A 111,029-nucleotide genomic window follows, 5' to 3' on the forward strand; every position below is an offset into this window, starting at 1 on the left:
GGTCAAACCGGCAGGCCTGGTGGCCGCGTACCTCAGCGACGAACTCAAGGATGACGATCGCAACGCACTGGTGACGGTGATCCCGCTGGTCGGCAGTTCGCATGCCCAGGTCGAGCGCATGGATGTGATCACCGGTCGCCGCAACGCGGTGGCACGGGCTCCCATCCCCGATGCGGACTTCACGATCGATGAGCAGGGTGAGGTGCGTTTCGCGCGCGCTGTCGTTACCGATGGCACGCAGAAGCTCTACTACCGCACAGGCAGCAACAGCGACTGGATCCTGCTCAACGATGAATCCCTGAGCAAGCGCATCGAGCTGCCCCTCGGCTTCTCGGCCGACGGTCGCCTGGCGTACCTGCAGGTCGAGCAGGCAGACGGACCCGATGCCATTGTCAGCTGGGACCCCCAGAGCAATGAACGACGCACCGTGCTGCGCGATGAGAGCGCCGACCCGGCGCGCATCATCCGGCGCCCCGGCAGCCGCGTGCCGGTCGGGGCACTGTTCCTTGGCAGTGCGCCGCGAACGGCATTCTTCGATGACGCCTCGAACGAAGCCCGCCTTTATCGCAGCCTCGAAGCGGGCCTGGGCGGAGCGGCCTACATCACCTCCAGCACGCGCGATGGCAGGACGGTGCTGGTGGAAACCTGGTCAGGCAGCAATCCGGGCGATTTCTATCTCTATGACACGGTTGGCAAGAGTGCACGGCACCTGATCAGCCGCAGCGACTGGATCGACCCCGCGCTGGCGGCGGAGGTGCGTCCGATCAGCCTGAAGGCGCGCGATGGGCGTCCGCTGCATGGCTTCCTTACCGTCCCGCACGGCCGCGAGGCCCGTGCGCTGCCGATGGTGGTGGTGCCGCACGGAGGTCCGATCGGTGTTGCCGACGACGGCGCCTATGACGCCGAGGCGCAGATGCTGGCGGCGGCAGGTTACGCGGTATTGCAGGTGAATTTCCGCGGCTCTTCCGGTTATGGCCGGGCCCACATGCAGGCCGCGCGCAAGCAATGGGGACTGTCGATGCAGGATGACGTCACCGATGCCACGCGCTGGGCGATCGAACAGGGCGTGGCCGACAAGAACCGCATCTGCATCTACGGGGCCAGTTACGGTGCCTATGCGGCAATGATGGGGGCGGTGCGCGAGCCGGGCCTCTACCAGTGCGCGGCAGGCTACGTCGGCATCTACGACCTGCCGTTGATGTACGCCCGTGGAGACATCCAGAGTGATGAGTCAGGCCTGGCCTATCTGCGCAACTGGCTGGGATCGCCCAAGGATCTGGCAGAGCGTTCCCCGGTGAATCTGGCCGCGCAGGTGCGGGTGCCGGTATTCCTGGCCGCGGGAGGGCAGGACCAGCGTGCGCCGATCGTGCACAGTGAACGCATGGAAGCTGCGTTGAAGAAGGCCGGCTCGCCGGTGGAAACCCTGTTCGTCAAGAACGAAGGGCATGGTTTCTATTCTCCTGCCAATCAACGCACGTACTACAGCAGGTTGCTGGCCTTCCTCTCGCGCAGCCTGGGGGGACAGGTGGCCGCGCAGGCCACGCCTGCGGAAAAGAGCAGCGCGCCCTGAACAAGCCGGGGGCGGCGGATGATCGATCCGCCGCCCCGGATTTCGCCTGCAGCGGGCTTACTTGACCCCGTGCATCATCTTCTTCAGCAGCGGCGCGGCAATGAAGGCGGCCAGCGCACAGCCCAAGCCGATCCACATCAGCAGCCAGAACAGGTGCGCATAGGCGCCGGCGGCGGCCACCATGTCCAGCGATTCGCCTTCTGGCACCTCGATCGCGGCCAGCTTGCCGAACAGCGCGGCCAGCGTCTCCGAGAATGCGGTGGCCAGGAACCAGGTGCCCATCATCAGGCTCATCACCCGCGGCACGGCCAACTGGGTGACCGCCGACAGGCCGACCGGCGACAGGCACATCTCGCCACTGGCCAGCAGGAAGTAGGCCAGCACCAGCCACCACACACTGGCCATCTCGCCGGTAGCGCCGACCTGCTGTGCGGCCAGTGCCAGCGGCACGAACGACAGCGCGCCGATCACCAGACCCCAGGCCGATTTGACCGGCTTGCCCGGTTCCCAGCCGCGGCGGTCCATCCACGTCCACAGTGCGGCGAAGGCCGGTGCCAGCAGCACCAGGAACAGGCCACCCAGGTAGGTCAGCGAGCCTGCGGTCTGCGGGATCACCAGGCAGTCGCGCACCAGCAGCACCAGCATCAGCACGACGATGGCGGCGAAGAACGTGCGCGGCGCAGCCGAACCCGGGCGCCGTTCGGACAGGCGCGCGCTGACCACGAAGCCCAGCGGTGCCAGCAGCAGCGAGATGATCGACCACGGCAGCGGCGTACCGCCGGTGATCACCAGCGAGGGCACGATGTCCTTGGTCAGCAGGCGGTCGGTGAAGGTCACCCACGAGCCGTAGGACTGCTCGTACATCGTGAAGAACACCAGCGCCATGAAGATCAGCACCATCAGCGCGATCATCTGCTGGCGCTGCACCGGCGTGCACTTGCTGCCGGTGAACCAGGCGAACCAGACCAGCACGCCGCCCAGCACCACCAGCATCAGCATCAGCGCCAGGCTGATTTCACCGCCCAGCGCGAATGCGCCATTGCCGGCGGCCCACATCAGCCACGCCACCGGCAGCACACCGAGCACCGCGCACAGATAGATGAGCCATTCGCGCGGCAGGCCCAGCACCTTCTGCTTCAGTGCCGCCGGTTGCGGCGGTTCGGCATGGCCCTGCAGGTACTTCTGGCCCCACAGGAACATCGCCAGGCCGGCCAGCATGCCGATACCGGCTGCTCCGAAACCGTACTTCCAGCCATAGGCCTCGCCGAGGAAGCCGCACACCAGCGAGGAGAACAGCGCGCCGAGGTTGATGCCGGCGTAGAACAGCGAGAAGCCCGAATCGCGGCGCGGATCGTCCTTGGCGTACAGCTTGCCGACGATGGTGGAGATGTTCGGCTTGAGGAAGCCGACGCCCATGATGATCAGTGCCAGCGACAGGTAGGTCACCGCCAGTGCCGAGGTGTCGCGCACCACTTCGCCGTTCACCCGGTACGCGGCGTGGCCTTCGAAGGCCATGCCAAGGTGGCCGAGCACCAGCAGGATACCGCCGAACAGCACCGCCCGGCGCATGCCCAGCCAGCGGTCGGCCAGCATGCCGCCGAATACCGGGATGCAGTACACCAGGCCGCCGTAGGCACCGAGCAGGTCCAGGCCGGCCTTGTCGCCGAACAGGTGGTATTTGGTCAGGTACAGCAGCAGCAGCGCCTTCATGCCGTAGAAGGAGAAGCGCTCCCACATTTCAGTGAAGAAGCAGACGTAGACGCCCTTGGGATGGCCCAGGAAGTCGTCGGAAGCGATAGCAGTGGAATTCATCGCGGAATTATAGGCGCGTGCCGCAGGCACGCACCGGGTAGCGCAGCCAAGCCAGGTCACGCCTTCGCGCCTTGAACCGCGCGAAGGCCCGCGTCGGCGGGTACAGCACCACCGCCAGCGCACAGGCCACCAGCAGCAGGCCGGCCACCGAATCCAGCGCGTACAGGTCACCGTGCGTCGGTCCCCAGATTGCCAGCGCGGCCAGGTACAGCCCCTTCAGCACATACAGGTGCAGCAGGTAGAAGAACATCGGCGCGGCGCCGATATCGGCCAGCGGGCGCAGCGCACGCGCCAGGGGTGGCCATTCGTACAGGCGCAGCAGCAACAGCCCCACGCCCAGGGTCAACAGCAGGAACTGCAGCGACGGCGGGTACTTGGTGATGTTGAACACGCTCATCCATGTGCGCAGCGTGCTGCTTTGGTACTGCCACGGTGCATCCCCGTACTGGTTGGCGAATCGCAGCAGTGCGAACAGGGCCAGTGCGCCGATGCCTGCCCACAGCAGCCATCGCTGGCGCTGCTCTGGCGCGCGCTCGCGACCGAACCACGGCCCCATCAGGTAGCCCAGCGCAATCACCCCGATCCAGGGCAGCAGCGGATAGGACGTGCGCAGGCGCAGCGCACCGGCCTCGATCCAGTCGCGCTGATGCAGCACTTTCCACAGCACCGGCAGCGGCCCGTTGCCTTCCGTCCGCACACCATCCAACACGTTGTGCCCGGCCACCACCGCGACCGCGGCCACCAGCAGGACGGGACGGGGCAGCCACAACAGGCCGCCCAGCGCGATCATGCTCAGGCCGATGGCCCAGATCACCTGCAGGTACAGCGTGTCCGGCGGCAGCTGGAAGGTCCAGGCGAAGTTCACCAGGGTCAGTTCCAGCACGACCAGGAACAGGCCGCGCTTGAGCAGGAAGGCGGACGTGGCCCGGCGCGGATCCGCCTGGCGCTGGCCGTACAGCCAGGCCGAAAGACCGGTCAACAGGACGAACACGGGCGCGCACAGGTGGGCCAGCAGACGGCAGGCGAACAGCGCAGGGGAGACCGTCGCCGCGTCCATCGGGTCGCTCACCTGGTGCTGCAGGAAGAAGGTCTCGCGCACGTGGTCCAGCAACATCAACAGCATCACGGTGCCGCGCAGCTGGTCGATGGAGGCCAGGCGAGGGGAGGGGGAAGGGGGCATGCGATGCAGTAATAACAAGGTAGCATTAAGATATAACATATCATTTGCTGTGTGCCCAACCGGACTTTGCCGGGTCGGTCGATTGCCGGTCCACGTACTGGCCCATTGCGCTGCAGCACACGCCCCCATCCTTTGGCACGCTGGACTTGATCTGTCCTGAACGCTAGCGTGGCAGGGATTTTTTGCCAGCAGGGGCTTCCATGAACCACGACGCTGCGCCCAAGCAGCTCACCTTCCGCGCAGTGGCCCTGGCCATCGTGCTGGCGGTGGTGCTGTCGGCCGCAAACGCCTACCTCGGTCTGTTCGCAGGCCTGACCATCGCCACCGCCATTCCCGCCGCGGTGATATCCATGGGCGTGCTGCGCCTGCTGGGCGGTGGCTCCATCCTTGAAAACAACATCGTGCAGACCGGCGCTTCGGCCGGCTCGTCGATCGCCGCCGGTGTGATCTTCACCATTCCGGCGCTGGTGATCATGGGCTACTGGCCGGACTTCAAGTACTGGTGGGTGCTGGGCATCGCCGGCCTTGGCGGCCTGCTGGGTGTGCTGTTCTCGGTGCCGCTGCGCCGTTCGATGATCGTCGAAGACCCGCTTCCGTTCCCGGAAGGCAAGGCCGCGGCCGAAGTGCTCAAGGCTGGTGAGAATCCGGGCCCGGGCCTGAAGATCCTCGGCCTGTCGGCGGTGATCGGTGCCTTCGTCAAGCTGGCCGCGGAAAGCGGCATGCGCCTGATTCCCGATGCCTGGGCCACTTCGGCCTACGTCGGCAGCTCCAAGGTCACCGCCTTCATCGGCACCAACCTGTCGCCGGCACTGCTGGGCGTGGGCTACATCGTCGGCCTCAACGTCGGCATCGTGGTGGTGTCCGGCTCGATCCTGACCTGGCACATCGCCATTCCGATCTACCAGGCGTTCTTCATGAACACCGATCCGGCACTGGCCGCGTCGGTCGCCACCGCTTCGTCCACCGAAGCCGCGTTTGCCATCTGGGGTGCGAAGATGCGCTACCTGGGTGTCGGCGCGATGCTGATCGGTGGTATCTGGACCCTGATCTCGCTGCGCAAGTCGCTGCTCAACGGCGTCAAGAGCGGCTTTGCCGCCGCCCGCAAGAGCGGCGGCCCGGTGCTGGCGCACACCGAGCGCGACCTGCCGATGAAGTGGATGCTGGTGGCCCTGGTGGTCTTCGTGCTGCCGCTGCTGGCCCTGTACCAGGCCATCGTCGGCCAGTGGCACGTGTCGATCCCGATGACCCTCATCATGATCGTCGCCGGCTTCCTGTTCGTGTCGGTCTCGGCCTACCTGGCCGGCCTGATCGGTTCGTCCAACAACCCGGTCTCGGGCATCACCATCTCCACCATCCTGTTCGCCTCGGCCGTGCTGGTGGTGCTGCTGGGCGCCGATGGCCTCAAGCCGGTCGGTGCCGGCGGTGCGCCGCTGGGTGCGGTGGCTGCGATCATGATCGGCGCGGTGGTGTGCTGCGCTGCGGCGGTCGGCGGTGACAACCTGCAGGACCTCAAGGCCGGCTACATCGTCGGCGCCACCCCGTGGAAGCAGCAGTTGATGCTGGGCATCGGTGCGTTCTCGTGCGCGCTGATCATGGCCCCGGTGCTGAACCTGCTGGCAACCGCCTACGGCATCGGCGTGAAGTCCGAGCTGCACCCGAACGCGCTGGCTGCACCGCAGGCCAACCTGATGGCCTCGGTGGCCAAGGGCCTGTTCGGTGGCGAACTGCCGTGGACCTTCATCGGCATCGGTGCCGTGGTCGGCGCCGCCATCATCGCCTTCGACAGCTGGTTGAAGTCGCGCAACGCACGCTTCCGCGTGCCGGTGCTGGCCGCCGCCATCGGTATCTACCTGCCGCTGGAACTGATGGTGCCGATCTTCCTCGGTGGCCTGATTGCCCACCTGGTGGAGCGCTTCCACAAGGTGCGCGCCGATGACGAAGAAGGCCGCGACCGCGTGCACAAGCCGGGCGTGCTGTTCGCTGCCGGCCTGATCACCGGCGAGGCGCTGATGGGCATCGCCATCGCGATTCCGATCGTGGTCAGCAGCCGCGCAGACGTGCTGGCCGTGCCGTTCCACCTGCCGGGCGCACAGTGGATCGGCCTGGCCGTGCTGTTCCTGGTCGGCTGGCTGATCTACCGCACTGGCAAGTACGCCAAGGCGTAATGCAGGGGGTCGGATCCCTTCCCGGAGGGAAGGGCTCTGACCCCACGCTGACAGCGTCTGGGGTCAGAGCCGATTCCGCCGGAATCGGATCCGCCCCCCGTGTCCCCACAAACCGCGCTACGGCGCGGTTTGCTGTTTCTGGCGATTGCCCGCCCGCAGGCATGACCGATGGCCTTGGCAGCCCCGGCCGCACGGGCCTAACATCGGTTTTTTGCCGTCCTGCGGAGACCCCGATGAAACTGCGTCATGCCCTGCTGCCACTGAGCCTGCTGGCCGCCCTGCCCAGCGTTGCCGCTGCCCGTGGCCTGGAAGTCCGCGACATGGTGGCCATGGACCGCGTCTCCGCGCCGGTACTGACCGCTGACGGCGGCACCGTGGTGTTCGCCAAGCGCAGCGTCGACGCCAACCTGAAGGCCTCCACCGCGCTGTTCGCACGCAACCTGCGCACCCGCGATGCGGCGCCGCCGAAGCAGATCACCCCGGCTGGCTGGAGTGTCAATTCCGCTTCACTGTCGGCCGATGGCCAGACCGTGTACTTCCTCAGCGCCAAGAACGGCAGCCAGCAGCTGTACGCGCAGCCGATCAGCGGCGGTGCTCCGCGCCAGCTGACCGACTTCCCGGTGGACGTGGACAGCTACCACGTGTCGCCGCAGGACGACCGCGTGTTGTTCAGCGCCGGCGTGTTCCAGGCCTGCGCCTCGGACCTGACCTGCACCGAGAAGAAGCTGAAGGACGTGGCCGGCGCCAAGGCCAGCGGCAAGGTCTTCGATTCGCTGTTCGTGCGCCACTGGGATACCTGGAACGACGGCCGCCGCAATACCCTGTTCGTGGCGCCGCTGCCGTCGGCCAAGGCCGGCGCGGTCAAGGGCGCTTCTGCACTGAGCGCGACCATCGATGGCGACGCGCCGTCCAAGCCGTTCGGTGGCAACGATGATTTCGCGTGGTCGCCGGATGGTGCCAGCGTGGTGGCCAGCATCCGTGTGGCCGGCAAGCAGGAGCCATGGTCGACCAACTTCGACCTGTACCGCTTCGACGCCGCAGGCAAGCAGGCACCGGTCAACCTGACCGCGTCCAACCCGGCCTGGGATGCCGGCCCGGTGTTCAGCGCCGACGGCAAAACCCTGTTCTACCGTGCGATGAAGCGCCCGGGCTTCGAAGCCGATCGCTTTGGCCTGATGGCAATGGACGTTGCCAGCGGCAAGACGCGCGAGATCGCCCCGCAGTGGGATCGTTCGGCTGGCGGCATCGCCCTGTCCGCCGACGGTGCCAGCATCTACACCACTGCCGATGACCTCGGCGAACACCCGCTGTTCCAGATCGACGTGGCCAGCGGCAAGGCCACCAAGCTGATTGGCGATGGCAGCGTTACTGCTGTCGACGTGGCCGGCAACAGCGTGGCCATCACCCGCAACAGCCTGAAGAGCAACGACCAGGTACTGGTCGGCCTGCTGCCGGCCGCGGGCGAGGCCATCGGCGAACTGCGCGCGCTGACCCCGGCTGCTGGCGACGTACTGAAGGACGTGACCTTCGGTGACTACGAACAGTTCGAGTTCAAGGGCTGGAACAACGACACCGTGCACGGCTACGTGGTCAAGCCGCACAACTACCAGGAAGGCAAGTCGTACCCGGTCGCGTTCCTGATCCACGGCGGTCCGCAGGGCAGCTTCGGCAACGGCTGGAGCTACCGCTGGAACCCGCAGACCTACGCGGGCCAGGGCTACGCGGTGGTGATGATCGATTTCCACGGTTCCACCGGCTATGGCCAGGCCTTCACCGATGCGATCAGCCAGCACTGGGGCGACCGCCCGCTGGAAGACCTGCAGAAGGGCTGGGACGCGGCGCTGAAGAAGTATTCCTTCCTCAACGGTGACAAGGCCTGTGCGCTGGGCGCGAGCTACGGTGGCTTCATGGTCAACTGGATCGCCGGCAACTGGAACAGCCCGTTCAAGTGCCTGGTCAACCATGACGGCGTGTTCGACCAGCGCATGATGGGCTACGCCACCGAAGAGCTGTGGTTCACCGAGTGGGAGCAGGGCGGTACCCCGTACCAGAAGGCCGCGAACTACGAGAAGTTCAACCCGGTCAACCACGTGGCGGACTGGAAGAAGCCGATCCTGGTCATCCACGGCCAGCAGGACTTCCGCATTCCGGTCGAGCAGGGCCTGGCTGCGTTCACCGCTGCACAGCGCCAGGGCATCGAATCGAAGTTCCTGTACTTCCCGGACGAGAACCACTGGGTGTTGAAGCCGAACAACAGCATCCTGTGGCATGACACCGTCAATGCCTGGCTGAAGCAGCACATCGGCAACTGATGACTGCAGCGCCGCCCTTCGGGGCGGCGCTTTTGTTTTCGACGGTGGGTGCCGATGTTCCCGCCGGTGGGTGCCGACCGTTGGTCGGCACACCTTCGCCAACAGCAGCCGAGCATGGCTCGGCTCTACAAGAGCCCCTGCATGATCCAGAACGACATCGTCGTCTTCGGCTTGATCGCCGCCACCCTCGGCGCCGTGTTCTGGACCGCCTCGCGCGAGCAGGGCCTGTGGAAGCGCTTCTACACGTTCGTGCCAGCGCTGCTGCTGTGCTATCTGATTCCCGGCATCTACAACACCGTCGGCCTCATCGATGGCCAGAACACCAAGCTCTACAACCCGATCGCACGCGACATCCTGCTGCCGGCGGCGCTGATCCTGCTGACGCTGGCGGTGGACATCAAGGGCATCCTGCGGCTGGGCCCGAAGCTGGTGCTGATGTACCTGGGCGCGTCGGCCAGCATCATGCTCGGCGCGGTGGTGGCGTTCCTGCTGATGCGCGCGGTGCATCCGGAAACCGTGGCCGGCGACACCTGGGCCGGCATGGCCGCGTTGGCGGGCAGCTGGATCGGCGGCGGTGCCAACATGCTGGCGATGCGCGAAGTATTCGACGTCAATGCAACCACCTTCGGCCAGTTCGCGGTGGTCGATGTCGGCGTGGGCTATGTATGGATGGCGGCACTGATCTTCCTGGCCGGGCGCGCCGCGAAGATTGATGCACGCAGCGGCGCCGATACTTCGGCCATCGATGAACTGAAGGAGCGCATCGCGCGCTTCCAGGCCGAGCACGAGCGCATTCCCAGCCTTACCGACCTGATGCTGATCGTGGCGGTGGCCTTCGGTGGCGTGGGCCTGTCGCACGCCATCGGCGCGCCGCTGGCGGCGTGGTTCAAGGCCAACGTCAGCTGGGCTTCGCAGTTCAGCCTGGATGCGCCGTTCGTGTGGGTGGTGGTGCTGTCGACCTCGCTGGGCCTGAGCCTGAGCTTCACCCGTGCACGTACCCTGGAAGGGGCGGGCGCCTCGCGGCTGGGCTCGCTGCTGCTGTATTTCCTGATCGCCTGCATCGGCATGCAGATGGATCTGCTGGCGCTGCTGGATCGCCCGTGGCTGTTCCTGCTCGGCCTGATCTGGATTGCCGTGCACATCGTGCTGCTGTGGTGCCTGGGCAAGCTGCTGAAGGTGCCGTTCTTCTATTTCGCGATCGGTTCGCAATCGAACATCGGTGGCCCGGCCTCGGCGCCGGTAGTGGCGGCCGCGTTCCATCCGGCGCTGGCGCCGGTGGGCGTGCTGCTGGGCACGATGGGCTATGCGACCGGCACGTACCTGGCCTACATCGTCGGTATTACCCTGCGCGCGCTGGCCGGGCAGGGGTGATCCTGTAGAGCCGAGCCCATGCTCGGCTGCTTCTGGCTTTGCATTCGCGCTCGTGACAGCGAAGAGCAGCCGAGCATGGGCTCGGCTCTACAGTAGATCCACGCCATGCGTGGATGGCGGTTACGCCGCCTGCAGCAACCCGCGTTCGATCAACCACGCCCGCGCATCCTCGGCGTCCTGTTCAAACCACGCCTTGGTGGATCCCAGCCGATACGTATACCCCCAGGCATCCATGTCGGCCATCAGCCGCGCAGTGCCAACCCCCGGCAGCTGCCCGGCCAGCACGATCTGCAGGTAGCAGGTGGCATCTTCCTCGGCCACCGAGTCGGTGGCGTCGGTATGCACCTGCGCACGCCGCTCCGGTGGCAGCACGATCAGGTGGCAGGCTTCGTGCAGCATCGAATGTACGGGAGTGTCGTCGCGCACATACACGTTGCTGGCGATGATGCCGGCCTCGGGCTCGCCCCAGTAGCTGCCGGGAATCGGTTCACCGGCCGCGACGTGGTGCAGCCGCAGGCCATGCGCGGCGAGCAGGCGCTGCGCATCGGCGAAGGCGATGTCGCCCACGCAGGTGATGTCCACGGCGGTTGTCGTATCGGTCATGCGGTTGGGCAGCCCCGCCCATGCAGGCACGGGCGGGGCAGGAGATCAGGGTTTGTCCGGGCCTTCAGGCAGCGCCACGGAGATGTCCAGCACGTCGTGCTGGCCATCCTTCACCAGGTCGACCTTCACCGCATCGACGTCGATGTTCACGTACTTCTTGATCACTTCCAGCAGCTCACGCTGCAGCAGCGGCAGGTAATCGGGGCCGCCACGGTTGCTGCGTTCCTGCGCGATGATGATCTGCAGGCGGTTCTTGGCGGTTTCGGCGGTGGTCTTCTTCGCTTTGAGGAAATCAAACAGGCCCATGCTTACCCTCCGAACAGCTTGCTGAAGAAGCCCTTCTTCTCGACGTTGGTGAAGCGCATCGGGCGTTCTTCGCCGAGGATGCGCGCGACTGCGTCGTCGTAGGCCTGGCCGGCAGCGGACTCGACATCCAGGATGACCGGCTCGCCCTTGTTGGAGGCGTTGAGCACGTCACCCGACTCGGGGATCACGCCAATCGCCTTCAGGCCGAGCACTTCCTCGACGTCGGCGATGCTGAGCATCTCGCCACTTTCCACGCGCAGCGGGGTGTAGCGGGTCAGCAGCAGGAAGGCCGGCACGTCCTGGCCGGACTCGGCCTTGTGGGTCTTCGAATCGAGCAGGCCGATGATGCGGTCCGAGTCGCGCACCGACGACACTTCCGGGTTTACCACCACCACGGCGCGGTCGGCGAAGTACATCGCCAGGAAGGCGCCCTTCTCGATGCCGGCCGGGGAATCGCAGATGATGTAATCGAAACCGTCGGCGGCCAGGTCCTTCAGGACCTTGCCCACGCCTTCCTGGGTCAGTGCGTCCTTGTCGCGGGTCTGCGAGGCGGCCAGCACGTACAGGTTCTCGAAGCGCTTGTCCTTGATCAGGGCCTGCTTGAGGGTCGCTTCGCCGTGCACGACGTTGACGAAGTCGTACACCACGCGGCGTTCGCAGCCCATGATCAGGTCGAGGTTGCGCAGGCCGACGTCGAAGTCGATCACCGCCACCTTCTTGCCGCGCCGTGCCAGGCCGCAGGCCAGGCTCGCGCTGGAAGTGGTCTTGCCGACGCCGCCCTTGCCGGAGGTGACTACGATGATTTCAGCCAAAGGACTTCTCCTGGTTCTGCATGAGTTTGGAGCTGCGTCAGTCCAGCGCAGCGATCTTGATCTGGTCCTGTTCCAGCCACACCTGCACGGCTTTGCCGCGCAGGTTGTCCGGGACATCGTCCAGTACCTTGTAGTGGCCTGCAATGGCCACCAGTTCCGCATGGAAATCACGGCAGAAAATGCGTGCCGCGGTGTTGCCCTGGGCCCCTGCCAGCGCGCGGCCGCGCAGGGTGCCGTAGATATGGATGCTGCCGTCGGCGATGACTTCGGCGCCGGCACCGACGGTGGCCATCACGGTCAGGTCGCAGTTCTCAGCGTACAGCTGCTGGCCCGAACGCACGTTGCCCAGCTGCATGCGGCCGGGTTGCGGTGCGGCGGCGTCGGCGACCTTGGCCACCGGCGTGGCCGGCGCCGGCTTCGGTTCGGCACGGGCCGCGCGACGCGGTTCAGGCGCGGACGGCGGCGGAGCCAGCTCGGCCTCGGCACGCTCGTACTGGGCGCGGAATTTGGCCAGCAGGGGCAGCCCGAGCTGCTGCGAGAGCAGGTCGACCGCGCTGGTGCCATAGGCCAACGCCACCGGCAGCACGCCGGCACTGCGCAGGCCATCGACCAGCGCCTGCGCGGTAGCCACGTCCGGCACCTGGCTCAGGCCGCCGAAGTCGAGGATCACCGCCGCGCGGCCGAACAGTTTCGGCGCACGGGTGACGCGTTCACGCATTTCCTGCACAAGGCGCTCGACATCAAGGGTGCGGATGCGCAGGTTGGCGACGCCCACCTGGCCGATCTTCAGTTCACCGGCCTGTTCGTAATCGAAATTCACCGCCACGCTCAGGTCCCCGTCGGCCGCTGTGCCTGTGCCGGCAGCTGCCGGGCACGTGTCCATGCCACATCCGGCAGCTTGCCGCCGTAGGTCTCCTGGACCCACGGGTAGCTGCACAGTTCCTTGGCCAGCATGCTGGCGCGCACATCGACCTGCGGCATGGTGTTCTGGCCCAGCTCGCGGAAGCCGAAGCTGCCGTGGAAGAGCAGGGCGGCATCGGCGCCATGGTCGAGGAAGACTTCGCAGGTCATCTGCGGGTAGCGCAGCTCGGCGAAGCTCTGCGCGTCGGCATAGAACGCACGGCCGACGCCACCGCCACGACGGCGGCTGGCGACCACGATGCGGTCGATATAGAAGAACGGGGTGTCCAGCTGCTGCTTGAACCAGGCGAAGTTGCTGCTGTCGTGCTGGCTGTCGCTGCCGAAGCCGATCAGGAAACCGGCCAGGTTGCCGTCGCGCTCGGCGACGCGGAAATACTCAGCGGTTTCGTAGAACAGGCGCAGGCGGGCCGCATCCAGGGGAAGGATGGCCAGGCCAGCGTTGTTGTTCAAAGCCAGGACGGAATCGAGCTCGTGCTCGCGCACGTCGCGGATGACAATCGACATTGTGACTCCGTGGGGTAACGCGGTTGGTCCGTCAAATTGGACCCTGCGCACGATTATTGCATGCCCGGGGTGGGCTGCGGCATGAACAGGGGGCCGCAGATGCATGACTTCCGTGGGAGTGCGCGACGCAGGCCGGGCCCGTAGAGTGCTGGCATGTTGGGAGTCCTCAGCCATACCCGCGTCCTCCGTCTGGCCGGCCTGTTTACCTGGGTCATGGTCGGCCTGCCACTGGCGTACTCGCAGTTCGAGAACCTGCACAGCCGCAGCGATATGGGCAGCTGGGCGATCCTGCTGTTCGTCGCCTACCTGTCCTTCGGCGCCGCGTACTACTGGCTGACCCGCCTCCTGCGCAGCGACAGCGACAGTCACACCACCTGGCTGGACCGCGGCCTGCTGCTGCTGCTGACGGTTTCGGCGCTGGGCGTCAGCTACCTCAGTGGTTCCGGCCTTGGCAGCATCCTGATGATGGTGGCTGCCGGCGTCATTCCGTGGATGCTGTCGGCGCGCCTGTGCGTGCTGTGGCTGCTGGTCAGCCAGCTGGCGGTGGCCCCGGTCTATTACATGCTGCTGCACTTCCCTCTGTTCGAAGCCGTGATGCAATCGCTGCTGTATGGCGGCTTTTCCATGTTCATCTTCGTGACCAGCCTTGTCGCGCGACAGCAGACCCAGGCCCGCGACGAGCAGCGAAGGCTCAATTCGGAGCTGCGCGCCACCCGCGCCCTGCTGGCCGAAAGCGCCCGGGTCAATGAGCGAACCCGCATTTCGCGTGAGCTGCACGATCTTCTGGGGCATCAGCTGACTGCGCTGACCCTGAACCTGGAAGTGGCCGGCCACCTGGCCGAGGGCCAGGCGCTGGACCATGTGAAGCGCTCGCACGCCCTGGCCAAGCTGTTGCTGGGCAACGTGCGCGAGGTGGTCAGCCAGCTGCGTGAGACCGGCGCCATCGATCTGGCCGCGGCACTGCGCCCGCTGACCGAGAATGTGCCTTCGCTGGACATCCAGCTGGACATCGAGGATCCGCTGAACGTGGAGGACCCGCAGAGGGCCCACGTGCTGCTGCGCTGCACCCAGGAGATCATCACCAACGCGGTGCGCCACGCCGGCGCCCGCCACCTGTGGATCAAGGTGTACCGTGAAGCCCCCGACCGGGTGGTGGTGGAGGCCCGCGACGACGGTGTCGGCGCGGATATGGTCAATGTGGGCAATGGCTTGCGCGGCATGCGCGAGCGCCTGCAACAATGTGGTGGCCAGCTGCAGGTCGAAACCCGCCCCGGTGAAGGCTTCCGGTTGCGGGCGACGGTGCCGGCAACGGTGCTGGTGGCCACCCTTACCAAGGTTCCTGAAGGAGTGCGTTGATGATTCGCGTCTGCCTGGTCGACGACCAAACCCTGGTGCGGCAGGGAATCCGCTCCCTGCTGGCGCTCGACGACGGTATCGAGGTGGTGGCCGAGGCCGGCGATGGCCGGCAGGCGGTCGAGCTGATACCGCAGGTGCGTCCCGACGTGGTGCTGATGGACATGCGCATGCCGGTGATGTCCGGGCTGGAGGCGCTGCAGGTGCTGTCGCGCCAGGAGCAGCTGCCGCCGACCATCATCCTCACCACCTTCGACGACGACCAGCTGGTGCTGGCCGGGCTCAAGGCCGGTGCCAAGGGCTACCTGCTCAAGGACGTGACCCTGGCGCAGCTGGTCGGTGCCATCCGCACCGTGGCCGAAGGCGGTTCGCTGGTGCAGCCGGCCGTGACCCAGCGCCTGCTGTCCGGCCTGGAGCACATGCGCAACGAGTTCGTCAGCCTGGACCGGCCGGACCCGTTGACCGACCGCGAGACCGAGATCCTGCGCCTGATGGCCAGTGGCTTCTCCAACAAGGAGATCGCCAATTCGCTGGGTGTGGCCGAAGGCACCATCAAGAACCACGTGTCCAACATCCTGTCCAAGCTGGGCGTGCGCGACCGTACGCGTGCCGTACTGAAGGCGTTCGAGCTTCAGCTGGTCTGAGGAAAACCTTTTCAGGACAATGACTTGAGGCCCAGGCATGGCCCTCGGGTGGGGTTGCCCCCTACTTCACGGGTATCGGTATGCGGTACGCTTCGAATTCTTTGTCCATACAAATACGCAGCCGGCAGGGAAACCGGTGCGCCAATCCCGATAAACAATGCCCGCGAAGCCTGCTAGGATTGGCGCTTCGCTTCAATCAACCCGGCCGTGGGATCGGCCCCGGAGACTCTCTGAATGACCCGTATTATCGAGTTCCTGATCGCCTTGGGGATCGTGGCTGGCCTGTTCGTCATCATTGGCGTATGTCTGCCGGGCGAGCGTCACATCACCGAAAGCATCGAGACCAACCGCAAGATGACGATCGTGTACGACACGGTCAGCAGCCTGCGCCGCTTCAAGGACTGGAACCCGCTGGTACTGCGCGATCCCGCCGTTGAACTGAAGCTGTCCGGCCCGGCCTCCGGCGTCGGTGCCACTCTCGACTTCACCTCCAAGGACCTGGGCACCGGTTCCTGGAAGATCACCGAAGCCGAAGAGAACAAGCGTGTTGCGATCGCCATCGATGACGCCACCAAGGGTCACGACAAGATCACCACCTTCACGCTGGAGCCGACCGGCAAGGGTGGCCGCAACGTCAAGATCACCCAGGACTACTCGGTGAAGTACGGCTTTGACCTGTTCGGCCGTTATGCAGGCCTGTATGTCAGCCGCCAGATCGGCGACGACATCAAGATGGGTCTGTCGCGCATGGCCAACATGCTGGCCACCGTCCCGAACGTGGACTACCGCACCCCGGAAGCCCCGCTGACCGATCTGGGCATCGTCGACGTGCCGGCTGAAGACCTGCTGGTCGTCAACGCCGGTAACGTGGACCGTGGTCAGGACACGATCACCAAGTCCATCAAGGACAACCAGGAGTGGATCAAGCGCGTGATGGAGGCCAATGGCCTTGAAGCCGCCGGTCCGTTCCGCATCATCACCACCGACTTCGGTCAGGAAAAGTACGCCTTCGACATCGCCCAGCCGGTGAAGAAGAAGGGTGCTGAAGGTGCCACCGCTGAAGAGCTGACCGTCAAGATCGACGGTGGCGCTCCGGTCAAGTACGTGCATGTGGCTCCGCACCGTTCGGCGCATGCCGCCTACACCGGCCACATGGCGGGTCTGGACGTGGCCCGCAACGGTCTGCGTGCCTGGGCCGTGACTTCCGGCAACGAAGTGATCGACCGTCCGTACGAAACCTGGAAGGACGGCATCGACAAGTCGTTCACCCCGGAAGGTACCTACGACATCTACTGGGCCGTCAAGTAAGCTTCGGCTGACCCATGTAGTGTTGGACACGAAAACGCGCCGCTCATTGCGGCGCGTTTTTTTTCATCTGGCGCCCGGCAAGGGCGCTGCGCAAGGAGCCCACATGTTCAATCTCGAACGTCGCGCACGTAAGCCTTCGCTGCTGGCCTGCCTGGGTGCGCTGCTGGCCGCCGCCTCGATCGGCCTGTCGGCCTACGCCTCGCACGGTGTGGCCGACCCGCTGGCGCAGCAGCATCTGAACATGGCGGCGCTGTATGCGTTCGCGCATGGTGCGGTACTGGTGGCGCTCGGACCGCGCGCGCAGGGAGCGATCGCGCACCTGGCGCTGTACGTGCTGCTGCTGGGTGTGCTGCTGTTTTCCGGCAGCCTGGTGGGCGGCGCGTTGTGGCAGTGGCCGACGCGCATGGCACCGATTGGCGGCACCAGCATGATGGCCGGATGGGTGTTGCTGGGGATCAATGCGTTGAGGCGGTGACGGCAGCGGAGATCGGCCAAGCACGACACCGCTGCGCCGTCAGCTTCTGTAGAGCCGAGCCATGCTCGGCTTCGAGCGAAGCGACCCGCTTTTGTCTTTGCTCTCTTGTTCCATCCTGCGGCCATGCACTGATTGCCCCAGGCTTTCGCCACGAGGGGCTCAGCCGTTGGCCGGCTTCCAGCACCAGTGCCACGGTTCGTAGACGATTCCGTGCGGGTTGTCGCGGGGGTAGCTCAGATGGAAGCCGTGTTCACCGGCATGGGCCTGCAGCCACGCGAACGCGTCGGTGGCTTCGAACGATTCTTCGGCCGGCGCGTCGCCCGGCGTGCCGATGTCCAGCGCGTGGCCGCTGTGGTGTTCGCTGAACCCCGGTGCGGCATTCACCTTCAGGATCTCTGCCACGCTCAAGCCGCGCGCCAGCTTCCGTTCGAAGATGCCCAGCTGGTAGGCATGGCTGCGGAAGCCGGAGATCGCGTCCAGCGCAATTCCGTCCTGTGCCGCGTGCAGTTGCATCCGCCGCCAGCCCTGCGCGGCGCCACGGCGCAGCCACAATGGGCGGGCGAAGCGGTCGCGACCGGCGAAGTGCAGCAGGCACGGTTCGGATTCCAGCGGCAAGCCGCTGCCGTCTGCGTAGCGCTGTGCATCCAGGCCAAGCTGCTGCAGGCGCTGCTGCAACCCGGCCAGCGGCAGCCATTGTTCTTCCAGCCCGGCGGCGAAGGGCCGCGCTGCCGCGGCATCCAGCAGCGCCAGTGCTTCCTCGACCCCGGGCTCGCGTGGCAGGCGCGGCACCATGGCGTGCACACCCTGCGCCAGTACCGCCGCCAGGTAGCGGCCATCGCGCTTGCGCCGCAGCACCCAGTGCGCCTGCGACAGCAGGCGTGCATCCAGGTTGCTGCGTGCACGCAGCAGGTGGGCGGGCCACAGCTCGATGGCCTCGGTATTGATCAGCAGGGGGGGGCGTCGTTGCATCGCCGCAGCTTACTGCCGTGGCGCCGACGCGGCCACCTTGCGCAGTGCATCGAGTAGGGCCTGCGGCCGGTCCACGCTGAGCAGCAGCGTGCTGCCATCACTGACCGGCAGGGCGAGGACGCGCGCACGGTCGGTGACCAGGGCGAAGCCCTTGCCGCCGCCCTGCAGGCGGAAGTGGCCCGAGTAGAAGCCCGGCATTGAATAGCCATTGGTTTTGACACGGATGCCGTAGCGGCGGTCACGCTGCAGGTCGACCACCTCGGCCTGGTCCAGCCGCAGCTGCGCCACCGGTACGCGCCGCCGATACATCGTCGAGTGCACGTCCAGCACGTTGCCGGCCAGCGCCACGCGGCGGCGGAAGAATGCGGCTCCCAGCCCGACAGCGAGTACAGCGATGACGATCAGGCTCCATGCCGCACTGCCGCCCATCCGGAACCAGGGCGGCGACAGCGTCACTTCGATCCAGGGGGCGCCTGCCGGTGCCTTGTACAGCTGTGCGTACAGGCAGGCCACGAAGGCAGCCAGCAGCGGCAGCACGATCCAGAGCACGCGCAGCGGCGAGCTCTCGGCCACGTCAAAGGGTTTGGGGTCGCTGCCGCCCATGGTTCAGGCCTCCTTCTTGAACACCAGCATCGCCGGGCGCATCGGGGCCGGGATGATGACGTTGACCAGTTCCCAGCCAAGCTGGCCCTGGCGGGTCAGTTCACTCTGGATGTCCTCGGCCTTCAGGGTGCCCATCATCGTGGTCTTCACTTCGATGGTCTGGTAACTCCAGCGCGTGCTCATTCCTTGTCCTCCGGCGATGGCGTGGGTTTCGGCAGGCGTCCTGCCCTGCGCAGGGCGTCGCGCAGCACGTATTCGATCTGCGCGTTGAGGCTGCGCAGCTCGTCGTCGGCCCAGCGCTGCGCCGCGGCCAGGACCTCGGCGTTGATGCGCAGCGGATAGGCTTTCTTCTCACTCATGGGGGCTCCTGGCGGGGCGGTGGGGCGCCCCGTTGCGAGTGTGGCTCAATACAGCGAACCGGCATTGACGATCGGCTGGGTGCCGCGGTCCGAGCACAGCACGGTCAGCAGGTTGCTGACCATGTGCGCCTTGCGCTCCTCGTCCAGCTCAACCACGCCGTTCTTCTGCAGTTCGGCCAGGGCCATCTCGACCATGCCGACCGCACCGGCCACGATGCGCGTGCGCGCGGCGATCACCGCGTTGGCCTGCTGCCGCTGCAGCATCGCCTGGGCGATTTCAGCGGCGTAGGCCAGGTGGCTGATGCGCGCGTCGATCACCTGCACACCCGCATCGGCCAGGCGCTCGGCCAGCTCGTTCTTCAGGTGCTGGGAGATCTCGTTGGCATGGCTTCGCAGGGCCAGCTGGCCGTCCTCGTGCTGGTCGTAGGGATAGCTGGTGGCCATCGCACGCAGCGCGGATTCGGACTGGATGTGCACGAAGCTCTCGTAGTCGTCCACGTTGTAGACCGCTTCGGAGGCGTCGACCACCTGCCAGACGATCACTGCGGCGATCTCGATCGGGCTGCCGTCCAGCTCGTTGACCTTCAGCTTGCCGCTCTCGAAGTTGCGCACGCGCTGGCTGACCCGGCGCTTGGCGTAGAAGGGGTTGTTCCAGCGCAGGCCGTTGTCCTTGACGGTACCGACGTACTTGCCGAACAGGCTCAGCACGGCCGCCTGGTTGGGCTGGATGGTGTACAGGCCGGCCAGGATGAAGACCGCGGCAGCGACCACCAGCACGCCGGCCAGCATCAGCAGCAGGTTGGGCGAGCCGGTGCTGGCCTTGGCCGCCACCCCCAGCACGAACAGAGCGCCGCCGGCCAGCGCAGCCAGCAGGGATCCGGCCAGGGTGCCGAGGCCGTTGAGGGAGGCAAGCGACTTCTCTTTCATGGCGGTACGTCCTTGAGGGTTCAAGGTGAAGATATCAAAGTGATATCACTTGTCGACTACCGTTCGTCGGATGCCATGGCCCGGGTGCCCGGCCAGCTAGAATGCCCACCCGCCTTCACATCGCTGCTGGAACTGCCATGGCCAAGCTTGGAACTCCGTTGTCTCCCTCCGCCACCCGCGTGCTGCTGCTGGGCTCGGGCGAACTCGGCAAGGAGGTGGCCATCGAGCTGCAGCGGCTGGGCGTGGAGGTGATCGCCGCCGACCGTTACGCCGACGCGCCGGCGATGCAGGTCGCACACCGCTCGCACGTGATCGACATGCTGGACGCGATGGCCCTGCGCGCGCTGATCGCCCAGGAGCAGCCGCACCTGGTAGTGCCGGAGATCGAGGCCATCCACACCGAGACCCTGGTCCAGCTGGAACAGGAGCAGGGCCTGCGGGTGATCCCGACCGCGCGTGCTGCACGCCTGACCATGGACCGCGAAGGCATCCGCCGCCTGGCCGCCGAAACCCTGGGCCTGCCGACCTCGCCGTACCGCTTCGTCGATACCGAGGCCGAGTACCGCGCTGCCGTGGCCGCCATCGGCCTGCCGTGCGTGGTCAAGCCGGTGATGTCGTCCTCGGGCAAGGGCCAGAGCACCCTGCGCAGCGAGGCGGACATCGCCCCGGCGTGGGACTACGCGCAGACCGGTGGCCGCGCCGGTGCGGGCCGCTGCATCGTCGAAGGTTTCATCGATTTCGATTACGAGATCACCCTGCTGACCGTGCGCCACGCCGGCGGCACCTCGTTCTGCGCACCGATCGGCCACCTGCAGAAGGACGGCGACTATCGCGAAAGTTGGCAGCCGCAGCCGATGTCGAGCGCGGCACTGGCGCGCGCGGAAGAGATCTCGCGCGCGATCACCGACGACCTCGGTGGCTGGGGCCTGTTCGGCGTGGAGCTGTTCGTGAAGGGCGACGAAGTGTGGTTCAGCGAAGTGTCGCCGCGCCCGCACGACACCGGCCTGGTGACGCTGGTATCGCAGGAGCTGAGCGAGTTCGCGCTGCACGCGCGCGCCATCCTCGGCCTGCCGATTCCGGTGATCCGCCAGAGCGGCCCGTCGGCCTCGTGCGCGCTGCTGGCGCACGGCGAGGGCGTGCCGTACTTCAACAACGTCGCCGCCGCCCTGCACGTGCCGGACACCGCCGTGCGCCTGTTCGGCAAGCCGAGCGTGCACGGCCATCGCCGCGTGGGCGTGACCCTGGCGCGCGCGGAAACCATTGACGAAGCACGCGCCATCGCGCGTGATGCCGCCGACGCCATCGGCGTCGAACTGCGCCCGTAAAGCGGTAGCGCCGGGCCATGCCCGGCGGCTTTCCCTGCGCTGCGTAAGTTTCCTGTAGAGCCGGGCCCACGCTACGCTCGGCTGCTTTTCAATCCGTGCCGCGCGCGAGAGCCGAGCGTGGGCTCGGCTCTACAGCGCAATCTGCCTTACGGCTTCACGTCCACCCACACCAGGTGGTGGTCGCTGCCGTCGGCGATCTTCGCCTCCGGGCTTTCATTGGCCGGCCAGAAGATGCCGCTGCCGATGTACTCGAAACCGGTCGAGGGCAGTACGTAGTCCAGGCGCATGGTGCCGGACTTCGGGCCGAAGTCGCCGGTGGCGTGGAACGGTGCGCCCTTGCGCTCGATGCCCTTGGCCGCATAGGCCAGGCTGGTCTGCTCACCGCCGACGCTGCGCGGGGTGGGGTAGCGCAGCACGCGGGCGTTCTCGATCAGCTCGACGATCGCCTCATGGCGGCCATCGCCGTCGACCGGGTCGTTGTTGAGGTCGCCCAGGATCACGAAGCGTGCGTCCTGCGCCAGGCCACCGCACTGGCCCTTGTCGTCACACAGCCACGGCTTGTCACCCTTGGAAAGGTACTCCTGCCACAGGCGCAGCTCGTCGTGGTTGCGCGCCGCGTTGCGCTTCTCCGGGCCGTCGAACACCGGCGGGGTCGGGTGCGAGACCAGCGCATGCACCACGCCGGCCGGGGTCTTCACCGGCACGTCCCAATTCGACTTCGACGACAGGCGCAGCTGCGACCACACCTGGTCGTTGTAGAAGCTCTGGCCGGTACGCGGATCGACCGGGCGGATGGCACCCGGCATCGCACTCCATTTCAGCAGCTGGAAGCTGCGTACCTTGGCTTCATCGATCGGGTAACGCGACAGCACCAGCATGCCGTACTGGCCCGGGTGCAGGCCGTAGCCCCACGCATCGTTGCCGCGGCTGCGGCCTTCGCCGCCGACCACGCCGTTGTTGTCCAGGTCCAGGCCACTGGGCACGCCGGTATTGACCGGGGCCAGATAGCGGTAGGCGAAATGCAGCGGCTTGCCGCCGCCGGGCTGGGCGACTTCCAGGTAGCGCTTCTGGAACAGGTCGGCGGCGCGATGGGCGTCGTCGAAATCGAATTCGTTCAGCAGCACCAGATCCGGGCGCACCTGCTGCAGTACCGCGGCGATCTTGCGTGCGTGCTCGCTGTCGCCTTCCAGTTCCTTGATCAGGCCACCGGCGTCGTCGGAGTACAGCGAGGTGTTGTAGGTAGCCAGGCGCAGCGCAGTGGACGGCTTTTCGGTCATCGCGGGGGACGTGGCGAAGGCAGGGGCGGTGGCGCCGCAGAGCAGGGCCAGGGCGAGGATCAGGGGATGGCGGCGGGTCATGTTCATGGGCCGTATTGTGCACCTGGCCTGGTGTCAGCGGTTTGTCAGCGCCCGTCCAGTTCGTTGTCGAAATCGTGCCAGCGGCGGCCGTCGTACGCCTCCAGCGGATGGAAGCGGCGCTTGTAGTCCATCTTCTGGTGGCCGCGGATCCAGTAGCCCAGGTACACGTGTGGCAGGCCCTCGCGGCGCGCCCATTCAATCTGCTGCAGGATCGCGAAGGTGCCCAGCCCGCGCGCGGCGTGGTCCGGGTCGAAGAACGTGTAGACCGCCGACAGGCCGTGCTGGGTGACGTCGGTCACCGCCACCCCCAGCAGTTGGCTGGGCTGGCCGTCGTGGCCGGGCAGGCGCATTTCCATGAAACGGGTGTGCGACCAGCTGCCGATCAGGAACTGCTCGAATTCGTGCGGGCCGTGGTCGTCCATGCCGCCATTGGCGTGGCGGTGGGTGAGATAGCGGTGATACAGCGCGAACAGGTCGTCGCGGGCGGTGGCGGCGGTGATCCGCACCTCCAGGTCGTCATTGCGGGCGGCACAACGGCGCTGGCTGCGGTCCGGAGCGAAGCGCGCCACCGGGATCCGCACCGCCACGCAGGCCTGGCAGTGCGCGCAATGGGGCCGGTAGACCAGATCGCCGCTGCGGCGGAAGCCCCAGCTCAGTGCCAGCGGATAGAGCGCACCGAGGCGGCGGTCGTTCGGGTCCAGCACCAGGTCGCGTGCCACCCGGTCCGACCAGTACCCGCAGGGGTGCTCGCCGGTCTGGAAAAGTCGCAGTTCGTCGTCTCTGTCGCCATGCATCGCCATGGGCACAGCATAGCCCCAGGTTGTCGCAGTGGCGGCGACTGTCCGCGGGATGAATGGCACCGGCAGCGGCGTCAACCGATGTCGCGCCCGGGCGTTGTTGTCCCCCGAGGGTGAAGTGATCACCCCGACGCTGTTCCCATCCCCAGGAGTGACCTCATGATCCGTACCCCCCTGCTGCTGGCCCTGCTGCTCGGCACCTCCGCTTCCGGTATCGCGCTCGCTGCCGACACCCCGGCCACGCCCGCGCAGCGTCCGGCCAAACTGGACACCAACGGCGACGGCGTCATCGACCGCGGCGAAGCCGCTGCCAACCCGCGCCTGGCCGCGAAGTTCGACGAGCTGGACAAGAACAAGGACGGCAAGCTCTCGCGCGATGAGCTGCCGCGCTGGAAGCATGGCCGCCGTGGCCACGGCGGTGAGCGCTGGGCCAAGCTGGACGTCAACAAGGACGGCCGCATCAGCCGCGAGGAAGCCAAGGCCGATCCGCGCCTGGCCGCGCGCTTCGACCAGCGTGATCTGAACAAGGACGGCTATCTGGACAAGGCCGACCGCGAGCTGCGCATGAAGCAGCATCGTGATGCCTGGTTCGCTGCCGCCGACACCAACAAGGACGGCCAGCTGAGCAAGGCCGAGTTCGACGCCGCCAAGGGCCCGATGCACGGTGGCCCGCGCCATGGCGGTCCGCGCGACGGTGGCGCACCGGCGCCGCAGCGCTGAGGGTCGACGCAGTGAATGACGACAACGCCGGCAGACTGCCGGCGTTGTCCGTTATACGTTTCCGCTGCGCATCAATGCATACACCACCAGGGCGATCACGAAGACGTTCGCGCCGATGATGCCGGTGCGCCCGTAGACGGATTCGTATTGCCAGTTGGTTCCGCTGCGGCCGCGCCGCGCCGAATCACGCGCGATCATGGGGGCCATCACGCGCTGCAGCGGCACCAGGCACTGGTAGTTCACCGTACCCAGGCCGATGACGAGAATGGCAAGTTGCAGCCACAGCGGCACCTGCAGCATCAGCGAAACCAACAGGCTGGTGCAGACGACCATCGCAGTGAACGTATTGAGGTGCACGAACCGTCGCACGGCCGCCCGTTCCTGCGGGGTGTCTGCGAAGCGCAGCAGGAAGCGGCCCCCCAGATAGCTGCCGATGATGCCACCGACGACGCCCCCGGCAACGGCGGCCCAGTTGCTGGCGGGTATCAGGTGCAGCTGGCTGGCGGCGGCCGTCAGTGAACCCATGGCTGCGCCGCCTGCGGCACTGACGCCGCCCAGGCCCAGCTTGCTGCCGCCCACGCCGACGCCGGTGCTGAGCAGGATCGCGGCACTGGCGGTGCCGGGTGCGGCCACCAGGACCATCGACACCACGGCGGTGGCGAATGCAGCGCTCGGCGCGCTGCTGCGTGCGAACTCACCGAAGCGCTGCAGCAGGCCGTCGCGCACCAGGGTGCGGGCGCGCGACAGGCGCTTGCGCACCGCCACGTCGCTGAGACCGAGCAGGTCGGCCACCTGCTGCGAGCGCTGGCCTTCGCGGTAGTACAGCAACAGCACTTCGCGGCTGTCGGCGGGTAGGGTGGAGATGATGTCCTCGGCGGCGATTTCTTCCTCCACCCGCTGCAGGCGATCGGCGGCGCCCGGCGACGGATCTGCGGCCATCCCCATCGCCACCTCGGCCGCCTCCCCGGTCAGTGGACGGCCACGCTGGGCGCGCAGCCAGTCGCGGGCCAGGTTGCGGGTGATCTGCCGCAGCCACGGCAGGAAGCTGGTCGCGCTGCGCAGCTGGTGCAGCTGCTGCCAGCCCTTCACAAAGGCTTCCTGGGCAATGTCCTCGCTGGCCTGGCGGTCGCGGGTGATGGCCAGCGCGATGGCGGTGACCGTGTTCTGGCAGGCCAGCACGATGCGGCCGTAGGCGTGCTGGCAACCGCTGGCGGCAGCGGGCAGTTCGCGTTCCAGGGTCTGGTCGATCGATGCGGCGAACGTCGTCATGGCGGCGGCTCTCCTGCTGGGATTGTGTCCCATGACGGAGCTGCGCGCCCAATGTGACCGCAGATGCTGATGCATCTGCGGTCCGCGCATTCCACCTCATCCCCGCGCCGTTGGCGCACCCCCTTGAACAACAAGGGGGCTCCAATCCTGACGGGTTACGGTGAAGTCGCGACCCTGCTGCCAGGCCGCTGTGCTCGCCGGGCATGGCCCGGCGCTACCGCCTCTTACTTGGAGGGCTGGATACGGACCCGGATTTCTTCCTCTTCCGGCGCGGCCTGAGGGGCCGGTTGCGCCTGCTGCGGCTGGGCCTGCGCGGCAGGAGCCGGTGCGGCAGGTGCCGGGGCGCCGCGATGGCGCAGGCCGATCACCAGCGCCACGCCGGCGATCACCACCAGCAGGGCGATGCGGATGCGCCAGGCCCAGCCGCGGCCGCTGCCGCTCGTTTCGGCGGTGTCGCGGAAGGCGAACTCGGCGGTTGGGTGGTCGCGGCGGGTGGTGTCGAGCAGGCGGGCCTCGCGCAGGATTTCGCGTGCGCGCGGCTGATCGTCGGCGCGCACGATCCAGACTGCCGGGTAGGCGTTGGCGTTGCCAAGGTCGGTATAGCTGAACTGACCGCGGCGGCGGGTCTTGTACGAGCGCCCGTTGGTCACCTTGACGTCGATGCCGTGCTCGCGCAGCAGGTCGGCTACGCCTTCGACGGTTTCCACGCGCTGGCTGCTGAAGATCTGGCGCATCGGTTTACTCCTTGGCCGGCACGGCGGCGGCCGCGGCCTGGTCGGGAACCACGCGGATCAGGCCCTCCTGCGCGGTACTGGCCACCAGCACGCCGTTGCGGGTGAAGAACTGGCCGCGGGCCAGGCCGCGCGAATCCTGCGCGCTGGGGCTGTCCAGGGAGTACAGCAGCCAGTCGTCGGCGCGGAACGGGCGATGGAACCAGATCGCGTGGTCGAGCGAGGCCATCTGCACGTGCGGGTGGTAATAGCTGATGCCGTGCGGGAAGGTTGCCGTTCCCAGCAGGTGGAAATCGGAGGCATAGGCCAGCAGCGCCTGGTGCAGTTCCGGGGCGTCGCCGACCGGCTCGCTCAGGCGCAGCCACACCTGGTGGTAGGGCGGACGCTTGGGCGGGTTCAGTTCGTCACGCGGGTAGACATGGCGGAACTCGAACGGGCCGCCGCGCGACAGCCAGCGCTGCACCTTGATCGGCAGCCGCTCCAGCACTTCGGCCGGCAGCGGACGGTTCGGTTCGATGTCTTCCGGCTGCGGCACTTCGGGCATCTTGTGCTGGTGCTCGGCGCCGGTCTCGGCCTGCTGGAACGAGGCCGCGCAGAAGAAGATCACCTTGCCGTGCTGGATCGCAGTGACCCGGCGTACCGAGAAGCTGCCGCCGTCGCGGGTGCGGTCCACGTCGTAGACGATCGGGTGGTCGATGTTGCCGGCGCGCAGAAAGTAGGCGTGCAGTGAGTGCACGTGGCGGCCGTTGTCGACCGTGGCCTGGGCCGCGGCCAGCGCCTGGCCCAGCACCTGCCCGCCGAACACGTACTTGGTGCCGATGTCGCGGCTCTGCCCGCGGAACAGGTTGTCCTCCAGCCGCTCCAGGGTGAGCAGGTCGATCAGCTCGGAGACGACGGGTTCGGGCGTGTCGTTCAAGGGGGCGGCCACGGCAGTGAAAGAGGGCCTGATTATACCGGTCAGGGGTCAGTTCCCTTTCGCCCGGCGAAAGGGATCTGACCCCGGGCGAGGCAACCGCTATTTGCCGAGGCGGGCCACGAGCGCCTGCAGGGCGTTCTGTGCGTCCGGCGCAAACCAGGCCTCGACGAAGCGGTCGAGCTGGATCAGGTCCGGCTGCAGCGCCACGTGCAGGTCCGCGCGGGCGATGGCGCGGGTCAGCAGCATCGGCTGGCGCGGCTGCTTGAGCAGGTTCTGCAGCCAGGCCACGGCACGCGCGACCACCAGGTCACCTTCGGCCAGTTCGTCGACCAGGCCGATCTGCAGCGCCTGTTCGGCCGGCACCAGCGAACCGGTGGTCAGCAGGACACCGGCGCGGTGCACGCCCACCGCACGGCGCAGCAGGCGCTGGATGCCCTCCGGTGCGATCAGGCCGACCTGCACTTCGTTCAGGCCGATGGCATATGGTCGCGACGGATCGGCGCTGCGCGTCATGACGCGGTAGTCGCAGCACAGGGCCAGCACGCAGCCACCCGCCGGGGCGTGGCCGGTGATCGCCGCGACCACCGGAATGCGGCTCTCGGCCAGCGTGCGCACGGCGCCAAAGAAGGCGTTCCAGGTGTCCAGCAACTTGTGCTTGTCATCTCCATGCGAGAGCAGGTGCGGCACGTCCATGCCGCCGGTGAAGATGCGCTCGCTGCCCGACAGCACGATGCCGTGCGCGTCTTCGGCCATGGCCAGCTCGATGGCATGGATCAACTGCCGGCACAGTTCGGTGTCCAGTGCGTTGACCGGCGGCCGCGCCAGGCGCAGTTCGCGAATGGGGCCATGGTTGATCACCTCGATGAGCGTCGTCATGCTGCGGTCTCGTTGCGAAGAAGGAACCTGGACGATGATAACCAAACCATTCGTTGGCGTACTGTTGGTTCTGTGTGCGGCCGCAGCATCGGTTTCGGCGGCGGAACCGGCCTGCGTCACGGTGGAGCAGGGCTGGGCGCGGTTGCCACCGAATCCGGCGATGCCGATGACCGCCGGCTACGGCGTGATCCACAACGGCTGCAGCAAGGCGGTGGTGATCACCGGCGCAAGCAGTGCGGTGTTTGGCGATGTGTCGCTGCACGAAACCACCATCGTCGATGGGGTCAGCCGGATGCGCGCGATCGAGCGCCTGCCACTGGCACCGGGCGCGCGTGCCGAGCTCAAGCCCGGTGGCCTGCACCTGATGCTGATGCAGGGCAAGGGCCCGTTGAAGGAAGGCCAGGCGCTGCCGCTGCGGCTGCAGCTGGAAGGCGGTGGCGAAGCGAGTGCGGCGCTGACCGTGCGCAAGGCTGCGCCGTAGCGCGTCACCCGTTCCGCCGGGCATGGCCCGGCGCTACCAGTGATGATCCGGCGGTCATGCCTGGGTAGCGCCGGGCCATGCCCGGCGGGATGCTACGTCCAATCGTACGAGAACAGCACCGTGCGGCTCACCGGCTCATACAGCATCACTATCGCGTCGGCGCCGGTGGCGCACCAGTTGTAGCCAGCGACTTCGGCCACGGCGAAGAACTTGTGGCCACCGTGGCGGATGATCGCCAGTTCGGCATCATCTGGAGCATGCCGGTCGTTGGCGGCGTCGGTGAATTCCAGGGTGAAGGCGGCCGGAATATCGGCTGTTTCGATCCAGTTGCCACAGGAAATCCGTCCCCCCAGCGTATCCAGGTAATCGCGCTCGCTGGCCTCACCGTTGCCGTAGCGCGAGTAGCAGGCGAGACGGCCGTGCGCGGCATGGTAGTCGCGGGCCTTGGCGTAGCTCTCGCGCATCTGTGCGATGTGTTCCTGCGCGTGCTTGTCCTGCACCGCGTCGCCGATGAAATAGCCCTCGTTGCCGAGAAAGCGCATCTCGTTGCCGGCGGTCAGTTCGAAGGCGATCCAGTTGGTGCTGGTGAAATCGTTGTGGTGTTCTTCGGTGGTCTCGCCGATGCAGCCGTCATACGGCTCGATCGGGCACAGCATCGTTGCCACCTGGCCGGCCAGTTCCGGGCGCAGCACGCCCAGGTCGATCTTCAGCAGCGGCAGCAGATGCTGGGCGAGCCACGCCTGGTCAGCGGGGAAGACGTCGGTGGGGAAGGGGACCATGCCGGGCAGCAGGTCGCTCAGTTCAGTCTGGTGGATCATGTCAATCCTTTGAATTGCAACGGTAGCGCCGGGCCATGCCCGGCGGACCAGACGCCGACCAAGGTCGGCATCTACCAGAAGCGGATCAGCTCGACGCGCTGCGGATCGCCTCCGGCAGCGGTGCGCTCCTGCCGGTCTGCGTATCCATCCAGACCACCACCACGTTACCGTCGGAATACAGCTTCGAATCGTCCTGCTGGTCGACGATGCGGTGGCCGATGGTCACGCTGCTGTTGCCCAGGCGCTCGACGAACAGCTCGACCAGGATGTCGTTGGGCCACACGATCGGCAGCCGGTAGTTGACGTTGGTCGCGGCCACCACCGGTGCGATGCGGTCGGTCATCGACACGCCTTCAACGCCCAGCATCCAGCGCACGCGGGCTTCTTCCAGATAGGAAATGTACTTGGCGTTGTTGACGTGGCCCATGCTGTCCATGTCGCGCCACCGTACGCTGATCGGGATGCGGGCCAGGATCTTGTGTTCGCTGCTCATCAGGCGTCCTTCTTCTTGCGGGTCGTCGCGGTCTTGCTGGTCTTGCCGGTGCTCTTGGCAGCCACCGCCTTCTTCGCCGGCTTCTCAGGCTTCACCTTGCGTGGCGGACGGGCGTCGGGCTTGTTGGCCACCGCAGCCGGTTGCTCCGGGCGCGCGCTGGTGGAGGGCAGCATGCGGGCCAGGAACTGGCCGGTGTACGACTGCGGGCAGGCCGCCACGTCCTCCGGCGTGCCGGTGACCAGGATGGTGCCACCGCGATGGCCGCCTTCCGGTCCCAGATCCACAATCCAGTCGGCGGTCTTGATCACGTCCAGGTTGTGCTCGATCACCACCACCGTGTTGCCTTCGTCGCGCAGCTTGTGCAGCACGCCCAGCAGCGCTTCGATGTCGTGGAAGTGCAGGCCGGTGGTCGGCTCGTCCAGGATGTACAGGGTGCGGCCGGTATCGCGGCGCGACAGTTCCTTGGACAGCTTCACGCGCTGCGCTTCACCGCCGGACAGCGTGGTCGCGCTCTGGCCCAGCTTGATGTAGCTCAGGCCGACGTCGACCAGCGTTTCCAGCTTGCGCGCGATCGACGGCACCGGCTCGAACAGCTTCAGTGCATCCTCGACGGTCATTTCCAGCACGTCGTTGATGTTGAAGCCCTTGTACAGGATCTCCAGCGTCTCGCGGTTGTAGCGCTTGCCATGGCACACATCGCAGGGCACGTACACGTCCGGCAGGAAGTGCATTTCGACCTTGATCAGGCCGTCGCCCTGGCAGGCCTCGCAGCGGCCACCGCGCACGTTGAAGCTGAAGCGGCCCGGCGAGTAGCCGCGCGCACGCGCCTCGGGAACCTGTGCGAACAATTCGCGCAGGGGGGTGAACAGGCCGGTGTAGGTGGCCGGGTTCGAACGCGGGGTGCGGCCGATCGGCGACTGGTCGATGTCCACCACCTTGTCGAACAGGTCCAGGCCATCGATCTCCTTGTAGGGAGCGATCGGATGCGAGGCGCCGTTGATCTCGTTGGCGGCCAGCGAGAACAGGGTGTCGTTGATCAGGGTCGACTTGCCCGAGCCGGACACGCCGGTCACGCAGGTCAGCAGCCCCGACGGAATCGCCAGGTCCACGCCCTTCAGGTTGTTGCCGGTCGCCCCGCGCAGATGCAGGGTCATTTTCGGGTTCGGGGTGTGCCGGCGCGCCGGGATCTCGATCGCGCGCTTCCCCGAAAGGTACTGGCCGGTCAGCGAGCGTGGTGCCTCCAGGATGTCCTGCAGGGTGCCCTGGCCGACGATCTCGCCGCCGTGCACGCCCGCGCCCGGGCCGATGTCCAGCACATAGTCGGCCAGCCGGATCGCATCCTCGTCATGCTCGACCACGATCACCGTGTTGCCCAGGTCACGCAGGCGGGTGAGGGTGCCGAGCAGGCGTTCGTTGTCGCGCTGGTGCAGGCCGATCGACGGCTCGTCGAGCACGTACATCACGCCGACCAGGCCGGCGCCGATCTGGCTGGCCAGGCGGATGCGCTGCGCCTCGCCTCCGGACAAGGTGTCGGCCTTGCGCTCCAGGGTCAGGTAATCCAGGCCGACATCGACCAGGAAGCCGAGGCGTTCGCCGATCTCCTTGACGATCTTCGCGGCGATCTCGCCGCGCCAGCCCGGCAGGCTCAGTTCGCTGAAGAACTTCAGTGCCTCGTCGATCGGCAGCACCACCAGCTCCGGTAGCGGACGATCGGCCACGAACACGTTGCGTGCCGCCTTGTTCAGACGCGCGCCGTTGCATTCCGGGCACGGTTGCTCGCTGATGTACTTGGACAGTTCCTCGCGCACCGCCGCCGATTCGGTTTCCTTGTAGCGGCGTTCGAGGTTGGGAATGATGCCCTCGAAGCGATGCTTGCGCTGGGTGCGGCCACCGGCTTCGGTGAAGTAGGTAAAGGTGATCGTTTCGTCGCCGCTGCCGTACAGCACGGCCTGCTGCACCTTGGCCGACAGCGAGTTCCACGCGGCGTCCACGTCGAACTTGTAGTGCTTGGCCAGCGAGGCGATCAGCTGGAAGTAGTAGGCGTTGCGACGGTCCCAGCCACGCACCGCACCAGCGGCCAGCGACAGCTCCGGGTGCACCACCACGCGCGAAGGGTCGAAGAACTCGGCGATGCCCAGGCCATCGCAGCCGGGACAGGCACCCATCGGTGCGTTGAACGAGAACAGACGCGGTTCCAGCTCCGGCAGCGAGTAGTCGCAGACCGGGCAGGAGTACTTGGAGGAGAACAGTGCCGGCGTGGCGTCGGCGGCGTCCAGGCTCTGCACCGAGGCCATGCCATCGCCGAGCTTCAGCGCGGTCTCGAAGCTCTCGGCCAGGCGCTGCTTGATGTCCTCGCGCGGGCGGAAGCGGTCGATCACCGCCTCGATGGTGTGCTTCTGGCGCAGCGCCAGCGGCGGCACCGCATCGATTTCATGCAGCTCGCCGTCCACGCGCACACGCACGAAGCCCTGCGCGCGCAGCTGGTCGAACACCTGGGCGTGTTCGCCCTTGCGGTCGCGGATGACCGGGGCCAGCAGCATGTAGCGCTGTTCCGGGTCCAGGGTCAGTACCTGATCGACCATCTGGCTGACCGTCTGCGCTTCCAGCGGATAGCCGTGGTCCGGGCAGCGCGGAGTGCCGACGCGGGCGTACAGCAGGCGCAGGTAGTCGTAGATCTCGGTGATGGTGCCGACCGTCGAACGCGGGTTGTGCGAGGTCGACTTCTGCTCGATCGAGATGGCCGGAGACAGGCCTTCGATGTGGTCCAGGTCCGGCTTTTCCATCACGCTCAGGAACTGGCGCGCATAGGCCGACAGCGATTCGACGTAGCGGCGCTGGCCTTCTGCATAGATGGTGTCGAACGCCAGCGAGGACTTGCCCGAACCGGACAGGCCGGTGATCACGATCAGCTTGTCGCGGGGCAGGTCGAGGTCGAGGTTCTTCAGATTGTGCGTCCGCGCGCCGCGGATGCGGATGAAATCCATCGCCATGGGGGATCCGGTTGTGGGGGCGTTGGCTGGGTGCCGGGCCAGCAGGGAACGGCAATCGGTCAGCCTACCGAGGTGACCAGATGGGGGCAATGGGCGACAATGCCAGCCCGATGTCTCACCTGATGAGACAGGCCGACAGCTTTGTGTAGAGCCGGGCCATGCCCGGCTGCCTGGGCCCCGGACCGTTCAGCCGGGCATGGTTCGGCCCTACAGGGCCGGCCCCCGGGCTATGCAGGGGTTGACTTGACCCGCGCCCGCTGATCTGCGTACAATTCCGCTCCTGTCCGCCCTCGATGGCGGCAGCTCAGACCACAATAACTACAGAGGAAGGCCTGGTCATGTACGCAGTACTGGTCACCGGCGGTAAGCAATACCGCGTGGCGCAGGGCGAAAAGCTCCGCATTGAAAAGCTCGAAGTCGAAGTCGGCAGCGAGATCAAGTTTGACAACATCCTGATGCTGGGTGACAGCGACGGCGTGAAGCTGGGCGATGCGCTGAAGGGCGCTGCCGTCACCGCCAAGGTCCTGTCCCAGGGGCGTGCTGACAAGGTCCGGATCATCAAGTTCCGTCGCCGCAAGCACCACATGAAGCGTCAGGGTCACCGTCAGTACTACACCGAAATCGAGATCACCGGCATCGCCGGCTAAGCATCAGGAGAAGCAGTCATGGCACATAAAAAGGGCGTAGGCTCCTCGCGCAACGGTCGCGACTCCAACCCGAAGTACCTGGGCGTCAAGATCTTCGGCGGCCAGGCCATCGAAGCCGGCAACATCATCGTGCGTCAGCGCGGCACCCAGTTCCACCCGGGTTCGGGCGTTGGCCTGGGCCGTGACCACACCCTGTTCGCCCTCGTGGACGGCAAGGTGGAGTTCTCGGTCAAGGGCGCCAAGAAGCGTCGTACCGTCAGCATCGTCTCGGCCGACGCCTGATCCAGGCATCGCCGGCACCCATGCCCCGGCATGGCTGTGCTGGATGAAGAGCACGTTGCATGGAGAGCCCCGCTTCGGCGGGGCTTTTCGTTAGAGTGAACGCAAGACCGGCCATGCCGGGTTGTCGGCCCGCGGCCGGCATGACATTCAAGGCGACGGCAGTCAGGCCGCGCCCATCGCAGGCATCGAAACAATGAAACTGGTAGACGAAGCAGAAATCGAAGTGTTCGCCGGCAACGGCGGCAACGGCTGCATTGGCTTCCGTCGCGAGAAGTTCATTCCGCTCGGCGGCCCGGACGGCGGCGACGGCGGTGCGGGCGGCAGCGTGTACATCCGCGCCGACGAAAACCTGAACACCCTGGTCGACTTCCGCCATGAGCGCATCTTCAAGGCGCAGCGTGGCGAGAACGGCATGGGGCGCCAGGCCTATGGCAAGGGCGGCGAAGACCTGACCATCACCGTGCCGGTCGGCACCGTGGTGATCAACGTCGCCACCGATGAAGTCATCGGCGACCTGACCCAGCACGGCGATCGCCTGCTGGTGGCCAAGGGTGGCCGTGGTGGCCTGGGCAACATGCATTTCAAGAGTTCGACCAACCGCTCGCCGCGCCAGGCGCTGCCGGGCGAGCCGGGCGAAGAGCGCACGCTGAAGCTGGAGTTGAAGCTGCTGGCCGACGTCGGCCTGCTGGGCTTCCCCAACGCCGGCAAGAGCACCCTGATCCGCGCCGTTTCGGCGGCGACGCCGAAGGTGGCCGATTACCCGTTCACCACGCTGTACCCGAACCTGGGTGTGGTGAAGGTGGAGAACTACCGCAGCTTCGTGATTGCCGACATTCCGGGCCTGATCGAAGGGGCCGCGGATGGCGCCGGCCTGGGTGCGCAGTTCCTGCGCCACCTGCAGCGCACCCGTCTGCTGCTGCACCTGGTGGACATCTCGCCGATGGAAGGTGGGGTGGAAGGCATTTCCCCGGTCGAGCAGGTGCGTGCGATCGAGCGCGAACTGGAAAAGCACGATCCGGAGCTGCTGCAGAAGCCGCGCTGGCTGGTGCTGAACAAGGCTGACCTGATGTTCGAAGACGAAGCGAAGGCCGCGGCCGAGCAGATCGTCGCCGAGCTGGGCTGGAAGGAGCCGTGGTTCCTGGTCTCGGCGCTGGGCCGCGAAGGCACCTTCCCGATCATGAGCCGGATCATGGCGTTCTTCGATCGCCAGAAGGAAGACGAGCTGGAAGCCCGCAACGCGCAGTGATGCCGTTGTGGTTCCGTGCAAAAACCCGGCTTCGGCTGGGTTTTTTGTTGGGACTGCTTTTTCTGTAGAGCCGAGCCATGCTCGGCTTTCCGCGCAGACGGCAGCCGAGCGTGGGCTCGGCTCTACATAAGCTGGATCGCAGGCAACAAAAAACCCGGCCGAGGCCGGGCTTTTGTCTGCAGCCCAAACCCCGAAGGGCAGGGCGGCAACGCCGGATCAGGCGGCCTTGAGGGCCTTGATGCGGTCGTTCAGGCGGCTCTTATGGCGAGCAGCCTTGTTCTTGTGGATCAGGCCACGCGCGCTGAAGCGATCCAGGATCGGCTGGGCAACGGCGAAGGCGGCTTCGGCGCCGGCGGCATCGTTGGCGTCCAGCGCCTTGATCACTTTCTTGACAGCGGTGCGCAGCATCGAGCGCTGAGCCACGTTGCGCGCGTTGCGCACGACGGTCTGCTTGGCGCGCTTCTTGGCGGACTTGATATTGGCCACGGTGGTGGTTTCCTGAAAAAATCGGTGTTATGGGAACAGCAAGCTAGCTAGTATGATGGCCCGAGAAATGCACGTCAAGTCGATTGTCAAGAGGGACGCTGAGTGAGTTCACCGAAGATGTTGCGAGGCCTGCTGTCGTTCAGCAGCATGACCATGGTCTCGCGGGTGCTCGGACTTGTCCGGGACCAGGTGATCACCACCACGTTCGGCACCAATGCGGTCACCGATGCGTTCTGGGTTGCCTTCAGGGTACCCAATTTCCTGCGCCGGTTGTTCGCCGAAGGCTCGTTCGCCACCGCTTTCGTGCCGGTGTTCACGGAAGTGAAGGAAACCCGCAGCCACGCCGAACTGCGTGAGTTGATGGCCCGCACCGCCGGTACCCTGGGTGGGGTGCTGATGCTGGTCACCGCCGTGGCGCTGATCTTCGCACCGCAGCTGGCCTCGGTCTTCTCAAGCGGCGTTGATACCGACCCGGTGAAGCAGGGCCTGCTGGTCGACCTGTTCCGCCTGACCTTCCCGTTCCTGTTGTTCGTCTCGCTCACCGCGCTGGCCGGCGGTGCGCTGAACAGCTTCCAGCGCTTCGCGATGCCGGCGCTGACCCCGGTCATCCTCAACCTGTGCATGATCGCCGGTGCGCTGTGGCTGGCGCCGCGGCTGGGCGGCACTCCAGAGAAGCAGATCCTGGCACTGGGCTGGGCGGTACTGGCCGCCGGCATCCTGCAGCTGCTGTTCCAGCTGCCGTCGCTGAAGGGTATCAACCTGCTGACCCTGCCGCGCTGGGGCTGGCGCCACCCGGGCGTGCGCAAAGTGATGACGCTGATGGTGCCGACCCTGTTCGGCTCGTCGGTGGCGCAGATCAACCTGCTGCTGGACACCGTCATCGCGGCCAAGCTGACCGATGGCTCGCAGTCCTGGCTTTCGCTGGCCGACCGCTTCCTGGAGCTGCCGCTGGGCGTGTTCGGCGTGGCGCTGGGCACGGTGATCCTGCCGGCGCTGGCCCGCCACCACGTGAGTACTGACCGCGAGGGCTTCTCGCGCTCGCTGGACTGGGGCCTGCGCATGACCCTGCTGATCTCGGTGCCGGCCATGCTGGGCCTGCTGCTGCTGGCCGAGCCGCTGATCGCGACCATCTTCCAGCATGGCCAGTTCAGCGCCTTCGACACCCGCATGACCGCGCTGTCGGTGTACGGCCTGAGCTTCGGCCTGCCGGCGTTCGCCCTGTTGAAGGTGGTGCTGCCGGCGTTCTACGCCCGCCAGGACACCAAGACGCCGGTCCGTGCCGGTGTGGCCGCGCTGGTGGCCAACATGGTGTTCAACTTCGCGCTGCTGGCCGTGCTGTACCAGGTGATGGTGCCCGATGAGCTGAAAGCGCAGGGCGTAATGGCGGCCATCGGCAAGCAGCCGGGCCTGCACCTGGCGCTGGGCATTGCCAGCGCACTGTCCAGTTACCTGAACCTGGGCCTGTTGTGGTACTGGCTGGGCAAGACCGACGTCTACCAGCGCCGGCCGGGCTGGGGCGGCTATCTGCTGCGCCTGCTGCTGGCCTGTGCGGCCATGGTTGGTGTGCTGCTGGCCCTGTTGCACTGGCTGCCAGCGTTCTCCGCGATGGGTGTCTGGGAGCGGATCGGCAGCCTGTCGCTGCTGGTCGGCGGTGGCGGTGCGACCTACGCGGTGGCCATGCTGGCGATGGGCTTCCGCCCGCGCGACCTGCGTGGGCATTGATCGCGGCCCGTGGCGGCTATACTTCAGGGTTACACCATTGAAACGGCGGCCCCGGTCGGGCCGGAACGAGAGTTGATGAGCAGGCTGTTCAGAAGCGTCGAGGGCGGGGAGCTGTTCCCGAACGGAAGCGTGGTCTGTATCGGTGCATTCGACGGCCTCCACCTGGGTCATCGTGCGCTGGTCCGCCACGCGGTTGCCCGCGCGCGCGCCTTGGGCGTGGCCGCGGTGGCCGTGGCGTTCGAGCCGCTGCCGCGTGAATTCTTCGCCCAGGGCACGCCGCCGCCGCGGCTGACCCTGGCCCGCAGCAAGGTCGAGATCCTGCGCGAGCTCGGTGTCGATGCGATCGGCCTGCTGCGTTTCGACGCGGCAATGGCGGCGATGCCGGCCGAGACCTTCGTGCACCAGCTGCTTGTCAATCGCCTGAGTGCGCGTGAGGTCTGGATCGGGCCGGAGTTCTGCTTCGGCAACCGCCGTCGCGGCGACCTGGCCCTGCTGCAGAAGATGGGCGCCGAACTGGGCTTTACCGCGGGTGAAATCGAAGCGGTCGACCTGCATGGCGAGCGCATCTCCAGCACCCGCATCCGCCAGCTGCTGCAGGAGGGCGACTTCGCCCGCGCCAACGATCTGCTGGGCCGACCGTACGCGATCAGCGGCCGGGTGGTGCGCGGGCGCCAGCTCGGCCGTACGCTGGGCTTCCCCACCGCCAACCTGCGTTTCCCGAAGACCCCTGCGCTGTCGGGCATCTACGCGACCTGGGTGCACGGCGTGTTCGACCAGCCGTGGCCGTCGGTGTCCAGCTTCGGCACGCGGCCGACGGTGGAGGGCGTGGAGCCGCTGCTGGAAGCCCACCTGTTCGATTTCCAGGGCGACCTGTACGGTCGACACATCGAAGTGGAATTCGTCGCCAAGCTGCGCGACGAAGAGAAATTCAATGATCTGGCGGCCCTGACCGACCAGATGCACCGCGACGCCGAACAGGCGCGCGCCATCCTTTCCGAACATAGATTGCGAGCCACTGCGTGAGCCAGGACTACAAGACCACCCTGAACCTGCCAGCCACCGAATTCCCGATGCGCGGCGACCTGCCCAAGCGCGAGCCGGGCATTCTGGCGCAGTGGGAAGCGCAGGGGCTCTACCAGCAGCTGCGCGACAACGCCGCCGGCCGCCCGTTGTTCGTGCTGCACGATGGCCCGCCGTACGCCAACGGCCGCATCCACCTGGGCCACGCGGTCAACAAGATCCTGAAGGACATCATCGTCAAGTCGCGCTACCTGGCCGGCTTCGATGCACCCTACGTGCCGGGCTGGGACTGCCATGGCCTGCCGATCGAGATCGCGGTCGAAAAGAAGTGGGGCAAGGTCGGCACCAAGCTCGACGCCGTTGAATTCCGGCAGAAGTGCCGCGAGTTCGCCGAAGAGCAGATCAACATCCAGCGCGTGGACTTCAAGCGCCTGGGCGTGACCGGTGACTGGGACAACCCGTACAAGACCCTGAGCTTCGACTTCGAAGCCAACGAGATCCGTGCGCTGGCCAAGGTCGTGGCCAATGGCCACCTGGTCCGCGGCGCCAAGCCGGTGTACTGGTGCTTCGACTGTGGCTCGGCGCTGGCCGAGGCCGAGATCGAATACCAGGAAAAGGAATCGCCGGCGATCGACGTGGCCTACGCCGCGCGTGATGCGCAGGCCATCGGGCAGGCGTTCGGCGTGAGCGTGCCGGCCGACGTCGAAGTGGCGGTGCCGATCTGGACCACCACCCCGTGGACGCTGCCGGCCTCGCTGGCGGTGTCGCTGGGTGCGGAAATCAACTACGTGCTGGCCGAAGGCCCGGCGCACAACGGCAAGCGCCGTTGGCTGGTGCTGGCTGCCGCGCTGGCCGAGCGCGCACTGCAGCGCTACGGCGTGGACGAAGTGGTGCTGCACGGTGAAACCACCGGCGCGGCGCTTGAAAACCAGCTCCTGGCGCATCCGTTCTACCCGGAACGCGGGATCCTGGTGCTCAACGGCGACCATGTGTCCGACGAGGACGGTACCGGTGCGGTGCATACCGCCCCCGGCCATGGCCAGGAAGACTTCGTGGTCAGCCAGAAGTACGGCCTGCTGGACAAGTACAACGCCGGCCAGGTGACCCCGATCGACGGCCGTGGCGTGTACCTGGAATCGACCCCGCCGGCCGGTGACGTGGTGCTGGCTGGCCAGCACCTGTGGAAGGCGCAGGAGGCCATCGTCGGCGTGCTGCGCGACAACGGTTCGCTCCTGGCGTTCCATCCGATCCGCCACAGCTACCCGCACTGCTGGCGCCACAAGACGCCGGTGGTGTTCCGCGCCACTCCGCAGTGGTTCATCTCGATGGACAAGGCCAACCTGCGCAACGATGCGCTGGCCGCCATCGACACCGTCGGCTGGTTCCCGACCTGGGGCAAGGCGCGCATCCAGAGCATGGTCGACGGTCGTCCGGACTGGACCATCTCGCGCCAGCGCACCTGGGGTGTGCCGATCGCACTGTTCACCCATCGCCAGACCGGCGAGATCCACCCGCGTTCGGTGGAACTGATGCAGCAGGTCGCCGACCGCGTCGAAGCCGAGGGCATCGACGTGTGGTATTCGCTGGATGCTGCCGAACTGCTGGGTGCCGAAGCGGCCGACTACGAGAAGGTCACCGACATCCTCGACGTCTGGTTCGATTCGGGCGTGACCCATGAGGGCGTGCTTGCCGCGCGTGGCTTCGGCAAGCCGGCCGACCTGTACCTGGAAGGTTCCGACCAGCACCGCGGCTGGTTCCAGTCCTCGCTGCTGACCGGCGTGGCGATCGACAAGCGCGCCCCGTACAAGCAGTGCCTGACCCACGGCTTCACCGTGGACGAGCACGGCCGCAAGATGTCCAAGTCGCTGGGCAACGGCATCGAGCCGCAGGACATCATGAACAAGCTGGGCGCGGACATCCTGCGCCTGTGGATCGCCTCGGCCGACTACAGCAACGAGATGTCGCTGTCGCAGGAGATCCTCAAGCGCAACGCCGACGCCTACCGTCGCCTGCGCAACACCGCGCGCTTCCTGCTCGGCAACCTGGACGGTTTCGATCCGGCCCAGCACCTGCAGCCGCTGGACCAGATGGTCGCGCTGGACCGCTGGATCGTGCATCGCGCGTGGGAACTGCAGGAGAAGATCAAGGCAGCCTACGATGGCTACAACATGGCCGAGATCGTGCAGCTGCTGCTGAACTTCTGCAGCGTGGACCTGGGCTCGCTGTACCTGGACGTGACCAAGGACCGCCTGTACACGATGCCGACCGATTCGCACGGTCGCCGTTCGGCACAGAGCGCGATGTACCACATCGCCGAAGCATTCACCCGCTGGGTCGCGCCGATCCTGACCTTCACCGCCGACGAGCTGTGGGGCTACCTGCCGGGCGAACGCGCCGGGCACGTGCTGTTCACCACCTGGTACGACGGCCTGGCGCCGCTGCCGGCCGATGCCCAGCTCAACGCCGCCGATTTCGACCAGTTGCTGGCCGTGCGCGAGCAGGTGGCCAAGGTGCTGGAACCGATGCGCGCCAACGGTGCCATCGGTGCCGCGCTGGAAGCGGAAATCACCATCGCCGCCAGCGAAGAGCAGGCCGCGCGCTGGCAGCCGCTGGCCGATGAACTGCGTTTCCTGTTCATCAGTGGTGACGTGCAGGTGCGTCCGGCGACCACCGACGAGGTGTTCGTCAGCGCCCAGCCGACCACCAAGGCCAAGTGCGTGCGTTGCTGGCACCACCGCGCCGACGTCGGCAGCAATGCCGATCATCCGGAGCTGTGCGGTCGCTGCGTGAGCAACATCACCGGTGCCGGTGAAGTGCGGAGCTGGTTCTGATGGCCGCGCCCCGTCCACATCCGAACGCCCTGGTCTGGCTGCTGCTGTCGGCGGCCATCATCGGCCTGGACCAGTGGTCCAAGGCCTGGGTCCTGTCGAGCCTGCCGGAGTTCCAGCCGGTGGTGGTCATCGATGGCTTCTGGAACTGGTACCGCACCTACAACACCGGTGCAGCGTTCAGTTTCCTGAGCGACGCCGGTGGCTGGCAGAAGCACTTCTTCACCGTGCTGGCGATCGCCATCAGCGGCCTGATGGCCTGGTGGCTGCGCGGCACCGCCCGTGGCAACTGGAAGGCCGCGGTGCCGTATGCACTGATCATCGGCGGCGCCATCGGCAACGTGATCGACCGCCAGGTGCACGGTCACGTGGTTGATTTCATCCAGTGGTACGTGGGCAGCTACACCTGGCCCTCGTTCAACATTGCCGATTCGGCCATCGTGGTGGGGGCCATCGGCATCGCCCTGTTTGGCCTGTTCGACGGCAAGTCCGCCAAAAAGGCGGATAATGCCAACCCGAAACCGTAAGCCGGCCGCTGCCGGGAGACTGAACTGATGGATGTGCTGCTCGCCAACCCGCGTGGTTTCTGTGCCGGTGTCGATCGTGCGATCGAGATCGTCAAGCGCGCGATCGAAACGCTGGGCGCACCCATCTACGTCCGCCATGAAGTGGTGCACAATCGCTTCGTGGTCGACGACCTGAAGCAGCGCGGCGCGATCTTCGTCGAGGAACTGGACGAAGTGCCGGACAACAACACGGTGATCTTCAGCGCGCATGGCGTGTCCCAGGCGGTGCGCCAGGAAGCCGAGCGCCGTGGCCTGAAGGTGTTCGACGCCACCTGCCCGCTGGTGACCAAGGTCCACTTCGAGGTCGCCCGCCACTGCCGTGCCGGCCGTGACGTGGTGCTGATCGGCCACGCCGGTCACCCGGAAGTGGAAGGCACCATGGGCCAGTGGAACCGCGAAGCCGGCACCGGCCAGATCTACCTGGTGGAGGACGTGGAGCAGGTTGCCACGCTGCACATCAACCAGCCGGAAAACTTCGCCTACACCACCCAGACCACGCTGTCGGTGGACGACACGCGCGGCATCATCGATGCATTGCGCGAGCGCTTCCCGGCGATGCAGGGCCCGAAGAACGACGACATCTGCTACGCCACGCAGAACCGCCAGGACGCCGTGCGCGACCTGGCCAAGCGCTGCGACCTGGTGCTGGTGGTCGGTTCGCCGAACAGCTCCAACTCCAACCGTCTGAGCGAGCTGGCCCGCCGTGAGGGCGTGGAGTCGTACCTGATCGACGGCGCGCACGAGATCGATCCGGCGTGGGTGGCAGGCAAGCAGCACATCGGCGTGACCGCAGGTGCCTCGGCGCCGCAGGTGCTGGTCGATGGCGTGCTGGCGCGCCTGGCCGAGCTGGGCGCCAGCGGCGTGGGCGAGCTGGACGGCGAACCGGAATCGATGGTGTTCGCGCTGCCGAAGGAACTGCGCCTGCGCCTGGTCGACTGACCGGGAAGCGCCTCATCCACGCATGGCGTGGATCTACTGAAACTGCTCTGGTGGGTGCGAACCTTGCTTCGCACGCTTTTTGGCATGCGTGGATGAGCGGCCCGCCCATGACCTTTGGCCATGGGGCGGGGCACTTTACAGGCCTAGCATCGGAAGATTCTCCGTTGTTGGAAGTTGCCCGATGAAGACCCGAGCCTTGGCGATGTCGTTGCTGTTCGCGCTGGCGGCCACGCCTGCACTGGCGCAGACCTCGCCACCGGCGAACGCGGCGGCTGCCGGCCTGCTGCGCATCGAGGTCGACGCGCGCGATCTGGCCCGTCGCATCTTCAAGGTGACCGCCACGGTGCCGGCCAAACCCGGCCCGATGACCCTGCTGTACCCGCAGTGGATTCCCGGCAACCATTCGCCCACCGGCCCGATCGATAAATTGGCCGGCCTGCGCGTGACCGCCAACGGCAGGCCGCTGGCCTGGCAGCGCGATCAGTACAACGTCTATGCGTTCAAGGTGAACGTGCCGGAGGGCGCCAGCGAGATCGTCGCCCACTTCGATTTCCTGTCTTCGCAGGGTGGCAGCCAGGGGCGGGTGGTGATGACTCCGGAGATGCTCAACCTGCAGTGGAACGCCAACTCGCTGTATCCGGCCGGCGTCGATGCGCGCCAGCTGCAGGCGCAGGCCAGCGTGACCTTGCCCAAGGGCTGGTCATTCGCCACTGCGCTGGAAACCGCGCGCCGCGACGGCGACACCGTGGTGTTCAAGCCGATCTCCTACGATCACCTGGTCGATTCGCCGCTGTTTGCCGGCGAGCACTATCAGCGCATTGATCTCGATCCGGGCGCGAAGGTACCGGTGCACCTCAATGTGTTTGCCGACGACGCCAAGTCGCTGAAGCCGAGCGAGGCGCAGATCATGATGCACCGCGCGCTGGTGCAGCAGGCCGACAAGCTCTACGGTGCGCGCCACTACAACCACTATGAGTTCCTGCTGGCATTGACCGACCGCCTCGGTGGCATCGGCCTGGAGCATCACCGTTCCAGCGAGAACAGTGCCGATCCGGGCTACTTCACCGAGTGGGACAGCAACGCGTGGATGCGTGACCTGCTGCCGCACGAGTACACCCATTCCTGGAACGGCAAGTACCGTCGCGGCGCCGACCTGGCCACCGCCAACTTCAACGTGCCCATGGGCGACAGCCTGCTGTGGGTGTACGAAGGGCAGACCCAGTTCTGGGGGCAGGTGCTGGCAGCACGCTCGGGGTTGTGGTCGGCTGCGCAGGCGCGCGACATGCTGGCCAATGTGGCCGCGACCTATGACCGTGGCCGCCCGGGCCTGGCCTGGCGTCCGCTGCAGGACACCACCAATGACCCGACCATCGCCCAGCGTCGCACGCTGCCGTATCGCAACTATCAGATGAGCGAGGACTACTACTCCGGCGGCCAGATGCTGTGGCTGGAAGTGGAGGGCAAGCTGCGCGAACTGAGCGGCAACCGCCGCAGCCTGGACGACTTCGCGCGCGCCTTTTTCGGCGTCGGCAATGGCGACTGGGACGTCAATCCGTACACCTTCAATGACGTGGTCGCGACCTTGAACGGCATCGCGCCGTACGACTGGGCCACGTTCCTGCGCGGGCGCCTGGACGGCCACGGTTCGTTGACTGGCGGCCTGGAGCTGGCGGGTTGGAAGCTGGTCTACCGCGATACCCCGAACGATGCCTACAAGGCGCAGGAGAAGCGCGCGAAGGCGGCGCTGCTGGCGTACTCGCTGGGTGCGACCGTGCTCGACAACGGCACGGTCGGTGATGTGATCTGGGACAGCCCGGCCTTCAACGCCGGTCTTGCACCTGGCATGAAGGTGATCGCGGTGGGCGGGCGCGAGTACAGCAGCCAGCGCTTGAAGGACGCGGTGGCTGCGGCAGCGAAGGACAAGGCGCCGATCATGTTGCTGGTGAAGCAGTTCGACCGCATTGAAACCATGAGCATCGCTTACCACGGTGGCCTGCAGTACCCGGTGCTGGAGCGCATCACCGGCAAGCCCGACCGCCTTGCAGATCTGTGGAAGGCGCGATGAAATCGCGCGCCCGCGATGGCGTGGTCCTGTTGATGGCGATCCTCGCCATCGTCGGCGCGTTCCTGCACGGCGATGGGCGATGGCTGCACTGGCTGGCCAAGCCCGCGACCACGCTGCTGATCGCGGCCATCGCCTGCCGTGTGCATGATCCGGCGCAGCCGTTCTACCGCCGTGCGGTGCTGGCCGGCATGCTGCTTTCGTGCGTGGGCGACATCGCGCTGATGCTGCCGATGGATGCGTTCGTGCCGGGACTGGTCGCGTTCCTGCTGGCGCATGTCTGCTACATCGTCGCCTTCCGCGATGGCCTGCGTGCCGGGCGTGGGCTGCTGGCCGCCAGCGTCCTGCTGGCGGCCTTTGCCGTACTCAATGTGCTTGGCCTGTGGCCGCACCTGCCGGTGCCGATGCGTGTGCCGGTGCTGGCATACGTGGTGGTGCTGGCATCGATGGCAGCGCTGGCCCTGGCACGGCAGTGGCGCAGCCCGCAGCCCGATGCCGTGGACGCCCGAAGCGCCCGCTGGGCCGCGGCAGGTGCATTGCTGTTCGTGGCCAGCGATTCCCTGCTGGCCTGGGACCGCTTCGCCGGTGGCCTGCCGTTGGCCAGCCTGCTGGTGTTGTCCACGTACTACGGCGCGCAGTACGCCATAGCCCGTTCAGTTTTGCCTGGTCATCGCTAGCCTGGCCTCGTTATGATTTTCTGATGGCTAGGGGAATCAACGCGCTGTTTGCAGTTATCGATGCCATCCGGGCGGAGTGGTCAAAGCCTCGGGTCGCCATGCATCAGCATGGGGCGTGTCCTTTCCTGCTTCGATCCTTCTTCGTAGAACGTGGTGCTGCAATATCAGAAGACCGGCGATTACAGGGCTGCCCAGCGCAGTTGCTCGCATTCTGGAAGGTGTACGCTTCGGCGGAATTGTTCAAGGACGAGCAATTCGGTCAATGGGGCATGGAGATGCTCAGCGTCGAGGATGCACACGTTCAGACGACCTTCCTCGCTGGTTCGCGTCCGTTGGATTTCCGGAGCGGCGATGTCGTATTTGGCCGCTTCTACGGCGATTCAGATCTACTGGTGATGAACGCCTTTGGTACGGTGCTGGTCTGCCTGCCTTTGGACGAGCGAAAAGATTGGCCTGAAGCATCGGACTCGCTTGCAGGCTTCCTATCCCGGCTGCATGAAACCCAAGGTTCCAAGTACTGGGAGTTGTGATCCATCGAGGCTATCCGCATTGGCTGCCGGCTGGTTCAAGTCTTCTCGTCAGCGAACAAATGGCCTTGCTCTACCTGCTGGAGTAACGGCTGCCAGAGCTGGATGGGTCGCGTTGCCTACTGACGGCTTACGCCGCGGGCGTTGCCCTGTGCGTCGAACTGCAGCCGCACGGATTCGCGATCACCGGCCACTTCGTCCGGCAGCCATACCAGTTTGCCGGCTTTGCGCACGATCACGTAGACATGGCCGACTTCGGATGCGGGGTTCTGCAGCGCATTGCGCTGTTCCTGCAGCGCTTTGGCCACGCGTGGCACGGCATCGAAATCAACGTTGGCCAGAGGCGTGCTGCTGCGCTGCAAGCTGATGGTCGGCGCGAACTGCTGCGGGTTCACCGGATTGCCCTTGCGCCACTGGCCACGTTCAAAGTGATAGCTGTCGACGTGGCCCGGCTGTTGCGGATCGATCAGATCCAGGTTGATGCGGCCATCGTCGTAGAAGTGGATGCTGTGGAAGACCGTCAGCCGCTGGCTGGCCAGTGCCGGCAGCTGCTCCAGTGCCTGACGGGCAGCCAGCAGGTAGTCCGCATCGAACAGGCGATTGTTGCGCTCGGGCGCCGCAGCGGTACTCGCCGCGGGGAAGGGCGCCGGGGACGGCACAAGCGATACGGGTTGTTCGCGCTGTGACTGAGACGGGACGGAGGGTGGCAACCGGTCCGGCTGTACCGAATGCCCCAGCGTTTCGCTGATGGTCTGCACTGCGCCGCCGGCAATGGCCGCGCCCGCCAGAACCAGCAGCAGTACCAGGAACACCGTGCGGGTGGAGGGAGGCTGCTTCATATTCCCTCCAGCCGCACGTTGCTGCGGTCATCCGGGTCGTACAGCAGCGTCACGTGCTCGCGCGGGATGTTGGCCAGTTCAATCAGCGGGATGAAGCGGCGCACGCGGGCCTGCTGTACGTTGCCTTCGCGGTCGATGTATTCCAGCTGGAACTCCACCTGTGGTTGTTCGTTGAGGTAGGTGCCGGTCTGACGGACCTTCAATACCCGGGCCTCCACGCCGATGCCGCGATACTTCAGCGCATCACCGCGGGCATCGGCGTGCAGCAGGCGGCCGAGCAGGCGCAGCCCCAGCGCATAGCCACACAGCACCAGCGGGCATACCAGCAGCGGGTGACCGAACGACAGGAAGGTCCAGCCCAGCCCCTCGTTCTGCAGCCGGTAGGCCAACACATAGGCAGCGGCAACGGCTGCGATGCCGAGTGCTGCACCGATGCCACGCCGCCACAGGCTGGCAACATTCAGTTCGGGCTGGGCGCCGTCCAGCACGATGTTGGGGAATGCCCCGGGCGTCCGGCCCAGGCGCGCATCGATGTGCCTGCCCACCTCGAAGCGATGCAGCTGGGGTTTGCTGTCGACCACCAGCATCTGTTCGCGGATCGGCGTACCTGACAGGTTCTTGAAGGACAACTGAAGTTCCCACTGCGCGAAGCCGCGCACCTGTACGCCGGTCTGTTCGGCCTGTTCGATCAGCGCACTGCGCGGTTCACCGTCGGCCAGGATCGACTGCACCCGGTGCAGTGCGCGCGGTGGCCCCAGCAACAGGTAGTGCAGGAAGGCGAACAGCAGCGTCAGCCACAAGGCCAGCGACAGTGCGAGCAGCAACAGTGCCGGCCACGGCGCGCTGCGGTCGACCAACGCCACCGGCCACGAAGTGCCGAAATAGAGAATGCAGGGAAAAGGCAACGCGAAGAACAGCAGGAACGCGCCCCAGAACCAGAGATAGGCTTTCATGGGGGAAGGGGACCGCGGTGGAACAGGGCGCGTAGATTACTACGCTTCAGCGGAACTGCAGGGTAAGCAGGTAGTAGCGGCCGAGCGGATCGTCCAGGCCCGGCATCTGTCCGCCATTGCCGACCAGATAGTTCACCGGTTGCGCATCGAGTACGTTGTGCACATCCAGCGCTGCAACGAGGCGCGGCCCCAGCCGACGTGCGAGGTGCAGGTTCCAGCGCAGCTGGCGTGGATTCATGCACTGGTTCCGATCGACCTGATCCTGCGGGCACTCGGCCCCGGGCAGCCAGGCACGGGTGCGCCCGACCTGGTTGCCGCGCAGGGCGATGTCCCAGTTGCTGTTCTGCCATTGCACGTTCAACACCGCAGCCAGCTCGGGTGTCACGTGGCCGCGCAGGTCCACGGCGGCCTCGTGGTCACGGCGGCGGCGCAGCTCCTGCTGTTTCAGCGCATCGAGCGAAAACAACCACTGGCCGTTGCTGCCGCTGTCGATGCGGTACTCGCCACGCAGCACCCAGTTGCGGGAGGTGGTGCGGCCGATGTTGTCGAACGACAGGCGCAGGCTGCTCAGGTGGCCGTCTTCATCCAGTTCCCAGGTACTACGATTCCACACCGCATCGCTGGGCTGCAGGGCGAGGATCTCGTTGCGCAGTTCCACGATGTTGTGGGTCAGCGACAGCGAGAACGTGTCGTTGGGTGTCCACGTGGCTGCCAGCGAATGGCTGCGCGATCGCTCGGCCTTCAGTGCATCGTTCTCTACGACGTTGGCCGTGACGCTGCAGCCGCCACCGCGGGTGGCGATTGCACATTCCGGAAGGGCATTGGACACCGGAAGCGTGATCGAGCCGAAGTAGCCGGGAGGCCGCCGTTGCTCGAACAGGCTCGGTGCACGGTAACCGCGCCCGCTGGCCAGCAGGAACGACCAGTGCGGCGTCGGGCTCCAGCGCAGCCCGGCACGAGGCGAGAACGCCATGAAGCCGCCGTCGCGGTCCCAGCGTGCAGCCAGGTCCGCGCGCAGCGTGGGTGCCAGCGGCAGGCCCAGCTCGGTATAGACGCCACTGCTTTGTCGCGACAGGCGGCGTTGCTGCTGCGGCAGGCCCAGCGCAAGGTCGCCCTGGCTCAGCAGCACATCCGGACGCGAGACCCAGCGTTCATGGCGCAGGTCGATGCCGGTGGCCAGCTGCGCATTGCCCCCGGGCATTGCCATCAGTTCACGCTGCACACCCCACCAGCCCTGCCATTGTGCGGTGCTGCCGCGGTTGCGGATGGACGGAAACAGCGTGTCCGCCTCGGCCGCCGGCGGCGCGTCGAAACCGGGGGTGAACCTGCGCGCCTGCGTTGCTTCAAGCAGGCGCGTCGTGCGCACGGTGCCGGCAGTGGACAAGGTGACTTCGCTGCGCTGCGCGCTGATGCCCGCCTCCCAGCTGCGCCGGCCCTGGTCACGGCCGATGCCGAGGGTGACGTCCGCATCGGTGGCGCGGACGCTGGGGCGCACGTTGCCGGCCTCGCGCAGCACACTGTTGAAGGTGATTCCGCGCGAGACTACGGCAACGGCAGTCGGGCCCAGGTCGAAGCGCTGACGGTTGTGACTGGCCCGTGCCTCGACATAGGCATAGCGTCCCTCGCCACGTTCATGCCGGTAGTGCAGGTAGGCCGACGCGGTATCCGAGGCGGGCTGCAGCGAACGCGGGCGCGCGCTGTCAAACCAGCAGCCATCCTCGCGCCGCTTCAGGGGCGGCTCGCAGCGTCGGGCGGGCACGTACCAGTTGCCGAAGATCGCGCCGATCGGATACAGCGAGGTTTCCGCATGCCAGTCACGCTGGTCACCGGCGACATGCTCGACACGGTGCAGATCCAGGCCGGCAAACCAGCGGTCCCCATTGCCACGCGCGCCGCCCGTGGCGGCCTGCAGGCGGTACTGGCCCGCATCGCCGCGGCTGCTGAGTCCGGTCTGCAGCATGGCTTCGGGCCCATCGGCCTGGTCGCGCAGGATGATGTTGACCACGCCGGACATGGCATCGGCCCCATAGATGGCCGAGGCACCGCCGCGTACCAGTTCGATGCGGTCGACGAAGCTCAGCGGAATGCCGCCGAGGTCGGTGAGCCCGCCCTGTTCCAGCGACACCATGGGATAACGCGGCAGGCGCCGGCCGTTGACCAGGAACAGCGTCGCCCGCGGGCCCATCCCGTCCAGGCTGGTGGTGGCCGCTGCACCCACCGGCAGGTACTGCGAATCGCCGCCGCGCGAGGTACTCATGGCGGGATGGCCGTTCATGCCGGGCAGGTGCCGCAGCAGGTCGAACAGATTGCCGTAGCCACTGCGCAGGATGTCGTCGCGATCGATGGTGGTGACCGGCAGTGTGGTCTGCACCGAAGAGCGCGGCAGCCGGCTGCCGGTGACGTGGATGGGTGCCAGTTCCACCTGGTGTGGCGTGTCGGCGGACCTGGGAGCCGGGTGCGGCAGGCGCGGGGCTGCGACCGCTTTCGGTGGCGTGGCAGGTGGCTCGGGATGGACACGTCGCACGACAAAGGCACCCGAGGACGTGCGCAGGATGTTCACCGGCAGGCCGGCGACCAGCAGCTTCAGGGAGGCCCCGGTATCGCGTTGGCCACGTGTGCCAGTGGTGCGCAGATCATCCAGTTCACGTGCGTCGAACAGCAGGGCGGTGCCACTCTGCCGGGCCCATTGCTGCAGTGCCGGCACCAGTGGGCCCGCACCCACGTCGATCTCCAGCGTGCCGGCGGGCTCGCCGGCATCGGCCATCGGTAGTGCGGCAACACCCAGTGCAAGGCATAGCAGGGCGCGGAGCAGCCCCCACTGCAGCGCACCCGGACCTGCCGTCACTGCCGGTCTCCTCAGTAGGTGCGGCGCAGTTCCAGCGCGCCATCCGGACGCGTCTGGCCAGCCACGGACCAACCCAGTTCCAGCGCCGACAGCAGCTCCTGTGCATCACCGGCGCGGAAGGTGCCGCTTACAGCCAGGTCGGTGATCTCCGGATCGACGATCACCAGCGGCGTGCGGCCATAACGGTTCATGCGCTCGACCACGATCGACAGGGGCGTGGCATCGAACACCAGTTGCCCCCGCAGCCAGCCTTCAGCGGCTGCGTTGGACGAGAGGGCGGGGCCCGGCTGGATGCGGCCGGAGGGCAGTACCTGCAGCTGTTGGCCGGGCGCCAGCGTGTGCTGCGCTGCGCCGTTGCTGACTTCCACGGCACCTTCCAGCAGCGCGACCTCGACCAGGCCGTCGCGCAGGCGTTCCACCTGGAAGGTCGTGCCGATGTCACGGATCGTACTGTCGCCGGCGTGCAGTTTCAGCGCCTTGTTCGACGGTGCGACCTGCAGTTGCAGCCGGCCCCGCTCCAGCACCAGATCACGATGGCGCCAGCCGAAGCGGGCGCGGAGGGTGGTGCCGGCATCCAGCATGGCGACGCTGCCATCGGCCAGCGTCTGCTGCTGTGGCTGGTGCGAATCATTGGCGTAGACCTGCGGCGTCGGGTTGCCGTCGATGGCAACCATCCAGCCGATGCCGATCGCCATGCAGACACCGGCGGCAGCGGCCACGCCCGGCAGCCAGCGCCGGCGCGGCGGACGCGCCGCCCGTGCCGCGGCGGTGCGCAGCCAAGGGTCAGCCGCAAGCGCCGCACCCTGCTGGAACAGGGTTTCGGCCTGCACCCAGGCTTTGACGTGGGCCGGATCTTCGGCCAGCCAGTCCTCGAACGCCTCGCGTTCGACCGACGTGCAGTCCGGGGCTTCCAAGCGGGCTACCCAGGCGCTGGCGCGTTCAAACAGCTGTGCATCATCCCTGTGCGGGGTGCCACTCATTGGCCGTCCCTGTCGTTGTGCAGCGGATCCGATCCCAACTCCTGACGCAGGCCCTGCAGGGCCCGGGCGATATGTTTTTCCACGGTCTTGGCAGTAATTCCACAATGCCGCGCGATCTGCGTGTAGCTCATGCCGGTGATGCGGTTGAGCAGATAGACCTCGCGTGCGCGTTCGGGCAGCTTGAACAGGGCCTGCCGCAGCAGGGACAGCATCTGCCCTGACTCGGCCTGGCGCAATGGATCGGGCGAGGAACTGGACGGTTCGTCGCTGCCATCGTGTTCGGCCAGCGGCAGATGCGGCCGCGACTGCGGCGAGCGGCCGCGGTCTGCCAGGCGGTTGCGGGCGATACGATACAGCAGCAGGCGCAGTTCGTCCGGGCCCTGTGCGCGGTAGCGGATCAGCCGCTCCATGCAGTCCTGCGCGATATCCTCCGCATCCTCAGGCCCGACCCCCCGCGTGCGCAGGAACGCGCACAGCGGTGCGCGCTCTTCGCGTACGAACGCGATGAAGGCATCCGCAGGTGCGGGTAGCTCCGGCGCGCGATGGATCAGGGGAGACGGGGTGGACAGGGCTGGCCTCGACTGTCGGTGGCGAATGCGTCATCGAGTTTTACGCGACGATGACCGGATGGGGAAGAGTGTGCATCGATCGGATTCTCATTCTGAATGTATTCATTTTTCAGGATCCGTTCCACTGGGGGAGATCACCCCGCTGTGGCGTTGATCGTTCTACCCGCGTGTTGCGGGTGGAGAGAGAACACATGAAGTATTCGAAGTTGAGCCTGGCCCTGGCCGGGCTGATGGGCGTTGCCGCCATATCCGTGGTGGATGACGTCATGGCAATGAATTATCACGTGCAGGGCGATCGCATCTTCCTGAGTGGCGATGTGACCTACGCCGACGTGGTGTCCCTGCCGGCACTGCTGGCCAAGGCGCAGGCCGAAGGCCGGCCGGTCCGTGAGGTGGTGCTGCGCACGTCCAATGGTGGTGCGTTGATCGCCGGCGAGTGGCTGCAGGGCATCATCCGCACCTCCGGACTGAACACCATCGTGTCCGGCAATTGCATCTCGTCCTGCTCGATCATGCAGTCCGGTGGCGTCGAACGCTATCTGGCCGGCGATCTGCCGCTCATCGACTCGGTGCAGATCCACGCGGCCAGCAGCGGCGGCAAGGTGATCTACACGCCGTCGCCGCGCATGACCCAGATCTACACCGGCAACTACGGTGGTGGCATGGATGCCGGGCTGCTGCACAAGGCCATGTACGAAGTGGTGAAGCCGAATGGCCTGCTGGTGTTCCGCGATCCGGCACGCAGCACCGGTTCCTCGGTCACTTTCGACCCCGATGGCAGTGGCAGCAAGCTGGAGTCGTTCCCCGGCCAGGATATCTACAGCAACAGGATCATCACCGCGAGCGGGTACCGCGATCCGGGCGACACCTTGAATGTCACCGCCAACGTGACCGGCGACATCAACCCCGGCTACCTGCGTACCGGACGCCAGTTGCAGGCGTTCGTCGATGATGATTTCGCGCGCTGGAATACCGACTGGCGATCCACCTACATCAATCTCGCGCAGAGCATCTACAACGCATCCAGCAAGGGTCCGCAGGGCATCGGTGCGCTGTCGGTGCAGGGTTACCTCAGTGACCCGGACATCCAGGACCTGTTGCTGTCCAAGCTGCGGCTGGCTGATCTGGATGTCTCCACGCTGGACAACGCCATGGGCGTGATCCGGGTGACCAACGGCGCCACCTGGCGCACGTCCGCGACGACGGGTGCGGATTTCATGCTGGTCGACAATGGCACCATCGCGCTGGAAGGCGGTGCCCTGCGCGCATCGGAAGTGCGCGTGCTCGGCGCAGGCATGCTGGTCGGCCATGGCGACGTGGCGGGTACGGCGATGGACCGCGCTGCATTGCTGGACGGCACCGGCCCGTCGTACCGCGAAGACGGTTTCAACCGCCTGCGCGTGTTCGGCACGCTGATGCCGCGCGGTGGCGACCTGGTCACCCATGGCTACGTCAACATCATGCCGGGCGGCAAGGTGCTGTTCGACGTTACAGAGAATGGCGGCACCGCTGCAGGCCGCCTGCGCGTGGGTACCTTCTTCGATGACGAGCAGACCGAGGGGGCACTGGTGATCTCCAAGGGGGCCTTCCTCGAACTGAACGTGGCGCAGGGCTACTACGGCCAGGATTTCCGTCGTGATCTGGTTGAGGGCCCGATCTACCAGGGCGGCTTCGAAGAGGCCGTGCGCCTGGGGGACACCGGTTATAGTGCCAGCATCAGCGGTGATGTGTTCCGTCCCCGCCACAATTCGCTGTTGAGCTTCAACGTGAAGCAGACGGCCGATGGCCTGTGGCTGACCGCCAACCCCGGCTTTGACCAGCTGGGCCTGTTCGCCAACGGTACGTCCGGCGACGGCCTGGGCCGTGCGCTGGCGACGGCCTCCGATCGCCAGGACAAGGGGCTGAGATCGCTGCTGGGCGCACTGCAGTTCGCCGACCGCGATGTGATCGCACAACAGGCCGGTGCCCTGCGCGGTGATGCGCACGCCAGCCTGCGCCTGGCCGACACCGCGCTGGTGGGCAGCATCGGCAACGTCGTGCAGCAGCACCAGGCGGCCATGCGCAGCGGCGGCGATGCCGATGGCCTGGCCTCGCAGGTGGCGCAGTCGGTCTCCTCCCAGCCGGGCATGCGCCATGGCAGCCTGTTCAACCAGCTGGCGATGCACCTGGTCGAACCGGCGCCGGGCAGCGTTGCGGGTAGCGGTGACGCCGGACGCAGCCATGGCATCTGGGCACGTGGTTTCGCCAGCCATGGCCGCATCGATGCCGACGGTGGCGTGGCCGGCCTGAGCCACACCATTGGTGGCATCGTGATCGGTGCAGACACCCGCGTGGCCGATGACCGCGTGACCCTGGGCGTCAGCGTGGCCGCGGCGGACATGTCGACCAAGGCCAGCGATGGCTCTGGTTTCACCGGTGATGTGCGCGCGCTGGACGTGGGCGGTTACCTCGATGCGACGTACGCGCGCGGCTATCTGTCGGCGGCCGTGCGCTACACCGATCTGCGGCATGACACCCGTCGCAGCATCGGCGGTATCGATGGCCTGCAGCAGCCCCTGCGCGCGAAGTACAGCAACGATGCGATCTCCGCACGTGTTGAACATGCGTTCTCGTTCACCACCGGCAAGGGCCTGGTGATCCAGCCGTTGCTGCCGGTGGTGGACTACGCGCGCACGTCGGCCACCCGCTTCAACGAAGGGCAGGGCGCCGGTGCGCTGGTTGGCCGCAGTGGCAGCCTGGAGAGCATCCGCGTGGGTGCGGGCCTGCAGCTGTTCAAGACCTTCGAAGGCAACAACGGTGAGCGCATCACCCCGCGCGCCCGGGTGGTCTGGCAGAAGGAGCTGGGCGATTCGCAGGCCCGCTACAGCACCGGCTTCGCCGCAGCTCCGGATCTGGTGTTCGGCGCCAGCAGCCAGGCGGTGGGCGAGCAGGTGCTGGCCTGGAACCTGGGTGTGACCAGCCGTGCCAGCGAGCGGCTGTCGATCATGGCCGATTACGTGGGCGAGCGCCGCGACGGGCAGATCCAGAACGGCGTGATGCTGGGCCTGGGCTACAGGTTCTAAGTGGCACCCGGCACCGGCGATGACGGCATCGCCGGTGCCATCCCAACGCGGGCGCTGCTGCGGTATGGTCGGTATGGCATTCCACCCAGGCCCATCCATGCAGATCGCCGTCTTCAGTGCCCGTCCCTACGACCGCCGCTTCCTTGATGAGGCGAACCAGCGCGATGCGGCTGGGGACGGCTTTGCGTTCGTGTACTTCGATGTGGCGCTGGACGTGCACACGGCGGCGCTGGCGCAGGATTGCGCAGCCGTATGCGTGTTCGTCAACGACCGCCTGGATGCGCCGGTGCTGCACACCCTGCATGCGATGGGGGTGCGGGCCGTGCTGCTGCGATGCGCAGGTTTCAACAACGTGGATCTGGCGGTTGCAAAAGCGCTGGATCTGTTCGTCGCACGCGTACCGGCCTATTCGCCGGAGGCGGTGGCCGAGCATGCGCTGGCGCTGGTGATGACCCTCAACCGGCAGACCCATCGCGCCTACAACCGGGTGCGCGAAGGCAACTTCATGCTCGATGGCCTGCTCGGGCGCACCCTGCACGGGCGCACGGTCGGCATCGTCGGCACCGGCAAGATCGGCCTGGCTACCGCGCGCATCTTCCACGGCATGGGCTGCACCGTGCTGGGGTACGACCCGTATCCATCGGCGGCCTTCGCTGCCGTGGGCGAAGGGGTTGGACTGGAGGAGCTGCTGGCGCGCGCCGATATCGTGTCGCTGCATTGCCCGCTGACACCCGATACCCAGCATCTGATCAACGACGCCTCGCTGGCGCGGATGAAGACCGGCGCGATGCTGGTCAACACCTCGCGCGGCGGGCTGGTGGATACCCATGCGGTGATCCGCGCGCTGAAGTCGCGGCGGCTGGGTCATCTGGCCATCGACGTCTACGAGCAGGAAAGCGCGCTGTTCTTCCAGGACCTGTCCGGCGAGATCATCGACGACGAGGCCTTCCAGCGCCTGATGACCTTCCCCAACGTGCTGGTGACCGGCCACCAGGGCTTCTTCACCGTGGAGGCGCTGCAGGAGATCTCGGCGATCACGCTGGGGAACCTGCAGGATTTCGCGGCCGGGCGGGTGTGCGCCAATTTGGTGGGGACTGGCTGAGCCGGCGACATCGTGACTGCGACGCCTGTTCTGTCGCGCACCACATCTCCGGATCCACACCAACGCGAAGTGCAGCCGGAGGTGGCGCTGGGTGCGCTGGTGCTGGTGGCGGACGGCGATGCCGGCTTCAATGATGGCTTAAACGGCGTCCGGAACGAATGCGATGGCGTCGAGCGGTCGTGCTGTGACGCAACGCGACAGGTTGGGATGTGATGCGTACCATCAAGGCGGCCAAGGGGGGCGCCGACGATTCCTGTACCTATGAGTAAAACGACGTTCCGAGCCACCATGAAGTGGGTCAACCTCGCGGCGGCGGCTTCAATTGACCTGCTGACCGGCACCCTCTAGAATTGCCTGCTAAGCCGGAATAGCTCAGTTGGTAGAGCGGCGCATTCGTAATGCGTAGGTCGCAGGTTCGACTCCTGTTTCCGGCACCAGTTGCATGAAAAGCCCCGGCCTTGGCCGGGGCTTTTTGTTTGGGCGGATGTGGGAAATCATGGGCGCGAACCCCTATCAGGTTCAAGCGCCCGCACCGGCTGCCGCAGCACGGTCTTCAACCGCGCAGCGTCGGTCCTGCGCGGGTCGCCCAGGTAGATCTCGTGATGGGGGCCGGCGAAGGTGTAGCCCAGCGAAGGCATCAGTTCGTCGTGCAGATGGGCCAGGGCCGGACCCTCGTCATCGTAGGCGCCTACATGCAGGGTCTGCAGGCAGATGCCCTCCTCAATCACCTGATGGCGAAGACTGGCCGGTGCGTCGCCCAGTTTTTTCGCCGCCTTGGCGATGGCAGCCTCCAGCTGCTCTGGACGGATCCCGTCCGGCGTACGGATCATCACCGTCCACCTCCACTCATCCTTGCGGCGTTCCACAAAGCTCGACGGATCCTCTGCGGTCCAAAGCGCTTCCAGCGGTGGCACCACGTAGTCCCGGCCCTTGGCCTTCAGCGCGAACTTCAGTGCATAGCTGACCGAGTAGAGCCACTGCACCGCCTGCACATACGCGGGGGCGGTATTCGGATCCCCGTGGCCGTCGACCATCAGGTAGGGCAGGGGCGGTACGTCCACCGTCACGAACCGGCCCACCGGGGGCTGGTACAGCGCGCGATCGCGCTTCTTGAAGTCGATCTTGTCCATGGGCTTCCTCCAGCGCCGAGCATCCCATGCATTACCTTCGCAGGCATGCCTGAACATGTTCAGGCGACTTTGCCGAACACGGGCGGAGCAGCCGCCATCGCCCGATGCTAGGATGCCGCCCCCGGGTGTTCTGCCCGCCGCGCCTGCGCGGTGCGACAACGTGTCGCAGCCAGAAACGGGCCTTTCCTGCGCTCGATCATTGTCAATGCCTTTCTTAAATGGTGGGTGACGGCCTAAAATTGAAAGGCTGACTCGACCCCACCTCCCTACCTGTCTTCCGGACCGGTGGGACCGGCTTTGGCCGGAACAGGCAGGACGGGGAACGGCATTCCCTCGCAATTGGATCGACCGATGATTCCGTTGAAAACCCTTGGGCGCTGGTTGCGCCCGGGCCTGCTGCTGTCGTTGCTGGTGATGCTCACCGGCTGCGATGCCGTGGCCATCCTCAGTCCGAAGGGCCAGATCGGCCAGGATGAGAAGACCCTGCTGATCACGGCTACCGTGCTCATGCTGCTGGTCGTCATCCCGGTCATCATCATGACCCTGACCTTCGCGTGGAAGTATCGCGCCTCCAACACCAAGGCCCGTTACGAGCCGAAGTGGTCCCACTCGACGGCGATCGAGGTGGTGGTGTGGTCCATTCCCTGCATGATCGTGCTGGTACTGGCGGTCCTGACCTGGCGCTCGTCGCACGCACTGGACCCGTACAAGCCGCTGGAATCGGACGTCAAGCCGGTCACCATCGAGGCGATCTCGCTGGACTGGAAGTGGCTGTTCATCTATCCGGAAGAGAAGGTGGCGGTCGTCAACGAAATCAAGTTCCCGGTCAACACGCCGCTGAACTTCAAGATCACGTCCGATTCGGTGATGAATGCCTTCTTCATCCCGCACCTGGGCAGCATGATCTACTCGATGGCTGCGATGGAGACCAAGCTCCATCTGATCGCCAACGAGACCGGTGAATTCCCGGGCATGTCCTCGCACTACAGCGGCGCGGGCTTCGCCAAGATGCACTTCACCGCCTACTCGGTCACCGATGCCGAATACCGCCAGTGGCTGGACCAGGTCCGTGCCGGCGAGCAGACCCTGGACAAGGCCTCGTTCAAGGCGCTGGGTGAAGCACGCAACGCCGAGTGGTACCCGGTCACCTACTTCGGCAAGACCGAAGAAGGCCTGTTCGACTGGGTCATCGCCAAGCACATGGGCGACAACAAGCACTACGGCATGAAGCACTCGCACGCTGGTGCCGCCGCTGCCGATGCCGCCAGCCATGAAGCGCACGAGGGCCATGCCCCCAGTGACGCACATGATTCCAAGGAATCGGGTGAAAACCTGGATGCCAACGAACACGAACACGCGGGCCATGCCGGCCACGCGGGTTCGGGAGAATGAACATGTTGGGAAAACTCTCTCTTGAGTCGATCCCCCACGATCCAATCGTGCTGACCACCCTGGTCGGCGCGGTGCTGGGTGGCCTGGGCGTCATGGCCCTGATCACCAAGTTCAAGCTGTGGGGCTATCTGTGGAAGGAGTGGTTCACCTCGGTGGATCACAAGAAGATCGGCGTGATGTACCTCATCGTCGCCTTCGTCATGCTGCTGCGCGGTTTCTCCGACGCCATCATGATGCGTACCCAGCAGGCGCTCGCCGTCGGCGGGTCCGAGGGTTACCTGCCGCCGCACCACTACGATCAGATCTTCACCGCCCACGGCGTGATCATGATCTTCTTCGTGGCGATGCCGCTGATCACCGGCCTGATGAACCTGGCCGTGCCGCTGCAGATCGGTGCGCGCGACGTCGCGTTCCCGTTCGTCAACTCGCTCAGCTTCTGGCTGTTCGTGTCCGGTGCGGTACTGATCATGCTGTCGCTGTGGATCGGTGAGTTCGCCGCCACCGGCTGGCTGGCGTTCCCGCCGTTGTCGGGCATCGAATACAGTCCAAGCGTCGGCATGGACTACTACATCTGGGGTCTACAGGTCGCAGGCCTGGGTACCACGCTGAGCGGTATCAACTTCTTCATCACCATCCTGAAGATGCGTACCCCCAGCATGAAGCTGATGCAGATGCCGGTGTTCACCTGGACCGCCCTGGTGACCAACGTGCTGATCGTCGCCGCCTTCCCGGTGCTGACCATCACCCTGGTGCTGCTGACCCTGGACCGTTACCTGGGAACGCACTTCTTCACCAATGACGGTGGCGGCAACGCCATGCTGTACATCAACCTGATCTGGATCTGGGGTCACCCGGAGGTGTACATCCTGGTCCTGCCGGCGTTCGGTGTGTTCTCCGAAGTCATCGCGACCTTCTCGCGCAAGGCGCTGTTCGGCTACAAGGGCATGGTCTACGCCACCGCCTGCATCGGCGTGCTGTCGTTCATCGTGTGGCTGCACCACTTCTTCACCATGGGCTCGGGTGCCAACGTCAATGCCTTCTTCGGCATCACGACGATGATCATTTCGATCCCGACCGGCGTGAAGATCTTCAACTGGCTGTTCACCATGTTCCGCGGCCGCGTGCACTTCACCACCCCGGTGCTGTGGACCATCGGCTTCATGGTCACCTTCGTCATCGGCGGCATGACCGGTGTGATGCTGGCGATTCCGGCCATCGACTTCGTGCTGCACAACAGCCTGTTCCTGATCGCCCACTTCCACAACGTCATCATCGGCGGCGTGGTGTTCGGCATGTTCGCCGGCATCACCTACTGGTGGCCGAAGATGTTCGGCTTCCGCCTGAACGAGTTCTGGGGCAAGTGCGCGTTCTGGTGCTGGTTCATCGGCTTCTACGTGACCTTCATGCCGATGTACGTGCTGGGCTTCATGGGCATGACCCGCCGCCTGCAGAGCACGGTCAACCCGGCTTACGAGCCGCTGCTGCTGATCGCCGCCGCAGGTGCGTTCATCGTCGGTGCCGGCATCCTGTGCCAGATCATCCAGGTGGCCGTGTCGATCCGCGACCGCAAGAAGACCGTCGACCTGACCGGCGACCCGTGGGATGCCCGTACGCTGGAGTGGGAAACCTCTTCGCCGCCGGCCTTCTACAACTTCGGCACGCTGCCGGAAGTCACCGAGCTGGACGATTTCTGGGAGCGCAAGCAGCGTGGTGAAGCCTGGCCGAAGCCGGCCAAGTACACCGACATCCACATGCCGCGCAACACCGGCACGGGCGTTGTCATCGGTGCCTTCAGCCTGGTGTTCGGCTTCGCGATGATCTGGCACATCTGGTGGCTGGCCATCGTCGGCTTCGTCGGCATGATCGCCACGTTCATCTACCGCACCTTCGACCAGGACGTGGACTACTGGGTCCCGGCCGCCGAGGTGGAACGCATCGAGAACGAACACCGCAAGCACCTGGAAGCCCAGGGCCTGGTGAAGTCGGAGCTGAAGGCATGAGCACCAATACCTCGACCCTGAGCCACGGGCACGCCGCGCATGCGGCGGCCCATGGCCATGACGACCACGAGCACCACGACACCGGCGGCAACACCGTCTTCGGTTTCTGGGTGTACCTGATGAGCGACTGCCTCATCTTCGCTTCGCTGTTCGCCACCTACGTGGTGCTGGCGGGCGGTACCGATGGTGGCCCCACCGCGAAGGACCTGTTCGAACTGCCGTTCGTTGCATGGGAAACCGCGCTGCTGCTGACCTCGTCGCTGACCTTCGGCCTGGGCATGATCGCCATGCACCGCAAGCAGATGGGCCAGATGTACCTGTGGCTGGGCATCACCTGGCTGCTGGGCTTCGGCTTCATGTGCATGGAAGTGTGGGAGTTCCAGCACCTGATCCACCAGGGCTACGGTCCGGACCGCAGTGCCTTCCTGTCGGCGTTCTTTGCCCTGGTCGGTACCCACGGCCTGCACGTCAGCGCCGGCCTGCTGTGGCTGCTGGTGATGTTCGTGCAGCTGAAGAAGTACGGCCTGACCCCGACCAACAAGACCCGCATGGCGTGCCTGAGCCTGTTCTGGCACTTCCTGGACCTGATCTGGATCGGCGTGTTCTCCGTCGTCTACCTCAATGGAGCCCTGTAATGGCACATGACAACCATGCACACGACCACGGCACCGGCGGCGAAAGCCATGGCAGCGTGAAGTCGTACCTGATCGGCTTCGTGCTGGCGGTGGTGCTGACCGTCATCCCGTTCTGGATGGTGATGTCGGGTGATTTCTCGCGCACCGTCAACGGTGTGGTGATCGCGATCACCGCGGTGCTGCAGATGCTGGTCCACCTGGTGTTCTTCCTGCACCTGGACCGCTCTTCGGAAAGCCGCTGGAACGTCAACGCTGCGGCCTTCACCGTGGTGGTGATCGGCATCATCGTGGTCGGCACCCTGTGGGTCATGCACAACATGAACGTGCACATGATGCACTGACGTCTTCGCGACGTTGCCACGCAGAAAGGCCGCCCTCGGGCGGCCTTTCTGTTTGCCGTGGGGGGGGCGGCGAGGAACATCCACGCACGGCGTGGATCTCCTGATGAGGCGGGTGCGGAGCTTGCTCCGCACATCGGCTCAGCCCACCCGGCGCAGAAATTCCTCGGCGTCCATCGGTCGGCCCAGGTGGTAGCCCTGCAACTGGTCGCAGCCCAGTTCGCTCAGGTACTCGCGCTGCGCCTGCGTCTCCACGCCTTCGGCCACCACCTGCAGCTGCAGGGTGCGTCCCAGCGCGATGATCGACGAGACGATGGCGGCGTCCTCTTCATTGCATTCCAGGTCATGCACGAACGCGCGGTCGATCTTCAGTTCGGTGGCCGGCATGCGTTTCAGGTACAGCAGGCTGGAATAGCCCGTGCCGAAGTCGTCGATGGCAATGTGCACGCCCATCGCGGTCAGGTCGTTGAGGATCGCCAGGCTGGCGTCGACGTCCTTCATCGCCGTGGTCTCGGTGATCTCCAGGGTCAGCCGCGCCGGCTCGATGTGGTGCCGTTCGAGCACCCCGCGCACGCTGTCCAGAAGGGCCGGGGAGGAGAACTGCAAGGGCGACAGGTTCACTGCCATCGACCATTCGGCATGTCCGGCATCGTGCCACGCACGCAACTGCGCACAGGCGCGGTCCAGCACCCAGTCGCCGATCGGCAGGATCAGGCCGCTGCGTTCGGCAATGGGGATGAACACGTCCGGCGCCAGCAGGCCCAGCTCCGGATGCTGCCAGCGCAGCAGCGCCTCGGCGCCGGTGGCTGGCGCGCCCGCGGCCGGGAACTTGGGCTGGTAATGCAGGATCAGTTCATTGCGCATCACGGCCTTGCGCAGGTCCTGCAGCAGGCGCAGCTGACGGTTGGCACTGAGCTGCATCGATGGGGTGAAGAACGTATAGCCGTTCCGCCCGGTTTCCTTGGTGTGGTACATCGCAGCGTCGGCGTGTGCCATCAGCTCGCGCTCGTTGCCGGCGTCATCCGGGTACAGGGCGATGCCCAGGCTGGCGCTGACCTGCAGCTCGGCTGCATCCAGCAGGAACGGTTCGCCAGCCGCCGCGATGATCCGCTCGGCCACCACCACCGCATCGTCGGGAATATCGATGGCCAGCACGATCACGAACTCGTCGCCGCCGAGGCGGGCGAAGGTGTCCTGTGGACGCAGCAGGCCGCCGATACGCTGCGCCACCGCCACCAGCAGGCGGTCGCCGAGCTGGTGCCCGTAGGCATCGTTGACCGCCTTGAAGCCGTCCAGGTCGCAGAACATCACCGCCACTGCATGGTTGCGGCGCCGCGCCTTCTCGATGGCCTGCTCGATGCGATCCTGCAGCAGCATGCGGTTGGGCAGCTGGGTCAACGGGTCGTGCAGGGCGGCCTGGATCAGCTTGTTGTTGGCATGCGCCAGCGAATCGGCCAGCAACCCGGTGCGCACGCGCATCTGCCGGTCGAACAGCGAGGCGACCAGGGCGATACCCAGGGTGGCCACGGTGGTGACGATCACCAGTACCGCCAGCCAACGCGTGTCGATGCCACCGCTGCCGACCGCGCCGCAGATGCTGCCCTCCGGGAAGCGCGCCGCGGCCATGCCGGTGTAGTGCATGCCGACGATGGCCAGGCCCATCACCAGCGAGGCCAGCGCGCGCAGGAGGATGGTGTTGCGCTGTTCGGTGCGCAGGCGGAAGGCAATCCACAGCGCAGCACCGGCGGCGCCGATGGCCACCGCAATGGAGGCGGCGAACCAGCCCGGGTGATAGTCGATACCCGGCTGCATACGCATCGCGGCCATGCCGAGGTAGTGCATGGCGGCGATGCCCAGCCCCATCAGTACGGCGCCGGCCAGCAGCCGGCGCCAGGGCAGGCTGGGCCGTGACACCAGCCACAGTGCGTAGGCCGAAGCGCCGATCGAGACCGCCAGCGAATACAGGGTGATGCCGATGTCGTAGCCGACCGGGATCGGCAGGTCGAAGGCCAGCATGCCGATGAAATGCATCGACCAGATACCCAGGCCCATCGCCGCTGCACCGCCGGCCAGCCACCAGCGGGCCACGCGGCCCTCGGCCGTGGCCAGGCGGCCGGCCATGTCCAGCGCCGTGTACGAAGCAAGAATGGCCACCAGCAGGGAGATGGCGACCAGGCTCTGACTGTAACTGCCAGTCATGTTGAATCCAGAGGGGGAGGGAGGGGTGCCCGCAAGGCGCACGCCCGCGACAACTATCGGCGCGGGGGGGCGGGACTTGAGCGGTCGCAGCACCTGCGACCCGGCTCGGCTATCCTGCCACGCCTGTTCCCGTTGCTGGAAATCATCCAATGGCAAAAGCCCGCACCGCCTACGTCTGCAATGAATGCGGCGCCGAATTCAGCAAGTGGCAGGGCCAGTGCACCGAGTGCAACGCCTGGAACTCACTGTCGGAAATCGTGCTGGAGAGCGCGGCGGCCGCCAAGGCGCCGGCGTCGCGGCGGGCGGGCTGGGCCGGCAAGATCGACCCGCCGAAGATTACCGCGCTGAAGGACGTGGAGCAGACCGAGCACCGGCGGGTCACGACCGGCATCGGCGAGTTCGATCGTGTGCTCGGCGGCGGCCTGGTCGAGGGCGCGGTGGTGCTGGTCGGTGGCGACCCCGGCATCGGCAAGTCGACCCTGCTGCTGCAGGCGGTGGCGAAGATGGCGGCCGAGCTGCCGGTGCTGTACGTCACCGGCGAGGAGTCGCTGGCGCAGGTGGCTGGCCGCGCGCATCGCCTGGAGCTGCCACTGGATGGCGTCAATGCGCTGGCCGAGACCGGCGTCGAGTCGATCCTGCAGCATGCCTCCAAGGCCGGACCGCGGCTGATCGTGGCCGACTCCGTGCAGACCCTGTGGACCGAGAGCCTGACCGCCGCGCCGGGCTCGGTCAGCCAGGTACGCGAGAGCGCGGCGCGGCTGGTGCGCTTCGCCAAGGAGACCGGCACCGCCGTGTTCCTGGTCGGTCACGTGACCAAGGAGGGCGGCATCGCCGGCCCGCGCGTGCTCGAGCACATGGTCGATGCGGTACTGTATTTCGAAGGCGAGAGCGGCAGCCGCTTCCGCCTGCTGCGCGCCTTCAAGAACCGCTTCGGTGCGGTCAACGAGCTGGGCGTGTTCGCGATGAGCGACAAGGGCCTGAAGGAAGTCTCCAATCCGTCGGCGATCTTCCTGTCCGGTGGCAGCACCCATCAACCGGGCAGCTGTGTGATGGTCACCCGCGAGGGCACCCGGCCGCTGCTGGTGGAGGTGCAGGCGCTGGTCGATGCGTCGCCGCTGTCGAACCCGCGTCGTGTCGCGGTCGGCCTGGAGCAGAACCGGCTGGCCATGCTGCTGGCGGTGCTGCATCGCCACGGCGGTGTGCTGGTCGGCGATCAGGATGTGTTCGTCAACGTGGTCGGGGGCATTCGCGTGCAGGAGACCGCGGCCGACCTGCCGGTGCTGCTGGCGGTGCTGTCCTCGCTGCAGGATCGGCCGCTGGCGGAGAAGACCATTGCCTTCGGCGAAGTCGGCCTGTCCGGCGAGATCCGGCCGGTGCCCAATGGCGAAGACCGCCTGCGTGAGGCGGCCACCCATGGCTTCAAGCGCGCCATCGTGCCCAAGGCCAATGCGCCGAAGGGCGGTTCGGTGAAAGGCATGGAAGTGATCGCGGTGGAGCGCCTGTCCGAGGCCATCGACGCGGCGTGATGCCAGCACTGTAGAGCCGAGCCCACGCCCGGCTGCTTTCTGTAGCGTCGAGCCATGGTCGACGGGTGGTCGAACAGCAGCCGAGCATCGGCTCGGCTCTACACATGTCCAATGCAGCAACGGTCAGCTTCCCTGTGCTAGTTTTTCCCGCTCGACGAAGACGCCCTCTGGCGTCTTTCCGTGCCCAGGAGTAAACGATTACATGCAGGACACCGCGCTCACCGCCCCCAACGCCGAAATCCGTCGCGCCGGGGTCGATCTCAATGGACTGATGACGGTGCTGGGCAAGCACCTGTATTCCACCCCGGTGGTGGCGCTGCGTGAGCTGGTGCAGAACGCGCACGATTCGATCATCCGTCGCCGCATCGAGCAGCCCGGCATCGAAGTGCCTTCGCGCATTTCGGTGCAGGTCGATGCCGCCGCTGGCGTACTGCGCATCACCGACACCGGTGCCGGCCTGACCCGCCAGGAAATCCACGATTACCTGGCCACCGTCGGCGTCGGCTACACCCGTGGCCTGCGCCAGGGCGGCGAGGACGATGAAGGCCTGATCGGCATGTTCGGCCTCGGTTTCCTGTCGGCCTTCGTGCTTGCGCGCCGGGTCAGCGTGCGTACCACCTCGTACCAGACGCCGGATCTGGGGCACCTGTACGTGTCCAGCAATGCCGAGCAGTACACCGTCAGTGAGGTGCCGGCACGTGCGATCGGTACCGAGGTGGAACTGGAGCTGCATCCGGATTTCCTGCCGCTGGCCAACGAAGCGCGCCTGCACGAGGTGCTGGGCCGTTACTGTGCGCTGCTGTCCGAGCCGATCTTCATCGGCGCTGCGGGCGAGGCGCTCAATCCCGAGCCGCCGCCGTGGCGTGGGCAGGGGGATGTTGCTCTGCATCCGGTGCAGGCGCGCCGCCAGGCGCTGCAGTTCGCAGCGCGCTTCGAGCATGATTTCGAGCCGATCGTCACCGTGCCGTTGCGTGCCGATGGCAACAGCGATGCCACCGGCCTGCTGTGGGTGCAGGACGGCGCTACCTACGGCACCAGCGACAACCGCAACCTGTCGGTGTTCGTGCGCGGCATGCTGTTGGATGACGATGCGCGCGACCTGCTGCCGCCCTGGGCTGGGTTCATTGGCGGGGTGATCGAATCCTCGCGGCTGACGCCTACCGCCAGCCGCGAAGATCTGCAGCGCGACGACCAGTACCGCGCCGTGCAGCATGCGCTGCTGGAAGCGCTGATTGATGGCCTGGCCGACGTCGCGCGGCAGCAGCCGGAGGCCTGGCGACGCGTTCTCACGCGCCACAATGAGGCCTTGCTGGGCGCAGCGCTGTGCGATGATCGCCTGTTCGACCTGTTGCTGGAGCACGTGCGCGTGCCGACCTCGCAGGGCGACCTGCCGGCCAGTGCGCTGCCCGCACGTGGCGCCGTGCACGTGATCCTCGACAACGGCGGCGGCTTCGAGGAAATGCTGTTCCGCGCGATGGGCGTGCCGGTCGCGCACGGCCATCGCTATGCGGTGGTGCCGTTCCTGCGCCGTTGGGCCCAGGCCAAGGGCCTGCGCTTGGTTGAATTGGGGACCGAACAGGGCAACCGTGCACTGTTCCGCAGCGATGACAGCCTCGACGAGGCGCAGCTGGCATGGCTGCGCGAGCAGCTCGGTGACGGCGAACAGCTGCTGCCGGCACGCTTCAGCCCCGAGTCGCTGCCGGTGGTGGTGGTGCCCGACCGCGAAGCCGAGCTGAAGCAGCGCCTGGAAGACGACGAGAACGACAAGCGCGTTTCGATGGCCGCGCTGCGCCTGGCCCGGCAGTTCACCGCGCGCATCGAATCGCGCGCACCGTCGCGGCTGTACCTCAACCTCGACAACCCGGCCGTGCAGGCGCTGTTGCGCGCCCAGCGCGAGGGGCATCCACAGGCCGAAGCCGCAGCCCGCCTGCTGCGCTCACTGAAGATCATCGTCGCCGCGCAGGGCCGCCCGCTGGCACGCGCGAACACTACGCCCGGCCCGGATCTCAACGGCGCCTTTACCGATATCGCCGGTGCCCTGCAGCAGATGCTGCGCTGAGCACCGTACCTTCTCATCCAGCCTTCGCTAGACAGGAGCACTTACCCCATGGACATCTGGAACTGGGTCGAAAAACTGCAGGGTGACCTGCGCCAGGCGGGCCAGGCGCAGAACGCGCACCTGCTGAACCGTCTCGCCGACGAGGTGAGCGAACTGCGTGTCGACCGCGTCGACGCGCTGCTGCCTGAAGCGCGTGCGCTGGGCAAGGCGCTGGACAACCCGTGGGTCGACGTCTACGTCGGCCACTGGGCGCTGCGCAATCGCGTCGGCAACCGCGTCGAAGGCGAAAGCGCGCTGGGCGAAGCCGTGGCGCTGTTCGAGCGTGCGCATCGTGAGGACACGATGGAGTGCCCGCAGTCGATCTGCGTGACCCAGGATCTGGCTGCCTGCTACGGCAACATCGATGGCCCGGGCTGGGTTCCCGAACGTGTCGAGGTGTGCGATGAAACGCTTGCACGCATCGATCCAAGCTGGGCCTGCTTCCAGTGCCTGAGCTGCGAAAAGGCCGATGCGCTGCTGGATGATGGCCGCGGCCAGGATGCGCTGGATTACCTGCAGGTGCAGTCGGATGCGATCGAGGCCTGCGGCAAGGAAGTGTTCGACAGCTTCCCGGAAATGCAGATCAAGATCCTGCTGGGCATGGGCCGCGCCGAAGAAGCGCTGTTGCTGATCGAGAAGCGAGAGGCCGAAGTGGCCGCGTCGGGCGAGTACGAGCCGGCCAACTGCACGGTGCCGCGCCGCCTGTCCAAGGCATGGGCGCTGGCCCAGCTGGGCCGCGACGAAGAGGCCGTGCAGCAGCTGGTGCCGTGGAGCGAACTGACGCCTACCTACTGGCGACTGTGGGCGAACACGGCCGTAGCGCTGTGCCGGCGCGATCCTGCACGCAATACCTGGGATCTGGGCACGCGCTTCAACATCATCATCGAACATTTTGCCGAGGTTGGCTCGCACCGCCTGCTGATCGAAGTTGCTGCGCTGAGCCTTGAACTGGCGCTGCAGCGAGGTGCACGCTGGGTGGCATTGCGCCAGCTGGAACTGGCGCGTACCCATCTGGCGCAGCTGCGCCAGGACCGTGGTGCGGCAGCATTGGTGGCCGACCTGGCCGCGCGTATCGATGCATTGCCTGACGTTGCGCCGCTGCCGGTGCCGGCCAGCGAACTGCTGGCCTGGCTGAACGAGCAGGGGGAGCAGAACCAGTCGCGCGATCCGGAGCGCGAGGCCCAGTGGCTGCTGCAGGCACAGGCGCAGCTGCCCGATGACGAGGCGCTGGCTGAGATGGCTGCCTCGGCATTGAGCGCCTGTGGTGCGCAGGCGGAAGCGCGCGCATTGCTGTGGCGATTCGTGCGCGCACACGATCAGGATGATGGCCCGGCCGCCTACACGCTGATGCGCTGGCTGACCGAGCAGGGCGACGACGAGGGCCTGCGTCAGCTGGCCGGGATCTACCGTGGCAGCGTGCCGGTGTTCGCGCACTGGTGCGAGGTGCAGCGTGCACGTCGCGTGTCCGATTGGCCGGCGCTGGAGCAGGCCGCGCAGGCGCTGCTGGCCGCCTCGCCGGGTTCGCACGGCGCGCGGGGCATGCTGGCGCGCATGTACATGGAAACCGGCCGTTTCCGTGAAGCACAGGCCTGCTATGCGCAGCTGGTGGAGCTGCTGGAGGAACCCAACGCCGCGCACTGGGACCACATGAGTGCGGCCAGCGCGGCACGCGACTGGGATGCGGTGCGCCGCTCGGCGGCGGCGATCGGCATGGAGTTGTCCAGCCAGGATGGCGTGGTCGAGGAGCCGTGGGGCTGGGTGATCATCCGCAGTGAAGAGAATGGCGAGCCGATGGAGTACTACGCCCGTCGCAGTGGCCCGGTGACCGCACGCATCGTCGAGAACGCACCGGCCAACCGTGCCCAGCAGGTCGGCGACTGGGTGGTGTTTGATGCCGCGCTGGTGCACCCGGCACCGGAGGAAGAAGAGGCCCGCGAGCACTTCATTCCGACCTATGCGCAGGTCCATGTGCTGGAACGCGGTGGTTTTGCCCGCAGCTGGCTGGTCGATGGCGCGCACCCGGGCGAAGAAGCCTGGAACGCCTTCGTCGAGGCGGCTGAAGCACAGGGTTGGAAGGTGTGGTCGCACAGCCGCGCGGACTACACCGTGACCGACCCCGACATGGAGGGAGGCACCCTGCCGGGCGTGCTGTTCACCGTTGCGCAGCCGCAGGACCACGCACCGCTGGCGCTGCACCGCTTCCTGCAGCAGGAGACCGCGAAGTGGCCGCACCCACACTGCTGGCTGCGGCTGGCCGAAGCCTGCGACCAGGACCGCCAGCCGCATCTGGATGTGATCGAGCGTTACGGGTTGTAAGTAGAGCCGAGCCTGCGCTCGGCTTATGCTGGAACGCAGCCGAGCATGGGCTCGGCTCTACAACAGATCGCCATCACGACCAAAGGGATTGGACATGCGAAAGACAGGGATGTTGATGATTGCCGGCCTGCTGCTGGCGCCAGCAGCACAGGCCGCGCCCGCCTGCCAAGAACCAGTGGTTGTGGCCCGCGCGTTCTACGAAGCGACGACGGGCGATGGCGACCTGCTGGAACCGCCGCCCGCGCTGGTCAGCCCCGGCTTCGGCAAGGCCCTGCGCGGCGAGCGCGCCTGCCAGCAGCGCGAAGAGGGCATCTGCACGATCGATTCCGATCCGTGGCTGGATGCGCAGGACGGCGACATCGAAACCCCGGTGCGTTACAGCTGGAAAGAGGCGTCGGCCACCGCCGGCGAGGTCGAGATGCGCTATTCGGTTTGGAAGAAGGCCTACGTGACCCGTCTATCGATGGTGCGTCAGGGGCAGGGCTGCTGGCAGGTCGATGACATCCTCACCAACAGCGGCCGTTCGGTGCGGAGGATCCTGGCCCAGCCTTGACGTTAGCGCCGGTGGGTGCCGACCGTTGGTCGGCACACCGCCTATCGCGAATGCCCGAACACCAGCTCGATCACGAACTGGCTGCCGAAGAACGCCAGCAGCAGCAACAACATCGCCGCCAGCGTCCAGTGCACCGCCTTCATGCCGCGCCAGCCGTAGCGGCGGCGGCCGATCAGCAGCACGCCGAACACGATCCACGACAGCACGCTCAGCACGGTCTTGTGTACCAGCTTCTGTGCCAGCAGGTCGTCGACGAACAGCACGCCGGTGACCAGGGTCAGGGTCAGCAGCGCGAAGCCGACGGTGATCACCCGGAACAGCAGTGATTCCAGGTCGGCCAGCGGCGGCAGCGCCCGCAGCCACGGGCGGAACTCGCGGCGACGCAGTGCGCGCTCCTGCAGCCACAGCATGATCGCCAGCAGCGCGGCGATGCTCAGCGTGGCGTAGGCCAGCAGCGCCAGCCAGGCGTGGCTGGCCAGGCGCCAGCCCAGCACTTTGCTCGGTTCGTGGCCGTAGCCGTGGTAGGCCAGCAGCAGTACCGCGGCCAGTGGGAACACCACCACGCCCAGCGCCGACATGCGGCCGCGCGCGCCCACCAGCGAGGTCAGCCAGGCCATGCCCAGGCCGACCAGCGACAGCGCGGCGAAGAAGTGCATGTCCGGCCCGCCCGTGGTACGCATCGCCACCATCACGTGGTAACCGCCATGCAGCAGCATCGCCGGCAGGGCCGGCCACAACCAGATGGGCGAGCCGGAGGTTTCATCGCGGCCGAGCGCGCGCACCAGCAGGGCACTGGCAGCCAGGTAGAGCAGGACGGCGATGAGAACGATTGTCATCGTTGCAGTTTCGCATACCCCTGCGGTGGTGGCGACGGCCCCGTGGCCGCAGTCCGGGGAGACAGTCGGACCCGTTATACTGTCTGCCTTATTGTCCCCCGCTTTCAGACAGGTTGCGTCGCATGTTCGAGTCCCTGACCCAGCGCCTTTCCGGCACCATCGAGCGCCTGCGTGGCCGTGGCCGCCTGACCGAGGAGAACATCCGCGAGGCGACCCGCGAGGTCCGCATCGCGCTGCTCGAGGCCGACGTTGCGTTGCCGGTGGTGCAGGCCCTGATCGAGCGCATCAAGGTGCGTGCGGTCGGTCAGGAAGTGCTGAAGTCGCTGACCCCGGGCCAGGCGCTGATCAAGGTCGTGCGCGACGAGCTGACCGCGGTGATGGGCGCCGAAGCCAGCGACCTGAACCTCAATGTGCCCGCGCCGGCCATCATCCTGATGGCGGGCCTGCAGGGCGCCGGCAAGACCACCACGGTGGGCAAGCTGGCCAAGCACCTGAAGGAAAAGCGCAAGAAGAAGGTGATGGTGGTCTCGGCCGACGTCTACCGTCCGGCCGCGATCGAACAGCTGAAGACCCTGGCCGAGCAGGTCGGCGTGCTGTTCTTCCCGTCCAGTGCCGACCAGAAGCCGGAAGCCATCGTCCGTGCCGCCATCGACGACGCGCGCAAGTCGTTCGTCGACGTGCTGCTGGTCGATACCGCCGGCCGCCTGGCCATCGACGAAGCGATGATGGCCGAGATCAAGGCCCTGCACGCTGCGGTGAACCCGGCCGAAACCCTGTTCGTGGTCGACGCTATGACCGGCCAGGACGCGGCCAACACCGCCAAGGCCTTCGGCGACGCCCTGCCGCTGACCGGCGTGGTGCTGACCAAGACCGACGGTGACGCCCGTGGCGGTGCCGCACTGAGCGTGCGCTACATCACCGGCAAGCCGATCAAGTTCGTCGGTGTCAGCGAAAAGCCGGAAGGCCTGGACGTGTTCCACCCGGACCGTATCGCCAGCCGCATCCTCGACATGGGCGATGTGCTGTCGCTGGTCGAGCAGGTCGAACAGCAGGTCGACAAGGACAAGGCCGCCAAGCTGGCCGAGAAGGTCGCCAAGGGCAAGAAGTTCGACCTGAACGACATGCGTGACCAGCTCGAGCAGATGCAGAACATGGGCGGCATCGGCGGCCTGATGGACAAGCTGCCGGGCCTGGGCAACATCCCCGACCATCTGAAGCAGCAGGTCAGCCAGGGCAAGGAAGTGCCGCGCATGATCGCCATCATCAACTCGATGACGAAGAAGGAACGGCGCAATCCGAACCTGCTGAACGGCTCGCGCCGCGCGCGCATCGCCAAGGGCTCGGGCGTGACTCCGGCCGACGTCAACAAGCTGATGAAGCAGTACATGCAGATGGAAAAGATGATGAGCAAGATGGCTGGCGGCGGCATGAAAGGCATGCTGCGCAGCATGAAGGGCATGATGGGCGCCATGGGCGGCCGCGGCATGCCGTTCCGTTGATGCAGCGACGGGGCCGGCGCGCATTGCGACGCGGCCCCGGTCACAATGACTGGCGTATGCTGGATGGCGACTTCTCCAACAGGTATGTCGCGTGAATGCATCGCCGATTCTTGAACGCGCCGACACCTTCTGTCGGCGTTTTTCATTGCAGCTTCCGATCCTGCTGGCACCGATGGCCGGTGCCTGCCCGGTGCCGCTGTCGGCTGCGCTGGCCAATGCCGGCAGCATGGGTGCGATGGGCGCGGTGCTGTCGTCATCTGCCGATATCGGTCGCTGGATGGAGGACTTCCGCGCGACCTCCACCGGCCCGGCACAGGTGAACCTGTGGGTGCCGGATCCGGTGCCGACCCGTGACGTTGCCGCCGAGGCCGCCAGCCGCGCCTTCCTCGCGCAGTGGGGCCCGGACGTGCCGGCCAGCGCCGCCGATGCCACGCCCGCCGACTTCGAAGAACAGTTCGCCGCACTGCTGGCCGCACGCCCGGCGGTGGCCTCGACCATCATGGGTGTGTTGCTGCCGCGCCACGTGCAGCAGTTGAAGGATGCCGGCATTGCCTGGATCGCCTGCGCGACCACCTTGTCCGAAGCGCGTGCAGCACAGGACGCCGGTGCCGATGCGGTGGTGGCGCAGGGCATGGAAGCGGGTGGCCATCGCGGTGCGTTCGATCCGGCGATGGCCGAGCGCCAGCTGGTCGGCCTGTTCGCGCTGCTGCCGCGCCTGGCCGATCACCTGCAGATTCCGGTGATTGCCGCCGGCGGTATCGCCGATGGCCGCGGTATCGCGGCCGCGCTCACGCTGGGGGCCAGCGCGGTGCAGATCGGCACCGCGTTCCTGCGCACGCCGGAAGCGGCGATCGCCTCGGCGTGGGCCGATGGGCTGGCTGCCAGCGAACCGGAAGACACCTGGCCGACCCGTGCCTTCAGCGGTCGTCTGGGCCGTGGTCTGGCGACACCCTACGTGCGCGCCGCCGCCGCAGAAGGCGCCCCGGCGCCGCGTCCGTACCCGGTGCAGCGCGGCCTGACCGCGCCGATGCGCAAGCAGGCCGTGCAGGAAAACCGCCTGGCCGCGATGCAGGCCTGGGCCGGGCAGTCCGCGTGGATGGCGCCGGCACAGCCGGCCGCAGACGTGCTGCGCGGCATGTGGAGCCAGGCGCAGGCACTGCTGCGATGACGGTGACCTGCAACGGCCTGCCGGCACAGGTCGAGGATCTGCTGCCGGCGTTGGTCAACTACGGCCATTTCACCTCGCTGCAGGTGCGCGGCCACGCGGTGCAGGGACTGGACCTGCATCTGGCGCGGCTGTCGCATGCCACGCGCGAGCTGTTCGGTAGCGAGCTGGATATGGCGCAGGTGCGGGCTTGGATGGTGCAGGCACTGCGGCAAGCGGGGCAGGGCGATGCCTCGTTGCGGGTGACGGTGTATTCGCGCCACTTCGATTTCCGCAATCCGCTGGCGGCGGTGCCCGTGGACGTGCTGGTGGCGGCGTCCGCGCCGGTGACGCTGACCGCCTCCAAGCGTGTGCGCAGCGTGGCCTGGCAGCGTGAACTGCCGCAGATCAAACATGTGGGCACCTTCGGCCTGTTCGCCGAGCGCCGCGCGGCGATGGCGGAAGGATTCGACGATGTGCTGTTCGTGACCGCCGATGGCCACGTGAGTGAAGGCAGCACCTGGAACCTGGCCGTGCACGATGGTGAACGGCTGCTCTGGCCGCAGGCGCCGGCCCTGCGCGGGACCGCCGAGGCGCTGCTGAAGCAGCATTGGCCGGGGGCGCAGGCCACGCAGCCATTGCGGCTGGCGGATATGGCCGGCGTGAAAGCCGCTTTTGCCTGCAACGCCAGCGGTCTGTGGGCGCTGGAGGCCGTCGACGGGCATGTCCTGCCCGGCTCGCAGGCACTGGCTGAACAGGGCAGAGCGGTGCTTGCGGCGGTGGCTTGGGACGGTTTGGGGTGAAAAGCCCGCCGGGCATGGCCCAGCACTACCGTGAAGGCTGGTCACCCATGGGGTTGGCTCGGCCGGGCTCTGCCGCTATAATCGCCCGCTTACCTCGCCATCCTGGCGACTGGGCAATAGGAAAAACACCATGGTCAAGATTCGACTGACCCGCGGCGGCGCCAAGAAGCGTCCGTTCTACCACATCATCGTCACCGACGTGCGCAGCGCGCGCGACGGCCGCAACATCGAGCGCGTTGGCTTCTACAACCCGGTCGCCCAGGGCGCCGAGAAGCGCATCGAGCTGGACCTGGCCCGCGTTGACCATTGGGTCAAGAACGGCGCCCAGCCGACCGACAAGGTCCGCAACCTGATCAAGGAAGCGACCAAGTCCCAGGCCGCTGCGGCCTGATCCTGACGGGCCACGCTTCGGCGTGGCCCTCTTGGTTGAAGCAGATGAAAGATATCGAGCGCCGCATCCTGCTGGGCAGGGTTGTCGGCGCTTTTGGTGTGCGCGGCGAGATCAAGCTCGAGTCCTGGACCGAGCCACGTTCCGCCATTTTCCGTTACCAGCCGTGGATCGTGCGCAGCCCGTCCGGCGTGGAAACCACGATTGAAGGTGTACGCGGCCGCGACAGCGGCAAGCACCTGGTCGCCCGTTTCCCCGGCGTCGAGGACCGCGATACCGTCGAAGCGATGCACGGCACCGAGATCTACGTGGCCCGCAGTGCATTGCCGCCGCCGAAGCCGGACGAGTACTACTGGGTGGACCTGGAAGGCCTGGATGTGAAGACCACCGAGGGCGTTGCCCTGGGCCAGGTCTCGCATCTGTTCAGCACCGGCGCCAACGACGTGGTGGTGGTCCGGGGTGACCGCGAGCGGATGATTCCGTTCGTGCAGCCGGACTTCGTCAAATCGGTCGACTTCGAGGCCAACCTGGTCGTGGTCGACTGGGATCCCGAGTTCTGAGTGTGAGCATGCGTTTCGACGTCATCACCCTGTTTCCCGAGTTCCTCGCCCAGTCCGCCGGATTGGGCGTGGTCGGGCGCGCGCAGGAGAAGGGGTTGTTCAGCCTGCATGGCTGGAACCCCCGTGATTACGCCGAAGGCAACTACCGCCGGGTGGACGATCGTCCGTTCGGTGGTGGCCCGGGCATGGTGATGCTGATCGAGCCGCTGCAGGCCTGCCTGCAGGCGATCCGCGATGCTGATACGACGCCGGCACGGGTGATCTACCTCAGCCCGCAGGGCGCGCCGTTGACCCAGGCCAAGGTGCGGGAACTAGCGGCCCTGCCGCGCATGGTCCTGCTCTGCGGCCGCTACGAGGGCATCGACGAGCGTTTCCTGGAAGCCAATGTCGACGAGGAGATTTCCCTCGGCGACTATGTGCTGTCCGGTGGCGAGCTGGGCGCGGCGGTCATCATCGACGCCGTGGCCCGCCTGCAGGACGGTGCCCTGAATGACGCGGAATCGGCGGCGCAGGACAGCTTCGAGGGCGACCTCGGCCTGCTCGACTGCCCGCATTACAGCCAGCCGGCCCAGCACCCGCTGGGTGACGTGCCGGAGGTGCTGCGCTCGGGCAACCACGCGGCCATCGCGGCCTGGCGCCGCCAGCAGTCGCTGGTCCGTACCGCCCAGCGACGCCCGGACCTGCTGGATGAACAGGCGCTGGGCAAGGCCGACCGCAAACTGCTGGACCAGGCCCGCCAAGCCCCGAAACACAAGGCCAGCCCCTAGCGCAGGGCTGGCTTTATCGGCTATCATGGCCAATTCCCGTCGACCCCGGTCGGCGCGCGCAGTACCCAAAACAAACGTGCAGCACAGTCCGGTGACTGCATGAGCCTACGTTGTCGATACGACACGCCCACCCGAACAAGAATCGGTGTAACCCATGAGCAAGCTGAACAAGTCCATCGTCGCGGAATTCGAATCCGCCCAGATCACCCGTGAACTGCCGAAGTTCAGCCAGGGCGACACCGTTGTCGTCAACGTGAAGGTGAAGGAAGGCAGCCGCGAGCGCGTGCAGGCCTACGAAGGCGTTGTCATCGCCACCAAGAATGCTGGCCTGAACTCCTCGTTCACCGTCCGCAAGATCTCGCACGGCTACGGCGTCGAGCGCGTGTTCCAGACCCACAGCGCCATCATCGACTCGGTCGAAGTGAAGCGTCGTGGTAAGGTCCGCGCCGGCAAGCTGTACTACCTGCGTGGCCTGGAAGGCAAGGCTGCCCGCATCAAGGAAGACCTGGCTGCCGCTGCTGCCGCCAAGGCTGCCCGTCTGGCCGAAAAGGCCTGATAAACAACTTCGGTTGTTGCCGCGACGGCCACCTTCGGGTGGCCGTTTGCGTTTCCGGCATCGCATCGGCCACGATCAGCTGATGAACGACATCAACCCGCGCTATCCCGCCGTGATCCAGTCGGCGTTGCGCTTTCTCGACGGCAAGGGGATGGCGCGCGTGCAGTCCGCGCCGCTGTTGCATCGCCTGCTGTGGCGCATGGGCATTGCCTTGCCGCCGCCGATCCTGGCCGGATTCGCCACCAATGCGCTGGTGCAGGGCCTGCTGTTCGGTCTGTTCTGGACCGCGCTGATGTGGCTGATGCTGTGGCAGGGCAGCGAGCGCCCGCTGGCGCTGTTGCTGGTGGCCGGGCTGTTGGCTGGTGCGCTGTTCGGCGTGGTGATGGCGGCCTTGATGCGCTCGCTGCGCCGCCACCGCAAGCTGCCGGACTGGCGGCAGTTCCGTGCGCGGCAGGCGGACTGAACCGATGGCGCACCGCGCCGTGACCGCACGGTACAGGCCGCGCTAGGCTGCGGTGTCATCCCGATGGACGTGCCGTGCGATGCCCGCCAAGCGAACCGCACCCTCCGCCACACCCACGCTGCTGTCCGGCGGCAACCCGCAGATCGCCAAGGGCGAGGGCGATGCCCCGGTGCAGGCGTACATCGCCGCCATGCCGGACTGGAAGCGGCCGATCGGCGCACAGCTGGATGCGCTGATCGAGCAGGCTGTACCCGGCGTGCGCAAGGCGGTGAAGTGGAACTCGCCGATGTATGCGGTGGCGCCGGGCGAAAGCTGGTTCCTCAGCTTCCATTGCTTCACCCGCTACATCAAGGTGGCGTTCTTCCGTGGCGCTGCACTGAAGCCGATGCCACCCGAGCCGTCCAGGAGTGCCGATACGCGCTACCTGCACATCCCGCAGGATGGCGCGCTGGATGAAGCACAGTTCCTCGACTGGGTGCGCCAGGCCGCCGCGTTGCCCGGTGAGCGCATGTAACCCCGACGTTCTGGTTTCCTTCCCGACGAGAGCTGCTGATGGCCACGCATGCACCGAACCCTGCCGATGCCGGAACCCCGGCAACTGAACTGATCGATGCGCGCATCGCCGAGCTGGGCGACTGGCGTGGCGAAGTGCTGGCACGCGTGCGTGCGTTGATCCATGAAGCGCTGCCGGACGTGCAGGAAACCTGGAAGTGGCGCGGTACACCGGTGTGGGAGCACAACGGCATCCTGTGCACCGGCGAGACCTACAAGCAGGCGGTGAAGCTGACCTTCGCCAACGGGGCGGCGCTGGCCGATCCGAAAGGCCTGTTCAACGCCAGCCTGGAGGGCAACACGCGGCGCGCGATCGACATCCATGAAGGTGCGATGCCGAATGCCGCTGCGTTGAAGGCGTTGCTGCGCGCGGCGGCGGCGTTCAACGCGGCGAAGAAGAAACGTTGACCGCCTCCTGTAGCGCCGAGCCCATGCCCGGCTTGGAGGGCCGCGCCTGTGCGGACCAACGGTCCGCACCCACCTCAGCGCGGCGGAGTGGCATCCAGCGCGGCATCCGGGTCGGCCACCGGTGACGGTGGGCAGGCCGGAATTTCCGACGGCGTGGCCAGTTCTTCGGCGTGCGAAGGCTTGCCCATCATCTTCGCCTTGCGCCAGCCACCCCAGCGGTAATACGCCAGCGACAGCAGCATCGACACCAGCGAACTGACCGGGAAGCTCCACCAGATCGCATCGGCGCCCCAGTACGGCTGCAGCAGCTCGGCGAACGGCACGCGCACGCCCCACAGCGAACCGGCCAGGATCAGCAGCGGCGGAATCACCGCGCCGGTGGAGCGCACCACGCCGGAGATCACGAAGCTGACGCCGAAGAACAGGAACGAGCCGATCACCACGTGGTTGAGGTGGCGGGCGATGTCCAGCGCCTGGCTGGCCGGCGGCAGGAACAGGGCCAGCAGCTGGCGATCGAACACCACCAGCGGCAGGATCAGCGCGCCGGTCAGCAGGAAATTGAACAGCACGCCCTGGCGCGCGGTGCCGCGCACGCGGTCCCAGCGCTGCGCACCGACGTTCTGCGCGGCCATCGACGAGCACGCGGCGCCGATCGCCATCGCCGGCATCTGCAGGTAGTTCCACAGCTGCAGCGCGGCGCCGTAGCCCGCGCCGGTGTCGGTGCCGTACTGGTTGACCATGGTCATCAGCAGGATCACCGACAGCGAGATCAGCACCATCTGCAGGCCCATCGGTACGCCCTTGACCACCAGCGCCTTGAGGATGGCCAGGTCGAGCTTGAACAGGCGCATGTCGGCACGGCCCAGCCACAGCGTGTGGCGCTTGTGCCGCATGTACAGCAGCAGGCCGGTCAGCGACAGCGTCTGCGCGACCAGCGTGGCCCAGGCCGAGCCGGCAATGCCCAGCGCCGGGAACGGGCCCATGCCGAAGATCAGTACCGGGTTCAGCACGATGTCCAGTGCCACCGAGACCATCAGGAAACGGAACGGCGTGCGCGAGTCACCGGCACCGCGCAGCGCGGCGGTGAGGAAGGCGAACGCATACAGCGTCGGCATCGCCAGGAAGATGATCTGCAGGTAGGCCTCGGCCAGCGGCAGCGAGGCGGCCGGCGTGCCCATCGCCGCCAGCAGCGGATGGGCCATGAACCAGCCGGCGATGGCGATGATTACCGACAGGCCGATGAAGAAGGTGGCGCTGGTGCCGACCACGCGCCGCGCATGCGCGATGTCGCGCGCGCCGATGGCCTGGCCGATCAGGATGGTCGAGGCCATGCCGAAGCCGAACACCGAGCCGATGAGGAAGAACATGATGTTGTTGGCGTTCGCGGTGGCGGTCAGTGCCGCCTCGCCGAGGAAGCGCCCGACCCAGACCGCATTCACCGAACCGTTCAGCGACTGCGCGATGTTGCCTGCCAGGATCGGCAGGGAAAACAGCAGGAGATTGCGGCCGATCGGGCCGGAGGTCAGGTCAATCGGCGCTTTGGCCATGGAGTGGTGATCGAATCCCGGGAGGCGCACACTAGCACCAAGCCGGTTTGCGGGATGTGGCAATGCATCAACGACTGCAGATGAAGCGGAGCGCGGCGCTGGCCTTGATCGGCGCCGCACTGGCCGCATGTTCGACAGGTGACCGGCTGGGCGATACCCAGGTGCGGCCAACCGACCGCCCCGAGTGCCTGGTCGGCAGCCAGCGCCAGGATCTTTCCGCCGGCGTACCCACCCTGATCGGGGGCAGCGGCTGCCGCACCGATCCCGACAACCCGCGTCCCCTGAACAAGCGAACGGAGTAGTCCCTGCCGATGACCGAGCTTTCCCCGCTGTCGCCCAGTGTCCGCCTGGACATCTGGTTGTGGGCGGCCCGCTTCTTCAAGACCCGCAGCCTGGCCAAGCAGGCCATCGAAACCGGCAAGGTCAGCGTCGCGGGCCAGCGTCCGAAATCCTCGCGCGCGGTGCGTGTGGGTGAGCAGCTGCAGGTGGATCGCGGCGAGGAGCATTTCGAGATCCGGGTGCTCGGCCTGAGCGACCAGCGCGGGCCCGCACCGGCGGCGCAGCAGCTGTATGCCGAGAGCGAGGCCTCCAAGGCCCGTCGTGCCGAACAGCGTGCGCTGCGCATCGCCGCACGCGATGGGTTCCAACCGCCAGAGCACAAACCGGACAAGCGCGCGCGGCGGTTGATCCGCGCGTTGGGCGATATCGACGCGCTCTGACCGAACGGCGATTCCGGTGCATGGTTCCTATCGCGGCGCGAAAGCAGGCGTGAGTCACGGTGCATTCGGAAAGGGCGGGGCAGGCTGGAAGTCCACTTTCTGGAAGCCTGCCCATGCATCGCATGCTGTTATGCCTGTCCCTGCTTGCCGCCGCGCCATTGCACGCGGCCGACATCACGTTCTGGGACACTCCGCAGCGCGGGGGCAACAGCATGAACATGTCGCCTCCGGACCGGAGCTACTTCGAGGCCCTGCGCGCGACCGGTGCGACCTGGGTACGGCTGGTACCGGACAAGTGGAAGGGGCAGGGCGGGCGTGACTTCCTGATTGGCAACGCCGACGACTACCGTAGCCTGGTTCCGGCCGACCTGGCCACGCTGCGGCGGGTGCTGGATGATGCCGACGCGGCTGGGCTGAAAGTGGTGCTGACTCCTTTGTCGTTGCCGTTGCTGCGCTGGAAGCAGCACAACGGCGACAAGGTCGATCCGCGCCTGTGGCAGTCCTTCGACAATCACGCGCCGGCCCGGCGCTTCTGGAGCGACCTCGCCACGGCATTGAAGGGCCATCCCGCACTGGCCGCCTACAACCTGATCAACGAGCCGGTTCCCGAGTATGGTGCTGGCCTGGCCGAGCATGCCTCGGCCGCGGCCATGCAGCAGTGGTACGCCGGTGTGGAAGACGGTCCACGCGATCTGCGCCGCTTCTATTCGGAACTGATCGCCAGCATCCGTGCGGTCGATGCGGACATGCCGTTGATGCTGGATGCCGGCTGGTACGCCGCTGCCGACGGTTTCAACTACTGGCCGGCGCCGCTGGCAGATTCGAAACTGCTGTACAGCGTGCACATGTATGAGCCGTATGCCGCAACCAGCGCGCCTAACCAGAGGCGCACCACGCCGTATCGCTACCCAGGCGTGGTGCCGTTTGGCGAACACAGCGAACGCTGGGATGCCGCGCGGGTCCGCAGTTACCTGCAGCAGCCGATGGACTGGGCGAAGACGCACGGCGTGAGGGCCAACCGCATGGTGGTCGGCGAATTCGGCTGCATGCGGCGCTGGCCCGACTGCGGCCGCTACCTGCAGGACGTGCTGCAGGTGCTGGAGCAGGACAAGGTGCACTGGGCCTTTTACGCGTTCCGCGAGGATGGCTGGGATGGCATGGACTACGAGCTGGGCGACAGTCCGCTGCCGTGGTCGTACTGGCAGGCGCAGGAGAAGGGGAAGACCGTGGCTCCGCCGCGTTCGATGAAGGCACCGGTGTTTGCGCCGATCCTGGAGCGGTTGAAGGCGGGCAACCGGTAAGACGCCGGGCATTGCCCGACGCGTCCCATGGAGATGCCGATCACGCCGGGCCACGCCCGGCGGCGGCATCGTTCAGCGCTTGCCACCCAGCAGGCTGCCGCCGATCTTGAGCAGATCGCCCACGCCGAGCTGGCCGTCACCGTCCTGGTCCAGCAGGCTGCCGAGCAGGCCACCGGCAAGACCGCCCTGTTGCTGCACCTGCTGCTTTTCCTGGCCCAGGGCCTGGCTGAGCGAGCCGGCATCGGCCTGGCCGCCACCGAGGCGCTGGGCAAGGAAGGCCATCACGATCGGCGCGAGGATCTGCAGCAGCTGGCTGGTGCGGCCGCTGTCGAGCTGGGTGGCCTGGGCCAGGCCGGTTTCCACCTTCTGCTGGCTGCCGCCGAAGATGTGGCCGAGGATGCCGGCGCCATCGCTGGCGGCACCGCCGCCGCCGCCACCCAGCACCGAGCCGAGCACGCTGCCCAGGTCCAGGCCACTGTGGTTGTTCTGCAAGGCGCCGAGCAGTGCCTGCGCGCCCTGCGGCTGCGAGGCGTTGTTGCCCAGCGCGCCCATCAGCACCGGCAGCGCGGCACTGATCGCGCCGGAAGCCTGGGTATCGCTGATGCCGAGCTGCTGCGACACCTGCTGCAGCGGGGCGCCCTGCAACTTGGCGAGAAGTTCATCGGTCAGGCTCATCTGCGGGATCCTTGATTGGGGTTGGGCGTGCAGAAGGTACGACGCGGACCGTTAAAACGGCGACGCCGCCTCGCAGGGAGGCGGCGCGCCGTTCACGGGGGAGGGCGATCAGAGCTCGATGTCTTCGGCGCCCGGGGTGGCGGTGGGGAAGTCCGCTTCCGGCTGGGCCGGCTTGAACGGATCCGACGGCTGGCTGGCCAGCGCCTTCAGCGCCGCGGCCACACCGGCACCGTAGGCCGGGTCGGCCTTGCTGCAGTTGTCGATGTGGCGCTGCTTGATGAAGTCCGGCGCATCGCCCAGGGCACGGGCGGTGTTGGCGAACAGGCGGTCCTTCTGTGCCTGGTTGTAGCTACGGAACAGCGCACCGGGCTGGCTGAAGTAGTCGGCGTCGTCCTCACGGAAGTTCCAGAAGTCGGCGTCGCCGCGGATCTTCATCGGCGGCTCGCGGTACTCCGGCTGCTCCTGCCACTGGCCGTAGCTGTTCGGCTCGTAGTGCGGCAGGCCGCCGTAGTTGCCGTCCACGCGCATCGCACCGTCGCGGTGGTTGCTGTGCACCGGGCAGCGCGCTGCGTTCACCGGAATCTGGTGGTGGTTCACGCCCAGGCGGTAGCGCTGCGCATCGGAGTAGGCGAACAGGCGCGCCTGCAGCATCTTGTCCGGCGACGGGCCGATGCCCGGCACCAGGTTGCTCGGTGCGAACGCTGACTGCTCCACGTCCTGGTACCAGTTGACCGGGTTGCGGTTCAGTTCGAACTGGCCCACTTCGATCAGCGGGTAGTCGCTCTTCGGCCACACCTTGGTCAGGTCGAACGGGTGCACGCGGTAGGTTTCCGCCTCCAGTTCCGGCATGACCTGGATGAACAGCTTCCACTTCGGGAAGTCGCCCTTCTCGATCGCGGCGAACAGGTCGCGGCCGTGGCTTTCGCGGTCATGGCCGACCAGGATCTGCGCCTGCGCGTCGGTCAGCGATTCGATGCCCTGCTGGCTGACGAAGTGGAACTTGACCCAGAAGCGCTCACTGTCGGCGTTGGTGAAGCTGTAGGTGTGCGAGCCGAAGCCGTGCATGTGGCGGAAGCTGCGCGGGATGCCGCGATCGCTCATCACCACGGTCACCTGCAGCAGGGCTTCGGGCAGCAGCGTCCAGAAATCCCAGTTGTTGCGCGCGCTGCGCAGGTTGGTGTGCGGGTCGCGCTTCACGGCCTTGTTGAGGTCGGCGAACTTGCGCGGGTCGCGCAGGAAGAACACCGGCGTGTTGTTGCCGACCAGGTCCCAGTTGCCTTCTTCGGTGTAGAACTTCAGCGCGAAGCCGCGGATGTCACGCTCGGCATCGGCGGCGCCACGCTCGCCGGCCACCGTGGTGAAGCGGGCGAACATCTCGGTCTGCTTGCCGACCTTCTCGAACAGCTTGGCGCGGGTGTACTTGCTGATGTCGTGGGTGACGGTGAAGGTACCGAACGCGCCCGAGCCCTTGGCGTGCATGCGACGCTCGGGAATGATCTCGCGGTTGAGGTTGGCCAGCTTTTCCAGCAGCCAGACGTCTTCCATCAGCAGCGGGCCGCGTGGGCCGGCGGTCTTGCTGTTCTGGTTGTCCACCACCGGCGCGCCGAAGGCCGTGGTCATCGGGGTCACCGGATCATCGCCCTGCTTCTGTTTCGGCGTGGTGCTCAGCTCGCGCTGCTGCTGGGCGCCTTCCGCAGGCGACGGCGCGGTGTGATACGGGCATTTGGGGCTGTTGTTATCGGACTGGCTCATGGCTGGCTCCTGCGGGTGAAGACGGGGTGGAACATCTTCACTCGACTTTAGCTAGCGCCAGATGAAATGAATAATCGAATGATTCGTTCAGGTTGATAGATTCTGTCAATTGAAACTCAGAATCAGATTTGCGAAATCTTTCGATGGGCCTCCTGCGAGGCAGGAGGCCAAGCGCTTGCGCTGCGGCTACAGCAGCGCTTTCAAGCGATACAACGCTTCCAGCGCCTGCTTCGGCGTCAGTTCGTCCGGATCGATGGCGGCCAGTGCTTCCTGTGCCTTGTTCGATGGCGCCGCGAACAGGCCGAACTGCTGCGGTGCATCCAATGCCTGTGGTGCCAGCTCGGCGGCATGGCTTTCACCACCGCGCTGTTCCAGCTCGGCCAGGCGACGGCGCGCCTGCGCTACGGTGGCGCGCGGCAGGCCTGCCAGGGCCGCCACCTGCAGGCCGAAGCTGCGGTTGGCCGGGCCGTCCTTCACCGCGTGCATGAACACCAGCGCCTCACCATGCTCGACCGCGTCAAGGTGCACATTGGCAATACCGCTGCGGCCGCCTTCGTGCTGCTCATCGGCCAGCGCGGTCAGCTCGAAGTAGTGGGTGGCGAACAGCGTGTAGCAGCGGTTCTGGTAAGCCAGGTGGCGGGCCACCGCGTCGGCCAGCGCCAGGCCATCGTAGGTGGACGTGCCGCGGCCGATCTCATCCATCAGCACCAGCGAATGCGCGGTGGCGTGGTGCAGGATGTAGCTGGTCTCGGCCATTTCGACCATGAAGGTGGACTGCCCGCGGGCCAGGTCATCGCCGGCGCCGATGCGGGTCAGGATGCGGTCGATCGGGCCGATCAATGCGCGGCTGGCCGGCACGAAGCTGCCGATGTGGGCCAGCAGCACGATCAGCGCGTTCTGCCGCATGTAGGTCGATTTACCGCCCATGTTCGGGCCGGTGATGACCAGCATCCGGCGGTCCGGATGCAGGTCCAGGTCGTTCGGTTCGAACGGCTGCTCGCGTACCGCCTCGACCACCGGGTGGCGGCCGCGTTCGATCTTCAGGCACGGCTCGGCCTGCAGTTCCGGCCGGGCCCAGTCCAGCGCCTGCGCGCGTTCGGCGAAGGCGGCCAGCACGTCCAGTTCGCTGAGTGCGGCGGCGCACTGCTTCAGCGGCTCCAGCTGCCCGCCGAGGGTATCCAGCAGCTGCTCGTACAGGTACTTCTCGCGCGACAGCGAACGGTCGCGCGCGGACAGCACCTTGTCCTCGAACGCCTTCAGTTCTTCGGTGATGTAGCGCTCGGCATTGGTCAGCGTCTGGCGGCGGGTGTAGTGCACCGGCGCGCGGTCGGACTGGCCCTTGCTGATTTCGATGTAGTAGCCATGCACACGGTTGTAGCCCACCTTCAGGGTGGCAATGCCGCTGCTTTCGCGCTCGCGCTGTTCCAGGTCGACCAGGAACTGGTCGGCGTGGGTGGACAGGCGGCGCAGTTCGTCCAGCTCTTCATCGAAGCCATCGGCCAGCACGCCGCCGTCGCTCAACTTCAGCGGCGGCATCTCGGCGATGGCGCTGGCCAGCAGCTGCGCGCACTCGTCGTGCTCGCCCAGCGCCGCATGCAGGGCCTGCAGGCGTGGTGAGTCCAGCGGGGCCAACACGTCGCGCACCGCCGGCAGCAGGCCCAGGCCGTCGCGCAGGGTGGAGAAATCGCGCGGGCGCGCCGAGCGCAGCGCCACGCGGGTGAGGATGCGTTCCAGGTCGCCAAGGCGGCGGAACTGCTCGCGGATGTCAGCGTCGCTGCCGCGATCGATCAGGGTTTCCACCGCATGGTGGCGCTGTACCAGCACCTCGCGCAGGCGCAGCGGACGATGCAGCCAGCGCCGCAGCAGGCGGCCGCCCATTGGCGTCACCGTGCTGTCGAGCACACCCAGCAGCGTATTGCGGGTGTCGCCATCAACACGCGTATCCAGTTCCAGATGGCGGCGGGTGGCGGCGTTCATCGCGATCGCCTCGCCGGCAGTCTCCATCGCGATGGAGGTCAGGTGCGGCAGGCGCTGCTTCTGGGTTTCCTCGACATAACCGAGCAGGGCGCCGGCGGCAGCGGTCGCGCGCGGCTTGTCATCGATGCCGAAGCCGCTCAGGTCATGCAGTTTGAAGAAGTTCAGCAGCTGGCGGCGGCCACTGTCGGCATCGAACAGCCACGGCGCGCGGCGACGCACGCCGGTGCGCTGGCGCAGGAACTCCGGCCAGTTTTCTTCGTCGGGCACCAGCAGCTCGGCCGGCTCCAGCCGTGCCAGCTCGGCTTCCAGGGCGTCGTCGGTTTCCACTTCGTTGACCAGGAAGCGGCCGCCAGCCAGGTCGGCCCACGCCAGGCCGTAGCCCTGCTTGCTGCGCGACAGGGCCATCAGCAGGGTGTCGCGGCGTTCATCCAGCAGCGCCTCGTCGGTGACCGTGCCGGGGGTGACGATGCGCACTACCTTGCGCTCGACCAGGCCCTTGGCCAGCGCCGGGTCGCCGATCTGTTCGCAGATCGCCACCGACTCGCCCAGTGCCACCAGCCGCGCCAGGTAGCCTTCATAGGCATGTACCGGCACGCCGGCCATCGGGATCGGTGCGCCCCCGGAGCTGCCGCGCTGGGTCAGGGTGATGTCGAGCAGGCGCGCCGCCTTGCGGGCGTCGTCATAGAACAGTTCGTAGAAGTCACCCATGCGGAAGAACAGCAGCAGGTCCGGGTAATCGGACTTGGCCGCGAAGAACTGCTTCATCAGCGGGGTGTGGTCCTTGGACGCCTTGGCGTTGCTGGTGTTGTCTTTTGTATCAGTCACTTGGGGCGTTTCGCGTCTTGGCAGGGCGTCGGGGCGTGGCCACGCGCAGGCATGGCCGGAGAGATCGTTAGTGTAGCGACCTGGGGCGGTCGATGATCCCGACCGGAAGCCCAGAGACAAGGGCGGTTGCCCGCGACTGTCCGTACGCCAACGCAGGCCCCCGTACACCTGCGGTTTGGTTGATTTCCACGGGGCCCCACGGTAGTGTCAGCCCCGGCGATTTCCGCCAAGCGGCCTCCATGGAAACCGGGGCGACTCACCCCGGGCGGGCGTTGATGGAAAGAACAAGCATGACTGCAGCCTGCATGGCCGCCGAACCTCGTTACACCTGGCGTACCGTCCTGCTGAGCATCCTGGTCGCCATCGTTCCGCTTGCCGGCTCCGCACCCTACACCTTGCTGAAGGCGGTGCTGCTGCTGGCCCTGCTGGTTACCGGCGTGGTTCTGATCCGCCGCCAGCCCGATGTCCGCCTGCGCTACCGCATCGCCCGGTTCATCGTGATCGTCTGCTTCCTGCGCCTGGCCTATGCCTTCTACAGCATCCTCTGGCACGGGCTGCGCTGGAACGAACTGGACCTTCCGGCACAGACACTGCTCTACCTGGGCACCGCTGCGGTGTTCGCCACTGCGCTGGACTGGCGCCTGATCTGGAAGATCTTCGCCCTGTCCACCCTGGTCTTCGGCGGGTCGTGCATCGTGCAGCACCACGTGATGGGCCTTGAACGCGCGCACGGTTTCAGTGGCGGCGAATGGACCGCCATCGAGTTCACCATGGTGACGCTGTGCATGGCGCTGTTCTCGGTCATCCGGTTGATCCAGCCCAATGTCCATCCGGCCGAACGCTGGCTGCACGGCGTGGCCATCGCCGTCGGCGTCTATGGTTCGATCCTGGCGCAGAGCCGCGGGCCGATCCTGGCGTTCATTCCCGCCATGCTGATGGTGATTGCGGTGCACGTCCGGCGCACCCGGCGCTGGCGGGGGGCACTGGCCTTCGTCGGTGCCCTGGTCATTGGCGTGGTCGGCGCCACCTCGGTGCTGAACCATGAGGTGATCCAGCGCTTCGGTGAGGTCAGTGGCGAGATCTCCGGTTTCAACCAGGAAAACGAGGTCGGCTCGGTCCGCGAGCGCATCGCCATGTGGGGTGTGGCGGTCGACGCCTTCGCCGAGCATCCCGTGGCGGGGGTGGGCCTGAACCAGTTCGGTACCTATGCACGTGAGGGCATCGCCCGCGGCGAGGTGTCCGAGTCGATCTTCCGCTACAACCACCCGCACAACGAGTACCTGGAAGCGGCGGTGACCGGTGGCGTGCCGTTGCTGCTGATCATGCTGCTGCTCTTCATCCTGCCCGGCATCCATTTCGTGCGACGTCTCGGCCACGCCGACGACATCACCGCGATGATCGCCACCGCCGGACTTGCCGTGGTCATCGTCTATGCACTTTCGGCGTTCACGGACAACGTGTTCTATCGGGCGATGCCGCATTCGTTCTATTTCTACCTGGTGCTGGGTTTCATGCTGGCGACCGCCTTGCCGGCGCGTGACCTGCGCCGGCAAGGGAGTCCCTCCTGATGGCGCATATCCATCTGCTGGCTGCCGACAACCAGCGTGGCCTGTCCCATGACATCCAGGTGATCGAGCGCTCGTTGCAGCAGCTCGGGCACACGGTGACGGTCAGCCGCCTGGACGCGGTGCGCAATGGTGGTGCCTGGAAACTCCGCGGCATGCGCCTGCGCAGGCTGCTGGCCTCGTGGCTGAGCCTGGGGCGCACGCCGGCCCGGTTCGACATCAACATCTCGCTGGAACATGTCCGGCCGGCGAGCTTCGGACTGGCCAACGTCAATCTGTTGATCCCGAATCCGGAATGGGTGTCCGCACGCAGCCTGCGGATCCTGCCGCGGTTCGATGCGTTGCTGACCAAGACCGAAGAAGCCACGCGCATCTTCAACGCGCTGGGCATGCGCGCACTGGAGGTCGGTTTCTGCAGCCGTGACCGCTACGACCCGGCGGTGCCGCGCAGGCCGCGCAGCTTCCTGCATGCGGCCGGTACCAGCCGCATGAAGGGGACGGCTGCACTCGTCAATGTCTGGAAACGGCACCCCGAATGGCCTTTGCTGACCATCCTGCGCGGCGGCCCTTCGGACGAAGATGAGGGCGGTGCCGCGAACCTGAGGATCGTCCGCGAGCGGCTGCTCGACCAGGAGGTGCAGCGCCTGCAGAACGAACATGCGTTCCACCTGTGCCTGTCGCAGACCGAAGGCTGGGGCCATTACCTGGTGGAAGCGATGAGCTGCGGGGCGGTGGTGATCACCTGCGACGGCGCGCCGATGAATCAGATGATCGACGACAGCCGAGGCATCCTGGTTGCCGCGCACGAGGGCGAGCCCTGCCATCTGTCCAGGACCTGGCATGTGGATGAGAAGGCGCTGGAACAGGCCGTCGAGCGCGCGCTGGCGATGGATGAGTCCGAGTGGACCCGGCTGGGCGCCAATGCACGCGCATGGCACCTGGCCAGCGAGGTGGCGTTCCCGCGCCGTCTGGGCGAGGCCCTGGCCAAGCTCTGAGCAGATGTGGGGCTGGTCGCTGCAGCCCGCTCAGCCAGGCACCAGGGTGATCTGCGGATGGCTGCCGAAGATCTCCATGACGATCTCGAAGTAGGTCTGTCCCTGGCCAAGCGCCAGTGCCGTCAACTGAGCGTGGATGGCCGGACCGTTGAACCTGCCGCCCTGAGCGAGTTTCGACTGCAGCCAGGTGCGCGTGGCCTCGCGGCCCAGTGCATCGCGGCTGTGGGCGATGTCACGCCACACCACCGTGGCGGTGGCATGGCCTGCGAGAGCGCCGTAGCCGCCGTGAAGCAGGTCATCAAGCGCATCCAGGCTTGCGCCCAGTTGCCAGTCTTCGTCGGCCATGAACACGCGATTGATTTCCACGTAGAGGCTGGCGATGTCGTTGATGGACGCGCCTTCGATGTGCAGGATCCGTGTCATCTGCAGACTGTAGCCCTCCCGGGCGGCGGTTGTGTCCGGCGCAGATAATCCAGGGCCGCTTCGGATGGAGCTGGCATGATTATGGTGTTAAACCTGCGTGATTTTCATCGGGCGCTGGCGTGTCAGCGGTATTCAATAATGATATGGCGCCATTATCTGCCGCCTTGTTTTCTGACTGCCTGCACAGTTCCATATATTTGGATCGGTCCATATATAAAGTCTCGTAAAGTTTCCCTTCGCTGCGCCGCCATCGAACGTACGGCCACGATCAAGGGAATTGAGATGCTTGCCTTACGTAATCTCCGTGTGGGATCCCGGCTTGGCGCCGGCTTCGGTCTGCTGCTGCTGTTCATCATGGCCATCGTTGGCCTGGTGCTGTATGGGAATCAGCTGAAATCCGCCCAGTTCGAGAAAGTGGTGGACGTTAACATGGTCAAGATGCGTTTGTTGAATGACATGCTTGATACCAACAACGCGGTGCTGATGCATCGCCGCCTGATGGTGATCAAGCGGGGTGATGAGTTCGACAGGGATTACCAGCGTGCCCAGGAGTTGTCGCGGACCTATGACGGTATCTGGGCCAAGTACATCAAGATTCCGCGTGACGCCACCGGCGATACCCTGGTCGCGCGCATCGAGGCGGCACGAAAGGCCACCGATGCATCAACCCAGCAACTGCATGAGCGCATGAAGGTGGGGGATTTTGATGGGGCAGCGAAGGAGCTGCTGGCCGAGCACGGTCTGGCAACGGCCTGGAATGAATCCATCTCGGCCCTGCTGCGCCACCAGGAAACACTGACCGAACGCAGCCGCGAAGAGTACCGCGCAACCGAATCGTGGACCGGCACGCTGTCGATCGCGTTCGGGGCACTGAGCCTGCTGCTGGGCACGTTGGCGGCCTGGGCGATCACCCGCAGCCTGACCCGTCCGCTGGAAGGCGCGGTGAAGCTGGCCGACGGCATCGCCAGTGGCCGCCTGGACAGCAGCATCGACGCCACCGGCAACGACGAGCTGACCCAGCTGCTGAAGTCGATGCAGCGCATGCAGGCACAGCTGCAGTCGGTGATGGCGGCGCAGGGCGAGCTGGCACGCCAGCACGATGCCGGCAGCCTCAGCTACCGCATGGACGAGAGCGCATTCCCCGGCGACTACGGGCGCATGGTGCATGAGACCAATGCGCTGGTTGGATCGCACGTGCAGGTACAGAACCGGCTGATCGAGGTGATGAAGCACTACGCACGCGGCGATCTGTCGGTGGACATGGACCCGCTGCCCGGCGAGAAGGCGGCGATCACCCAGGCGATGGACGAAACCAAGTCCAGCCTGTCGGCGATCAACAGCGAGATCCGCCGGCTGGCGACAGCGGCCGCGGCAGGCGACTTCAGCCTGCGCGGTGATGAAGATCGCTTCGCCTACGATTTCCGCGACATGGTGGCAGGGCTCAATCGCCTGATGCAGACCACCGACGAGAACCTGGTGCAGGTCTCGACCCTGCTGCAGGCCATCTCGCGCGGCGACCTGACCGTGCGCATGCAGGGGGATTTCCACGGCGTGTTCGCGCGCATGCGTGATGACTGCAACGCCACCGTCGATCAGCTCAAGCAGATCGTGGGCCGTATCCAGGCCAGTGCTTCCAGCATCAACCTGGCAGCGGGCGAGATCGCCTCGGGCAACACCGACCTGTCGCGGCGTACCGAACAGCAGGCGGCGAACCTGGAAGAAACGGCAGCGTCGATGGAGGAACTGACCTCTACCGTGAAGCAGAACGCCGAGCACGCACGCCAGGCCAACCAGCTGGCCATCGGCGCGCATGGTGTTGCCTCGCAGGGCGGTGAAGTGGTCGGGCAGGTGGTCACCACGATGTCGGCCATCGAAGCCGCGTCGAAGAAGATCGCCGAGATCATCTCGGTCATCGATGGCATCGCCTTCCAGACCAATATCCTCGCGCTGAACGCGGCGGTCGAAGCTGCGCGTGCCGGGGAACAGGGCAGGGGCTTTGCCGTGGTGGCCAGCGAAGTGCGTACGCTGGCGCAGCGCTCGGCGGGCGCGGCCAAGGAGATCAAGGGCCTGATCGAGGATTCGGTCGGCAAGGTCGCCGATGGCTCGGCGCTGGTCCGCCAGGCCGGCACCACGATGGGCGAGATCGTGGCCTCGGTGCAGCGCGTGACCGACATCATGGCCGATATCTCTGCTGCCTCCCAGGAGCAGAGCTCGGGCATCGAACAGGTCAACCAGGCGGTGGTGCAGATGGATGAGACCACCCAGCAGAATGCCGCGCTGGTCGAAGAAGCCAGTGCCGCAGCGCGCTCGATGGAGGAGCAGGCGAACCTGCTGGCCGAAGCCGTGTCGGTGTTCCGCACGGGGGCGGTGACCGCCGCCGCAGTACGCCCGGCGCTGGCAGCCGTGGCGGCATCGGTTGCGCCGGTACGCCGGCCTGCGGTGCTGTCGCCGCGGCTTGAGCCGACGCTGGCCGCCAATGCGGGTGGTTGGGAAGAGTTCTAGCAGAGGGCAATGCCGGCAGGGAGACGGCGCCCATCGCGACGGCTGGTCGCGATGGGCGCGGATTTTCTTCCTGAACGTGCGATGGCCGATGAAGTGGCGGACACGCGCATTTCACTTCCGGTTGCCAACCGCGGGAGGACACTGGTGCCATACCGGAACTCAGGAGATGGCCATGAAGACCTCGACCCGATTGCTTGTGCTGGGCACCCTGCTGGCGGCTTCGTCGGTGGCCGGCGCGCAGACCTATGGGCCGCGCGATGAGGGACGCAAGTTCAATGACGGCAGCCGCGTGGTCTGCAAGAACGTGGAAGTGCAGCGTAATTCGCGCGATCCCAACCGCATCGCCGGTACCGCCACTGGCGCTGTGATTGGTGGCCTGCTGGGCAACCAGGTGGGCGGTGGCAACGGCAAGAAGCTGGCCACCGTGGCCGGTGCCGTGGCCGGTGGTGCGGCCGGCCGCCAGATCCAGGGCAACAGCCAGCAGAAGAACGGCGACCGCGTGGTTGAACGCCGCTGCGAACGCGTCTACCGCTGATCGCTCGCAGCCGTACCCCGTTTCCCCTTCCACACCGCAGTACTCGAACGCCGGCCCCGCGCCGGCGTTCGTCGTTAGGGGAAAAAGGGGACGGAGGGGATTAAGTCGCAATTCCCCAGTCTTGCCGTTTACGACTCAATCCCCTTCGTCCCCTTTTTTTCGAGGAGGCGCCAGGCGGCGAGGCTGCCGTAGAGCAGCAGCAGGACGGTGAGAGTGATCAGTTCGTGGCCGACTTCAGCCGGGCGGGCGTCCATCTGGTTCAGGCGCACCATCAGGTTGATGCCCGAGGTGGTCGGCAGCAGCTGCGCCAGCCAGACCAGCGGTTGCGGCGTCATCACCGCCGGCCACGACAGGTTGGCCAGGAAAAACAGTGGGATCGAGGTGGCGATGATGTACTGGAAGGCGCGTTCGCGGGTGCGGAAGAAGCTGCCGACGAACAGGCCGAACGCCACCGTGGCGGCGATGAACAGCGTGCCGCCCAACAACTGGCCCAGTGGATTGCCGCCGCGCGGATAGTCCTGCACCCACGCGGTGAAGCCGGCGTACCAGAACAGACCGAACAGGCCGATCAGGCTGAAGCCCAATGCCATGCCCGCCAGCGTTGGCAGGTCGAAGCGCAGGCGCCGGCCCAGCGCGAGTCGGCGGCCACCGAGCAGCACGCCGATGCCCATCAACAGGGTCTGGTGAACGATCAGCTCGGCCACGCCGGGCACGATGGCGCTGCCATAGCCTTCCTGCGTGTTGTACAGCGGGCGCTGCACCAGGGTGACCGGCGGTGCCTGCGGTGCGCCCATGAAGGCCGCCTGGCCGACTACCGCCTCACGCCCGAACGCGCCCAGTGCATCGGCCACGCTGCCCAGCACCCAGCTGGCACGGCCCAGGTAGGCGCCGTTGCCGAGCAGCACCAGCTTGGCCGGATGGCCGCGCAGGATGTCGCGTTCCAGGTTGGCCGGGATCAGTACGATGCCCTCGGCGTGGCCGGCTTCCAGCTGCTGGCGTGCACTGTCGATGTCGGCCGGTTGCCCGACCACGCGTGCAACGCGGAGTGCATCGAGCTTTCGCAGCAGCGCGCGGCTGGTCGCGCTGTGGTCTTCGTCCACCACCAGCACCGGCAGGTTGCCGGCCACCTGGTGGCGGTACGCGGCCGGGTAGAAGAACGAGTACAGGATCACCGCGCCGACCATCACCACGATCGCGTAGCGATCGCACAGGACCGCCATCAGGGTCTGCCGGAGGCTGCGCCAGAGTGCGCTCATGCGTCTGCCCCTGCCGGTTGTGCGGCTTCGGGCGTGCGCGCAAAGGCGATCAGGCGCAGGCCGCCGATGCCGCCGGCCACCATCGTCATCAACAACAGCGTGGTCAGCGGCCATATCGAAACCTGCAGCGGCGAACCGATGAACTGCTGCTGGGTCTGCAGCTTGATGTAGGCGCTGAGTGGCAGCAACTGATGCCAGATACGGGTGAACAGGGGGCCATCCAGCACCGGGAAGGTGGCGCTGGAGAATGCCAGTGCGGTGCCGATGCTGAGGCCGACCGCGGACAGCGCGGTACCCATGTCGCGGGTGACGCCGACGAAGAACAACGCGTAGGCGGCCGTGGCCAGGTAGAACAGTGGCTGTGCGAGCAGCAGCACGAGCGCGCTGCCGGCCACACCATCGCCGCGCAGGCAGGCCAGGTACCCAATGCCGAGCGCGCCATACAACGAGAACAGCAGAGTGTACGGCGCGACCTTGCCGGCAATCGCCGACCACGGCGTGCGACCCAGCCAGGCGGGCAGGGTGCCGTCGCGGATCTCGCGGCCAAGGCTGCCGGCTACGGCCAGCGCCAGTACCAGCGACAGCACCGCCGGGAAGATCAGTGGCAGCAGGAACAGTTCGTAGCTGCGTGCCGGGTTGTACAGGATGTCCGACTGCACCGCGATCGGCGCCGCACGCAGCTTGCCCGGGCCGACCTGCAGGCCGATGCGCTCGCGCAGCAGGCGCGCGTTCCAGGCCGAGACGGCGTCGCCGATATCGCGCGCCGCCGACTGGCCAGTGGTCATGTAGGTGGCGTTGTAATAGGCGAACACCGTGCCCTGCCGTCCACGCAACGCTTGTCGGGTGACATCACGCGGCACCAGTACGATGGCGAACACATCCAGGCGGCGCAGCTGCGAACGGGCGTCTTCCATGTCCACGGGCTGGCTGGCGATGCGCACGCCGGGGCTGGCATCGAGCATGCGCAGCAGCAGGCGGCTGTCACTGCTGTGGTCGAGGTCGACCACAGCAATGGGGATATCGCGCATCACCGACGGCGTGAACATCCACGCCATCACCGCCAGCATCAGCAGGGGCAGCAGGGTCACCAGCAGCAGGTCGGCACGGTTGCCGCGCAGCGACTGCAGCTCGCGCCGCCACGAAGCGGCGAAGCTGTTGCGGCCCGGGCTCAGTGCTGGGGCCATGCGAACAGCACGCTCATGCCGGGGCGGAAGCCCTCGATGCGGCGTACCGGGCGCACCCGCACCTCGAAGCTGCGGACGTCGTAGCCGGACGACTGACGGGTGGTGCGCCAGGTTGCATAGTCGCCGGCCGGATTGATGAAGTAGACCTCGAACTCACCGTCCTGGTTGAGTGCCGGCACGCTGCCCTGCAGCTTGCTGCCGACCTTCAGGCCCTGCATCTGCGATTCGCGCAGGTTCATCGCCACCCACATGCGGTCGATGTCGACCAGGGTGAACACGGGATAGCCGGCTGGCACCAGCTCGCCCGGGTCGGCCATGCGCTTGTTGATCTCGCCGGCCACCGGCGCGCGCCCTTCGACTTCGACACGCGCAGCGTTGACTTCGGCCACCGCGCCCTGTGCCTGCTGCACCTGGCCCTGCGCGGCGCGCTTGTCCTGCTCGCGTGCGCCGGCCAGCGCCATGTCGTACTGCGCACGGGCGGCACGGGCCAGTTCACGCGAACTGGTGGCCTGGGCATGCGCTTCATCGCGCTTCTGCCGGGTCATCACCCCTTCGTTGAACAGGTTCTGCACGCGCTGGTAGGTGGCCTCGGCCAGCGTCGCACCGGCTTCGGCGCGCTTCCAGTTCGCTTCGGCGGCGCGGATGTCCTCGCTGCGCGCGCCTTCGTCGGCCTTGTCGGCCACCGCCTGCGCGGCGGCCAATGCGCCATGCGCCTGCTGTTCCTTGGCGGCCACTTCGGGGCTGTCGAGCAGGAACAGCACCTGGCCGGGCTGCACGCGGTCGCCCTCGCGCACCTTCAGTTCGGCCACGCGCGCGGTGATCTTGGCGGCCACGTTGATCGTGTCCGCATCGGCCATGCCCTGGATCTGGTCGGCCGGGCTGCGCCAGGCCAGCCACAGGCCGAGCACCACCACGACCAGCAGCACCACTATCAGGATCGGGCCCAGACGGCGCTTGGCCGGGGGCGTCGTCGCATCGTCGTGCAGCACATCACTCATGGTCGATCACCTCGTCCGCACGCCGCCGGAACTCTTCGAAACGGTCCATCTGTCCACTGACCTCCAGCAACTGTGCCAGCGCAATATCGTATTGGTAGGCGGCCTGCGCGCGCTCGACACGGGCACCGCCCAGGCCGAGCCGCGCGTCGATTACATCAAGCGAAGTCGCCTGGCCTTCGCGGAACGCCAGTTCCTGCAGGCGCAGGTTTTCCTGTGCCTGGGCGATGCTGCTGTCGAGCAGCACGTACTGCTGGCGCGCGGTCTCCAGCTCATTCCAGGCCTTGCGCACGCCCAGTGCGACCTGGTTTTCGGCCTCGCGCAGGCCGGCTTCGGCCTGCTCCTGCTGCGCGCGCGCAGCGCTGATCTGCGCCGGCCGCGAGTTCGGCGACAGGAAGGTGTACTTCAGGCCGATGCCGAACGCCCAGTCCGGGTCGGTCAGCATTTCGTCGCGGCGGCGGAAATCGTACTGGCCGAAGGCGAAGATCTGTGGCTTCAGCTTGGCCTGCTGCACACGCACGCCCTGTTCGGCCTGCGCCACCATCGCCCGCAGGCGTGCGATCTGCGGCTGGCGTGCCTGCGCGGTGCGCTCGAAGCTGGCCACCGGTTCCAGCGGCACGCGCTGCACGAACAGCGGCGACACCGGCTGTACCTCGCCGCCACTGCGCAGCAGCGTGGACAGCGCGGCCTTCAGCGTGGCCAGATCGTTCACCGTCTTCTGGTACTCACGCTCGGCCTTGTCGCGGGCCACGGTGGCCTGCAGGCGCTGAGCACGGGTGGCGAAGCCCTCGCGCTCCAGCTTCTCCGCATCGGACAGATGTTGGTTGAGGCCATCGCGCACGTCGCGGCGTACGTCCACTGCCTGCTCGGCCAGGCGCTGGCCAAAGTAGGCCTGGGCCAGCTGCACGGTCAGCGATTGGCGCTGTGCTTCGCGTTCGGCACTGGCCTGTTCGTGGGCGGCGCTGGCGGCACGTTGTGCGGCCGGAATCACGCCGCCGGTGTACAGCGGCAGCACAGCCGTCACCACCGGTCGCGTTCTCCAGTCGCGCTCGGTGAACGACAGCGGCGAATCGATGCCGAAGGCTTCAGCCACGGGGGCCAGCGAGCCCAGTGGCAGGGTGAGGGTCTTCTGGAACTGCAGGCGGCGCACTTCGCCGGTGATCTCCGGCAGGCGCAGCAGGCGGGTCGCGTCCTGCAGGTCCTGCTTGTTGCGTACCGCTGCGTCAGCGGCCGCCAGTGCATCGGAGACCTGCTCCAGGCGTTGCCGCGCCTGTTCCCAGTCCAATGCAGGTGCGTCGGTGTTGTTCTGCGCGGACGCAGCGAATGGCAGGCAGGTCGCCAGCGCCAGCGCCAGCGCCAGCGCGGGCTTCGCGCGGTGCATCCTTGTACGTCGGCCGATCACGCCCATTCCGTCCCAGTGGTGAAGAAGTGCGCAAACGGTAGTGCGCGCGGCGTGAAGCCCGGGTCTGCGGTCATCGGATTGTCCTCAACGAAGGGTGCCGCTGGCCGCAGTGCGCAGCGCCTGGGTGATGTGCTGCAGCGTGCTTGAACGCACGGCGGCATGCTGCCAGTACAGCGGCACATCGAGCCAGCGGCGGGGCTCCAGTACCACCACGCGGCCGGCGCGCACGGCGGGTGCGACCAGCGTTTCCGGGGCCATGCCCCAGCCGAGTCCGCACGCGGCGGCTTCGACGAAACCGGTGGAGGAGGGCAGGTAGTGTAGCGGTGGCTGCAGCCGCGCGCGGGCCAGGCGTCGCACGAAGCGCCATTGCAGTTCATCCTTGCGGTTGAACACCAACATGGGGGCGTGCGCCAGGGCCGCGGCCTGCATGCCGTCACTGAAGTACTGGCGGGCGAAGCCGGGCGACGCGATGGCGTGGTAGCGCATCGCGCCGAGCGGGTGTACGTTGCAGCCCTTCACCGGCTGGCCTTCGGCGGTCACTGCACCCAGCACACTGCCGTCGCGCAGCAGCTGCAGGGTGTGGTCCTGATCGTCCATGCGCAGGTCGAACAGGTAGCCATGGCGTTGGTGCAGGTCGGCGATGGCCGGCACGAACCAGGTATCGAGCGAGTCGTCGTTGACCGCCAAGGGGATCGGCGTACGTGCGGCGTCGCTGCCGCGTTCGGGCAGCAGTTCGGCCACTGCCTCGGCCTCCAGCGCCTGCATCGGCCGTACCCGGCGCAGCAGTGCCTCACCGGCGGCGGTGGGCCGGCACGGTGCCTGGCGCACCACCAGCACCTGGCCAAGCCGGTCCTCCAGGGCCTTGATCCGCTGCGACAGTGCCGACGGACTGATCGACAGCCGGCGCGCCGCAGCCTCGAAGCTGCCTTCTTCCAGCACTGCGGCAAATGCGGACAGTTGCGGATGTACCAGGTCCACCAGTACCTCTTCAGTATTTCTGCATAGGATAAAGAAAAAACAGTTTGTCTTAACGTGTCCGTTGGCCGCACCCTGCGCGTCCCCCCGCTGCCTGGCCTGTCCTGATGTGGATCGCCGCTACCGCCGCCGGCCTGTTCGCAGGTGCCGGCCTGATCATCGCCATCGGCGCGCAGAACGCCTTCGTGCTGCGCCAGGGTCTGCAGCAGCGTCATGTGGGGAGGGTGGTGCTGGCCTGCGCCGGTGCGGACATCGCGCTGATACTGGCCGGTGTCGGCGGCATGGGGGCGCTGGTGCTGCAGTGGCCGCTGCTGCTGCAGGTGCTGCGTTTCGGTGGTGCGGCCTTCCTGCTCTGGTATGGCCTGCAGGCGGGATTGCGCGCGTGGCGCGGTGGCAGTGCGCTGGCCGCCGCCGAGGCGCAGGGCGGCAGTGGGCGCCAGGTGCTGCTGACCTGCCTGGCCTTCACCCTGCTCAACCCGCACGTCTATCTGGATACGGTGGTACTGCTGGGCAGTCTGTCCACGCGCTACCCGGGCGATCTGCGCTGGGCCTTTGCCGCCGGTGCGTGCGTCGCCAGCGTGGCCTGGTTCTGTTCTCTTGGTTATGGCGCGCGCCTGTTGCAGCCGGTGTTCCGCAGACCGGGCGCCTGGCGGATGCTGGACGCCGGCGTGGCGGTTTTCATGTTCTGCCTGGCCACGCTGCTGCTGTTGCGTCCTTTATCGCCATGAGTGCGTGACGCACGCCGGTGTTGCGTATGTGTTCCACCGATACGGTTCACGTGGCCGGATACAGCGCGGATAATGCGCGCCTGGTCGCGACCCCGCCGCGCATGCCGTTGTTCGGCAGCCCCCCGGTCGCCTGTGTTCTCGTTGTACGACCGCCACGGTGCGGCATCGGTGTTGCATGAAAGACAATCTACAGCTGCTCCTGTCCCACCTGGGGCGCACCTCCCTGTTCGGCCTGATGATGGCGCTTCCGCCTGCGTTGGCCTGGCTCGACATCCATTGGCTGGGCAATGCCGTCGGCGAGTGGTCGCTGGTCGAACTGACCCAGGAAGGCTTCCTGGTCGCCAGCGTGGCTGCCTTCGTCCGGCTTGCGTTGCGGCGTGCCGATGATCGGGCCTTTGCCGTGCTGGCGGCAGCGCTGTTCGCCTGCATGCTCCTGCGTGAGATGGATGAGGCGCTGGACCTGATCGCACACGGTTTCTGGAAGTATCCGGTGGGTGTGCTGATCATCGGCTCACTGGCCTGGGCCAGCCGCGACTGGCGCCGGGCCATGCAGGCGCTGGTGCGTTTTCTCGTATCCCGGCCGGGTACCGTGATGACGATTGGTCTGGTCCTGCTGCTGTTCTATTCGCGCCTGATCGGCATGACGTCGTTGTGGACCGGACTGTTGGGTGATCAGTACATCCGTGTGTTCAAGAACACCATCGAGGAGACCACCGAGCTCCTTGGTTACACCTTCATTCTCGCAGCCAGCGTCGGCTATGTGGCACATAGGGTGCGCGAGCCGCTGACGGCGCGCAAGCGCACCGTGCACGAGGACGCCGGGATGCAGCAACGGCCACTCTAGGCGCCATCCACCGCGCATAACGGCGTCTCGCCGGGGCGCAGGGTCAGTACGCGCACGCCGCTGCGGGTGACTGCCACGGTGTGTTCGAACTGCGCCGACAGCTTGCCGTCGCGCGTGTAGACCGGCCATGCGTCCGGCTGCTGGCGGATGGCCGGCTTGCCCTGGTTGAGCATCGGCTCGATGGTGAACACCATGCCTTCTTCCAGCACCATGCCGGTGTGGGGATGGCCGTAGTGCAGGATCTGCGGTTCCTCGTGCATTTCCTGGCCGATGCCATGGCCGCAGTATTCCTTCACTACGCTGTAGCCGTGGCTGCGCGCGTGGCGGGCGATGGCGTGGCCGATGTCGCCCAGGCGTGCGCCGGGGCGCACCGCGGCGATGCCTTTCCACATCGCCTGGTAGGTGGTCTGCACCAGCCGGCGCGCGGCGTAGTCGACCTCACCGACCAGGTAGGTGGTGCTGGAGTCGGCGATGTAGCCGTTCTTCTCCAGGGTGATGTCGAGGTTGACGATCTGACCGTTGTGCAGCACGTCGGTGGTGCTGGGCACGCCGTGGCAGATGACGTTGTCGATCGAGGTATTGAGCACGTACGGGAAGCCGTACTGGCCCTTGCTGGCCGGCCGCGCCTGCAGCTCATCGACGATCATGCGTTCGACGAAATCGTTGATCTCCATCGTGCTGCGGCCCTGCAGCGGCAGCTGGTCGAGTGCGGCGAACACCTGCGCCAGCAGGCGACCCGATTCGGCCATCAGCGCGATCTCGTCGGGGCGCTTGATGATGCCCATCGGCTCAGACCTGGCCCGGGGGCAGCAACGGTGGCTGCACGCCGGCCGCGCGCAGCTCGCTGGCGACGATGTCCTGGAAACTCAGCGTAGGGTTCAGCTCGCACAGCATGCCGACCCGGATCCAGAAGTTGGCCTGGGCGTTGATCGAACGGCTGGAAACGGTGCAGGCACGGCGCAGCTGGTCGTGCAGGGTGTCATCGATGTTGACGATGCCCATGGGCGGTCCTGGAGGGTTCAATATACGAAGCGTATATGTTTCGTATATTCATCTCAACCCGGCGTCGTTCAGTCCACGCGTGTGGCGAAGCGCAACCGGTTGTCGTCCGGGTCGCGCAGCAGCATTTCGCGGCTGCCCCATTCGGTGTCATGCGGGGGCTGCTCGATCGGCACGTTGGCCGCGCTGAAGGCGCGGTGCAGGCTGTCAACATCGTCGACGATGAAGTACACCGCGCCGCCGACCTCGCAGTCGCCGCTGTGTTCGGTGAGGAAGATCGTCTGGCCGTCGCGGGTGAGCTGGGCGAACAGCGGGAAGCCGGGTTCGAAGCGATGTTCCCAGTCGACCACGAAACCCAGCCCCTGCACGTAGAACGGCAGGGTGGTGTCGGCATGGCGCATGCGCAGTTGCGGGATGACGGTCTGGGGCATGGCGAGGGCTCCGAGGTGGGAACCCAGTGTAGAGCCGAGCCATGCTCGGCTGCTGTTCGCGGTGCCCGCAGTCGAGCATGGCTTGACTCTACAGAAGGCGCCAGCCGAGCGTGGGCTCGGCTCTACCCGGCTCTGGTAGTTGCCAACCTTGGTTGGCATTGCCGGACAGTGGTCAGCAGGCCGTCGGCACGGCGGCCATTGCCGCCAGCAGTTCGCGGTTCACCTGCTGGTGCCGGGCCTGCCAGGCAGGAAGATCATCGGCGCTGACGTCCGGCTGGCCATCCAGCGACGACAGCCAGCGCTTGAAGCGGCTCTGGTAGTTGGCCAACGACACTTCGCCGGTGATGTCACTGCCGACCAGGCCGCCGGCGCGCAGTGCTTCGATCACCACCAGCGCGTGTTCCAGCTGGAAGCGGCCCTGGTCCCAGTTGCTGCGGGCCACGTCTCCGGCGAACACGTCCTTGTCGATCGACAGATAGGTCGGCTGCGGCGACTTGGCCTGCTCGGCGGCGAACGTGGCGACCAGGGCCTCGGGATGCTCGAAACGGCGGAAGGCATGGCCCATGCCGAGGCGATGGCCCCAGCCGACATCCACGTCCATGCACCAGTAGGTCAGGCGACCGCCCATCAGCGGACGCCAGTGGTTCTCCCAGGCATGGCCGAGGCCGATGTCGCTGGAGGTGATGCCGAGCACGTGGATGTGCGAGATCTGCGGCAGCTTGCTGGCGGCGTTGACCCACGACCCGCAATGCATGCCGAACGGGAATCGCATGTTGTCCGGATGGTTGTCCAGCACCACCAGCTGGAACGGCGCCTGCGCGCGCATGCGGCGCAGCAGCGGCAGGCTGAGGTGATGGAAGTCACCACTGCCGAGCATCACTGTGCCGAGCAGGGCCGGCAGCGGCGCAAGCACCTCGGTGCTGAAGCGATCCAGGGTGCCGTTGCTGCAGGCGAATCGCAGCGTGTCGTGCCACTGCGGCAGGGACAGGGTCTGCGCTTGGGGCAGTGGCAGCACGCTACCGTCCAGGTCCAGGATCAGCGGGGAACGCACCAGCATCGCTCAGCCGCCTCCATCAGGTTCGCCCTGCAGGTACGGGGCCAGCCGGCGCAGGGCGGCACGCAGCAGCGGGGAACGGGCATGGATCGCGTGCCGGGTGGAGGTGAAGCGGGCCCCCAGCTCGGCCTTGATCCGCGAGTCGGTCCAGCCAGCCACGTAGTGGCTCAGGCCGTGCTGCAGGGCGTACTCGAGGTTGTGCATCCAGCTGACCGCGTACAGGTTGTGCTCGCGCGACTGCGGGTAAGCCAGGCCGATGTACTTGTCCACCAGCTTGCCGGCATGCACGTAGCACAGGTTCCAGCCGATCAGCTGGCCCTGGTGGCGGTACAGGAACATCCGTCCCTGGCCCTGGCTGTCGGCCAGCAGGTACTGGAAATAGGGCAGGCCGAGCTGGTCGAAGTGCACCGCGCTCTGCGCATACACACCCAGGTACAGCGCATGCAGTTCGGCCTGCAGCCGTGGGTCGGCCAGGGCCGGATCACCAGTGGCGATGCAGTCGATCTGCAGGTCGTCGCGCGAGCGCAGCTTGCGCCGGATGTTCTTGCGGCGCGAGGACGACAGGCGGCCGAGATAGCCGTCGATCGAATCGAAATCGATCGCCACCCAGGCCAGCGGCATGCCTTCCAGTTCAACGAAGCCGCGCGCCAGCAATGCCTGCAGGAAGGCAGCACTGTGCGCGTTGGCCGCGTCGTCCAGCAGTGGTGAATCGATCGCCAGGTCCTTGACCACCAGCAGCCGGGTATCGCCGATCGCGTGACGCGTCACGTCCTCGGCCAGCGCCTCCGGCGCGACGTGTGCCGGCAGCGGGGTGTACTCGGTGCTGGTGGCACCGACGAAGCGGGTCCTCCAGGTGATCCACGGCCGCCACAGGCGCGACAGCGGGAGGCCGAGCAGCCTGCCGCGCAGTTCGTCGTCCATCGTCGTGGTCAGGTCCAGCGGTGCACGGAAGGACGGCAGGCCGCTGGGAAGGCGGCCTGCCTCGAATCCGAGCGGCGGGTGGGCCAGGAAGCCCTCCAGCAGCGCGGCCGGTTCCAGCGCGGTGCTGGATGCGCGTGACGTCATCTCCATCGGCACGGGAACCGGCAGCGCATCGACCTCAGCCCTTGGCCTTGGTCAGCGCCTGGTCGAGCAGGGTGATCGCCAGGTCGATTTCTTCGTAGCTGATGTCCAGAGACGGCGCAAAGGTGATCACGTTCTTGTACCAGCCACCCACGTCGAGCACGAGGCCCATGCGCTTGCCGTCGTGCAGCAGGTCACCGGCCAGGCCGATGTCGACCATGCGGTCCAGCAGTTCCTTGTTCGGGGTGTAGCCGTCGGTCTGGCAGATCTCGGCGCGCAGGGCCAGGCCCAGGCCGTCGACGTCGCCGATTTCCGGGTGGCGCTTCTGCAGGCCGCGCAGGCCGTCGAGGAAGTACGCGCCCTTTTCCGGCACGGTGCGCTCGTAATCCATTTCCTTGCCCAGCTTCAGCACTTCCAGGCCCAAGCGGGTGCCCAGCGGGTTGGAGTTGAAGGTGGAGTGGGTGGAGCCCGGCGGGAACACGGTCGGGTTGATCAGTTCTTCGCGCGCCCACAGGCCCGACAGCGGGTTCAGGCCGTTGGTCAGCGCCTTGCCGAACACCAGCACGTCCGGGGTCACGCCGAAGTGCTCGATCGACCACAGCTTGCCGGTCCGCCAGAAGCCCATCTGGATTTCATCGACGACCATCAGGATGCCGTACTTGTCCAGCACGCGCTTGAGCCCGGTGAAGAAATTGCGCGGCGGAATGACGTAGCCGCCGGTGCCCTGGATCGGCTCGACGTAGAACGCGGCGTATTCGGCCTGGCCGACCTTGGGATCCCACACGCCGTTGTATTCGCTTTCGAACAGGCGCTCGAACTGCCATACGCAGTGGTCGGAGTACTCATCCGGGGTCATGCCCTTCGGGCGACGGAAGGGGTACGGGAACGGGATGAACATCGCGCGCTCGCCGAAGTGGCCGTAGCGGCGGCGGTAGCGGTAGCTGGAGGTGATCGAAGACGCACCCAGGGTGCGGCCGTGGTAGCCGCCTTCGAAGGCGAACATCAGGCTCTTGCCGCCGCGCGCGTTGCGCACGATCTTCAGCGAGTCTTCAATGGCCTGCGCACCGCCGACGTTGAAGTGCACGCGGCCGTCGAGGCCGAACTTCTCGTGCATGTCCACGGCAATGGTCTTGGCCAGCTGCACGCGGGTCGGGTGCAGGTACTGGCTGGCGACCTGCGGCAGGGTGTCGATCTGGTCCTTCAGCGCGTCGTTCAGGCGCTTGTTGCTGTAGCCGAAGTTGCAGGCCGAGTACCACATCTGCAGGTCGAGGTAGGGCACGCCCGCACCGTCGAACATGTAGCTGCCTTCGCCGCGCTGGAAGATCTTCGGCGGGTCGACGTAGTGGACGGTATCGCCGAAGGAGCTGTAGCGCGCTTCATCGGCCAGCAGCTGCGCGTCGGAGGCAGCTGCGTCGGCGTTCTTGTCAAAAATGTTCATGCAGTTCGGTTCCGTGAAGGACGTTCGAAAGAGGTAGCGGGGGCGTGCTCAGGCGGTGGCCAGCAGCAGGGGCAGTGCGGCGGGCTGCGGGCTGGCGTCGATACGACGTGGCTGCAGCAGGCTGCCATCGAGCAAGCGCGGCAGCAGTGCGATTGCATCGTGGAAGGTAGCGATGGCGGCATGCTCGATGCCGGCATTGGTGCAATGGGTGATCAGGCGGCGCTTGGCGAACACGAAGTCGGCGTCTTCGGACACGCAGAAATCCGAGCTGCCGTCGCCGATCATCAGCACGCGCGGTGCTTCGTTGGCGCGCGCCTGCGCGGCGCAGGTGCATTTGCAGGTGCCACTGCGGCAGCCTTCGGCCTGGTAGGGCGATTCCAGTTCCCAGTGGTCCCCGCACCAGCGCAGGTGGTTGGCCACCACCGGCAGTCGCGACAGGCCATGGTTGGCGAGGATGCGGTGGATCGCATAATCCAGGCCGTCACTGACGATGCGCAGCGGCACGCCCAGCTGCTCGGCGCGGGCGACGAAGGCGGCGAAGCCCGGATCGATCTGCACCTGGTCCAGATGGGCGTCGAGCGTGGCCGGGTCCAGCTTCAGCAGCCGCACCTGGCCCTGCATGCATTCACGCGAGCCGATCTTTCCTGCTTTCCACTGGTCTTCCAGCTCCTGCCAGCCCGGCTGGCCATACTTTTCCAGCAGCGAGTCGATGACATCTTCGAGGCTGATGGTGCCGTCGAAGTCACACAGGATGCTCCAGTGCATGGGCAGGTCCGTCGATGAAAGAAACGCCCGGCCCGATGCCGGGGCAGGCTCAATGTAGGCAGGCAGCCTTTCTCGTTCCTTTCCTGTTGAAAGGCTTCATTGGCGGGCTGGGAAAACGTTCAGGAAGGTGCATGGATGAATGCGTGAGGCGCAGTCCATCCGTGCGTCTTGAAGTCACGCGCGGGCCAGGGCCTGCAGTATTCCGGCCGTCTCTTCACGGGTCTGCCAGGCGCTGTTACCGAGGGTCAGCATGCGTGCGGCGAAGTCGCGTGCGTTGGGCATGTCGTCCTGCGGCACGATGCCGCGCAGGTACGCGTAGTCGGGCAGGGCATGGATGAACATGCGGCTGGCGCCGAGCCCGCGTGGCCACAGGTCTTTCATTACGGCATCGCGGGCGCGCTGGCTGGGCAGCAGCAGCATCAGCATCGGCCAGGTGCCACAGCTACCGGCAAGGCCGTCGACCACCTCAACGGCTGGCAGCTGTGCCAGCTGCACGCGCAGCTGCAATGCACGCAGGCGCCCTGCCTGCAGGAAGGCCGGCAGGCGCCGCGCGGCATGGGCACCGATGTTCTGCCGCCACTGGCTGACCCGGTGCTGCGGAATCTGCAGCGGGAAAATGTCACCGACCGCTTCTTCCAGGTCGCCACGCTGCAACGCACTGCGCAGCGGATTGCCGTATACCAACGACAGCAGCGATGGCCGATAGCAAGCGGCCAGGCCAAGCAGCTGCAGACTGCGCAGCAGTTCCCAGCGCAGGCTGGAACGCACCTGTTCGGCGGCATGTCCGGCCAGCGCGGCACGCAGCTCGTCATCGCGGCTGACCAGCAGGCCGCCTTCGTGCAGGCTCAGGCCCTTGCCGGCGGCCAGGCTGAAGAATCCGATATCGCCACGCAGGCCGACACTGCTGCTGCCGACCCGTGCACCGAGCGCCTGCGCGGCATCCTCGATCACCCAGGCGCCAGCGCCGCGCGCAACCTCGCAGGCCAGCTCGACATCGGCGATGCGCCCGCCCAGGTGGGTGGGCAGGATTGCCAGCGTGCGTGCGTCGGCCAGGCGCTTGAGCTGGCCGGGGTCGAAGTCGAAATGGCCTTGGCGGGTATCGCACAGCTGCACGCGCAGGCCCAGGCTGTGCACCGCGATCGGCACCAGCGGGCAGGTATAGGCCGGCAGGATCACGGTGTCGCGCTTGGGCGCACGCTTGCGCAGCGTACGCAGCGCGATCAGCAGCGCGTGTGTGCCGGAACAGGTCAACTGCAGCGGCGGTGTGCCGAGCTGGCTGGCCAGGATCGCGCGCAGGTCGCCACCACCGGGCAGGAAATCGCTGGCCTGCATCGGCAGGCCAGCCGTCGGTGGCAGTTCGCGCGCGAACAGGCTCATCGCAGGGTGCTCACGCGGCGCTTTCGGCGGGGCTGTGCGGGTCGTCGGCTTCCGCGCGGCCGAGGCAGACGATGCCGGCCACGATCAACACCGCACCGAGCAGATGGTGCAGCGTCAGCGGCTCGTTCAACAGCCACGCCGACAGCAGCAGCACGCTGATCACTTCCAGGTGCGAGGCGGCGAATGCGGGGCCGATCGGCGCATGCCGCAGCAGGCTCATCCAGGTGAAGAACGCACCCACGTAGCCGAGGATGGCGCCGTACACCCACGGCTGCGACAGCACGCGCAGCAGCCACGCAGTGTTGGCCTCGACCGGCAGCGCGGCATCGCCGGCGTACTTGAAGCACAGCTGGGCCAGCGTGTCGAAGGCCATCAGCAGCGGGAAGCCGATGACATACAGGCGCCTCATGAGCCGGCCCCCACCACCGCCACGCCCGCCGTGACCAGCAACATGCCGGTCACCCGCAGCGGCGTGAGTTTCTCGCGGAACAGTAAACGGCCGGCGATCATCAGCGCGACGATGTTGATCGAGCCGAGCAGCACGCCCTTGGACAACGGCACCAGCGACAGGAACGCGATCCAGGCGACAAACTCAAGCACGTAGCAGGCGATGCCGATCCACAGCCAGGGGCGGCTGAGCATGTGTTTCCAGCGTTGCAGTCCTTCGCCTTCCTGCGGATCGCTGGCGGCGGCCTTGAAGGCGAGCTGGCCACCGGTATCGAGTACCACATTGGCCAGCCACAGCAGCGTGGCAAGTGCCCCCATTTCAGGCCACCGCCTTGAGCACGCCCGTGCGTTCACCGATCTCGGTGAAAAAGCGCGCGCTGCGGCGGATCACGTCGCGGCGTTCGCGGTCGATGGTGATCATGTGGTAGCTGTCTTCCAGCACCACCAGTTCCTTCGGACCGCTGACCCGCGACATCACCAGCTCGGCGTTGCCCATGCTGGCCACGTCGTCTTCGCGGGCGTGCATCACCAGGCACGGTGCGGTGACCTGGTGCAGATGGCGTCGGGTCCAGTTGCTCAACGCACGCATCTCGGCCAGCGCATGCCAGGGGTTGCCCGGTAGGCCGGCGGCGGCGCTGTCGCCGGACAGCATGGCGGCGCTCACCTGCGCACGCAGGCGCTCGTCACGCAGGCCGTACGGCGGTTCTTCCATGAACATGCGGTCGCGGCCGATGTTGAAGCGCTTGAACCACGGCAGCAGGAACGAGAAGCGGGCTACGGCGGGAATGTTCCAGCCGTCGTAACGGAACGTGGCGCCGTACACGCCGACCCCGGACACCCATTCCGGGCGCCGGGCAGCCAGGGCCAGCGACAGCACCGCGCCCATCGACAGGCCGCCGACGAACAGCTGGTCAACCTTGCCGCGCAGGGTTGCCGCCGCATCTTCCACGCCCTGGTACCACTGTTCCCAGGTGGTCGCCAGCAGGTCATCCACGGTGCCGCAGTGGCCGGGCAGCTGCACGCCGTGCACGGTGAAACCGGCGTTGTTCAGCCCTTTGCCCAGCATGCGCATTTCCGCCGGGGTGCCGGTCAGGCCATGGACCAGCAGCACGCCCTGTGGGCCACCGGGGAGGAAGAAGTCGTGCGATTCGGTCACCTGGCGGCTCCGGGACGGCAGTGGGGATGGCAGGATCGCAAGCGCGATTTTCGCCAGCCTTTCAGCGCCCCGGGCCGGGTCAGGGCGCCTTCAGCAGCGGCAGCGTGATGGCGACCTTCAATCCGCCACCGGGGCGGTTCAGGAAGCTCAGGCGGCCGCCGAAGTGCTCCACCGCCTCATGCGCGATGGCCAGGCCGAGGCCGGTGCCGCTGGCAGCGGTGCCCGGCGCCCGGAAGAAGCGCTCGCCCAGCCGTGGCATCACGTCGTCGGGCACGCCGGGACCGTTGTCTTCCACATACAGTTCGACATCATTGTCGTCCAGCGCATGCACGCCCACCGTGACCGTCGCATTGCGGCCGGCATAACGAAGGGCGTTGTCGATCAGGTTGTCCAGCGCCTCCTGCAGCATGGCGCCGTTGCCGAGTACACGCAGCGGATGGGGGCTGCCGCGGTAGCCCAGATCGATGCCATCACGGATCGCTTCCGGTACCCGCATGCCGACCCACTGCGGTACCAGAACGCCCAGATCCAATGCCTCGACCGTTTCCGGCACGGTCTGTGCCCGGCTCAGCGCCAGCAGCTGGGTGCTGACCCGTGCCGTGCGCTGGTTGAGCCGGCGGATGTGCTGCAGTGCCTCGCGCACCGTGTCCGGGTCGCCGTGCGCCAGCGCCTGGTCCACGTGCAGTGCCATGCCCGCCAATGGGGAGCGCAGCTGGTGCGCGGCATCAGCGATGAAGCGGTTCTGCAGGGTGATCATTTCCGCCTGGCGCGCGAACAGATCGTCGATGGTGCTGATCAGCGGCTGGATCTCTTCCGGTACGTCGGCATCGGAGATCGGCGCCAGTTCGCCGCGGCGCTGCGCCAGGCGGGTCCTCAGCGGGGTCAGGATGCGCAGGCCGTACGTCACGCCGAACCAGACCAGCGCCGCGGTACCCAGCGCCAGCATGGTCATCAGCGGGATGATGATCATCAGGATCTCGCGCGCACGCTGCCGGCGGTCGGCCATGCTCTCGGCCACGGTCACCGCCAGCTGGTCCTGCGGATCGTTCATCGCCTGCGTGCAGACGGTGGCCATGCGCACCTGCTGGCCATTGAGGTTGCCGTCGTACAGCGCCGGATGCACGCCGGTGCAGTCCTGCGAAGGGGCATACGGGCTGAAGTCTGCATTGCCGCTGAGCGTACCCATGCGGCTGCTGTCGACGTTGAAATAGCGATGGCCGTCGGGGTCGTACTCGATCAGGAAGCGCGCCTGCGGAGACAGGTCGCTGGTCACCGGCATGGTGCTCAGCATCTGCGCGAACGAATGCGTGTCGTCGATCAGGTTGCGGTCGTGGATGCGGTTGGAATAGTCCAGCGCAACGTAATAGGCCAGGATCGTGTTGAAGGTGAGCAGGCCCAGCATCGGCAACGCCAGGAAGGCGAGCAGGCGCCGGCGCAGGCTGGGCGGTCCACTGATCACGGGGTGCCGTCGTCCTGCGCGTCTTCCAGCATGTAGCCCAGCCCGCGCACGGTGCGGATGCCCATGCCGCCGGGCTGCAACTTCCGGCGCAGGCGGTGCAGGGCGATGTCCAGGCCGTTGTCGGTGAGGTCCTGGCCCCAGTCGCACAGCGCTTCCAC

Annotated in this window: 104 protein-coding genes and 1 tRNA gene (2 of these 105 cut by a window edge); 52 read left to right on the forward strand and 53 right to left on the reverse strand. The window is 66.5% G+C overall.

What is annotated here, in order from left to right:
- Positions 1-1,570 carry the 3' portion of an alpha/beta hydrolase family protein gene (locus tag AC5P6E_RS14680; protein WP_019336989.1) on the forward strand. It extends 413 nt beyond the left edge of the window, so the window shows 1,570 of its 1,983 coding nt (coding positions 414-1,983); its start codon lies beyond the left edge, outside the window; the stop codon is at positions 1,568-1,570.
- A 57-nt stretch (positions 1,571-1,627) separates the two neighbouring features.
- Here the strand turns inward: AC5P6E_RS14680 and AC5P6E_RS14685 are convergent, their stop codons facing one another.
- Positions 1,628-3,382 (reverse strand): peptide MFS transporter, encoded by a 1,755-nt coding sequence (locus AC5P6E_RS14685; protein ID WP_019336990.1) that lies wholly within the window; start codon positions 3,380-3,382, stop codon positions 1,628-1,630.
- Positions 3,383-3,389: 7 nt separating this feature from the next.
- Positions 3,390-4,562 carry an acetyltransferase domain-containing protein gene (locus AC5P6E_RS14690; protein ID WP_049455602.1) on the reverse strand — a complete coding sequence of 391 codons (1,173 nt, stop codon included), beginning with the start codon at positions 4,560-4,562 and terminating at the stop codon, positions 3,390-3,392.
- Between the two features lie 200 nt (positions 4,563-4,762).
- On the opposite strand from AC5P6E_RS14690, the gene AC5P6E_RS14695 reads away from it, so the two are divergent.
- The 3 genes from AC5P6E_RS14695 to AC5P6E_RS14705 all read left to right on the forward strand — a co-directional run bounded on the left by AC5P6E_RS14695 (position 4,763) and on the right by AC5P6E_RS14705 (position 10,410).
- The gene (locus tag AC5P6E_RS14695) at positions 4,763-6,727 is read left to right on the forward strand and encodes an OPT family oligopeptide transporter (RefSeq protein WP_010483387.1); all 1,965 of its coding nucleotides are present in this window, start codon (positions 4,763-4,765) and stop codon (positions 6,725-6,727) included.
- 233 nt (positions 6,728-6,960) lie between these two features.
- Positions 6,961-9,039, forward strand: a complete 2,079-nt coding sequence (locus tag AC5P6E_RS14700) for an alpha/beta hydrolase family protein (protein WP_019336622.1) — start codon at positions 6,961-6,963, stop codon at positions 9,037-9,039.
- Between the two features lie 141 nt (positions 9,040-9,180).
- Entirely contained in the window at positions 9,181-10,410 is a 1,230-nt protein-coding gene (locus tag AC5P6E_RS14705) for a DUF819 family protein (protein WP_029550672.1), read from the forward strand.
- A 120-nt stretch (positions 10,411-10,530) separates the two neighbouring features.
- Here AC5P6E_RS14705 and AC5P6E_RS14710 read toward each other — a convergent pair whose 3' ends face one another.
- The 5 genes from AC5P6E_RS14710 to AC5P6E_RS14730 are packed head-to-tail and all read right to left on the reverse strand — an operon-like array spanning position 10,531 to position 13,556.
- A complete protein-coding gene (locus AC5P6E_RS14710; protein ID WP_010483381.1) occupies positions 10,531-11,013 on the reverse strand; it encodes a hypothetical protein in 483 nt (160 codons plus the stop codon).
- 45 nt (positions 11,014-11,058) lie between these two features.
- A complete protein-coding gene (gene minE, locus AC5P6E_RS14715) occupies positions 11,059-11,319 on the reverse strand; it encodes a cell division topological specificity factor MinE (RefSeq protein ID WP_004148073.1) in 261 nt (86 codons plus the stop codon).
- 2 nt (positions 11,320-11,321) lie between these two features.
- On the reverse strand, positions 11,322-12,131 hold the full coding sequence (minD, locus tag AC5P6E_RS14720) for a septum site-determining protein MinD (protein WP_010483375.1): 810 nt from the start codon (positions 12,129-12,131) through the stop codon (positions 11,322-11,324).
- A 37-nt stretch (positions 12,132-12,168) separates the two neighbouring features.
- Positions 12,169-13,014: a septum site-determining protein MinC gene (gene minC / locus AC5P6E_RS14725; protein ID WP_313208400.1), complete on the reverse strand. Its 846-nt coding sequence runs from the start codon at positions 13,012-13,014 to the stop codon at positions 12,169-12,171.
- On the reverse strand, positions 12,960-13,556 hold the full coding sequence (locus AC5P6E_RS14730; protein ID WP_010483371.1) for a GNAT family N-acetyltransferase: 597 nt from the start codon (positions 13,554-13,556) through the stop codon (positions 12,960-12,962). The genes minC and AC5P6E_RS14730 overlap by 55 nt, the downstream gene beginning before the upstream one ends.
- 153 nt (positions 13,557-13,709) lie before the next feature.
- Here AC5P6E_RS14730 and AC5P6E_RS14735 point away from each other — a divergent pair, with 153 nt between their 5' ends.
- The 4 genes from AC5P6E_RS14735 to AC5P6E_RS14750 all read left to right on the forward strand — a co-directional run bounded on the left by AC5P6E_RS14735 (position 13,710) and on the right by AC5P6E_RS14750 (position 17,336).
- The gene (locus tag AC5P6E_RS14735; protein WP_010483369.1) at positions 13,710-14,912 is read left to right on the forward strand and encodes a sensor histidine kinase; all 1,203 of its coding nucleotides are present in this window, start codon (positions 13,710-13,712) and stop codon (positions 14,910-14,912) included.
- Positions 14,912-15,553 carry a response regulator gene (locus AC5P6E_RS14740; protein WP_005408537.1) on the forward strand — a complete coding sequence of 214 codons (642 nt, stop codon included), beginning with the start codon at positions 14,912-14,914 and terminating at the stop codon, positions 15,551-15,553. Before AC5P6E_RS14735 ends, AC5P6E_RS14740 begins: the two co-directional genes overlap by 1 nt.
- 234 nt (positions 15,554-15,787) lie before the next feature.
- Positions 15,788-16,861, forward strand: coding sequence for a polyketide cyclase (locus tag AC5P6E_RS14745; protein ID WP_021203110.1), 1,074 nt, complete (start codon positions 15,788-15,790; stop codon positions 16,859-16,861).
- Between the two features lie 103 nt (positions 16,862-16,964).
- Complete coding sequence (locus tag AC5P6E_RS14750; RefSeq protein ID WP_010483366.1) at positions 16,965-17,336, forward strand: DUF423 domain-containing protein; 372 nt, start codon at positions 16,965-16,967, stop codon at positions 17,334-17,336.
- Positions 17,337-17,495: 159 nt separating this feature from the next.
- On the opposite strand, the gene AC5P6E_RS14755 is transcribed toward AC5P6E_RS14750, so the two are convergent.
- From AC5P6E_RS14755 to AC5P6E_RS14775, 5 genes are read right to left on the reverse strand one after another with little or no spacing between them, the layout of a single operon-like run.
- On the reverse strand, positions 17,496-18,305 hold the full coding sequence (locus AC5P6E_RS14755) for a M15 family metallopeptidase (protein WP_043396754.1): 810 nt from the start codon (positions 18,303-18,305) through the stop codon (positions 17,496-17,498).
- Between the two features lie 9 nt (positions 18,306-18,314).
- Positions 18,315-18,908, reverse strand: coding sequence for a PH domain-containing protein (locus AC5P6E_RS14760; RefSeq protein WP_043396750.1), 594 nt, complete (start codon positions 18,906-18,908; stop codon positions 18,315-18,317).
- 3 nt (positions 18,909-18,911) lie between these two features.
- A complete protein-coding gene (locus tag AC5P6E_RS14765) occupies positions 18,912-19,091 on the reverse strand; it encodes a DUF4177 domain-containing protein (protein WP_010483360.1) in 180 nt (59 codons plus the stop codon).
- Positions 19,088-19,267: a type II toxin-antitoxin system antitoxin gene (locus AC5P6E_RS14770; RefSeq protein ID WP_010483358.1), complete on the reverse strand. Its 180-nt coding sequence runs from the start codon at positions 19,265-19,267 to the stop codon at positions 19,088-19,090. Before AC5P6E_RS14770 ends, AC5P6E_RS14765 begins: the two co-directional genes overlap by 4 nt.
- Before the next feature lie 45 nt (positions 19,268-19,312).
- Positions 19,313-20,194, reverse strand: a complete 882-nt coding sequence (locus AC5P6E_RS14775; RefSeq protein ID WP_043396748.1) for an SPFH domain-containing protein — start codon at positions 20,192-20,194, stop codon at positions 19,313-19,315.
- Between the two features lie 137 nt (positions 20,195-20,331).
- Between AC5P6E_RS14775 and purT the strand changes: the two genes are divergently transcribed.
- Positions 20,332-21,519 carry a formate-dependent phosphoribosylglycinamide formyltransferase gene (gene purT, locus AC5P6E_RS14780; protein ID WP_099560424.1) on the forward strand — a complete coding sequence of 396 codons (1,188 nt, stop codon included), beginning with the start codon at positions 20,332-20,334 and terminating at the stop codon, positions 21,517-21,519.
- Positions 21,520-21,665: 146 nt separating this feature from the next.
- On the opposite strand, the gene AC5P6E_RS14785 is transcribed toward purT, so the two are convergent.
- Both AC5P6E_RS14785 and AC5P6E_RS14790 read right to left on the reverse strand, forming a co-directional pair.
- Entirely contained in the window at positions 21,666-22,883 is a 1,218-nt protein-coding gene (locus AC5P6E_RS14785; protein ID WP_495231070.1) for an endonuclease/exonuclease/phosphatase family protein, read from the reverse strand.
- 38 nt (positions 22,884-22,921) lie between these two features.
- Complete coding sequence (locus AC5P6E_RS14790; protein ID WP_313208399.1) at positions 22,922-23,677, reverse strand: arginyltransferase; 756 nt, start codon at positions 23,675-23,677, stop codon at positions 22,922-22,924.
- Between the two features lie 156 nt (positions 23,678-23,833).
- On the opposite strand from AC5P6E_RS14790, the gene AC5P6E_RS14795 reads away from it, so the two are divergent.
- Entirely contained in the window at positions 23,834-24,394 is a 561-nt protein-coding gene (locus tag AC5P6E_RS14795) for an EF-hand domain-containing protein (protein WP_099560426.1), read from the forward strand.
- Between the two features lie 51 nt (positions 24,395-24,445).
- Here AC5P6E_RS14795 and AC5P6E_RS14800 read toward each other — a convergent pair whose 3' ends face one another.
- The 4 genes from AC5P6E_RS14800 to AC5P6E_RS14815 form a co-directional block, all read right to left on the reverse strand.
- Positions 24,446-25,663: an RNA polymerase sigma factor gene (locus tag AC5P6E_RS14800; protein WP_495231071.1), complete on the reverse strand. Its 1,218-nt coding sequence runs from the start codon at positions 25,661-25,663 to the stop codon at positions 24,446-24,448.
- A 224-nt stretch (positions 25,664-25,887) separates the two neighbouring features.
- A complete protein-coding gene (locus AC5P6E_RS14805; protein ID WP_043396735.1) occupies positions 25,888-26,397 on the reverse strand; it encodes a pathogenicity-like protein in 510 nt (169 codons plus the stop codon).
- A 4-nt stretch (positions 26,398-26,401) separates the two neighbouring features.
- Positions 26,402-27,322, reverse strand: a complete 921-nt coding sequence (gene tesB, locus AC5P6E_RS14810; RefSeq protein WP_005408551.1) for an acyl-CoA thioesterase II — start codon at positions 27,320-27,322, stop codon at positions 26,402-26,404.
- A gap of 87 nt (positions 27,323-27,409) precedes the next feature.
- Positions 27,410-28,186, reverse strand: coding sequence for an enoyl-CoA hydratase/isomerase family protein (locus AC5P6E_RS14815; protein ID WP_019337499.1), 777 nt, complete (start codon positions 28,184-28,186; stop codon positions 27,410-27,412).
- 34 nt (positions 28,187-28,220) lie between these two features.
- Here AC5P6E_RS14815 and AC5P6E_RS14820 point away from each other — a divergent pair, with 34 nt between their 5' ends.
- The gene (locus tag AC5P6E_RS14820; RefSeq protein ID WP_010483333.1) at positions 28,221-28,667 is read left to right on the forward strand and encodes a copper chaperone PCu(A)C; all 447 of its coding nucleotides are present in this window, start codon (positions 28,221-28,223) and stop codon (positions 28,665-28,667) included.
- A 92-nt stretch (positions 28,668-28,759) separates the two neighbouring features.
- Here AC5P6E_RS14820 and AC5P6E_RS14825 read toward each other — a convergent pair whose 3' ends face one another.
- From AC5P6E_RS14825 to uvrA, 3 genes are all read right to left on the reverse strand, one after another.
- Entirely contained in the window at positions 28,760-29,485 is a 726-nt protein-coding gene (locus tag AC5P6E_RS14825) for a hypothetical protein (protein ID WP_019337500.1), read from the reverse strand.
- Between the two features lie 85 nt (positions 29,486-29,570).
- A complete protein-coding gene (locus AC5P6E_RS14830) occupies positions 29,571-29,978 on the reverse strand; it encodes an acyl-CoA thioesterase (RefSeq protein WP_010483330.1) in 408 nt (135 codons plus the stop codon).
- Positions 29,978-32,968: an excinuclease ABC subunit UvrA gene (gene uvrA / locus AC5P6E_RS14835; protein WP_495231072.1), complete on the reverse strand. Its 2,991-nt coding sequence runs from the start codon at positions 32,966-32,968 to the stop codon at positions 29,978-29,980. Before uvrA ends, AC5P6E_RS14830 begins: the two co-directional genes overlap by 1 nt.
- Positions 32,969-33,306: 338 nt before the next feature.
- Here uvrA and rplU point away from each other — a divergent pair, with 338 nt between their 5' ends.
- The 3 genes from rplU to cgtA all read left to right on the forward strand — a co-directional run bounded on the left by rplU (position 33,307) and on the right by cgtA (position 35,143).
- A complete protein-coding gene (gene rplU, locus AC5P6E_RS14840; RefSeq protein WP_005408557.1) occupies positions 33,307-33,615 on the forward strand; it encodes a 50S ribosomal protein L21 in 309 nt (102 codons plus the stop codon).
- Between the two features lie 18 nt (positions 33,616-33,633).
- A complete protein-coding gene (gene rpmA / locus AC5P6E_RS14845; RefSeq protein ID WP_005415704.1) occupies positions 33,634-33,897 on the forward strand; it encodes a 50S ribosomal protein L27 in 264 nt (87 codons plus the stop codon).
- A 193-nt stretch (positions 33,898-34,090) separates the two neighbouring features.
- Positions 34,091-35,143, forward strand: a complete 1,053-nt coding sequence (gene cgtA / locus AC5P6E_RS14850; protein ID WP_049455611.1) for an Obg family GTPase CgtA — start codon at positions 34,091-34,093, stop codon at positions 35,141-35,143.
- Positions 35,144-35,359: 216 nt separating this feature from the next.
- Here the strand turns inward: cgtA and rpsT are convergent, their stop codons facing one another.
- Positions 35,360-35,629 (reverse strand): 30S ribosomal protein S20, encoded by a 270-nt coding sequence (gene rpsT, locus AC5P6E_RS14855; RefSeq protein ID WP_005408560.1) that lies wholly within the window; start codon positions 35,627-35,629, stop codon positions 35,360-35,362.
- 117 nt (positions 35,630-35,746) lie between these two features.
- On the opposite strand from rpsT, the gene murJ reads away from it, so the two are divergent.
- The 8 genes from murJ to AC5P6E_RS14895 all read left to right on the forward strand — a co-directional run bounded on the left by murJ (position 35,747) and on the right by AC5P6E_RS14895 (position 45,973).
- Positions 35,747-37,351 carry a murein biosynthesis integral membrane protein MurJ gene (gene murJ / locus AC5P6E_RS14860; protein WP_029550764.1) on the forward strand — a complete coding sequence of 535 codons (1,605 nt, stop codon included), beginning with the start codon at positions 35,747-35,749 and terminating at the stop codon, positions 37,349-37,351.
- Between the two features lie 75 nt (positions 37,352-37,426).
- Complete coding sequence (locus AC5P6E_RS14865) at positions 37,427-38,374, forward strand: bifunctional riboflavin kinase/FAD synthetase (protein ID WP_010483316.1); 948 nt, start codon at positions 37,427-37,429, stop codon at positions 38,372-38,374.
- A complete protein-coding gene (gene ileS, locus AC5P6E_RS14870; RefSeq protein ID WP_312390481.1) occupies positions 38,371-41,202 on the forward strand; it encodes an isoleucine--tRNA ligase in 2,832 nt (943 codons plus the stop codon). Before AC5P6E_RS14865 ends, ileS begins: the two co-directional genes overlap by 4 nt.
- Positions 41,202-41,726, forward strand: a complete 525-nt coding sequence (gene lspA / locus AC5P6E_RS14875; protein ID WP_019337504.1) for a signal peptidase II — start codon at positions 41,202-41,204, stop codon at positions 41,724-41,726. The genes ileS and lspA overlap by 1 nt, the downstream gene beginning before the upstream one ends.
- Before the next feature lie 27 nt (positions 41,727-41,753).
- Positions 41,754-42,704: a 4-hydroxy-3-methylbut-2-enyl diphosphate reductase gene (ispH, locus tag AC5P6E_RS14880; RefSeq protein ID WP_019337505.1), complete on the forward strand. Its 951-nt coding sequence runs from the start codon at positions 41,754-41,756 to the stop codon at positions 42,702-42,704.
- 181 nt (positions 42,705-42,885) lie between these two features.
- On the forward strand, positions 42,886-44,769 hold the full coding sequence (locus tag AC5P6E_RS14885; protein ID WP_019337506.1) for a M61 family metallopeptidase: 1,884 nt from the start codon (positions 42,886-42,888) through the stop codon (positions 44,767-44,769).
- On the forward strand, positions 44,766-45,443 hold the full coding sequence (locus AC5P6E_RS14890) for a lysoplasmalogenase (RefSeq protein ID WP_019337507.1): 678 nt from the start codon (positions 44,766-44,768) through the stop codon (positions 45,441-45,443). Before AC5P6E_RS14885 ends, AC5P6E_RS14890 begins: the two co-directional genes overlap by 4 nt.
- Before the next feature lie 23 nt (positions 45,444-45,466).
- Entirely contained in the window at positions 45,467-45,973 is a 507-nt protein-coding gene (locus tag AC5P6E_RS14895) for a hypothetical protein (protein ID WP_019337508.1), read from the forward strand.
- Between the two features lie 116 nt (positions 45,974-46,089).
- On the opposite strand, the gene AC5P6E_RS14900 is transcribed toward AC5P6E_RS14895, so the two are convergent.
- Genes AC5P6E_RS14900 through AC5P6E_RS14920 form a run of 5 tightly spaced genes read right to left on the reverse strand, consistent with a single transcriptional unit; the run spans position 46,090 to position 52,093 of the window.
- On the reverse strand, positions 46,090-46,809 hold the full coding sequence (locus tag AC5P6E_RS14900) for a hypothetical protein (protein WP_019337509.1): 720 nt from the start codon (positions 46,807-46,809) through the stop codon (positions 46,090-46,092).
- Positions 46,806-47,762 (reverse strand): hypothetical protein, encoded by a 957-nt coding sequence (locus AC5P6E_RS14905; RefSeq protein WP_019337510.1) that lies wholly within the window; start codon positions 47,760-47,762, stop codon positions 46,806-46,808. The genes AC5P6E_RS14900 and AC5P6E_RS14905 overlap by 4 nt, the downstream gene beginning before the upstream one ends.
- A gap of 46 nt (positions 47,763-47,808) precedes the next feature.
- Positions 47,809-50,607, reverse strand: coding sequence for a TonB-dependent receptor plug domain-containing protein (locus AC5P6E_RS14910; RefSeq protein WP_071305673.1), 2,799 nt, complete (start codon positions 50,605-50,607; stop codon positions 47,809-47,811).
- An 11-nt stretch (positions 50,608-50,618) separates the two neighbouring features.
- The gene (locus AC5P6E_RS14915; protein WP_241872611.1) at positions 50,619-51,587 is read right to left on the reverse strand and encodes a FecR family protein; all 969 of its coding nucleotides are present in this window, start codon (positions 51,585-51,587) and stop codon (positions 50,619-50,621) included.
- Entirely contained in the window at positions 51,584-52,093 is a 510-nt protein-coding gene (locus AC5P6E_RS14920) for an RNA polymerase sigma factor (protein WP_029379863.1), read from the reverse strand. Before AC5P6E_RS14920 ends, AC5P6E_RS14915 begins: the two co-directional genes overlap by 4 nt.
- 254 nt (positions 52,094-52,347) lie before the next feature.
- Here AC5P6E_RS14920 and AC5P6E_RS14925 point away from each other — a divergent pair, with 254 nt between their 5' ends.
- The 3 genes from AC5P6E_RS14925 (at position 52,348) to AC5P6E_RS14935 (ending at position 56,757) form a co-directional block, all read left to right on the forward strand.
- Entirely contained in the window at positions 52,348-55,218 is a 2,871-nt protein-coding gene (locus tag AC5P6E_RS14925; RefSeq protein ID WP_483697633.1) for an autotransporter family protein, read from the forward strand.
- 97 nt (positions 55,219-55,315) lie between these two features.
- Positions 55,316-56,320 carry a 2-hydroxyacid dehydrogenase gene (locus AC5P6E_RS14930; RefSeq protein WP_262102442.1) on the forward strand — a complete coding sequence of 335 codons (1,005 nt, stop codon included), beginning with the start codon at positions 55,316-55,318 and terminating at the stop codon, positions 56,318-56,320.
- Positions 56,321-56,681: 361 nt separating this feature from the next.
- A tRNA-Thr gene (locus AC5P6E_RS14935) sits at positions 56,682-56,757 on the forward strand.
- A 57-nt stretch (positions 56,758-56,814) separates the two neighbouring features.
- Here the strand turns inward: AC5P6E_RS14935 and AC5P6E_RS14940 are convergent.
- On the reverse strand, positions 56,815-57,450 hold the full coding sequence (locus AC5P6E_RS14940; RefSeq protein WP_010483289.1) for a GyrI-like domain-containing protein: 636 nt from the start codon (positions 57,448-57,450) through the stop codon (positions 56,815-56,817).
- Positions 57,451-57,801: 351 nt separating this feature from the next.
- On the opposite strand from AC5P6E_RS14940, the gene cyoA reads away from it, so the two are divergent.
- From cyoA to cyoD, 4 genes are read left to right on the forward strand one after another with little or no spacing between them, the layout of a single operon-like run.
- Positions 57,802-58,842 carry a ubiquinol oxidase subunit II gene (gene cyoA / locus AC5P6E_RS14945; protein WP_049455618.1) on the forward strand — a complete coding sequence of 347 codons (1,041 nt, stop codon included), beginning with the start codon at positions 57,802-57,804 and terminating at the stop codon, positions 58,840-58,842.
- Positions 58,843-58,844: 2 nt separating this feature from the next.
- On the forward strand, positions 58,845-60,842 hold the full coding sequence (gene cyoB / locus AC5P6E_RS14950) for a cytochrome o ubiquinol oxidase subunit I (protein ID WP_005408582.1): 1,998 nt from the start codon (positions 58,845-58,847) through the stop codon (positions 60,840-60,842).
- Positions 60,839-61,477, forward strand: coding sequence for a cytochrome o ubiquinol oxidase subunit III (cyoC, locus tag AC5P6E_RS14955; protein WP_005408583.1), 639 nt, complete (start codon positions 60,839-60,841; stop codon positions 61,475-61,477). The genes cyoB and cyoC overlap by 4 nt, the downstream gene beginning before the upstream one ends.
- On the forward strand, positions 61,477-61,818 hold the full coding sequence (gene cyoD, locus AC5P6E_RS14960; protein WP_010483279.1) for a cytochrome o ubiquinol oxidase subunit IV: 342 nt from the start codon (positions 61,477-61,479) through the stop codon (positions 61,816-61,818). Before cyoC ends, cyoD begins: the two co-directional genes overlap by 1 nt.
- A gap of 138 nt (positions 61,819-61,956) precedes the next feature.
- On the opposite strand, the gene AC5P6E_RS14965 is transcribed toward cyoD, so the two are convergent.
- Positions 61,957-64,014, reverse strand: coding sequence for a putative bifunctional diguanylate cyclase/phosphodiesterase (locus tag AC5P6E_RS14965; RefSeq protein WP_329834505.1), 2,058 nt, complete (start codon positions 64,012-64,014; stop codon positions 61,957-61,959).
- A 149-nt stretch (positions 64,015-64,163) separates the two neighbouring features.
- Here AC5P6E_RS14965 and radA point away from each other — a divergent pair, with 149 nt between their 5' ends.
- The 4 genes from radA (at position 64,164) to AC5P6E_RS14985 (ending at position 70,507) form a co-directional block, all read left to right on the forward strand.
- Complete coding sequence (radA, locus tag AC5P6E_RS14970) at positions 64,164-65,540, forward strand: DNA repair protein RadA (protein ID WP_019336791.1); 1,377 nt, start codon at positions 64,164-64,166, stop codon at positions 65,538-65,540.
- 202 nt (positions 65,541-65,742) lie between these two features.
- Positions 65,743-67,599, forward strand: a complete 1,857-nt coding sequence (locus AC5P6E_RS14975; protein ID WP_019336790.1) for an ATP-binding protein — start codon at positions 65,743-65,745, stop codon at positions 67,597-67,599.
- Positions 67,600-67,647: 48 nt separating this feature from the next.
- Entirely contained in the window at positions 67,648-69,954 is a 2,307-nt protein-coding gene (locus AC5P6E_RS14980; protein WP_019336789.1) for a tetratricopeptide repeat protein, read from the forward strand.
- A 94-nt stretch (positions 69,955-70,048) separates the two neighbouring features.
- A complete protein-coding gene (locus tag AC5P6E_RS14985) occupies positions 70,049-70,507 on the forward strand; it encodes a YqhG/Tai3 family protein (protein ID WP_019336788.1) in 459 nt (152 codons plus the stop codon).
- 41 nt (positions 70,508-70,548) lie between these two features.
- Here AC5P6E_RS14985 and AC5P6E_RS14990 read toward each other — a convergent pair whose 3' ends face one another.
- Positions 70,549-71,343 (reverse strand): cytochrome C assembly family protein, encoded by a 795-nt coding sequence (locus tag AC5P6E_RS14990; RefSeq protein WP_019336787.1) that lies wholly within the window; start codon positions 71,341-71,343, stop codon positions 70,549-70,551.
- 122 nt (positions 71,344-71,465) lie between these two features.
- Here AC5P6E_RS14990 and ffh point away from each other — a divergent pair, with 122 nt between their 5' ends.
- From ffh to AC5P6E_RS15040, 10 genes are all read left to right on the forward strand, one after another.
- Positions 71,466-72,842 carry a signal recognition particle protein gene (gene ffh / locus AC5P6E_RS14995; RefSeq protein ID WP_010483267.1) on the forward strand — a complete coding sequence of 459 codons (1,377 nt, stop codon included), beginning with the start codon at positions 71,466-71,468 and terminating at the stop codon, positions 72,840-72,842.
- Between the two features lie 91 nt (positions 72,843-72,933).
- The gene (locus tag AC5P6E_RS15000; RefSeq protein WP_043396676.1) at positions 72,934-74,010 is read left to right on the forward strand and encodes an NAD(P)H-dependent flavin oxidoreductase; all 1,077 of its coding nucleotides are present in this window, start codon (positions 72,934-72,936) and stop codon (positions 74,008-74,010) included.
- Positions 74,007-74,789 (forward strand): aminotransferase class IV, encoded by a 783-nt coding sequence (locus AC5P6E_RS15005; protein WP_019337558.1) that lies wholly within the window; start codon positions 74,007-74,009, stop codon positions 74,787-74,789. Before AC5P6E_RS15000 ends, AC5P6E_RS15005 begins: the two co-directional genes overlap by 4 nt.
- A 130-nt stretch (positions 74,790-74,919) precedes the next feature.
- Entirely contained in the window at positions 74,920-75,180 is a 261-nt protein-coding gene (rpsP, locus tag AC5P6E_RS15010) for a 30S ribosomal protein S16 (protein WP_005415733.1), read from the forward strand.
- 44 nt (positions 75,181-75,224) lie between these two features.
- A complete protein-coding gene (rimM, locus tag AC5P6E_RS15015; protein WP_010483256.1) occupies positions 75,225-75,737 on the forward strand; it encodes a ribosome maturation factor RimM in 513 nt (170 codons plus the stop codon).
- Positions 75,738-75,745: 8 nt separating this feature from the next.
- Positions 75,746-76,504 carry a tRNA (guanosine(37)-N1)-methyltransferase TrmD gene (trmD, locus tag AC5P6E_RS15020; RefSeq protein ID WP_010483254.1) on the forward strand — a complete coding sequence of 253 codons (759 nt, stop codon included), beginning with the start codon at positions 75,746-75,748 and terminating at the stop codon, positions 76,502-76,504.
- 154 nt (positions 76,505-76,658) lie between these two features.
- Positions 76,659-77,060 carry a 50S ribosomal protein L19 gene (gene rplS / locus AC5P6E_RS15025; RefSeq protein ID WP_005408597.1) on the forward strand — a complete coding sequence of 134 codons (402 nt, stop codon included), beginning with the start codon at positions 76,659-76,661 and terminating at the stop codon, positions 77,058-77,060.
- An 82-nt stretch (positions 77,061-77,142) separates the two neighbouring features.
- Entirely contained in the window at positions 77,143-77,523 is a 381-nt protein-coding gene (locus AC5P6E_RS15030) for a DUF6404 family protein (protein WP_019337559.1), read from the forward strand.
- A 79-nt stretch (positions 77,524-77,602) separates the two neighbouring features.
- A complete protein-coding gene (locus tag AC5P6E_RS15035) occupies positions 77,603-78,037 on the forward strand; it encodes a DUF1801 domain-containing protein (protein ID WP_019337560.1) in 435 nt (144 codons plus the stop codon).
- A 38-nt stretch (positions 78,038-78,075) separates the two neighbouring features.
- Positions 78,076-78,483 (forward strand): DUF1801 domain-containing protein, encoded by a 408-nt coding sequence (locus tag AC5P6E_RS15040; RefSeq protein WP_010483245.1) that lies wholly within the window; start codon positions 78,076-78,078, stop codon positions 78,481-78,483.
- A gap of 74 nt (positions 78,484-78,557) precedes the next feature.
- On the opposite strand, the gene AC5P6E_RS15045 is transcribed toward AC5P6E_RS15040, so the two are convergent.
- A complete protein-coding gene (locus AC5P6E_RS15045; RefSeq protein ID WP_019337561.1) occupies positions 78,558-80,030 on the reverse strand; it encodes an MATE family efflux transporter in 1,473 nt (490 codons plus the stop codon).
- Positions 80,031-80,092: 62 nt separating this feature from the next.
- On the opposite strand from AC5P6E_RS15045, the gene AC5P6E_RS15050 reads away from it, so the two are divergent.
- The 3 genes from AC5P6E_RS15050 (at position 80,093) to AC5P6E_RS15060 (ending at position 82,050) form a co-directional block, all read left to right on the forward strand.
- A complete protein-coding gene (locus AC5P6E_RS15050) occupies positions 80,093-80,332 on the forward strand; it encodes a hypothetical protein (RefSeq protein WP_019337562.1) in 240 nt (79 codons plus the stop codon).
- Between the two features lie 9 nt (positions 80,333-80,341).
- Entirely contained in the window at positions 80,342-80,749 is a 408-nt protein-coding gene (locus AC5P6E_RS15055; protein WP_010483238.1) for an RNA-binding S4 domain-containing protein, read from the forward strand.
- Positions 80,750-80,862: 113 nt separating this feature from the next.
- Positions 80,863-82,050: a glycoside hydrolase family 5 protein gene (locus AC5P6E_RS15060; protein ID WP_019337563.1), complete on the forward strand. Its 1,188-nt coding sequence runs from the start codon at positions 80,863-80,865 to the stop codon at positions 82,048-82,050.
- 72 nt (positions 82,051-82,122) lie between these two features.
- Here AC5P6E_RS15060 and AC5P6E_RS15065 read toward each other — a convergent pair whose 3' ends face one another.
- From AC5P6E_RS15065 to mutS, 3 genes are all read right to left on the reverse strand, one after another.
- The gene (locus AC5P6E_RS15065) at positions 82,123-82,725 is read right to left on the reverse strand and encodes a DUF937 domain-containing protein (RefSeq protein ID WP_010483234.1); all 603 of its coding nucleotides are present in this window, start codon (positions 82,723-82,725) and stop codon (positions 82,123-82,125) included.
- Positions 82,726-82,833: 108 nt separating this feature from the next.
- Complete coding sequence (locus AC5P6E_RS15070; protein ID WP_019337564.1) at positions 82,834-84,477, reverse strand: catalase; 1,644 nt, start codon at positions 84,475-84,477, stop codon at positions 82,834-82,836.
- Between the two features lie 186 nt (positions 84,478-84,663).
- Complete coding sequence (mutS, locus tag AC5P6E_RS15075; protein WP_032952456.1) at positions 84,664-87,219, reverse strand: DNA mismatch repair protein MutS; 2,556 nt, start codon at positions 87,217-87,219, stop codon at positions 84,664-84,666.
- Positions 87,220-87,569: 350 nt separating this feature from the next.
- Here mutS and AC5P6E_RS15080 point away from each other — a divergent pair, with 350 nt between their 5' ends.
- Together AC5P6E_RS15080 and AC5P6E_RS15085 are read left to right on the forward strand one after the other, a co-directional pair.
- The gene (locus tag AC5P6E_RS15080; RefSeq protein ID WP_495231073.1) at positions 87,570-88,847 is read left to right on the forward strand and encodes an O-antigen ligase family protein; all 1,278 of its coding nucleotides are present in this window, start codon (positions 87,570-87,572) and stop codon (positions 88,845-88,847) included.
- On the forward strand, positions 88,847-89,839 hold the full coding sequence (locus AC5P6E_RS15085; protein ID WP_019337566.1) for a glycosyltransferase: 993 nt from the start codon (positions 88,847-88,849) through the stop codon (positions 89,837-89,839). Before AC5P6E_RS15080 ends, AC5P6E_RS15085 begins: the two co-directional genes overlap by 1 nt.
- 30 nt (positions 89,840-89,869) lie before the next feature.
- Here AC5P6E_RS15085 and AC5P6E_RS15090 read toward each other — a convergent pair whose 3' ends face one another.
- Positions 89,870-90,262: a barstar family protein gene (locus tag AC5P6E_RS15090; RefSeq protein ID WP_019337567.1), complete on the reverse strand. Its 393-nt coding sequence runs from the start codon at positions 90,260-90,262 to the stop codon at positions 89,870-89,872.
- Positions 90,263-90,544: 282 nt separating this feature from the next.
- Between AC5P6E_RS15090 and AC5P6E_RS15095 the strand changes: the two genes are divergently transcribed.
- Positions 90,545-92,764, forward strand: coding sequence for a methyl-accepting chemotaxis protein (locus AC5P6E_RS15095; protein ID WP_329835419.1), 2,220 nt, complete (start codon positions 90,545-90,547; stop codon positions 92,762-92,764).
- 166 nt (positions 92,765-92,930) lie between these two features.
- The gene (locus AC5P6E_RS15100) at positions 92,931-93,299 is read left to right on the forward strand and encodes a glycine zipper 2TM domain-containing protein (protein WP_005415760.1); all 369 of its coding nucleotides are present in this window, start codon (positions 92,931-92,933) and stop codon (positions 93,297-93,299) included.
- A 128-nt stretch (positions 93,300-93,427) separates the two neighbouring features.
- On the opposite strand, the gene AC5P6E_RS15105 is transcribed toward AC5P6E_RS15100, so the two are convergent.
- The 5 genes from AC5P6E_RS15105 to AC5P6E_RS15125 all read right to left on the reverse strand — a co-directional run bounded on the left by AC5P6E_RS15105 (position 93,428) and on the right by AC5P6E_RS15125 (position 99,114).
- Positions 93,428-94,555: an ABC transporter permease gene (locus AC5P6E_RS15105; RefSeq protein ID WP_019337570.1), complete on the reverse strand. Its 1,128-nt coding sequence runs from the start codon at positions 94,553-94,555 to the stop codon at positions 93,428-93,430.
- Positions 94,552-95,739 (reverse strand): ABC transporter permease, encoded by a 1,188-nt coding sequence (locus AC5P6E_RS15110; RefSeq protein WP_019337571.1) that lies wholly within the window; start codon positions 95,737-95,739, stop codon positions 94,552-94,554. The genes AC5P6E_RS15105 and AC5P6E_RS15110 overlap by 4 nt, the downstream gene beginning before the upstream one ends.
- Entirely contained in the window at positions 95,724-96,737 is a 1,014-nt protein-coding gene (locus AC5P6E_RS15115) for an HlyD family secretion protein (RefSeq protein WP_019337572.1), read from the reverse strand. Before AC5P6E_RS15115 ends, AC5P6E_RS15110 begins: the two co-directional genes overlap by 16 nt.
- Complete coding sequence (locus tag AC5P6E_RS15120; protein WP_019337573.1) at positions 96,730-98,142, reverse strand: TolC family protein; 1,413 nt, start codon at positions 98,140-98,142, stop codon at positions 96,730-96,732. The genes AC5P6E_RS15115 and AC5P6E_RS15120 overlap by 8 nt, the downstream gene beginning before the upstream one ends.
- Before the next feature lie 78 nt (positions 98,143-98,220).
- Complete coding sequence (locus AC5P6E_RS15125; RefSeq protein ID WP_019337574.1) at positions 98,221-99,114, reverse strand: ArgP/LysG family DNA-binding transcriptional regulator; 894 nt, start codon at positions 99,112-99,114, stop codon at positions 98,221-98,223.
- 104 nt (positions 99,115-99,218) lie between these two features.
- On the opposite strand from AC5P6E_RS15125, the gene AC5P6E_RS15130 reads away from it, so the two are divergent.
- Positions 99,219-99,839: a LysE/ArgO family amino acid transporter gene (locus tag AC5P6E_RS15130; RefSeq protein WP_019337575.1), complete on the forward strand. Its 621-nt coding sequence runs from the start codon at positions 99,219-99,221 to the stop codon at positions 99,837-99,839.
- Between the two features lie 175 nt (positions 99,840-100,014).
- Positions 100,015-100,683 carry a hypothetical protein gene (locus AC5P6E_RS15135; RefSeq protein WP_010483204.1) on the forward strand — a complete coding sequence of 223 codons (669 nt, stop codon included), beginning with the start codon at positions 100,015-100,017 and terminating at the stop codon, positions 100,681-100,683.
- On the opposite strand, the gene map is transcribed toward AC5P6E_RS15135, so the two are convergent.
- From map to AC5P6E_RS15200, 13 genes are all read right to left on the reverse strand, one after another.
- Positions 100,680-101,462 carry a type I methionyl aminopeptidase gene (map, locus tag AC5P6E_RS15140; RefSeq protein WP_029550766.1) on the reverse strand — a complete coding sequence of 261 codons (783 nt, stop codon included), beginning with the start codon at positions 101,460-101,462 and terminating at the stop codon, positions 100,680-100,682. The genes AC5P6E_RS15135 and map overlap by 4 nt on opposite strands.
- Positions 101,463-101,472: 10 nt before the next feature.
- A complete protein-coding gene (locus AC5P6E_RS15145) occupies positions 101,473-101,685 on the reverse strand; it encodes a ParD-like family protein (protein ID WP_005412680.1) in 213 nt (70 codons plus the stop codon).
- A 68-nt stretch (positions 101,686-101,753) separates the two neighbouring features.
- Positions 101,754-102,113, reverse strand: a complete 360-nt coding sequence (locus AC5P6E_RS15150) for a bleomycin resistance protein (protein WP_010483197.1) — start codon at positions 102,111-102,113, stop codon at positions 101,754-101,756.
- 172 nt (positions 102,114-102,285) lie between these two features.
- A complete protein-coding gene (locus AC5P6E_RS15155) occupies positions 102,286-103,170 on the reverse strand; it encodes an arginase family protein (protein WP_019337577.1) in 885 nt (294 codons plus the stop codon).
- A 3-nt stretch (positions 103,171-103,173) separates the two neighbouring features.
- Positions 103,174-104,238 carry a GNAT family N-acetyltransferase gene (locus AC5P6E_RS15160; protein ID WP_019337578.1) on the reverse strand — a complete coding sequence of 355 codons (1,065 nt, stop codon included), beginning with the start codon at positions 104,236-104,238 and terminating at the stop codon, positions 103,174-103,176.
- Positions 104,239-104,266: 28 nt separating this feature from the next.
- Positions 104,267-105,667 (reverse strand): aspartate aminotransferase family protein, encoded by a 1,401-nt coding sequence (locus AC5P6E_RS15165; RefSeq protein ID WP_006425764.1) that lies wholly within the window; start codon positions 105,665-105,667, stop codon positions 104,267-104,269.
- Positions 105,668-105,715: 48 nt separating this feature from the next.
- Positions 105,716-106,432 (reverse strand): MtnX-like HAD-IB family phosphatase, encoded by a 717-nt coding sequence (locus tag AC5P6E_RS15170; RefSeq protein ID WP_019337579.1) that lies wholly within the window; start codon positions 106,430-106,432, stop codon positions 105,716-105,718.
- A gap of 174 nt (positions 106,433-106,606) precedes the next feature.
- Positions 106,607-107,809, reverse strand: a complete 1,203-nt coding sequence (locus tag AC5P6E_RS15175) for a DegT/DnrJ/EryC1/StrS family aminotransferase (RefSeq protein ID WP_019337580.1) — start codon at positions 107,807-107,809, stop codon at positions 106,607-106,609.
- A gap of 10 nt (positions 107,810-107,819) precedes the next feature.
- On the reverse strand, positions 107,820-108,218 hold the full coding sequence (locus AC5P6E_RS15180) for a DMT family transporter (protein ID WP_019337581.1): 399 nt from the start codon (positions 108,216-108,218) through the stop codon (positions 107,820-107,822).
- Entirely contained in the window at positions 108,215-108,574 is a 360-nt protein-coding gene (locus tag AC5P6E_RS15185) for an EamA family transporter (RefSeq protein WP_010483183.1), read from the reverse strand. The genes AC5P6E_RS15180 and AC5P6E_RS15185 overlap by 4 nt, the downstream gene beginning before the upstream one ends.
- A gap of 1 nt (position 108,575) precedes the next feature.
- Positions 108,576-109,412, reverse strand: coding sequence for an alpha/beta hydrolase (locus AC5P6E_RS15190; RefSeq protein WP_019337582.1), 837 nt, complete (start codon positions 109,410-109,412; stop codon positions 108,576-108,578).
- Positions 109,413-109,491: 79 nt separating this feature from the next.
- On the reverse strand, positions 109,492-110,871 hold the full coding sequence (locus tag AC5P6E_RS15195; protein WP_010483178.1) for a sensor histidine kinase: 1,380 nt from the start codon (positions 110,869-110,871) through the stop codon (positions 109,492-109,494).
- Positions 110,868-111,029, reverse strand: partial view of a response regulator gene (locus tag AC5P6E_RS15200; RefSeq protein ID WP_019337583.1) — the end only. It continues 522 nt past the right edge of the window; 162 of the gene's 684 nt are visible here — the last part of the coding sequence; its start codon lies beyond the right edge, outside the window; it ends in the stop codon at positions 110,868-110,870. Before AC5P6E_RS15200 ends, AC5P6E_RS15195 begins: the two co-directional genes overlap by 4 nt.

The sequence above is a fragment of the Stenotrophomonas sp. YJH_SMC_16 genome, assembly GCF_059367875.1.

Excerpts from the sequence above, each read along its gene's own strand:
- AC5P6E_RS14685 (WP_019336990.1), bottom strand. The coding sequence starts at position 3,382 with ATGAATTCCACTGCTATCGCTTCCGACGACTTCCTGGGCCATCCCAAG.
- AC5P6E_RS14690 (WP_049455602.1), bottom strand. The coding sequence starts at position 4,562 with ATGCCCCCTTCCCCCTCCCCTCGCCTGGCCTCCATCGACCAGCTGCGC.
- AC5P6E_RS14695 (WP_010483387.1), top strand. The coding sequence starts at position 4,763 with ATGAACCACGACGCTGCGCCCAAGCAGCTCACCTTCCGCGCAGTGGCC.
- AC5P6E_RS14700 (WP_019336622.1), top strand. The coding sequence starts at position 6,961 with ATGAAACTGCGTCATGCCCTGCTGCCACTGAGCCTGCTGGCCGCCCTG.
- AC5P6E_RS14705 (WP_029550672.1), top strand. The coding sequence starts at position 9,181 with ATGATCCAGAACGACATCGTCGTCTTCGGCTTGATCGCCGCCACCCTC.
- AC5P6E_RS14710 (WP_010483381.1), bottom strand. The coding sequence starts at position 11,013 with ATGACCGATACGACAACCGCCGTGGACATCACCTGCGTGGGCGACATC.
- minE (WP_004148073.1), bottom strand. The coding sequence starts at position 11,319 with ATGGGCCTGTTTGATTTCCTCAAAGCGAAGAAGACCACCGCCGAAACC.
- minC (WP_313208400.1), bottom strand. The coding sequence starts at position 13,014 with ATGGACACGTGCCCGGCAGCTGCCGGCACAGGCACAGCGGCCGACGGG.
- AC5P6E_RS14730 (WP_010483371.1), bottom strand. The coding sequence starts at position 13,556 with ATGTCGATTGTCATCCGCGACGTGCGCGAGCACGAGCTCGATTCCGTC.
- AC5P6E_RS14735 (WP_010483369.1), top strand. The coding sequence starts at position 13,710 with ATGTTGGGAGTCCTCAGCCATACCCGCGTCCTCCGTCTGGCCGGCCTG.
- AC5P6E_RS14740 (WP_005408537.1), top strand. The coding sequence starts at position 14,912 with ATGATTCGCGTCTGCCTGGTCGACGACCAAACCCTGGTGCGGCAGGGA.
- AC5P6E_RS14745 (WP_021203110.1), top strand. The coding sequence starts at position 15,788 with ATGACCCGTATTATCGAGTTCCTGATCGCCTTGGGGATCGTGGCTGGC.
- AC5P6E_RS14750 (WP_010483366.1), top strand. The coding sequence starts at position 16,965 with ATGTTCAATCTCGAACGTCGCGCACGTAAGCCTTCGCTGCTGGCCTGC.
- AC5P6E_RS14755 (WP_043396754.1), bottom strand. The coding sequence starts at position 18,305 with ATGCAACGACGCCCCCCCCTGCTGATCAATACCGAGGCCATCGAGCTG.
- AC5P6E_RS14760 (WP_043396750.1), bottom strand. The coding sequence starts at position 18,908 with ATGGGCGGCAGCGACCCCAAACCCTTTGACGTGGCCGAGAGCTCGCCG.
- AC5P6E_RS14765 (WP_010483360.1), bottom strand. The coding sequence starts at position 19,091 with ATGAGCACGCGCTGGAGTTACCAGACCATCGAAGTGAAGACCACGATG.
- AC5P6E_RS14770 (WP_010483358.1), bottom strand. The coding sequence starts at position 19,267 with ATGAGTGAGAAGAAAGCCTATCCGCTGCGCATCAACGCCGAGGTCCTG.
- AC5P6E_RS14775 (WP_043396748.1), bottom strand. The coding sequence starts at position 20,194 with ATGAAAGAGAAGTCGCTTGCCTCCCTCAACGGCCTCGGCACCCTGGCC.
- purT (WP_099560424.1), top strand. The coding sequence starts at position 20,332 with ATGGCCAAGCTTGGAACTCCGTTGTCTCCCTCCGCCACCCGCGTGCTG.
- AC5P6E_RS14785 (WP_495231070.1), bottom strand. The coding sequence starts at position 22,883 with ATGAACATGACCCGCCGCCATCCCCTGATCCTCGCCCTGGCCCTGCTC.
- AC5P6E_RS14790 (WP_313208399.1), bottom strand. The coding sequence starts at position 23,677 with ATGGCGATGCATGGCGACAGAGACGACGAACTGCGACTTTTCCAGACC.
- AC5P6E_RS14795 (WP_099560426.1), top strand. The coding sequence starts at position 23,834 with ATGATCCGTACCCCCCTGCTGCTGGCCCTGCTGCTCGGCACCTCCGCT.
- AC5P6E_RS14800 (WP_495231071.1), bottom strand. The coding sequence starts at position 25,663 with ATGACGACGTTCGCCGCATCGATCGACCAGACCCTGGAACGCGAACTG.
- AC5P6E_RS14805 (WP_043396735.1), bottom strand. The coding sequence starts at position 26,397 with ATGCGCCAGATCTTCAGCAGCCAGCGCGTGGAAACCGTCGAAGGCGTA.
- AC5P6E_RS14815 (WP_019337499.1), bottom strand. The coding sequence starts at position 28,186 with ATGACGACGCTCATCGAGGTGATCAACCATGGCCCCATTCGCGAACTG.
- AC5P6E_RS14820 (WP_010483333.1), top strand. The coding sequence starts at position 28,221 with ATGATAACCAAACCATTCGTTGGCGTACTGTTGGTTCTGTGTGCGGCC.
- AC5P6E_RS14825 (WP_019337500.1), bottom strand. The coding sequence starts at position 29,485 with ATGATCCACCAGACTGAACTGAGCGACCTGCTGCCCGGCATGGTCCCC.
- AC5P6E_RS14830 (WP_010483330.1), bottom strand. The coding sequence starts at position 29,978 with ATGAGCAGCGAACACAAGATCCTGGCCCGCATCCCGATCAGCGTACGG.
- uvrA (WP_495231072.1), bottom strand. The coding sequence starts at position 32,968 with ATGGCGATGGATTTCATCCGCATCCGCGGCGCGCGGACGCACAATCTG.
- rplU (WP_005408557.1), top strand. The coding sequence starts at position 33,307 with ATGTACGCAGTACTGGTCACCGGCGGTAAGCAATACCGCGTGGCGCAG.
- rpmA (WP_005415704.1), top strand. The coding sequence starts at position 33,634 with ATGGCACATAAAAAGGGCGTAGGCTCCTCGCGCAACGGTCGCGACTCC.
- cgtA (WP_049455611.1), top strand. The coding sequence starts at position 34,091 with ATGAAACTGGTAGACGAAGCAGAAATCGAAGTGTTCGCCGGCAACGGC.
- murJ (WP_029550764.1), top strand. The coding sequence starts at position 35,747 with ATGTTGCGAGGCCTGCTGTCGTTCAGCAGCATGACCATGGTCTCGCGG.
- AC5P6E_RS14865 (WP_010483316.1), top strand. The coding sequence starts at position 37,427 with ATGAGCAGGCTGTTCAGAAGCGTCGAGGGCGGGGAGCTGTTCCCGAAC.
- lspA (WP_019337504.1), top strand. The coding sequence starts at position 41,202 with ATGGCCGCGCCCCGTCCACATCCGAACGCCCTGGTCTGGCTGCTGCTG.
- ispH (WP_019337505.1), top strand. The coding sequence starts at position 41,754 with ATGGATGTGCTGCTCGCCAACCCGCGTGGTTTCTGTGCCGGTGTCGAT.
- AC5P6E_RS14885 (WP_019337506.1), top strand. The coding sequence starts at position 42,886 with ATGAAGACCCGAGCCTTGGCGATGTCGTTGCTGTTCGCGCTGGCGGCC.
- AC5P6E_RS14890 (WP_019337507.1), top strand. The coding sequence starts at position 44,766 with ATGAAATCGCGCGCCCGCGATGGCGTGGTCCTGTTGATGGCGATCCTC.
- AC5P6E_RS14895 (WP_019337508.1), top strand. The coding sequence starts at position 45,467 with ATGGCTAGGGGAATCAACGCGCTGTTTGCAGTTATCGATGCCATCCGG.
- AC5P6E_RS14900 (WP_019337509.1), bottom strand. The coding sequence starts at position 46,809 with ATGAAGCAGCCTCCCTCCACCCGCACGGTGTTCCTGGTACTGCTGCTG.
- AC5P6E_RS14905 (WP_019337510.1), bottom strand. The coding sequence starts at position 47,762 with ATGAAAGCCTATCTCTGGTTCTGGGGCGCGTTCCTGCTGTTCTTCGCG.
- AC5P6E_RS14915 (WP_241872611.1), bottom strand. The coding sequence starts at position 51,587 with ATGAGTGGCACCCCGCACAGGGATGATGCACAGCTGTTTGAACGCGCC.
- AC5P6E_RS14925 (WP_483697633.1), top strand. The coding sequence starts at position 52,348 with ATGAAGTATTCGAAGTTGAGCCTGGCCCTGGCCGGGCTGATGGGCGTT.
- AC5P6E_RS14930 (WP_262102442.1), top strand. The coding sequence starts at position 55,316 with ATGCAGATCGCCGTCTTCAGTGCCCGTCCCTACGACCGCCGCTTCCTT.
- AC5P6E_RS14940 (WP_010483289.1), bottom strand. The coding sequence starts at position 57,450 with ATGGACAAGATCGACTTCAAGAAGCGCGATCGCGCGCTGTACCAGCCC.
- cyoA (WP_049455618.1), top strand. The coding sequence starts at position 57,802 with ATGATTCCGTTGAAAACCCTTGGGCGCTGGTTGCGCCCGGGCCTGCTG.
- cyoB (WP_005408582.1), top strand. The coding sequence starts at position 58,845 with ATGTTGGGAAAACTCTCTCTTGAGTCGATCCCCCACGATCCAATCGTG.
- cyoC (WP_005408583.1), top strand. The coding sequence starts at position 60,839 with ATGAGCACCAATACCTCGACCCTGAGCCACGGGCACGCCGCGCATGCG.
- cyoD (WP_010483279.1), top strand. The coding sequence starts at position 61,477 with ATGGCACATGACAACCATGCACACGACCACGGCACCGGCGGCGAAAGC.
- AC5P6E_RS14965 (WP_329834505.1), bottom strand. The coding sequence starts at position 64,014 with ATGACTGGCAGTTACAGTCAGAGCCTGGTCGCCATCTCCCTGCTGGTG.
- radA (WP_019336791.1), top strand. The coding sequence starts at position 64,164 with ATGGCAAAAGCCCGCACCGCCTACGTCTGCAATGAATGCGGCGCCGAA.
- AC5P6E_RS14975 (WP_019336790.1), top strand. The coding sequence starts at position 65,743 with ATGCAGGACACCGCGCTCACCGCCCCCAACGCCGAAATCCGTCGCGCC.
- AC5P6E_RS14980 (WP_019336789.1), top strand. The coding sequence starts at position 67,648 with ATGGACATCTGGAACTGGGTCGAAAAACTGCAGGGTGACCTGCGCCAG.
- AC5P6E_RS14985 (WP_019336788.1), top strand. The coding sequence starts at position 70,049 with ATGCGAAAGACAGGGATGTTGATGATTGCCGGCCTGCTGCTGGCGCCA.
- AC5P6E_RS14990 (WP_019336787.1), bottom strand. The coding sequence starts at position 71,343 with ATGACAATCGTTCTCATCGCCGTCCTGCTCTACCTGGCTGCCAGTGCC.
- ffh (WP_010483267.1), top strand. The coding sequence starts at position 71,466 with ATGTTCGAGTCCCTGACCCAGCGCCTTTCCGGCACCATCGAGCGCCTG.
- AC5P6E_RS15005 (WP_019337558.1), top strand. The coding sequence starts at position 74,007 with ATGACGGTGACCTGCAACGGCCTGCCGGCACAGGTCGAGGATCTGCTG.
- rpsP (WP_005415733.1), top strand. The coding sequence starts at position 74,920 with ATGGTCAAGATTCGACTGACCCGCGGCGGCGCCAAGAAGCGTCCGTTC.
- rimM (WP_010483256.1), top strand. The coding sequence starts at position 75,225 with ATGAAAGATATCGAGCGCCGCATCCTGCTGGGCAGGGTTGTCGGCGCT.
- trmD (WP_010483254.1), top strand. The coding sequence starts at position 75,746 with ATGCGTTTCGACGTCATCACCCTGTTTCCCGAGTTCCTCGCCCAGTCC.
- rplS (WP_005408597.1), top strand. The coding sequence starts at position 76,659 with ATGAGCAAGCTGAACAAGTCCATCGTCGCGGAATTCGAATCCGCCCAG.
- AC5P6E_RS15030 (WP_019337559.1), top strand. The coding sequence starts at position 77,143 with ATGAACGACATCAACCCGCGCTATCCCGCCGTGATCCAGTCGGCGTTG.
- AC5P6E_RS15035 (WP_019337560.1), top strand. The coding sequence starts at position 77,603 with ATGCCCGCCAAGCGAACCGCACCCTCCGCCACACCCACGCTGCTGTCC.
- AC5P6E_RS15040 (WP_010483245.1), top strand. The coding sequence starts at position 78,076 with ATGGCCACGCATGCACCGAACCCTGCCGATGCCGGAACCCCGGCAACT.
- AC5P6E_RS15045 (WP_019337561.1), bottom strand. The coding sequence starts at position 80,030 with ATGGCCAAAGCGCCGATTGACCTGACCTCCGGCCCGATCGGCCGCAAT.
- AC5P6E_RS15050 (WP_019337562.1), top strand. The coding sequence starts at position 80,093 with ATGCATCAACGACTGCAGATGAAGCGGAGCGCGGCGCTGGCCTTGATC.
- AC5P6E_RS15055 (WP_010483238.1), top strand. The coding sequence starts at position 80,342 with ATGACCGAGCTTTCCCCGCTGTCGCCCAGTGTCCGCCTGGACATCTGG.
- AC5P6E_RS15060 (WP_019337563.1), top strand. The coding sequence starts at position 80,863 with ATGCATCGCATGCTGTTATGCCTGTCCCTGCTTGCCGCCGCGCCATTG.
- AC5P6E_RS15065 (WP_010483234.1), bottom strand. The coding sequence starts at position 82,725 with ATGAGCCTGACCGATGAACTTCTCGCCAAGTTGCAGGGCGCCCCGCTG.
- AC5P6E_RS15070 (WP_019337564.1), bottom strand. The coding sequence starts at position 84,477 with ATGAGCCAGTCCGATAACAACAGCCCCAAATGCCCGTATCACACCGCG.
- mutS (WP_032952456.1), bottom strand. The coding sequence starts at position 87,219 with ATGAAGCAGTTCTTCGCGGCCAAGTCCGATTACCCGGACCTGCTGCTG.
- AC5P6E_RS15080 (WP_495231073.1), top strand. The coding sequence starts at position 87,570 with ATGACTGCAGCCTGCATGGCCGCCGAACCTCGTTACACCTGGCGTACC.
- AC5P6E_RS15085 (WP_019337566.1), top strand. The coding sequence starts at position 88,847 with ATGGCGCATATCCATCTGCTGGCTGCCGACAACCAGCGTGGCCTGTCC.
- AC5P6E_RS15090 (WP_019337567.1), bottom strand. The coding sequence starts at position 90,262 with ATGACACGGATCCTGCACATCGAAGGCGCGTCCATCAACGACATCGCC.
- AC5P6E_RS15095 (WP_329835419.1), top strand. The coding sequence starts at position 90,545 with ATGCTTGCCTTACGTAATCTCCGTGTGGGATCCCGGCTTGGCGCCGGC.
- AC5P6E_RS15100 (WP_005415760.1), top strand. The coding sequence starts at position 92,931 with ATGGCCATGAAGACCTCGACCCGATTGCTTGTGCTGGGCACCCTGCTG.
- AC5P6E_RS15105 (WP_019337570.1), bottom strand. The coding sequence starts at position 94,555 with ATGAGCGCACTCTGGCGCAGCCTCCGGCAGACCCTGATGGCGGTCCTG.
- AC5P6E_RS15110 (WP_019337571.1), bottom strand. The coding sequence starts at position 95,739 with ATGGCCCCAGCACTGAGCCCGGGCCGCAACAGCTTCGCCGCTTCGTGG.
- AC5P6E_RS15115 (WP_019337572.1), bottom strand. The coding sequence starts at position 96,737 with ATGAGTGATGTGCTGCACGACGATGCGACGACGCCCCCGGCCAAGCGC.
- AC5P6E_RS15120 (WP_019337573.1), bottom strand. The coding sequence starts at position 98,142 with ATGGGCGTGATCGGCCGACGTACAAGGATGCACCGCGCGAAGCCCGCG.
- AC5P6E_RS15130 (WP_019337575.1), top strand. The coding sequence starts at position 99,219 with ATGTGGATCGCCGCTACCGCCGCCGGCCTGTTCGCAGGTGCCGGCCTG.
- AC5P6E_RS15135 (WP_010483204.1), top strand. The coding sequence starts at position 100,015 with ATGAAAGACAATCTACAGCTGCTCCTGTCCCACCTGGGGCGCACCTCC.
- AC5P6E_RS15145 (WP_005412680.1), bottom strand. The coding sequence starts at position 101,685 with ATGGGCATCGTCAACATCGATGACACCCTGCACGACCAGCTGCGCCGT.
- AC5P6E_RS15150 (WP_010483197.1), bottom strand. The coding sequence starts at position 102,113 with ATGCCCCAGACCGTCATCCCGCAACTGCGCATGCGCCATGCCGACACC.
- AC5P6E_RS15155 (WP_019337577.1), bottom strand. The coding sequence starts at position 103,170 with ATGCTGGTGCGTTCCCCGCTGATCCTGGACCTGGACGGTAGCGTGCTG.
- AC5P6E_RS15160 (WP_019337578.1), bottom strand. The coding sequence starts at position 104,238 with ATGGAGATGACGTCACGCGCATCCAGCACCGCGCTGGAACCGGCCGCG.
- AC5P6E_RS15165 (WP_006425764.1), bottom strand. The coding sequence starts at position 105,667 with ATGAACATTTTTGACAAGAACGCCGACGCAGCTGCCTCCGACGCGCAG.
- AC5P6E_RS15170 (WP_019337579.1), bottom strand. The coding sequence starts at position 106,432 with ATGCACTGGAGCATCCTGTGTGACTTCGACGGCACCATCAGCCTCGAA.
- AC5P6E_RS15175 (WP_019337580.1), bottom strand. The coding sequence starts at position 107,809 with ATGAGCCTGTTCGCGCGCGAACTGCCACCGACGGCTGGCCTGCCGATG.
- AC5P6E_RS15180 (WP_019337581.1), bottom strand. The coding sequence starts at position 108,218 with ATGAGGCGCCTGTATGTCATCGGCTTCCCGCTGCTGATGGCCTTCGAC.
- AC5P6E_RS15185 (WP_010483183.1), bottom strand. The coding sequence starts at position 108,574 with ATGGGGGCACTTGCCACGCTGCTGTGGCTGGCCAATGTGGTACTCGAT.